This window comes from Photobacterium satsumensis, assembly GCF_050336935.1.
Taxonomy (GTDB): domain Bacteria; phylum Pseudomonadota; class Gammaproteobacteria; order Enterobacterales; family Vibrionaceae; genus Photobacterium; species Photobacterium satsumensis.
In genome coordinates this window covers 1,728,561-1,843,903 of record NZ_JAKJSK010000006.1, presented here as the reverse complement: position 1 = coordinate 1,843,903, position 115,343 = coordinate 1,728,561, and the positions used below count along the sequence as shown (strand labels likewise).

111 protein-coding genes, 2 tRNA genes and 2 pseudogenes (1 of these 115 only partly in view) are annotated in these 115,343 nt (G+C 45.7%); 32 read left to right on the top strand and 83 right to left on the bottom strand.

Annotation, left to right across the window (positions count from 1 at the left end):
* The 3 genes from L4D79_RS08475 to L4D79_RS08465 form a co-directional block, all read right to left on the bottom strand.
* Positions 1-338: the start of a PTS mannitol transporter subunit IIBC gene (locus tag L4D79_RS08475; RefSeq protein ID WP_428649934.1), read on the bottom strand. Its footprint begins 1,072 nt before the window's first position; only the first 338 of its 1,410 coding nucleotides appear in the window; its start codon is at positions 336-338; its stop codon lies beyond the left edge, outside the window.
* A 13-nt stretch (positions 339-351) separates the two neighbouring features.
* Entirely contained in the window at positions 352-795 is a 444-nt protein-coding gene (locus L4D79_RS08470) for a PTS sugar transporter subunit IIA (protein WP_428451037.1), read from the bottom strand.
* Between the two features lie 583 nt (positions 796-1,378).
* Positions 1,379-2,233, bottom strand: a complete 855-nt coding sequence (locus L4D79_RS08465; RefSeq protein ID WP_428649930.1) for a patatin-like phospholipase family protein — start codon at positions 2,231-2,233, stop codon at positions 1,379-1,381.
* A 390-nt stretch (positions 2,234-2,623) separates the two neighbouring features.
* Between L4D79_RS08465 and L4D79_RS08460 the strand changes: the two genes are divergently transcribed.
* A complete protein-coding gene (locus L4D79_RS08460; protein WP_428649927.1) occupies positions 2,624-4,258 on the top strand; it encodes an ATP-binding cassette domain-containing protein in 1,635 nt (544 codons plus the stop codon).
* Between the two features lie 67 nt (positions 4,259-4,325).
* Here L4D79_RS08460 and L4D79_RS08455 read toward each other — a convergent pair whose 3' ends face one another.
* Complete coding sequence (locus L4D79_RS08455) at positions 4,326-4,826, bottom strand: GNAT family N-acetyltransferase (RefSeq protein WP_428649924.1); 501 nt, start codon at positions 4,824-4,826, stop codon at positions 4,326-4,328.
* Positions 4,827-4,858: 32 nt separating this feature from the next.
* A complete protein-coding gene (locus tag L4D79_RS08450; protein WP_428649920.1) occupies positions 4,859-5,965 on the bottom strand; it encodes an aminotransferase class I/II-fold pyridoxal phosphate-dependent enzyme in 1,107 nt (368 codons plus the stop codon).
* 358 nt (positions 5,966-6,323) lie between these two features.
* On the opposite strand from L4D79_RS08450, the gene L4D79_RS08445 reads away from it, so the two are divergent.
* The 4 genes from L4D79_RS08445 (at position 6,324) to L4D79_RS08430 (ending at position 9,915) form a co-directional block, all read left to right on the top strand.
* A complete protein-coding gene (locus tag L4D79_RS08445; RefSeq protein WP_428649918.1) occupies positions 6,324-6,995 on the top strand; it encodes a hypothetical protein in 672 nt (223 codons plus the stop codon).
* Positions 6,996-7,030: 35 nt separating this feature from the next.
* A complete protein-coding gene (locus L4D79_RS08440; RefSeq protein ID WP_428649916.1) occupies positions 7,031-8,416 on the top strand; it encodes a serine hydrolase domain-containing protein in 1,386 nt (461 codons plus the stop codon).
* Between the two features lie 177 nt (positions 8,417-8,593).
* Positions 8,594-9,070 carry a GNAT family N-acetyltransferase gene (locus L4D79_RS08435; RefSeq protein ID WP_428649914.1) on the top strand — a complete coding sequence of 159 codons (477 nt, stop codon included), beginning with the start codon at positions 8,594-8,596 and terminating at the stop codon, positions 9,068-9,070.
* 200 nt (positions 9,071-9,270) lie between these two features.
* Positions 9,271-9,915 carry a LysE family translocator gene (locus L4D79_RS08430; protein WP_428649911.1) on the top strand — a complete coding sequence of 215 codons (645 nt, stop codon included), beginning with the start codon at positions 9,271-9,273 and terminating at the stop codon, positions 9,913-9,915.
* Here the strand turns inward: L4D79_RS08430 and L4D79_RS08425 are convergent.
* On the bottom strand, positions 9,910-10,425 hold the full coding sequence (locus L4D79_RS08425; protein WP_428649909.1) for a hypothetical protein: 516 nt from the start codon (positions 10,423-10,425) through the stop codon (positions 9,910-9,912). The genes L4D79_RS08430 and L4D79_RS08425 overlap by 6 nt on opposite strands.
* Positions 10,426-10,587: 162 nt before the next feature.
* On the opposite strand from L4D79_RS08425, the gene L4D79_RS08420 reads away from it, so the two are divergent.
* The 3 genes from L4D79_RS08420 (at position 10,588) to L4D79_RS08410 (ending at position 12,769) form a co-directional block, all read left to right on the top strand.
* Positions 10,588-11,253 carry a class I SAM-dependent methyltransferase gene (locus L4D79_RS08420; RefSeq protein ID WP_428649906.1) on the top strand — a complete coding sequence of 222 codons (666 nt, stop codon included), beginning with the start codon at positions 10,588-10,590 and terminating at the stop codon, positions 11,251-11,253.
* A 59-nt stretch (positions 11,254-11,312) separates the two neighbouring features.
* Positions 11,313-11,630 carry a DUF4144 family protein gene (locus L4D79_RS08415; protein WP_428649904.1) on the top strand — a complete coding sequence of 106 codons (318 nt, stop codon included), beginning with the start codon at positions 11,313-11,315 and terminating at the stop codon, positions 11,628-11,630.
* Positions 11,631-11,878: 248 nt separating this feature from the next.
* A complete protein-coding gene (locus tag L4D79_RS08410; RefSeq protein WP_428649901.1) occupies positions 11,879-12,769 on the top strand; it encodes a LysR family transcriptional regulator in 891 nt (296 codons plus the stop codon).
* Positions 12,770-12,992: 223 nt separating this feature from the next.
* On the opposite strand, the gene L4D79_RS08405 is transcribed toward L4D79_RS08410, so the two are convergent.
* The 12 genes and pseudogenes from L4D79_RS08405 to L4D79_RS08350 form a co-directional block, all read right to left on the bottom strand.
* Positions 12,993-13,550: a sugar O-acetyltransferase gene (locus tag L4D79_RS08405; RefSeq protein ID WP_428651747.1), complete on the bottom strand. Its 558-nt coding sequence runs from the start codon at positions 13,548-13,550 to the stop codon at positions 12,993-12,995.
* A 105-nt stretch (positions 13,551-13,655) separates the two neighbouring features.
* Positions 13,656-14,297 carry a MarC family protein gene (locus L4D79_RS08400; protein WP_428649899.1) on the bottom strand — a complete coding sequence of 214 codons (642 nt, stop codon included), beginning with the start codon at positions 14,295-14,297 and terminating at the stop codon, positions 13,656-13,658.
* Between the two features lie 162 nt (positions 14,298-14,459).
* Positions 14,460-14,630 carry a hypothetical protein gene (locus tag L4D79_RS08395; RefSeq protein WP_428649896.1) on the bottom strand — a complete coding sequence of 57 codons (171 nt, stop codon included), beginning with the start codon at positions 14,628-14,630 and terminating at the stop codon, positions 14,460-14,462.
* 490 nt (positions 14,631-15,120) lie between these two features.
* Positions 15,121-15,276 (bottom strand): annotated as a pseudogene (locus L4D79_RS08390) (DapH/DapD/GlmU-related protein); the annotation flags it as partial.
* A gap of 705 nt (positions 15,277-15,981) precedes the next feature.
* The gene (locus L4D79_RS08385) at positions 15,982-16,425 is read right to left on the bottom strand and encodes a hypothetical protein (protein ID WP_428649893.1); all 444 of its coding nucleotides are present in this window, start codon (positions 16,423-16,425) and stop codon (positions 15,982-15,984) included.
* 468 nt (positions 16,426-16,893) lie between these two features.
* Positions 16,894-17,829 (bottom strand): LysR family transcriptional regulator, encoded by a 936-nt coding sequence (locus L4D79_RS08380; protein ID WP_428649891.1) that lies wholly within the window; start codon positions 17,827-17,829, stop codon positions 16,894-16,896.
* A gap of 120 nt (positions 17,830-17,949) precedes the next feature.
* Complete coding sequence (apgM, locus tag L4D79_RS08375) at positions 17,950-19,197, bottom strand: 2,3-bisphosphoglycerate-independent phosphoglycerate mutase (protein WP_428649889.1); 1,248 nt, start codon at positions 19,195-19,197, stop codon at positions 17,950-17,952.
* A gap of 9 nt (positions 19,198-19,206) precedes the next feature.
* Positions 19,207-19,962 (bottom strand): hypothetical protein, encoded by a 756-nt coding sequence (locus tag L4D79_RS08370; RefSeq protein ID WP_428649887.1) that lies wholly within the window; start codon positions 19,960-19,962, stop codon positions 19,207-19,209.
* Positions 19,963-19,978: 16 nt separating this feature from the next.
* Positions 19,979-21,445, bottom strand: coding sequence for an SLC13 family permease (locus tag L4D79_RS08365; RefSeq protein WP_428649884.1), 1,467 nt, complete (start codon positions 21,443-21,445; stop codon positions 19,979-19,981).
* Positions 21,446-22,284: 839 nt separating this feature from the next.
* Positions 22,285-22,905, bottom strand: coding sequence for a DUF2971 domain-containing protein (locus tag L4D79_RS08360; protein ID WP_428649882.1), 621 nt, complete (start codon positions 22,903-22,905; stop codon positions 22,285-22,287).
* 446 nt (positions 22,906-23,351) lie between these two features.
* Positions 23,352-23,840: a hypothetical protein gene (locus L4D79_RS08355; RefSeq protein WP_428649880.1), complete on the bottom strand. Its 489-nt coding sequence runs from the start codon at positions 23,838-23,840 to the stop codon at positions 23,352-23,354.
* Positions 23,833-24,072 carry a hypothetical protein gene (locus L4D79_RS08350; protein ID WP_428649877.1) on the bottom strand — a complete coding sequence of 80 codons (240 nt, stop codon included), beginning with the start codon at positions 24,070-24,072 and terminating at the stop codon, positions 23,833-23,835. The genes L4D79_RS08355 and L4D79_RS08350 overlap by 8 nt, the downstream gene beginning before the upstream one ends.
* Positions 24,073-24,145: 73 nt before the next feature.
* On the opposite strand from L4D79_RS08350, the gene L4D79_RS29920 reads away from it, so the two are divergent.
* A complete protein-coding gene (locus tag L4D79_RS29920) occupies positions 24,146-24,556 on the top strand; it encodes a DUF3653 domain-containing protein (protein ID WP_489685940.1) in 411 nt (136 codons plus the stop codon).
* A 153-nt stretch (positions 24,557-24,709) separates the two neighbouring features.
* On the opposite strand, the gene L4D79_RS08345 is transcribed toward L4D79_RS29920, so the two are convergent.
* From L4D79_RS08345 to L4D79_RS08280, 14 genes are all read right to left on the bottom strand, one after another.
* The gene (locus tag L4D79_RS08345) at positions 24,710-25,231 is read right to left on the bottom strand and encodes a GIY-YIG nuclease family protein (protein WP_428649874.1); all 522 of its coding nucleotides are present in this window, start codon (positions 25,229-25,231) and stop codon (positions 24,710-24,712) included.
* A 559-nt stretch (positions 25,232-25,790) separates the two neighbouring features.
* The gene (locus tag L4D79_RS08340; protein WP_428649871.1) at positions 25,791-26,774 is read right to left on the bottom strand and encodes a DUF4238 domain-containing protein; all 984 of its coding nucleotides are present in this window, start codon (positions 26,772-26,774) and stop codon (positions 25,791-25,793) included.
* Between the two features lie 138 nt (positions 26,775-26,912).
* Positions 26,913-27,293 carry a hypothetical protein gene (locus tag L4D79_RS08335; protein ID WP_428649868.1) on the bottom strand — a complete coding sequence of 127 codons (381 nt, stop codon included), beginning with the start codon at positions 27,291-27,293 and terminating at the stop codon, positions 26,913-26,915.
* A gap of 159 nt (positions 27,294-27,452) precedes the next feature.
* Complete coding sequence (locus L4D79_RS08330) at positions 27,453-28,112, bottom strand: hypothetical protein (RefSeq protein ID WP_428649866.1); 660 nt, start codon at positions 28,110-28,112, stop codon at positions 27,453-27,455.
* Between the two features lie 381 nt (positions 28,113-28,493).
* Entirely contained in the window at positions 28,494-29,198 is a 705-nt protein-coding gene (locus L4D79_RS08325; protein WP_428649864.1) for an FCD domain-containing protein, read from the bottom strand.
* 52 nt (positions 29,199-29,250) lie between these two features.
* A complete protein-coding gene (locus tag L4D79_RS08320; RefSeq protein WP_428649862.1) occupies positions 29,251-30,168 on the bottom strand; it encodes a dihydrodipicolinate synthase family protein in 918 nt (305 codons plus the stop codon).
* A complete protein-coding gene (locus L4D79_RS08315; RefSeq protein WP_428649858.1) occupies positions 30,165-30,641 on the bottom strand; it encodes a NanQ anomerase/TabA/YiaL family protein in 477 nt (158 codons plus the stop codon). Before L4D79_RS08315 ends, L4D79_RS08320 begins: the two co-directional genes overlap by 4 nt.
* 50 nt (positions 30,642-30,691) lie before the next feature.
* Complete coding sequence (locus tag L4D79_RS08310) at positions 30,692-31,957, bottom strand: TRAP transporter large permease (RefSeq protein WP_428649855.1); 1,266 nt, start codon at positions 31,955-31,957, stop codon at positions 30,692-30,694.
* Between the two features lie 8 nt (positions 31,958-31,965).
* Positions 31,966-32,487, bottom strand: a complete 522-nt coding sequence (locus L4D79_RS08305) for a TRAP transporter small permease (RefSeq protein ID WP_428649852.1) — start codon at positions 32,485-32,487, stop codon at positions 31,966-31,968.
* 54 nt (positions 32,488-32,541) lie between these two features.
* Entirely contained in the window at positions 32,542-33,507 is a 966-nt protein-coding gene (locus L4D79_RS08300) for a sialic acid TRAP transporter substrate-binding protein SiaP (protein WP_428649850.1), read from the bottom strand.
* A 47-nt stretch (positions 33,508-33,554) separates the two neighbouring features.
* On the bottom strand, positions 33,555-34,475 hold the full coding sequence (locus tag L4D79_RS08295; protein WP_428649847.1) for an NAD(P)-dependent oxidoreductase: 921 nt from the start codon (positions 34,473-34,475) through the stop codon (positions 33,555-33,557).
* 73 nt (positions 34,476-34,548) lie between these two features.
* A complete protein-coding gene (locus L4D79_RS08290; RefSeq protein ID WP_428649844.1) occupies positions 34,549-35,778 on the bottom strand; it encodes an enolase C-terminal domain-like protein in 1,230 nt (409 codons plus the stop codon).
* A complete protein-coding gene (locus L4D79_RS08285) occupies positions 35,778-36,689 on the bottom strand; it encodes an ROK family protein (RefSeq protein ID WP_428649841.1) in 912 nt (303 codons plus the stop codon). Before L4D79_RS08285 ends, L4D79_RS08290 begins: the two co-directional genes overlap by 1 nt.
* Entirely contained in the window at positions 36,683-37,576 is an 894-nt protein-coding gene (locus L4D79_RS08280; protein WP_428649838.1) for an N-acetylneuraminate lyase, read from the bottom strand. The genes L4D79_RS08285 and L4D79_RS08280 overlap by 7 nt, the downstream gene beginning before the upstream one ends.
* 358 nt (positions 37,577-37,934) lie before the next feature.
* Here L4D79_RS08280 and L4D79_RS08275 point away from each other — a divergent pair, with 358 nt between their 5' ends.
* The gene (locus L4D79_RS08275) at positions 37,935-38,702 is read left to right on the top strand and encodes a sulfite exporter TauE/SafE family protein (protein ID WP_428649835.1); all 768 of its coding nucleotides are present in this window, start codon (positions 37,935-37,937) and stop codon (positions 38,700-38,702) included.
* 219 nt (positions 38,703-38,921) lie between these two features.
* Here the strand turns inward: L4D79_RS08275 and L4D79_RS08270 are convergent, their stop codons facing one another.
* The gene (locus tag L4D79_RS08270) at positions 38,922-39,665 is read right to left on the bottom strand and encodes a FadR/GntR family transcriptional regulator (RefSeq protein WP_428649833.1); all 744 of its coding nucleotides are present in this window, start codon (positions 39,663-39,665) and stop codon (positions 38,922-38,924) included.
* Between the two features lie 232 nt (positions 39,666-39,897).
* Between L4D79_RS08270 and L4D79_RS08265 the strand changes: the two genes are divergently transcribed.
* From L4D79_RS08265 to L4D79_RS08245, 5 genes are all read left to right on the top strand, one after another.
* Positions 39,898-41,157, top strand: a complete 1,260-nt coding sequence (locus L4D79_RS08265; RefSeq protein WP_428649830.1) for a M20 family metallo-hydrolase — start codon at positions 39,898-39,900, stop codon at positions 41,155-41,157.
* Positions 41,158-41,201: 44 nt separating this feature from the next.
* Positions 41,202-42,593, top strand: coding sequence for a YfcC family protein (locus tag L4D79_RS08260; RefSeq protein WP_428649828.1), 1,392 nt, complete (start codon positions 41,202-41,204; stop codon positions 42,591-42,593).
* A 23-nt stretch (positions 42,594-42,616) separates the two neighbouring features.
* A complete protein-coding gene (locus tag L4D79_RS08255) occupies positions 42,617-43,321 on the top strand; it encodes a DUF1028 domain-containing protein (RefSeq protein ID WP_428649826.1) in 705 nt (234 codons plus the stop codon).
* 394 nt (positions 43,322-43,715) lie between these two features.
* Positions 43,716-44,141 carry a hypothetical protein gene (locus tag L4D79_RS08250; protein ID WP_428649823.1) on the top strand — a complete coding sequence of 142 codons (426 nt, stop codon included), beginning with the start codon at positions 43,716-43,718 and terminating at the stop codon, positions 44,139-44,141.
* Between the two features lie 253 nt (positions 44,142-44,394).
* Positions 44,395-44,826 (top strand): hypothetical protein, encoded by a 432-nt coding sequence (locus L4D79_RS08245; protein ID WP_428649820.1) that lies wholly within the window; start codon positions 44,395-44,397, stop codon positions 44,824-44,826.
* A gap of 148 nt (positions 44,827-44,974) precedes the next feature.
* Here the strand turns inward: L4D79_RS08245 and L4D79_RS08240 are convergent, their stop codons facing one another.
* The 7 genes from L4D79_RS08240 to L4D79_RS08210 form a co-directional block, all read right to left on the bottom strand.
* Positions 44,975-45,307: a DUF4156 domain-containing protein gene (locus L4D79_RS08240; RefSeq protein WP_428649817.1), complete on the bottom strand. Its 333-nt coding sequence runs from the start codon at positions 45,305-45,307 to the stop codon at positions 44,975-44,977.
* A 108-nt stretch (positions 45,308-45,415) separates the two neighbouring features.
* Complete coding sequence (locus L4D79_RS08235) at positions 45,416-46,135, bottom strand: hypothetical protein (RefSeq protein ID WP_428649814.1); 720 nt, start codon at positions 46,133-46,135, stop codon at positions 45,416-45,418.
* 140 nt (positions 46,136-46,275) lie between these two features.
* The gene (locus L4D79_RS08230) at positions 46,276-46,668 is read right to left on the bottom strand and encodes a RidA family protein (RefSeq protein WP_428649811.1); all 393 of its coding nucleotides are present in this window, start codon (positions 46,666-46,668) and stop codon (positions 46,276-46,278) included.
* Positions 46,665-46,979: a PTS lactose/cellobiose transporter subunit IIA gene (locus L4D79_RS08225; protein WP_428649808.1), complete on the bottom strand. Its 315-nt coding sequence runs from the start codon at positions 46,977-46,979 to the stop codon at positions 46,665-46,667. The genes L4D79_RS08230 and L4D79_RS08225 overlap by 4 nt, the downstream gene beginning before the upstream one ends.
* A gap of 8 nt (positions 46,980-46,987) precedes the next feature.
* A complete protein-coding gene (locus L4D79_RS08220) occupies positions 46,988-48,085 on the bottom strand; it encodes a DUF871 domain-containing protein (RefSeq protein ID WP_428649806.1) in 1,098 nt (365 codons plus the stop codon).
* Positions 48,086-48,097: 12 nt separating this feature from the next.
* A complete protein-coding gene (locus L4D79_RS08215; protein WP_428649804.1) occupies positions 48,098-49,378 on the bottom strand; it encodes a PTS sugar transporter subunit IIC in 1,281 nt (426 codons plus the stop codon).
* 10 nt (positions 49,379-49,388) lie between these two features.
* Positions 49,389-49,694 carry a PTS sugar transporter subunit IIB gene (locus tag L4D79_RS08210; RefSeq protein ID WP_428649800.1) on the bottom strand — a complete coding sequence of 102 codons (306 nt, stop codon included), beginning with the start codon at positions 49,692-49,694 and terminating at the stop codon, positions 49,389-49,391.
* A gap of 320 nt (positions 49,695-50,014) precedes the next feature.
* Between L4D79_RS08210 and L4D79_RS08205 the strand changes: the two genes are divergently transcribed.
* Entirely contained in the window at positions 50,015-50,791 is a 777-nt protein-coding gene (locus L4D79_RS08205; RefSeq protein ID WP_428649797.1) for a MurR/RpiR family transcriptional regulator, read from the top strand.
* A 64-nt stretch (positions 50,792-50,855) separates the two neighbouring features.
* Here L4D79_RS08205 and L4D79_RS08200 read toward each other — a convergent pair whose 3' ends face one another.
* The 11 genes from L4D79_RS08200 to L4D79_RS08150 form a co-directional block, all read right to left on the bottom strand.
* Positions 50,856-51,374: a MerR family transcriptional regulator gene (locus tag L4D79_RS08200; RefSeq protein ID WP_428651746.1), complete on the bottom strand. Its 519-nt coding sequence runs from the start codon at positions 51,372-51,374 to the stop codon at positions 50,856-50,858.
* A gap of 5 nt (positions 51,375-51,379) precedes the next feature.
* Entirely contained in the window at positions 51,380-52,306 is a 927-nt protein-coding gene (locus L4D79_RS08195; protein ID WP_428649795.1) for a DMT family transporter, read from the bottom strand.
* A gap of 189 nt (positions 52,307-52,495) precedes the next feature.
* Positions 52,496-53,398 (bottom strand): GNAT family N-acetyltransferase, encoded by a 903-nt coding sequence (locus L4D79_RS08190; protein WP_428649792.1) that lies wholly within the window; start codon positions 53,396-53,398, stop codon positions 52,496-52,498.
* 86 nt (positions 53,399-53,484) lie between these two features.
* A complete protein-coding gene (gene yidZ, locus L4D79_RS08185) occupies positions 53,485-54,447 on the bottom strand; it encodes an HTH-type transcriptional regulator YidZ (protein ID WP_428649789.1) in 963 nt (320 codons plus the stop codon).
* Complete coding sequence (locus L4D79_RS08180; protein ID WP_428649786.1) at positions 54,422-55,651, bottom strand: MFS transporter; 1,230 nt, start codon at positions 55,649-55,651, stop codon at positions 54,422-54,424. Before L4D79_RS08180 ends, yidZ begins: the two co-directional genes overlap by 26 nt.
* 168 nt (positions 55,652-55,819) lie before the next feature.
* The gene (locus tag L4D79_RS08175) at positions 55,820-56,902 is read right to left on the bottom strand and encodes a permease (RefSeq protein WP_428649783.1); all 1,083 of its coding nucleotides are present in this window, start codon (positions 56,900-56,902) and stop codon (positions 55,820-55,822) included.
* A 234-nt stretch (positions 56,903-57,136) separates the two neighbouring features.
* Positions 57,137-57,880, bottom strand: coding sequence for a GntR family transcriptional regulator (locus L4D79_RS08170; RefSeq protein WP_428649781.1), 744 nt, complete (start codon positions 57,878-57,880; stop codon positions 57,137-57,139).
* The gene (locus L4D79_RS08165; RefSeq protein ID WP_428649779.1) at positions 57,881-59,197 is read right to left on the bottom strand and encodes an L-lactate MFS transporter; all 1,317 of its coding nucleotides are present in this window, start codon (positions 59,195-59,197) and stop codon (positions 57,881-57,883) included. It abuts the gene before it with no gap.
* 99 nt (positions 59,198-59,296) lie between these two features.
* Positions 59,297-60,250 (bottom strand): PfkB family carbohydrate kinase, encoded by a 954-nt coding sequence (locus L4D79_RS08160; RefSeq protein ID WP_428649776.1) that lies wholly within the window; start codon positions 60,248-60,250, stop codon positions 59,297-59,299.
* Positions 60,240-61,262, bottom strand: a complete 1,023-nt coding sequence (locus L4D79_RS08155; RefSeq protein WP_428649774.1) for an ADP-ribosylglycohydrolase family protein — start codon at positions 61,260-61,262, stop codon at positions 60,240-60,242. Before L4D79_RS08155 ends, L4D79_RS08160 begins: the two co-directional genes overlap by 11 nt.
* A gap of 64 nt (positions 61,263-61,326) precedes the next feature.
* Positions 61,327-62,607 carry a nucleoside permease gene (locus L4D79_RS08150; protein ID WP_428649772.1) on the bottom strand — a complete coding sequence of 427 codons (1,281 nt, stop codon included), beginning with the start codon at positions 62,605-62,607 and terminating at the stop codon, positions 61,327-61,329.
* Between the two features lie 291 nt (positions 62,608-62,898).
* On the opposite strand from L4D79_RS08150, the gene L4D79_RS08145 reads away from it, so the two are divergent.
* Positions 62,899-63,630 carry a GntR family transcriptional regulator gene (locus L4D79_RS08145; RefSeq protein ID WP_428649770.1) on the top strand — a complete coding sequence of 244 codons (732 nt, stop codon included), beginning with the start codon at positions 62,899-62,901 and terminating at the stop codon, positions 63,628-63,630.
* Positions 63,631-63,700: 70 nt separating this feature from the next.
* Here L4D79_RS08145 and L4D79_RS08140 read toward each other — a convergent pair whose 3' ends face one another.
* The 4 genes and pseudogenes from L4D79_RS08140 to L4D79_RS08125 form a co-directional block, all read right to left on the bottom strand.
* The gene (locus tag L4D79_RS08140; RefSeq protein ID WP_428649767.1) at positions 63,701-65,026 is read right to left on the bottom strand and encodes a 6-phospho-alpha-glucosidase; all 1,326 of its coding nucleotides are present in this window, start codon (positions 65,024-65,026) and stop codon (positions 63,701-63,703) included.
* A gap of 43 nt (positions 65,027-65,069) precedes the next feature.
* Positions 65,070-66,659 carry a PTS transporter subunit EIIC gene (locus tag L4D79_RS08135; protein WP_428649764.1) on the bottom strand — a complete coding sequence of 530 codons (1,590 nt, stop codon included), beginning with the start codon at positions 66,657-66,659 and terminating at the stop codon, positions 65,070-65,072.
* Between the two features lie 257 nt (positions 66,660-66,916).
* Positions 66,917-67,204 (bottom strand): hypothetical protein, encoded by a 288-nt coding sequence (locus tag L4D79_RS08130; protein WP_428649760.1) that lies wholly within the window; start codon positions 67,202-67,204, stop codon positions 66,917-66,919.
* A gap of 140 nt (positions 67,205-67,344) precedes the next feature.
* Positions 67,345-69,033 (bottom strand): annotated as a pseudogene (locus L4D79_RS08125) (immunoglobulin-like domain-containing protein); the annotation flags it as partial.
* Positions 69,034-69,549: 516 nt separating this feature from the next.
* On the opposite strand from L4D79_RS08125, the gene L4D79_RS08120 reads away from it, so the two are divergent.
* On the top strand, positions 69,550-71,007 hold the full coding sequence (locus L4D79_RS08120) for a cytochrome-c peroxidase (RefSeq protein ID WP_428649757.1): 1,458 nt from the start codon (positions 69,550-69,552) through the stop codon (positions 71,005-71,007).
* A gap of 81 nt (positions 71,008-71,088) precedes the next feature.
* Here the strand turns inward: L4D79_RS08120 and L4D79_RS08115 are convergent, their stop codons facing one another.
* From L4D79_RS08115 to L4D79_RS08070, 10 genes are all read right to left on the bottom strand, one after another.
* A complete protein-coding gene (locus L4D79_RS08115) occupies positions 71,089-71,724 on the bottom strand; it encodes a DUF1190 family protein (protein ID WP_428649754.1) in 636 nt (211 codons plus the stop codon).
* 10 nt (positions 71,725-71,734) lie between these two features.
* Positions 71,735-72,151 (bottom strand): DUF350 domain-containing protein, encoded by a 417-nt coding sequence (locus tag L4D79_RS08110; RefSeq protein WP_428649751.1) that lies wholly within the window; start codon positions 72,149-72,151, stop codon positions 71,735-71,737.
* Positions 72,152-72,184: 33 nt separating this feature from the next.
* The gene (locus L4D79_RS08105) at positions 72,185-72,817 is read right to left on the bottom strand and encodes a YjfK family protein (protein ID WP_428649748.1); all 633 of its coding nucleotides are present in this window, start codon (positions 72,815-72,817) and stop codon (positions 72,185-72,187) included.
* 46 nt (positions 72,818-72,863) lie between these two features.
* Positions 72,864-73,898 (bottom strand): potassium channel family protein, encoded by a 1,035-nt coding sequence (locus L4D79_RS08100; protein ID WP_428649745.1) that lies wholly within the window; start codon positions 73,896-73,898, stop codon positions 72,864-72,866.
* A gap of 23 nt (positions 73,899-73,921) precedes the next feature.
* Positions 73,922-74,608 (bottom strand): PspA/IM30 family protein, encoded by a 687-nt coding sequence (locus L4D79_RS08095; protein ID WP_428649742.1) that lies wholly within the window; start codon positions 74,606-74,608, stop codon positions 73,922-73,924.
* Entirely contained in the window at positions 74,608-75,006 is a 399-nt protein-coding gene (locus L4D79_RS08090) for a DUF2170 family protein (RefSeq protein ID WP_428649739.1), read from the bottom strand. The genes L4D79_RS08095 and L4D79_RS08090 overlap by 1 nt, the downstream gene beginning before the upstream one ends.
* A 264-nt stretch (positions 75,007-75,270) precedes the next feature.
* On the bottom strand, positions 75,271-76,341 hold the full coding sequence (locus L4D79_RS08085; protein ID WP_428649737.1) for a hypothetical protein: 1,071 nt from the start codon (positions 76,339-76,341) through the stop codon (positions 75,271-75,273).
* A complete protein-coding gene (locus L4D79_RS08080; protein WP_428649735.1) occupies positions 76,334-78,805 on the bottom strand; it encodes a TcfC E-set like domain-containing protein in 2,472 nt (823 codons plus the stop codon). The genes L4D79_RS08085 and L4D79_RS08080 overlap by 8 nt, the downstream gene beginning before the upstream one ends.
* A gap of 13 nt (positions 78,806-78,818) precedes the next feature.
* A complete protein-coding gene (locus tag L4D79_RS08075; RefSeq protein WP_428649733.1) occupies positions 78,819-79,475 on the bottom strand; it encodes a hypothetical protein in 657 nt (218 codons plus the stop codon).
* Between the two features lie 149 nt (positions 79,476-79,624).
* Positions 79,625-80,149 (bottom strand): CS1 type fimbrial major subunit, encoded by a 525-nt coding sequence (locus L4D79_RS08070; protein WP_428649730.1) that lies wholly within the window; start codon positions 80,147-80,149, stop codon positions 79,625-79,627.
* A 380-nt stretch (positions 80,150-80,529) separates the two neighbouring features.
* Here L4D79_RS08070 and L4D79_RS08065 point away from each other — a divergent pair, with 380 nt between their 5' ends.
* Entirely contained in the window at positions 80,530-81,219 is a 690-nt protein-coding gene (locus L4D79_RS08065; protein ID WP_428649728.1) for a hypothetical protein, read from the top strand.
* Positions 81,220-81,338: 119 nt separating this feature from the next.
* On the opposite strand, the gene L4D79_RS08060 is transcribed toward L4D79_RS08065, so the two are convergent.
* Positions 81,339-81,626, bottom strand: a complete 288-nt coding sequence (locus tag L4D79_RS08060) for a hypothetical protein (protein WP_428649726.1) — start codon at positions 81,624-81,626, stop codon at positions 81,339-81,341.
* A gap of 379 nt (positions 81,627-82,005) precedes the next feature.
* Between L4D79_RS08060 and L4D79_RS08055 the strand changes: the two genes are divergently transcribed.
* From L4D79_RS08055 to L4D79_RS08040, 4 genes are all read left to right on the top strand, one after another.
* Entirely contained in the window at positions 82,006-82,605 is a 600-nt protein-coding gene (locus L4D79_RS08055; RefSeq protein ID WP_428651744.1) for a winged helix-turn-helix domain-containing protein, read from the top strand.
* A gap of 779 nt (positions 82,606-83,384) precedes the next feature.
* Complete coding sequence (locus tag L4D79_RS08050; protein WP_428649723.1) at positions 83,385-84,065, top strand: hypothetical protein; 681 nt, start codon at positions 83,385-83,387, stop codon at positions 84,063-84,065.
* A gap of 403 nt (positions 84,066-84,468) precedes the next feature.
* Positions 84,469-85,080 carry a peptide deformylase gene (locus tag L4D79_RS08045; protein ID WP_428649720.1) on the top strand — a complete coding sequence of 204 codons (612 nt, stop codon included), beginning with the start codon at positions 84,469-84,471 and terminating at the stop codon, positions 85,078-85,080.
* 31 nt (positions 85,081-85,111) lie between these two features.
* A complete protein-coding gene (locus L4D79_RS08040; RefSeq protein WP_428649718.1) occupies positions 85,112-85,666 on the top strand; it encodes a PadR family transcriptional regulator in 555 nt (184 codons plus the stop codon).
* Between the two features lie 119 nt (positions 85,667-85,785).
* Here L4D79_RS08040 and L4D79_RS08035 read toward each other — a convergent pair whose 3' ends face one another.
* The 7 genes from L4D79_RS08035 to L4D79_RS08005 form a co-directional block, all read right to left on the bottom strand.
* A complete protein-coding gene (locus tag L4D79_RS08035) occupies positions 85,786-86,532 on the bottom strand; it encodes an ABC transporter ATP-binding protein (RefSeq protein ID WP_428649715.1) in 747 nt (248 codons plus the stop codon).
* The gene (locus L4D79_RS08030) at positions 86,532-87,623 is read right to left on the bottom strand and encodes a FecCD family ABC transporter permease (protein WP_428649713.1); all 1,092 of its coding nucleotides are present in this window, start codon (positions 87,621-87,623) and stop codon (positions 86,532-86,534) included. The genes L4D79_RS08035 and L4D79_RS08030 overlap by 1 nt, the downstream gene beginning before the upstream one ends.
* A complete protein-coding gene (locus L4D79_RS08025; protein WP_428649710.1) occupies positions 87,620-88,849 on the bottom strand; it encodes an ABC transporter substrate-binding protein in 1,230 nt (409 codons plus the stop codon). The genes L4D79_RS08030 and L4D79_RS08025 overlap by 4 nt, the downstream gene beginning before the upstream one ends.
* A gap of 242 nt (positions 88,850-89,091) precedes the next feature.
* The gene (ptsP, locus tag L4D79_RS08020; RefSeq protein ID WP_428649707.1) at positions 89,092-91,581 is read right to left on the bottom strand and encodes a phosphoenolpyruvate--protein phosphotransferase; all 2,490 of its coding nucleotides are present in this window, start codon (positions 91,579-91,581) and stop codon (positions 89,092-89,094) included.
* Between the two features lie 19 nt (positions 91,582-91,600).
* Complete coding sequence (locus tag L4D79_RS08015) at positions 91,601-91,912, bottom strand: PTS fructose transporter subunit IIB (protein ID WP_317522793.1); 312 nt, start codon at positions 91,910-91,912, stop codon at positions 91,601-91,603.
* A gap of 292 nt (positions 91,913-92,204) precedes the next feature.
* Positions 92,205-93,437, bottom strand: a complete 1,233-nt coding sequence (locus L4D79_RS08010; protein WP_428649704.1) for an AAA family ATPase — start codon at positions 93,435-93,437, stop codon at positions 92,205-92,207.
* A gap of 14 nt (positions 93,438-93,451) precedes the next feature.
* The gene (locus L4D79_RS08005) at positions 93,452-94,132 is read right to left on the bottom strand and encodes a GntR family transcriptional regulator (RefSeq protein ID WP_428649702.1); all 681 of its coding nucleotides are present in this window, start codon (positions 94,130-94,132) and stop codon (positions 93,452-93,454) included.
* A gap of 975 nt (positions 94,133-95,107) precedes the next feature.
* On the opposite strand from L4D79_RS08005, the gene L4D79_RS08000 reads away from it, so the two are divergent.
* The 5 genes from L4D79_RS08000 (at position 95,108) to pdxY (ending at position 102,047) form a co-directional block, all read left to right on the top strand.
* Positions 95,108-96,541 carry an amino acid permease gene (locus tag L4D79_RS08000; protein WP_428649699.1) on the top strand — a complete coding sequence of 478 codons (1,434 nt, stop codon included), beginning with the start codon at positions 95,108-95,110 and terminating at the stop codon, positions 96,539-96,541.
* Between the two features lie 64 nt (positions 96,542-96,605).
* Complete coding sequence (locus L4D79_RS07995; protein WP_428649697.1) at positions 96,606-98,519, top strand: pyridoxal phosphate-dependent decarboxylase family protein; 1,914 nt, start codon at positions 96,606-96,608, stop codon at positions 98,517-98,519.
* 97 nt (positions 98,520-98,616) lie between these two features.
* Positions 98,617-99,837, top strand: coding sequence for an amino acid permease (locus L4D79_RS07990; protein WP_428649694.1), 1,221 nt, complete (start codon positions 98,617-98,619; stop codon positions 99,835-99,837).
* Between the two features lie 28 nt (positions 99,838-99,865).
* Entirely contained in the window at positions 99,866-101,140 is a 1,275-nt protein-coding gene (tyrS, locus tag L4D79_RS07985; protein ID WP_428649691.1) for a tyrosine--tRNA ligase, read from the top strand.
* A 49-nt stretch (positions 101,141-101,189) separates the two neighbouring features.
* Positions 101,190-102,047, top strand: coding sequence for a pyridoxal kinase PdxY (gene pdxY, locus L4D79_RS07980; RefSeq protein ID WP_428649689.1), 858 nt, complete (start codon positions 101,190-101,192; stop codon positions 102,045-102,047).
* A gap of 122 nt (positions 102,048-102,169) precedes the next feature.
* Here pdxY and L4D79_RS07975 read toward each other — a convergent pair whose 3' ends face one another.
* The 3 genes from L4D79_RS07975 to L4D79_RS07965 all read right to left on the bottom strand — a co-directional run bounded on the left by L4D79_RS07975 (position 102,170) and on the right by L4D79_RS07965 (position 104,631).
* Positions 102,170-103,012, bottom strand: a complete 843-nt coding sequence (locus L4D79_RS07975) for a helix-turn-helix transcriptional regulator (protein WP_428649687.1) — start codon at positions 103,010-103,012, stop codon at positions 102,170-102,172.
* A gap of 222 nt (positions 103,013-103,234) precedes the next feature.
* A complete protein-coding gene (locus L4D79_RS07970) occupies positions 103,235-103,549 on the bottom strand; it encodes a PTS fructose-like transporter subunit IIB (RefSeq protein ID WP_428649684.1) in 315 nt (104 codons plus the stop codon).
* Between the two features lie 23 nt (positions 103,550-103,572).
* Complete coding sequence (locus L4D79_RS07965; protein ID WP_428649681.1) at positions 103,573-104,631, bottom strand: PTS fructose transporter subunit EIIC; 1,059 nt, start codon at positions 104,629-104,631, stop codon at positions 103,573-103,575.
* Between the two features lie 448 nt (positions 104,632-105,079).
* Here L4D79_RS07965 and L4D79_RS07960 point away from each other — a divergent pair.
* Both L4D79_RS07960 and L4D79_RS07955 read left to right on the top strand, forming a co-directional pair.
* Positions 105,080-105,170, top strand: a tRNA-Ser gene (locus L4D79_RS07960).
* A 128-nt stretch (positions 105,171-105,298) separates the two neighbouring features.
* A tRNA-Asp gene (locus L4D79_RS07955) sits at positions 105,299-105,375 on the top strand.
* Positions 105,376-105,934: 559 nt separating this feature from the next.
* Here the strand turns inward: L4D79_RS07955 and ahpF are convergent.
* The 3 genes from ahpF to soxR form a co-directional block, all read right to left on the bottom strand.
* A complete protein-coding gene (gene ahpF / locus L4D79_RS07950) occupies positions 105,935-107,527 on the bottom strand; it encodes an alkyl hydroperoxide reductase subunit F (protein WP_428649678.1) in 1,593 nt (530 codons plus the stop codon).
* Between the two features lie 223 nt (positions 107,528-107,750).
* Entirely contained in the window at positions 107,751-108,308 is a 558-nt protein-coding gene (gene ahpC, locus L4D79_RS07945; RefSeq protein WP_317522350.1) for an alkyl hydroperoxide reductase subunit C, read from the bottom strand.
* A gap of 231 nt (positions 108,309-108,539) precedes the next feature.
* The gene (gene soxR, locus L4D79_RS07940; protein ID WP_428649674.1) at positions 108,540-108,989 is read right to left on the bottom strand and encodes a redox-sensitive transcriptional activator SoxR; all 450 of its coding nucleotides are present in this window, start codon (positions 108,987-108,989) and stop codon (positions 108,540-108,542) included.
* 155 nt (positions 108,990-109,144) lie between these two features.
* On the opposite strand from soxR, the gene L4D79_RS07935 reads away from it, so the two are divergent.
* Positions 109,145-109,666, top strand: coding sequence for an NADPH-dependent FMN reductase (locus tag L4D79_RS07935; RefSeq protein ID WP_428649671.1), 522 nt, complete (start codon positions 109,145-109,147; stop codon positions 109,664-109,666).
* A 110-nt stretch (positions 109,667-109,776) separates the two neighbouring features.
* Here L4D79_RS07935 and L4D79_RS07930 read toward each other — a convergent pair whose 3' ends face one another.
* Positions 109,777-110,253, bottom strand: a complete 477-nt coding sequence (locus tag L4D79_RS07930; protein ID WP_428649668.1) for a hypothetical protein — start codon at positions 110,251-110,253, stop codon at positions 109,777-109,779.
* 290 nt (positions 110,254-110,543) lie between these two features.
* On the opposite strand from L4D79_RS07930, the gene L4D79_RS07925 reads away from it, so the two are divergent.
* Positions 110,544-111,221 carry a hypothetical protein gene (locus tag L4D79_RS07925; protein WP_428649665.1) on the top strand — a complete coding sequence of 226 codons (678 nt, stop codon included), beginning with the start codon at positions 110,544-110,546 and terminating at the stop codon, positions 111,219-111,221.
* A 73-nt stretch (positions 111,222-111,294) separates the two neighbouring features.
* On the opposite strand, the gene tkt is transcribed toward L4D79_RS07925, so the two are convergent.
* The 3 genes from tkt to L4D79_RS07910 form a co-directional block, all read right to left on the bottom strand.
* Entirely contained in the window at positions 111,295-113,286 is a 1,992-nt protein-coding gene (tkt, locus tag L4D79_RS07920) for a transketolase (RefSeq protein WP_428649662.1), read from the bottom strand.
* An 82-nt stretch (positions 113,287-113,368) separates the two neighbouring features.
* Positions 113,369-114,319, bottom strand: a complete 951-nt coding sequence (gene tal / locus L4D79_RS07915) for a transaldolase (protein WP_428649660.1) — start codon at positions 114,317-114,319, stop codon at positions 113,369-113,371.
* 442 nt (positions 114,320-114,761) lie between these two features.
* A complete protein-coding gene (locus L4D79_RS07910) occupies positions 114,762-115,259 on the bottom strand; it encodes a DUF3016 domain-containing protein (protein WP_428649657.1) in 498 nt (165 codons plus the stop codon).
* Between the last annotated feature and the right edge of the window lie 84 nt (positions 115,260-115,343).

Below are 115,343 nucleotides of genomic sequence, written 5' to 3'. Positions count from 1 at the left end.
TGTACCACTACCCACGCACTCAGTGGACCCATGATCATCGCACCGACAAACATTGGGATATCCGCACCAACGATGACACCCATGGTACCGATAGCACCGGCTACGGCACCGCGCTTGTCACCGATAATTTGACCACCGGTGTAACCAATCAGTAGGGGAAGCAAGTAGGTGATCATTGGGCCAACAAGTTCACCAAAGGCTTCGTTTGGCATCCAACCTGTCGGGATAAAGAGTGCGGTAATAAAGCCCCAGGCAATAAAGGCCCCGATGTTCGGCAATACCATGGCGGTCAAATGACCCCCAAAGGCTTGCACATTAGCTCGCATGTTTGCTTTCACGTTATGTTCCTTCTTAGTACGCTTTTATTATGTCCAGCACTTGTTCTTTGGAAGAAGCTTGGGCTAGTTTTTCAATGTTCTCTTCATCCACAAACATCTCGCTCAAGGCTTGAATCACTTCAATGTGGGTATCAGAGTCTTTTGCTGCTAAAGTAATAAGGACATTGGCAGGACCGAGGTCAGAGCCAAAATCAACAGGGGACGGGAAAACATGAATACCAAGGCCTGTTTTCAATACCCCTGTTTCAGGTCGGGCATGAGGCATTGCTAGGCCTGGGCATAAAACGTAGTAAGGACCATTTTCTTTTGTCGATTGGATAATGGCATCGGCATACTGATTTGATACGTAGCCGCGTTGCTCAAGGTAGTCAGTTGTTTTCCTTACAGCTTCTTGCCATTGGTATGTTCCGTCATTGATGACATCCACTAATTCGTGATCAATTAAATCGTATAGCATGTCTTTAACCCTGTTTTTCGTTGTTGGGGTTATTATCAATACAAGCGGATTAAAGAAGCAAATGGCCGATTTTTGTGACTCAGATCTAATTAATTTTGGTGTCAATAGGGCTTTTATTTGTCTGATCTCAAATTGACAAGGAAATTAATTTTCATTTTTTATCTGAGTTACAAATCAATAGGTGAAATTAGACGTTGATCAAATTGCTGGGAATTTAATTTATTTCGCTCAATGTGATTAATGTCTTGTTTTGCTAATTGCGCAGGTTAAAAGTTTGAGTTAGATCGGTTTGGTTTTCTGCGGATTTTAGACGCTTTCAACGGCTTTCATATGTCGTTTACCTAAGGTTCAGCGAAGAAATTATCACCTGTAATTTAGTAACGAGATGGGTGAAATTTACTGAGTATTTGCCCGATGATAATAGCTGCTGGTGGTGAGTAACAAGGCTCCCCTGACTGGGTTGCTGCAGCGTGTGAGCAGGTTATCTAGTTAGTTTTTGTTTGCTGTTTACGAATAAAAGAAAGGGCCAGATGATGACATCTGGCCCTTTGTTGTTTTTGGATGCCGAGTTTCTGAATGTGCTCTACCCTGTCAGACCATCTAAGAAAGACTTTTTGGCTAACGACTTCTTCAGCTCTTCCAGCCATTCAGCGCCTTCGCCCGAGAAGTACTCTTGTGTGGTTTCATAACCTAACTCATAAAGCGCTTTCAGGCTCTCATTACTGACGTTGAAGGCACCCCATTTATCAATCCCTTCTGGCGAGAGGCTGATATCGGGTAGCTTGATACTCTTTAGCAGGTGCGCCGAGCTGTAGATCTCAAATACCCGGTCAAGAACATCAAAAGCATCGGAGAACTCGTGATTATCTTTATGCTCCAAAGGGCTTAAATACATGCCGAGATGGGAGCGACACAGGTCGTGGATGAGATCGGTGGGGTAGTTATTGGTGATACCACCGTCAGCAAACAGCTTGTCGCCGATTTTTACCGGAGTGAACATGCCCGGATAAGCGGCAGAGGCCAGCAGCGGTTGAATGAGTTCCCCTTCCTTGAACACAACCTGTTGCGCAGTATTGAGATCGGTTGCCGCTATATAAAGCGGAATGTCGAGGGTATCGAAATTATCCCGCTTGATCCAACCGTGGAAATGACGGTTCAGCTTTTCGGCATTGATCAACCCCAGCTTGTTGAAAGAGAAGTTGCTGGCTTTAAACATCTGACTTTCAATAAAAAACGTGAAGACTTTATCTGGTGAATGCCCAGCAGCGTAAAGCGCACCGACCAGCGCACCACCGCTAGCACCTGAAATCACATCCGGCTTTACGCCTTGCTCGTCGAGGTGCTTCAGCATACCGATTTGCGCCATGCATTTCGCACCACCACCAGAGAGTGTGAGTCCGAATTTATAGGGTTTTGAGTTGAAGAATGATGATGGCAACGTCTCTATCCTGCAATAGACCAGATTTAGATAGCCAATATATCATTAAGTCAGCAAGCTTCATGACGATATTGTGTTAAATATCATATCCGGTTAATAGTAGAAAAGTGTGGTTTTGGAGAGCCTTGACTTGTACTTTCTTTAACCAGTATCATCTATCCATCATATCTAAAGAGTTCAACGCCATAATGAAGTACTAACATCCCGACTTTCCAATTTAGACAAAATTATTGGGACACTTGGGGTTAGTGGGCGTTGCTTCGTCATTGCTATCTTGCAGAAAATAAAACGATTATTACCGTTCAGCTTATTGCTGTTGCATTCTATTTTGATCGTTTCTAAGTAACGGCTATGCCCCTTTTACTGATTGACGTAAAGGGAGGTATTTTTATGCCTGTATCATTTACACCTGTTTTACTTACACAACAACTGTCATTCCAGCTCGATACGGGTGAATGGCTATTTGAAGATATTAACTTCAGCCTCAATCACCGCCTCACCGGGCTAGTTGGACGTAACGGAGTCGGAAAGTCGGTATTCTTTTCGCTATTGCTAGGAAAATTGGCTCCGACACGAGGACATGTTACCCGTCAGGGGAAGGTTGCCTATTACTCTCAGCTGCCTTCTGAGTTGCTGGGGACTGCGTTGAGCATCGCGCAATATTTAGGTGTCAGCGAAAAAATATTGGCACTAAAAGCCATAGAGTTGGGTAGCTGTGATCCCAAGCATTTCGAGGTGATTGGAGAAGACTGGGACGTAGAAAGCCGTACTAAGCAGCTCTTAGCTACCCTTAGGATTTCCCCTGATCTTGACGCGTATTGTCACACCCTGAGTGGCGGCCAGATGGCATTGCTACAGCTTCATCAGTTGTTTGAGTCCGACGCAGACATATTGCTGCTTGATGAGCCATCTAACCATTTGGATCGAGAGGGGCGGCATTGGCTTATAGAAAAGATGAAACAATTTGAAGGTCAGGTACTGCTGATCAGCCACGATAGAGCCCTGTTGCGTCATGTTGAGGGGATCTATCAGCTCACCAGTTTGGGATTACGTTTTTTCAAAGGCGATTATGATGCCTTTCATGAGCAGTCTACAACCCAGTCCGAAGCACTTGATAAGCAAATCTCTGGGCTTAAATCTGAACAAAAGAGGCTTGAGCGTCAGGCACAGGCCAACAAGGAAAAAGCTCAACAGCGGGAATCGCAAGGTAACCGACTGAGGAGATCAGGTAGCCAACCAAAGATTTTGCTCGATGCAATGAAAGATAAAGCAGGACGAAGCCGTTCGGCGGCAGTCACTAACCAGCAGAACCTGATGGAGCGCAACCAAGCCAAGCTCAATACCCTGACACAACAGCAAGAAGTGTTGAAACCGCAGGCAATGTACCTGCAGCAATCAACGCAAGCCAAGAAAAACACTTTACTGAGCGTTGAAGACTGCCAGTTAGAGTTTGGAAGCAAAACGCTTATTTCTTTTAGCTTGGCCCAGACAGAGCGCTGTTATGTACAGGGGGGCAATGGCTGTGGCAAATCGACACTGTTGAAGGCTATTCATGAAAAATCAGGTCATGAAAAAGCGGGTCATATCAAAGCAAGTCATGGCGCACATTCCAGCTATAGTGGGGTGATTAAAACGCAGGTAGAGACCGTTTATCTGGATCAGCACTTTGGCTTATTGGATTTAGACGACTCAATGCTGGATAGCTTGATGAAGCACTGCAGGGGGATGACTGAAAGTGATGCGCGTATCTTGCTGGCAGGCATTGGTTTTCGTCGGGACTCGGTCTATCGCAAAGTCGCCTATCTCAGTGGAGGCGAGAAAATGAAACTATCCATGTTGTTGGTTAGCCATAGGCCGCATTTGCCTTTGCTATTACTTGATGAGCCAGACAATCATTTGGATATCGACTCAAAACACTTACTCGCGATGGCGCTGAAAGCCTATAAGGGGGCGTTCCTTTTGGTCAGTCATGATGAAGACTTTGTGGCCGAAGTTGGTATTAACAAATGTATCTTGCTGAAATAAAGGAAACATAATAAAAATGCCGACGGGTTGTCGGCATTTTTATCGTCGACATGTCCCCACAAGGGAGTTACAGGAACTTCTCGATCAGAATTTCATCAACATACTCGCCGCGAACCTTGGCATGCTTTTTCGCTGTGCCAATCACTTCGAAGCCTTGGTTTAAGTAGGTGGCAAGCGCCCTTTCATTATCGCTACGCACGTAGGCAAATAGCTTCTCGTAGCCTTTTGCTTTCGCGATTTCAAATGTCCCTTCAAACAGACGCTTGGCAACGCCTTGGCGGCGGAAACTGCCATCGACAAATGTACCGATAATGCCGACATGGTCGAACACTCGGGTGTAATCAGCAAAAGGCTCAACAGCCTGAAAACCGGCAACCTTGGCACTTTTATCATGCTGAGCCACCGTTAGGATCCCCCTTTCAGGGAAATTGCGGATGAAGCCTTCTTCCTCTTCAACGGTGAAGGTGGTGTCCAATACGGTGTATAGCCCCTCCTCCACAATAGGGTTGAGGACATTGGCAATGCCTTCGGCATCGCTAACGGTAGCTTGTCGAACGTTAAAGCGCATTTTACTTTCTCATTTTGCTTTTTCGGCGCATCTTAGCGCATGTCGCTATGTGCTTGCATGCAGTTTTTGAGCCTCAATGATAGCTGATGCAGATCCCTCTCATTACCCACAATTCGCAGCCGTGCATATTCCTCATCCATGGTTGGGTTAGTGATTTGGAAATGCTGGCCTGAGCACGTCAGTATGCCGAGCTGTCTTAACATGTCGGCCATGTTAACGCCTTGCCGGTGAACCAACAGAATCGGTGTTTGCTCTGATGTCGGCACAATGTTGAAGCTGTGGGTATGGAGGACATCCATAACCGCGCGCTTGAACTTGATGGCTTTGGCTTGGTTGCTGGCAACAAACTTTTTCGCTTTGGGTAAAATGTGACAGGCAATTTTTAGTGCGGGTAAGGAGGGCGTGAACACGGTGACAGCTGACTGTAAATAGGGGGTAAGTGCAGGGGAGGAGACAATATAGCCAAGGCGCAGCGCTGCCAACCCCAGCCCTTTGGAAAACGTCCTTAGTACCATCAGGTGGCTGTATTGCTGGCACGCCTTCACCATGGATTGCTCATCAGTCAAGAACTCGCCGTAAGCCTCGTCGATGATCAGTAAGCTACCGGCTTCTTCACACACATGGCATAAGGACAGCAAGTGCTGCTTGTCGTAAATCCGGCCTGTAGGGTTGTTTGGGTTATCGATATACACCAAGGTTGGTTTCTCGCGCAGGATCTTATCTTCCAATGCACCAAACAAATCATTATCGCAATTGAACTCAAACATATTGAGTGCTTGGTATTTACCGCCAACTAGCAGGAATTCTGAGACACCTTCAACAAACTGCGGACCGATACCAATCATTGTCCGCTGCGTTTGGTCGATGAGCTTGTTGAAGATTAGCTCCAGCCCACCGAGTGAACCTGTGGTGAAAGTAAGATCATCACCGCTGACCCCGAGATATCGGCTGACTAAATGACTTAACTGCGCGAGGTTGCTGAAGCTGTAGTACTCATTGATTTCATCGAGGATCTCCAGCATTTGATCTGGAGAGATCTCAGGCGCGCCAAAGGGGTTAGAGCCCAAAGCACAGTCAATGGTGTACACCGGGGTAACATACGATGCTAGGTCCTGTTCCAACTCACGGTTTAAATTCACGTTCAACATCCTTGGTGATCTTCTGCAATATCGAAATTTAAGATGACCACTTTTCGTGGCCGTTAAATAGGTCAATTGACGACAGATGCCCTTATCACTTTCAGCGGATGTTATGTCGCGAAATGACCTATTTGATGGCGTGGGCTAGGGGTACTATCTCCGCATAAATTCAAATGCCTATTTGTTCAGAGCCTGTAAGAGCTCCATGTTGTGACCATCTTTGCTGCCCTCCGGGGTGGCCTTTTTTTGGCCTTATTTATTTCTGTCTCGGTTATTGCCTTTGGTCACGAGCAGTTTGGTATGGGCTATTGGATGTGAGTGTTTGGATATAGGTGTTTTTTTACCTCTGGAACCTTGAATGAAAAAAATATTGCTAGCTGCAGTCACTATTGCAGCTACTGCCCCTGTGTACGCCGATGTGAACACGACCGAAGAGAAGAACGCGGAAGATCCGACCAAGATCATCACGAGAGCCGGGGCTGGGTGGACAAACAGCGGGATCCGTTTTAGCGGCTCGCTAGGACTTGATGAATCCCGAATGCTCAATGTGTCGATCACTGATGACGGCGATGAATGGAGTGTAGGCGGTTCATGGTTATTTGATATCGGCATCCTCAATGTGGATGTCCGTAAATCGGACTATGGCGATGGCAACATTAATACCTCTTACAGCGTAGGGACTTACTTGCCGCTAGAAACCCAACCATGGGGATGGATGCCATTTGTCACCTTCGGCTACAGCTACAACGACGGTGAAACCATGGAAGAAGGCGTGAAAGAGACCATACGCAGCCATGCGGGTTACCTCGGTATGTTTGCCATTAAGCCTATCAATGAGGATTGGACTGGCATCGCAGTTGTGGGCACCACCCAAGGCCAGAACAATTACTCGTCTTATTGGGGCGGTGCAGGTATCAGCCACCAACTAACCGAAAACCAATCAGTCAATGTAGTCGGTATAGCGGTCGATAGCTCGCTGTACGGCTCAGATCAACGCATTAACTTGAACTATCGCTACGAGTTCAAGTGATCATTGTTTAAATCAGTAATACGGAGCAACTTACTATGAAATTGAAAAACGTTGCGTTAATTCTGGCGCTAGCCACATCAATGAATGCCACTGCGGCTACCTCAGACACGATGCCAGAGGCGATGAAACAAGCGCTTAAAGTACCTGGTGCTGATGTCACTTTTGATGTTAAGCGTGCCAAGCAGCCATTTAGTTCGCAGTTTGCTACCGAAGCTCAGCAAGCCTTCAACAACTTCCACTTGCAGATGGGAGGCGACCACGCGGTTTACTACAACGGCCATATGACCGAAGTGTTGCATTCGGCCCTTTCGCGTCCGAACGAGAACTACAAGCCACTGGTTCGTAGCATAAACAATCGTATTGGCGATCTGAAAGTGGAAACCGGGCAAGGCATGCTCTCGCTAGATGAGTACATGGAAAACCCGATGTTCCGTACCCAAGCGATGATCATGGTCCATAAAGGTGAGGTCGTCTACGAGGCCTACCCGGGCATGAACAAAAATGACCGTCACATTTGGTACTCTTCAGCGAAAACTACGGTTGGCTTGGTGATGGCCAAACTGGTACAGGAAGGTAAGGTCGATATCAGCAAAGTTGTGCCTGATTATATTCCAGAGCTCAAAGGCAGTGCTTGGGATGATATTACTGTCGAAAGTGTGCTCAATATGACAACGGGGCTGGATAATGAAGAAACCCTTCAGTCAATTCTGAATCCAGACTCTCCTGTTGTGCGTTACTTTGCCGCTATTACTGGTTCACCAAGGGCATCGACTGGCGAGTATGAAGACTGGCTAACGGATGTAGCCGCTGATCAGCAAAAGCTGGAAGGAGAAAAGCAGGGCGATGTATTCCGCTACGCGTCAATTAACACCAGTATCCTTACCCAGATCATTGAGAACGTAGAAGGTAAAACATGGGCCAAGATCTTCGAGGAAAAAGTGTGGTCGAAAATGTACGCAAGGGAGCCGGCGGTCTTTGGCCTAGCGCCTAACGGCCATGCCCTTGCACTTGGCCTGTTGCAAACCACACCGGAAGACATGGTGCGATTCGCTACGCTATTTACCCCAAGCTGGAAGGCAGTGGCCGCCGAGCAAGTGGTGACGCCAGAGCTAATTGATATGATCCGTGCCGAAGCCGATCCAAAGCGCTATGTAGGTACAGCCAAAGAAGCGTCATCGGTTTCTTCATTCCAGGATAAAGCACAAGGCAACGGGTACCAGTTTGACTTTATCTACGATGATGGGGCAATTGCCAAAAGCGGTAACATGAACCAGATGATATACATGGATCCTGAGCGTGACTTTGCCGCTATTGTGGTATCAACCAGCCCTTATCACTCGGGTTATGGTGAAACCAAAGCCCCTGCTTATATGCGAATGGCGGCCAAATACTTAAATGGCGAGCTGTTTATCACACAGTAGTAAGCTGTAAATAAAGTACCACGCTTTACTCGCCCGCATTACCTTGCTTTGAGGTAGTGCGGGCGAGTTTATTTATAAATTCGTTCTATAACCTCTTGATCGTAAATCTCATTGAAACAAGAAAAGGATGGTGCATACTAGCCTTAAATCTGAAGTATCAACGATAAAGAGTTGCTGATGAATATAGTGAAAGTCGATAGTAGCAATGAACATGTATACGCCAATCTATACCAAGGCTACGCAGCAGAGTTTTCAAAAATTATCGACGATAAACCTGATGAAAATGGGGTGTTTGAGATCTATCCGAAGATTGGTGGAAGTGTTAGCGGCTACCTCCTGTATCTTGATGGTGTTCCAGCAGCCCTTACTGCAATAGAGGAAAAGTCGTCAAAGGAATATGAAATTTGCGATTTTTACGTCGTCCCCTATTTTCGAAAAAATAAAGTGGGTAAGCGCTTTATCTCCAATCTTTTTGAGCTGCTTGAGGGCTCTTGGGAGATCAAGCAAGTTGCAGGTGCTGACCATGCGGTTAAGTTTTGGCGGGATGTCGTTAACGACTATACCTCGGGCAACTTTGTTGAAGATAAGTACCTTGACGGCAAATGGGGCTTAGTCACAAGACAGCGGTTTGACCACGCCACAAAGGCGGAGTAAATTCTTACATGCCGATAAACGAGGATGGCAAATTGGCGAAAGTCGTGAGCAGTTTTGATCTAGCTATTGCTTATTAGATCAATGCCTTGTAATTATATCCAAGTGACTCCTGTCTATTGAAATGACTTGGGTATATCGGCTTTGCCATGGATACTGACAGGGTATTTAGCTAAGGGCTTATTGAATAGGGATGGTTGGTAATGGACGTTTTATTGGTTCTTGTACATGTGGCGTTGATTTGGATACTCGCTGTGGCGACACCGGGGGCCAACGTACTGTTAACCATAAATACCGCACTGCAATATGACCGTAAGCTCGCAATGTTTTCTGCCTTTGGGGTCAGTACGGCAATATTGCTATGGGCTCTTTTGGGCGGCTCTGGTTTAGTCATCTTACTGACGACTTTTCCTCAATTGTTTAGCGTGATGAAAGTTGTCGGTGGTAGCTACTTATTGTATTTGGGGCTGCGCCAGATTTACCAAACTCGCAAAACAAAAAAGTTAGGTGAGTTACCACAAGGCCAACACATCCTATCGCCATCGAACAAAAAAGTTTTCATTTCAGCCTTTATTACCAGCATCCTCAACCCGAAAACCGGCTTCTTCGTGGTCAGTTTATTTAGCGTGTCTATGCCAGACACTCTACAAGGAGCCATTACTAATTCAATGATAGTTGCCATCATGCTAACCATGTCGTCGATTACCCTGTGTTGGCACTTATTCCTCGCGACAGCATTCTCACATCAATCAGCAAAAAGCGTCTATGCCCGCATTTCAGGTGTGATGGATTACATTACAGGTGGGTTGTTTACCGTATTTGGTATCAAAGTCATGGTGTCATCATGATGCTCGCTTAAGTTTGCTCTTGGCCTTATCGAATATAAAAGGGATAAGGAAAATAGCGAAGCATGCCAGCCATGGCCGCACATCATCCTTGATATATAACCCATACCCAGCTGCGGCCAGCAGGTAGATAAAGGGGATGGTTTTGCTGTGCGCCTTGAGTAACCTCAGTGCCAGAAAGTATCCCGCAACCGCATTCAAACCTAGCCATAGTAATGACTCTGTTGCCCCAATCGATGAACTCAGCGGTGCCGGAAGAGTTACCTGCGAATAACTCCCCATGGGTGAAATAACATTAGCGGCTAAGTGAATACTGATCCCCGCACACAGCCCAGCAGCAATGGGCTTGGCATAGTTTGAGCGCAGCATTGCCAGTACGAGCAACGGCAGCAGCACGCTGTGGGTGAGGATAGAGCGGTGATGGAGCAGGGACATTAGCTGCGTATCAATATCAGGCCAATACAAGCCGAGGTATAGAAACAGCGCGAAAACCACCAAGAGTAAGTGCTTCATGAAATGTCCCTTTCAAAAGGAAAATCATAACCTAGCAAAACGAGAGGGGATAGAGGGGGAATGTTGCTACATTTTTTATTTAATGCTCAACTGGTATGTTTTGCTGTGACAGCAGTTTGCTATATTTTTCATATACGTTTGATTTAAAGTATTGATAGATAGATGAATAAAGATGTTGTCGCAGGCCAAGCTGTCTACTCAAAGAAAGTTCTCTCAATTTATGACCTATGGGTTTTAGGTTTTTCCAATCACTATCTATGGAAATGCCCGACACGTCTAATTAGCCAGCAGTTTGCAGATCTAGTTACTGCTAATCATCTTGATGTCGGGGTAGGGACTGGATATTACCTGAAGCAAAACTTGCCTGCCGGGGGCCAAAGAATCGCTTTGGTTGACCTGAATGAAAACAGCTTGGAGTCAACGGCTAAAGCCATCGAGCAATTAAAACCGGAGGTTTACTGCCGCAATGTGCTCGAGCCGTTTGGACTGGGTTGTGAGACGTTTGATTCGGTAAGCATTAACTACCTACTGCACTGCCTGCCGGGAAGCATGTCTGAAAAAAGCATCGTTTTCTCGCACATTAGAGAGGTGATGAATACCGGAGGCGTGGTGTATGGCAGTACGATTTTGGGGAAAGGGACGACGCAAAATGTCTTCGCCCAAAAACTGATGGCGTTCTACAACAAGAAAGGCATTTTCTGTAATGAAAACGACGAACTTGGTGCCTTGGAAGAGGCTCTGAATAAGCACTTTTCGAATGTAAAGGTGCAAGTGATCGGCTGTGTCGCCCTGTTCTCGGCAATCAAGTTCTCGGCAACCAAAGCATAACCAAATACCTCAGAATAATGGTGTGGCACGCAGCCACATAAGCATTAAAGAGAAAACCAATGATCCAATGGCCTTGTATATTCAAACTTGATGGTGACGACGAGCTGATTTATCTAGCCTCAGAAGCGAGCTTAATGGCTGAGTTCGAGTCACTCATCTGGAGTGATGATGACTGCCTGATAGATAGCCAAGGGCAAGCTTACAAGGTGCGAGAGGCTCAAGCGGGCGTTTTTTCCTACGAGCCTTGCGGTAACCCGTTCTCTGTATCACAGGTTACCGAACTCATTCAGGCCCACGAGTTTGCAAAAGCAGAAACCTGCCTGATAAAAATGCAGTTTTTGTCTGTCAGTGAAGCGATAAGAGCTTTATCTATTTAGTTGTAATCAAATAGCTCTGATCTGACTCCAACTAATGATGCTTATAGTGGCTGGCAGTACACGAAGAGTCTTAACGGACCTTGGCGCAGAGTATGTTAAAAGCGTTACCTTAATGAAATAAGGCAGCCAAAGTCTTAGCGAGATGACATGCGTCGAGCCAGAAACCAAATAACAAAGGATTTCATGCGGCCACAAGCAAGGAAATGATGTATAAGTGGGGACATTAGCCCCTTTTTCTAGGCTTGAACATGTTTACATTCGATCAATTAAAAGCATATTGCTCCGTGTATGAGCAAGGCAGTTATAGTGCAGCCGCGCGAGAGCTCTCAAAAGACAGAACAACAATCCGTGAGCTCGTTACAAACTTAGAGGATAAGTTAGACGTTAAGCTGTTTACAATTCAGGGCCGCAAGGCCATCCCAACAACCGCTGGGGAGCGTCTTTACCTTCGTGCCACCATCCTATTCCGCCAAAGCCTTGAATTTTATTCTGTCGCTGAGTCTGCAAAAGTTGAAAGCCTGACCGACATAGTTGTTGCTCAAGATTCAGGTGTTCCTGAGCATATGGCTCAGTTTGTAGAGAAAAAAGTGTCAGCGCAGTTTCCAGAGCTTCGAGTTCACTGGATATCAAGAACGCGAGAAAAAGCAATCAAAGAAATGGCAGAAGACAAGGTCCACATTGCGCTAATGCCGGGGCGTGGGAAGATTGAAGGCCAAGAGCTAGTAGATTTCTCCCATTTAGGCGGAGTGCTAATGAAAGCCTATTGTCGCCCATCGTCGCTACTTGCCAAGAGGCAAGGATTAACAACCACTTCGCTACGACTAGAGCGTCAGTACGTTACTGAACATCATTACAAAGCAGGCATTATGCTGTCTAATGTTTCCATTGATGTAAGGCTAGCACCTAGTTATTCCGCTGTGATTGAAATGACAAAGAATCGAGGCTGGGCTGCAATACCTGAGTTGCTAGCGAGGCCGCATGTAGAAGCCGGTGAGCTTACTGAACTTATTGTTAGCCAAGCAGAAACCGGCGCAATTGTTCACTACAACGCTTTCTTTATGCACGGTGTAGATAAGATACCTGAAGTTAATCAGGTTCTTGAGTGGGTAAAAGAGTACGGGCAAGAATATTTTGTTTAACTTATAGGTGGCTTAACCACTTTAATTACCTAACACACTATGACTTTTATTTTAGAAATAATTCAACCTACGCTCTCACCTCAAGCTGAACGGCACACTGATTGTCTTTTCTTGCTGATAGGCAGTCAGCGAGGCTAGAGCTGTAATTTGGGGCGCTGTTAGAACAAATCTGATCTTCTATGGAAGAAAGTAATAAAAGAGGGCGCGAAATACGCCCTTCTCTTTACTGGTTATTTATCTGCTTAATCACTTTGCACGGGTTACCGACCGCGACAACGTTGGCGGGAATGTCCTTCGTAACTACGGAGCCGCTACCAATAACAGTATTATCGCCAATAGTTACACCCGGCAGGATAATGGATCCGCCACCAATCCAAACACGGTTGCCGATCTTGATTGGCTTGCCGAACTCAACGCCACCATCAATACGACCCTCAGCTTCAATCGGGTGATTAACTGTATATAGCTGAACATTAGGGCCAAGCAATACATCATCACCAATCGTAATCGGCGCCACATCTAAGAACACACAGTTAAAGTTGGTGTAGAAGTTCTTACCAACCTTGATGTTGTAGCCGTAATCACAACGGAATGGTGGCTCTAGGTGTGCATTACTCTCATACCCCATTAGTTTTGAGATTGAGGTGCGCCATTCTGGTGTTTCTGGAATGCTAAAGTTCAACTCTCTTAGAATGTATCGGCAGTAGATACGTTCTTGCTCTAGCGCGTCGTCCCACGCATTGTAAGGTAAACCTGATAGCATCTTTTCTTTCTCTGTCATATTCATAATTTTATCTCCACTAAGCTGCGTAAGTAGCCATGTATCTCGCTAAACCAAAAAACATAATTGCCCAAGCAATAACTAGAACCGCTAAATATCCATTCTTCATGCGACCCTCAAGTGAACAAACTTGATCATTCCTTCAAGCAAGTTGGCCGTGGCCACACTCGCAAGGATTAAACCCATAACTCTGCTGATGATTGCCGCGCCGACTTTGCCAATGAATCGGTCAATCACGTTGGCCGCCAACATAAGGACAAAGGCGCAAGCCAGAACGAGGAACATAAGCCCTGCTGTGATTAGCTTCCCCGTCATGGCCACTTGGTCAGTCAATAAAACGACTGCCATCATTGCGCCCGGACTCGCAATTGACGGTACAGCGAGTGGGTACACGGCCAGCTCTGACAGCTGAGTTCTACAAATGCGCTTCTTATCCTCTTCGCATAGCTTTTCTTCTTTCTCTGGCTTCGACTCACCGAAGATCATGGATAGGGCAAAGATAAGAAGAACTAGACCGCCTGCAGCCTGAAAAGCTGGTAGGGGTATCTGCATTGCTTTAAGTAGTGCGCCACCTGCGAATAAGAAGAAGCTGAGAATCATCGCTGATATGGCTACAGCCTCTAGGGCCACGATGCGCTTTTGCTTCTTGTTGAGATATGAAGTGCGGGATAAGAAGACAGGGACAGTACCAATTGGGTCGATAACAGCCCATAGGAGTACGAATTGAGTTAATAACAGCTCCAGCATTAACCACCCCCGGCAAAAAAGAATGAGAGGATTACAAGGGCTAGGCTAAAGCAAAGCAGTAGGACTATTAATAATTTGGCTTTCAATGAAAGGAACATAGATCTCCTTAAAAAAGGCACCTGAGTGGTGCCTTTGGTCTTTTTGCGTCAAGTTCACATAAAATTAGAATGCGTACTGCACACCGGCACCGCTTGAGAAGTCAGAGTATGAGCCTGTGGTTTGGTTGATTGTGCCTGATACAGACCCGCCAGTGTCTTTCTCGATGATGCCAGCAGTTGCGCCAGCAGAAACGAAAATGGCCAGAACGGCAGAAGCGATAAATGTCTTTTTCATGTGGAACTCGTATAGTTGCATAGTAATGCCCCTTGGGGCGTTATAGGCGGCGGATTGCACCGTCGCCGGCTTGACGCTGTGAATATTAGTGGGGTTAAATATTGTCACTCAAACCACATTTGAGGGGTTATCTCCCCCTTTATTTTTAAAAAACCAAAAAAATCAGCTGAGTAGCTGTAGTTTTGGGCAAATTAACAAAGTGTTTCCGAATGTAAACGCAGTGACTATGTTCGACCTTTTGCAGGTTTGTCTTTCTCGTATTTTTCGTAACTTGTGCAGCGAACAATGAGTGCTGAGGTTAAGTCGCATTGAGCAAGAGTTGGTATATTGACTAACTTGGGAAGGAATAGGCGCGATTAAGGTAGAAAAAGCCCCAATTGAGGGGCTTGGGTGGGGTTGGTATGATTACCTAGTATTTCGAGTGCTAGTCCCAGCTGACCAGTTTGGCCTTCTCGGCAGTGTAACCAGTCTTGTCTTCATCGGTGATATGGCGCAGGACTTTGGCAGGGTTCCCACCAACAATGGTATTGGCCGGAACGTCTTTGGTAACGACAGCCCCTGCTGCAATGATGGCTCGATCACCAATAGTTACACCACCAATAACCGTTACATCACCACCAATCCAAACATTCTCCCCAATGACAATCTTATCTGAGTAGCAACCACCAAACGCACGTTCCTTAGCGTCAATTGCATGGTTAGCGGTGTACAAACCAACGCGAGGACCAAACAAGACGTTAGCGCCAATAATGATTTCATCGCAGTCTAGTGCAATGCAGTCCCAATTGATGAATGTGTTGTCACCAATGGAAATGTTGAAGCCATACTCACAACGGAAGCCTGTTTGGATCGCGACATTGTCACCGACAGAACCAAACAGGTGGCGCTGCGCTAGTGTGCGCTCTTCGTTTGTCTGAGCTTCTTGCATGGCCTTGACGGCATTGGCTGCGTCTAACCTTGCTGCGTTGCACTCTTCAGAGAAGTCGTTGTATAGACTCTTGCGAGTTGATGAATTGATGGTTTCTTTCAGTTTTGCGTGTTTAGTTTTTAGCATCTTATTGTTCTTTGAGTTTGGTAGTAAAAAGCCCCTCATAGTGAGGAGCTGTGGCCTTCTAGCCAGCTTATCCAGCGCAGGCCGTAATACATCAGCATGGCGAAAGCTAACATGAAGTTAATTACGAGTGTCAGTTCCTTGGCCAGTTTTAGCACTCCGTCACTTCACCAGTGTGTTTGGCGCTGAGCTTGAGGAACCCAAAACCCTTTCCTTGTATTCAGATGCTGATAAAAACACATAATAGCTTGTTATTTATCAGTAATCCGTGATTGATGCCCGTACTGCAAACCCACTAACTCAGCGTGTCGTCCTGAAACCATCGCTCCAAACTAGCGCCCGATAACAGGGGCCAACGGTATCGCTGCATTCAGAAGAATGCACGGCAAGTAAGAGAACTGACTGCCCGTCAAAATCTATCGTTTTCCATTTATTGGCAAGAAATTCATAGGGCTTACCATCCACAACGACCCATAAGAATGTGCCACCAGAACCACCCCACATGGAAGCCGACGTAGAGCAGGAGAACTGTGACGCGTCCACGATTTCTTCTGGTTGGCCATCACCGGTAAAGTCATGTAATGAAATAGCCTGTTCAGTTGCGTGGAATTCGCCATCCTCAAAACGAGCGCATTCTTTTTTAGCATTCTGAACTATCGTGATAGCGTTTTGGGGCTGATCTGTGGCAAAAGTAAATGGGGACAAACACAGAAAAAGCAGGCTGGTAGATAGAAGGGTCTTCATTCAAGCTTTCCTATTTTCAGTACACAGCACATTAAATGTAGCAATGAAGATGGAAAACCAATACCGCCAGAGTGTCAAAGATTGATGAAGATGTATTGTGACCTTGAGCTTGACTCATTAAGCGATGAATGGAGAGGCTGGAGATTGCAAAAAGGGTTATTGATGACACCTAATCAATGGTCATTAACGCCGACAAGGATGATTACAGGTAACGCTTTGATTGAAATTGAAGCAGATCGGGATCGAAGAACACTGAGCACAATTGTTAAAGTGGCAAGACTGGTTCGATAGTTGATAAATAGCCCTCTGAACTAAAGAGGGCTTCAACGAGCATAGCTTACTTTTGGACAAGAGTTTATTAGATTGTTTATTTGGATTTGGTGGGTTCGGGCCAAAAGTTATATTGCAAATCGAATTATTGCGAACCACCATGTTGTTCAAATATCACTTACATAAGATCAGTGCGTACTAAAAACTAGGGACATATAAATTGGGATATTTATCAGAAAAGTCGGCTTTTAAGGTTTCAATAAATGCTTTTGCAGCGGGAGATAAACTGCAATTTTTACGATATACCAACATGATTTTTCGTTGCATCTCGACACCGGATATATCGAAAGAGACTAGCTTGCCATCAGCAACTTCTTCTTCAACAAGAAAGTCAGACACAATCGCGATGCCCGCATTTAACACTACGGATCTTTTTACCGCTTCCATACTCCCCAAAACGATAGTGGTATTGAAGTCAATTTTTGCATCACTCGCGCGTTCTAAATTTTGCAATATCGAACTCTTGCTATTGGATACCAACAAGTTGTTTTTTTGCAAATCTTTCAGACTGATTTTACCCTTATCTTTCCACTTTGCGATACCACTGTGGTTTGGCGATACAATTACTGTTAGTTGATCTTTCAAAATCGGTTCAAAACATAACTTTTTATCATCAACGACATTCGGTTGAGAGACCAACCCCAGTTCCGCCTCACCTTCAAAAGAGATCTCTTGCAGTACATCCTTCGCATATTTAATTCTAGATTCAATCAACACCCCTGGATATTGAAGATGAAAATCCGCTAATACTTGCGGCAAAAGGTAGATGCCAGGAGTATTCGAGCTGCAAAGTAATAAGCTACCCGTAGAAAGGCCATTGATGGCCTCCAGCTCAATTTTTGATTGATGGATCGCCGCAAGAGCCGATTTACAATAAGGTAAAACTCTTCTTCCTGCTTCCGTTAGTTCGATGTTACGTCCTACTCTATCGAACAATTGAGTCTTAAAGTGATTTTCCAAATTTTTTAAGCGTTGAGACATGGTCGCTTGGGTACAAAAGCAGGCATCTGCAGCTTGAGTAAAACTTCTTAATTTTGCAATGGTGACAAATGCTTCTAGATTTTCAATTTTCATTCTTAACTCCTGAACCCAGAAAAAGGCAGCAACATTAATTTGTCACTGCCTTTAAAGGAAATACAATCACTCTTTATTCAAGCTCTGTGTTTTCCATTAGTTGTATCGCTATATCTTGGCCTAGGCACCTAATTTGGGTATGACACCAAGATAATCCATTTGAGTGAAAAAGAACTCCCGTCCTGTCAAATTATTCAGCGAGCCATGGTTAAGGTATTTTTCACCAAAGCCATGCAATTCCATTTTACGTACATCCGTACCAGCAAAAAAAGTAGGGACGGGGTCACCGGAATGGTCGCGACGAATACATGGCGTTGAATGATCACTGGTATAGCCAATGTAATAATTATCGAGATTAATATGTTCCAGAATAAAGCCAATCATATGATCAAACTTTTCAGCCATTTCAACTTTTATATGTGGTAAATTATCATGACCAGCAAGATCAGGGGATTTCACATGTAAGACCACCCAATCGTATCCTTGATTTAGTTTTTCAACGGCCATTTTGGCCTTACCCAAAAAATCCGTATCAAAACCTGCAGTAAAGCTTGGCTGGTGAAACGTATCCAAACCTGACATTCTTGCAATACCGAGAACCGTTCGGTCTCCAGCGATACAAGCTCCGGTAATATCGTATTTATCCGTTACTTTAGGGGCTTGGATCTCTTTACCTACCCCCCGTAACAAAATCATATTTGCTGGTGCTTGTTTATTTTTTCTCCGGGCATGGTTAATAGGATGCAAGTTTAAAACTGTATAAAATTTTTCGCTCAATTCATTAATTAACTGCGCGGTCATTTTCGCATCAAATGAATCATCCAATGGTGTTGAATAAACAACTTTGCAGCCCTCTTTCGCCGTACCAGGATCAGACGTGGTGATCTTTTCAGATAAACCGTCACCACGTAACACCACAGCCACTCGGTGCGCGCTGAGCGCCCTTGCAATCACGAGAGTGCCATTGGAAAGTCTTATTCCATCGACCGCTTCTGCAAGCTCATCTGTCCCAACATTAATTCGTTCAGCTCGGCGATCCAATACGATAAACTCATCATCGACGGTGGCGAAATTACCACGAAACGCGATATCTCCCGGCTGCATGTCAATGCCGGCACCGTAAGCTTCAATAGGACCTCGGCCAGTATAGACTTCATATGGGTCATAACCAAAAATGGCTAAATGCCCGACATCTGTTCCTACAGGAACCCCAGCTTGGACTGGATGAACATTACCAAACAGCCCTTGAGACGCTAAATAGGCCATATTCGGAGTATGGGCGTACTCTAATGGTGTTTTTCCATCGAGTTGTGGATTCGGTAAATCCCCCATACCATCAGCGATAAGTAGCAACGCTTGTTTTTTCATCATTACTCCTTAGTTCGCAGTGGCTTTTTCTGTTGCAGGTTTTGCGTCTAAATTCATTAGAACATCACGGCGTTTCCAAAGTAGTGCTCCTGATAGAAATACCACTAAAGACCACAATGTCCACTTAATCATTGGAGACGGTGAATAGGTACGGATCTTATATATAACGTCATCACCAGGGGACACATTTTTACGCTTTACTTCTACGACTTTCCAATCGCCATCTCGTTTAATTTCAAAGGTTTTTTTCTTTTTCGACCACTCAGGAGCAACCACACCATACAGCTCAGTTTTCTCCGGCACACTAAGCTGACCTGAATACTTCGTAATCGTCACCGGAGAAGTGTTAATGAACTCATAAGAGATCCTTTTTACACCGCCAGGCTGGCTGTATTTGATTTTGGCCTTCTTCGTTTTATACACATCTTCAACAAATAATGTTTGCTGCAACGTGACCTCACTATTCGGTTCAGAAAACTGATAAGCCAATACCTCTCGACCATGAATACTCGTCACTTCTGGCCCTTGCTCTAACTTTCCGCTCAATGATGAATATTCACTTACAGAGCTGTCTTGGTAGCTTGGTAAATAAAGGAGACCTTGCTCATTAGTCACACCTGAGACCGTAATACTAATTCTTCCGTCTTGCTCCACAGGCTGAATGATTTCACTGTAATTATGGATTTCACCTAGCTCACTAGCTTGAATACTCACAGCCGCCAGAATGAGAGAGCCTGTTGATAGATATTTCATTGCCTTTTTCATACTTTTTCCCTCCCAATTAAGCGGTAATGCCAAGATATGCAAACCATGTAAATGACGCGCCAAACAAGATGCACCATTTCGCCATCAGGGTCAGAATGCCATAGAGCAATTGGTTATTTACTGAGAAGTAACCCGTACTGTAGTAGACCAAGTTCGCTTTGCTGTGCGGTGGCAGAGTAATGGTATCGGCAATGGTAAAGGCAGCAGGAAGAGCAAGCATCAGAGGTGATACACCCGCCGTTTCAGCCAAACCAATCAGAGTCGGGATAAGAATGATGGTACGTACCGTTTTACTGGTAAACACAAAGTGACTAAAGCTGGATATTGCAATCACCACTCCATAGAGCATGGTGAAGCTCATGTGCTGTACACCAAGGCTCGAGAACAACCCACTCAATGCCCAAGTTGCGACACCAGTTTCACTCAGTGATACCCCGCAAGCGTAGGCACCGGCAGCAAATATCATCAGGTTCCATGGAATTTTGGCTTCTTTCCAGGTCAGGATCCCAATGTAAGGCATAAAGAACATCGAAGCTGCAATAATTGCGACCATCACTAAGCTAAATTGGAAACCAAAAATGTCCAGATGCCACTTATCTGTCGCCCACAAAGTAATGGTTAATAAGAAAATACCCGCAGCTTTTTTCTCATCTAACGTTACTTTACCGAGATCATTATATTGTTTTTTAATTTGATTAATTTCATCACCACCCGCTTTAGCATCCGTTTTGGGTCTAAATAACACCAAACCAATGAAGAAGGAAGCAATCAAGGTTAGTATTGCAATTGGCGCAGACGCAATAAACCATTCCCCCCAAGAGACTTCAGATCCCGTAAATTCTTTGAGTAAGCCAATCGCTAAAATTTGTGGTGCTGTTGCGGTGACAATCGCACTGGTAGAGATGTTGTTGGCTTGCAAACCTTGAATAGCTAGCAATTTGCCTAGATTCTTATTTCCCTTCTCAACGTTATACGCTTTGGCAATCAACAACACGATTGGTAATAGCATGGCTGCTCGAGCAGTCGTCGAGGGAATGATAAAGGCGATGGTAAAGTTCGCGGCCATTAACGACATCAGAATTGACTGCCAAGTTTTACCGAAACGGGTAATGATAGCTAATGCAATACGCTTGGCTAATCCACTTTTTTCCATACCGGAGGTAATGATAAACGCTGAAACCATCAGCCAAATAACACCGTAGCCCAGCGTACCAAGCGCATCCTTTTCGGCCCAACCGCCTAATACAGATAATAATGCAATGGCGAGCATTGATGATGCGTAATTCGGTAGGGATTCACTGATCCATAGGATCAAAGCAAAAAAGAATATCCCAAGAGACATCTTGCCTTCAAAAGTGATCCCATCAGGTGTTGGTATTGAATAGAACAACATAAGTACCACCATGGCCAAAGGCAGGCCGAGGTAATACATGATTTTTTCCGTTTTGCTTTTGCTACTGAGATCTCTTGCGATGGCTATCATCTCTCAGTCTCCTTATTATTTGCTTCGCAATGATTATGCTAGGCATATCACCTAGCGATTATGGCGTTTCAATATTCGAAACGCTTGCCCAAAATAGTACTGATGAGACTATCTTCGGTTAAATCGAAAGCTGTAATGCAATGCATTGGAAAAGCCGATGTGGAGACATCAGCTTTCCCTCAGTGCTTATTAAGCAGTTGTTTTAAAAGTCAATTTTAAAGTATAACCACAGAAAGATTAAGGGTTATATGACCATTTAGATGATATCAAAGTGTGAAGTGAAACAATTTGAATAAAACAAATCTGGGTTTGAAGTCAAAATTCCTAACGATTGGTCAATTTTTATCAGAAGGTTGGGGAGGGCACGTCCCGGAAATGGCAGTAATCAAGCGATAGGGTGGAATAGCCGTCAAATTTTTGATTTAGAGGTTTCGAGTATCCGGCCAACATCATGAACTAAGTGAAAACTACATTTTTCGATTTTTTAAATGCGGATTAAGCATCGAACAGACAGCAGAATTATGTTTTAAAAGTGTGAGGACAGTCACGCGGTGGGATGAGGGAAAACCGATACCGCCAGAGTGTCGAAGATTAATGCGCTTGTATTGTGGCCTTGAGCTTGACCCACTGAGCGACGAGTGGAGAGGCTGGAGAATACAAAAAGGATTATTGATGACACCTAATCAATGGTCGCTAACCCCAAGTAGGATCATCACAGGCAATGCCTTGATAGAGATAGGAGCAGAATCTGATAGAAAAGTAATTAGTACAATTGTCAGAGTCGCTAGGTTAGTTAAGTAAATTAAAAGCCCTCTAGGTTGTAGAGGGCATCGTCACACTTAACTTAACTCAGGAATAATGGAATACGTCTTTGCGTGTTGAGTCATTTTTATTACATCAATTCCATTGTCTACGAACACCTTTTCTTCTTCCGAGGTTAGTTCACATCTCATACCAAGATAGGCTTTAGTAGGGACTAAGACACCTTTAGTGAATGGCATAAAGAATAATTTGTCCTCCTTCACGACACCTTCTTCTTTTAGATTGATAGCTAAACGGTATTCCCTTTCATATCGCCACCCCTTGAACTTACTTTTGGTTGCTTCTATCAACTCATCCTCCCAGCGAGGGCTGCACGCAGATATGTGACGAGGTGACTTCATATACTTAATTTTGTTGAGGTAACTTGATGGAATATTGAACTCAAAGCAAATACCACTGTGGTTACCAGCATAATGAGCCCACTGTAGTGGGTCACCCAGCTTTTTGGTAAAACAAAGAAAACCCATCACATTATCAAAATGGTTCTTTATTTGCTTTTTACGCTCTTCGGTCGCTCCATCAAGACTAAGATAAAACTCATACGGATCATTCATGCAGTTCAATGTGGCTATTTTCAGCCGAGACTTTTGGAGGTTTTCAATCGCATACTGCTTTAGCATAAAGTGATATAGCTTCATCATCGCTCCTAGTATAAATTTGCACGTGATTCACGCCATATATGCGGTTCTTTCACGAATTATATGATACTAACCCATTACTGTGTCTAGGCATGTGATCATTTTCCATCTATTGCATATATGCGTAACAATTACTAACGCTAGCTTTAGATATCATTTGTTTGACTAGGTACGAATAACGCATGTTCTTCGGGTGAGTTTCCGCAAGTAAAATCGCACACACATGACATGAATGATCTTTTTCTCTAACACGAATAATGGGGCATTGTTGAGTTAAAACTTGAGTCATAACTGCCATGAATTGTTGTGAGGACGTGGCGATACTAATGACCATAGAACTAACTTGAAGACTTTAGAAGCACCTCCAAAGAGCAAGTTCTACGGTTAAATTAGATTTGTCAGACGCTATAAACTTTCACCCCGCATTACTATACGGGGTACTTAAACTAAATGTGAGAATCAATCTGATTTTTGATTGCTGTAAAGATAGAGTACTTGCCTTCGTCTACCTTTCTTCCACAAAGTTTGTGTAATTGCATAAGAGTAAAAGCAATTAACATTGCTAAAACCACCTGTACTGGAGATAAGATTAAATTTACAATCGTACACTTAGCAAATATATCTGAATCAATCTTATTCTCAGTCTCATTCAGTTGAGGTATACTCTTTCTTTTTTTATTTGAGCCGAATATCTTAACTTTCAGGTATCCAATAAAAGTATGATATAAAAGTTGGGTAATATAAAAATGCTTTCCGGAATTTAAAAATCTTCGTGTGACTTTTCTTTTTAATAATTGAGAGTATGAATCATCATTTAAAATATTTAGAACTTCTATCTGTAATAGTTTTCTTCTCTTAAGTGATTCATTCCAAAGAAGCAAATATGCACAAGAACCACCAAAAACAATAATCATTGGAAACAGTTGATTAAACATCTTGATTCCTCTCTTGATTTTTCCTTAATGATGTATTGTAAGCTGCAATAATTTCTGAATTTTGACTTTTTCTTAAAGCTGTTAATGGTAATGCTGAAACAGCAACTAGCGGTGTTGCACATATCATCAATATACATGTATTAACGACAAGAGGTGCCTTCTCATGCAGGGCATTAAGTTGCTCTAACACACTAGCTATCCATGAAAAATCCATATTTTCTTCAGTCGCCATACGAGTAACACTCCAGTAGCCACTCCTATTTCAAGGAGCACATTATGCTGTGTTATGTTCAAAAGCAAATTTAATGATAAATCAATGGTTTAGTATGTTTTCTTTACAGGGAAAGCGTTCAATGCCTAAACATCATGAACTAAGTGAAAACTACATTTTTCGATTTTTTAAATGCGGATTGAGCATCGAACAGACAGCAGAATTATGTTTTAAAAGTGTGAGGACAGTCACGCGGTGGGATGAAGGAAAACCGATACCGCCAGAGTGTCGAAGATTAATGCGTATGTATTGTGGCCTTGATTTGGATCCACTGAGTGAAGAATGGCGAGGATGGAGAATTCAAAAAGGTCTATTACTGACACCGAACGATTGGTCACTGACACCAACTAGGATCATTACAGGAAACGCATTGATTGAGATAGGAGCAGAACCCGATAGAAAAGCAATCAGTACAATTATTAAAGTTGCAAGGTTAGTAAAGTGAATCAATGGCCCTCTAGATTAAAGAGGGCTATATCGTACAAAACTTACTCTTGGACAAACCTTTGTTACGAATTCCTAAACAAAAGATATTAAACTGCTGAGGAAAGTAATCTAATAAATTACACGGCATGGTAAATTTTATGTTTCAATACAGTTACTTATGGAATTTTGGTGTGTAATCTACGCATGATAAAGGTTCACCAGTTCGATTTTCGAATATATTCAAGATATATTCTTCTCTGTCAAAGTCATAGTGACCGTCAACATCGAACATGAAAATATCTATTAGGATTTGCCTGATTATTTCTCTTAATTCTTGTGGTGATATAAAAAACCATTCTGATTTGTTATTAGTACTACGATGTTTTATAGCTTTAAACCCACGATTTTCAACATTAGATTTAATGTAACCTTCAATCTCTTTGACTTTCTCTTTCTTAACATTTGCCTTTAGTTTAAAAGCATAGCAGATGAGATAATCTGGGTTCGAGGCACAACGACCTCGTGTTTCAAGACCATTGGTAGTCATACCAATTTTCGCTCTGCCCCTTTTCTCAGTGTCGACTCCTATGTAGATCCAGTTTTCTCTTGAATCAATATTACGGAGCGTTTCATCCATAACGGCGTCTACTGTGTAATCTCGGTATTGATAATTGGATAAAAATTCATCGTGCATTGATATACATCCCGTGATATGCGTTGTATGCTTTTGGCTTACTTTATCAATCGACTCGGATCGAAGCAAATGACTAGAGTATTGATAAAGTAATAAGCTATGAGTACCGCTCCAGCATCATAGATATCATAAATTAGTACATCGCGTGGCAAGCCCTTCACTATTGATTAAATCAACCAAAGAACCAGATCTTTAGTAATCGATTTGATCGCATACCGGACAAGAAAAATGGATAATCATCTGATTGAATACTCATGGGATAAAGCAATGCATTACCGATAGTGACCTGACCGTAGAACTAACATAAAGACCTTAGAAGCACTTCCAAAGAGCAAGTTAAACGGTCATATTGAGCATGTCACTCGCTATAGACTTTCACCCCGTATTACTAGACGGGGCATCAAATCAAAACCGCTACACTGTAACAACACTCATGCAGAACCTAATCGTTTGCTTGGATTTATAATGCTTAACATAAAATGCGCCACGATAAACTCACCAAACGTAATGGACTCTATACCAAAGCCGCCGAGTGTAACGCATCGCCTTGATTGCCTTGTTAAATGCCAATTTTCACGACATTTCCCGACTTAATTGACGGATTTTTATTAATTATTTGTTTAACTTGGTCAAAGTTATTATTGTCACTATAAATATACGCAAATGAGTCTACAATCTGAATTGAATTTATAAAATTCAGACTGGAATCATCAATTACTTCTGCTTTACCACTTTGAATTGAGCTAACCAACTTAGTAGCATAATTAACATTTATCTCCTTTAACTCTGGAAAATTATTTTGATTAGCGTCGATAAACTCTAGCTTCTCAACAAGTTCGTGATAAAAATCCATACATAAAAAGGACAAGCAAAGCTGTTTAGAAATAGGGAGATATATCTCTACACCCAGTACCGAAACACCTTTCGACATAAATCTATTAGGTTTGTGACAAAACATAACTACTGGATTATCAGCGATGATAAAAGAATGATTATCTGGAGCCTTAAGTAAACCTACCGCTTTGTCTCCAAATTTGTTTGCTATATTCAAAATTTCGGTACTTAAAAAACCTACATGCTGGGCATCAAGCTGTTCACAATTTAATTCATCAAAGTTTTCTATTTCGTTTGGTTCAAAACCGAACCTTCTAACAAAATCGACTATAGTTGAATTTAACTGTGACACAAATTCGCGCTGTCTTTTTACTCGTATTAGTAAGCTAGCCGCAAAGATACATAGTATTTGATGCTCGTCATCTGTTAGGAACTCTACCGTTTCTTGATCACATATTTTCGTAATTACATCACTGGAAATTGTTTCAAGTTTCGATAGCTTATGCTCAAAAGTTAGCTTATCACCTGAGCGCGTAATGTTATAAAACCCATTTTCACTTGCACTATCTCTGATTGATGCAGAAAAACAAATTTCTCTTTGTTTATCATATGTAAAAAGTTGTTCTTTTCCTTCAATAGAAAAATTTCTTAATAGAAACTGAGGGACGTAATGCTGCTTCTTAGGTGTGTTTTTAGTTACTTTATCCATAGCTCCCCAATAGGCATATAACGCCGGGCATAAGGTGATCACGACTAACCAAAAACTCCATACAAAAACTGCCGAATGTAACAAGTCACCTTGATGCCTTTGTTATGCCGGTTTAATCAATACTGATAATGATTAAAATTAAATCTCATCAAATCGGTTGTCTTCAGGCAAATTCAAATCAAATACAATAGTGTTATTGCGTATTTCAAACGACCAATCATCCTCTATACGATCTCCACCGCACATATCTTTACAGCCGTAATAAGCATCCCAATCATATTCGACACTTGCAACACCAACATCATTATCAAAGTTAATTGCAACTTCCTTAACTTCGAACGTATCAGTTAAAACTTCCGCACGCATATCATATTGAGTACTTACTCGCGCCATTCGCTCATTAAATGAGCCAACATTTACTTCGATGAGATCTTTAACAACATTTTCTAGGATTTCTTCTCGTTCTTCATCTGCAACTTTAAATTCAAACTCCAAGTGCAACTTATTTCCAATAATCATATTGATACCTCTCTTACTTAAAATTTAATTTCATATACGCTTGAGCCAAAACGGCATAGCGCCGAACATAAGGTGCGCTACAATAAACTCTCCAAGCGCACCGGACTCCATACCAAAACCGCCGAGTGTAACGCGTCACCTTGATGTTTTTGCTAGTTTTTAATCGACTAGGCCAATTGTCTCATCCAAAATATCCTTGGCTATTTCTAAAAGTTGATAATAGGTGGCGGGGTAGCCATTTGAAACTTGAAGGTTATGTAGTTCTAAGACATATGAGTCAAATTTATTTTCAATATCATCAGAGACTTCAGTCCCTGCTGGGTGACTAGCACCTAGCATATTCGCAACACGCTTTATCAACATTTCACGTGAAATTCTAATCGTTTGATGGTCTGAAGAATTTGCGGGAACCTCATATACTCCAGAAGCTAGCCATTCACTAAATGTTAACTTTGTAGAATGAGCGATCGGAGGACCTGCTTCAAATAATGCTTTCACTTCATCCGCCGTCAAAGCTCGATCTATGATTTGTACTGCTTTAACTTGAACATCAGGGCTATCTACCCCGCTTGCTAACGGTAAGAAAGTATATTTACTACCTTTTAATACATTCTTGACTTTTTTGGTCGTTTTGTAGTTTTTAAACTTAAAGCTCAACGCTTTCTTGTTTGCATGAAAATCGACATCTTTTTTCATGTCTACCCACACCCTAAGTACATGGGCTAGATCTAAGAAACTAACTTCATCTTTATCGTTCAATGCAAATTGATAGTGTTTTTCTAGTCTTTTACGCTGAATACCAATATGTTCTATTTCCACTACTTAACCTCTACAATTACTTAATTCCAATGAGGACTAACGAATAAACCTAACATATTATTTTGCGATCTTGTTTCGCATATCCACTGCTATCCGGTAGAAATTATAGTTGTTATGTTAAACGACTAACTAAGCTCACTATTTCTACCCACTCAGCCACATAACACATTAATGCTCATATTTTTGCATATCAATGAAGGCAAAACTATACATTATCGCCTTGAAAATTAGTTACTTATCAAGAAGGCGATTTAGGTCAAAAAACAGGGAAGTGTGGTAGAGGCTTTTTTGTAGATATTGGCTATGAAATTGTAGATAACAGATACAAAAATGCCGACTAACGTCGGCATTTTTATTATCAACTGTTCTACCAGATTGACGTTAACTGTTGTTCATCACGTTATCAAGGTGATGGCGCATTTCGTCTTCGGCGCGGTCAGGATCGCCGGCTTTGATTGCTTCGAAAATGCGGACATGATGCTCGCAGCTGATCTGGTGCAACTCGGCAAAAGTGTCTGGGTTGCGCGAGCGGATCAGCCATTGGATCAGCGACTCATAGATCGATGCCAACATTGGGTTGTTGAGGATATCGATAATGGTCAGGTGGAAGGCGATATCCGTTTCAATGAAGCGGTCGTAGTTCTCGACCTGCGCCAAGTTGTTCTCTAGCGCGACGGAGAGTTTCTCGACGTCTTCTTCGGTACGTACTTTGGCGGCTTCGCGGATAATGGCGATTTCGAACAGCTGTCTGAGGTGTTCGAACTGCATCTTCTCTTTGTCTTGCGCCAGCAGGCCGATAGCAATGCCCGACAGCCCGCTCAAGATGGTCTTGGCGCAAGGCTTGGTCACCCGCGTTTTCTCGCCGCTTTTGATTTCAACCAAGCCGCGCTGGGCAAGATTTTGCAATGCTTCACGCACCGACGGGCGGCCGACGTTGAATGCGGCCATTAACTCACGCTCAGAGGGAAGGGCATCGCCTTCTTTGAACGTGTTATCCAAGATCAGGCGCTCTATCTCTTCCGTGACAAAGTCTGACAGCTTGACCTTTTTAAGTGGTTTTAATACTGAGGTATTAGGAATCGACATAACCTTTCCTTTTCCCTATGGGCGCTATATCGCTCATAGTATAATGCAAAAATTACTTAGTAAAATCAGGAATTAGCTCTCTCTGAGCTGCTTGAACTCTTGCTCGGTATTGTGCCGGGATCCCCTTGAAAGGGAAGCGCATTTCCGCGCTGATACCGCTCCATTCTCCCAGCGACGCCATGAACTTGTCTGCGGCTGCATTGCAGTATCCCTCGACCTCAATCAGTGGCGCAATCTCATCACGCATAAATTGCTGTATCCGGCCCTCAACCTCGAGTGCTTCTGGGGCCAAGGCAAGGCAATCTTGGGTCCAGGCCTGCGTGGCTTTAGGGCCTAGGCAGCAAACATTAGAATAGGCCCCCAAAGCACCTTTATACGCATCAGTTGCAAGAAAATGTCCTGCAACGAAAATGGATGCTTCCTGTGCCAATTCTGTCGCGGCAATCTCTTCGGTTATTCTTGGTAGCTTGAAGCCAACGAGCGTTTCCACCTTGTCAAACAAGGTCTTGAGCTGCTGTGCAGAAAGACTGACCTTGGCGTGGGGGGGATTGTACAGGATCAGGGGCACACCGTTACAGACTGATTCAACTTTCTTTAAGAATGTCAGCGATGTTTCGGTGTTGCAAGGAAACCAGTTGGGCAGGATCACCTGAATGGCTGTGGGCTTTAGGCTGGCTGCAAACTGCGCTCTGGCAACCGCATCATTGGGGTGGCAATGGGATGCACCAATCTGAAACGGCATACCGGCCTGATGGCACTTCTCTGCCAGTAACTGGCTTATTTGCTCGAACTCTTGTTCCGACTGGGTGTAGAACTCCCCTGCGGTACCGTTGGAATAAATACCGTCAACCCTAGCCTCGATGTAATAGTCAATCTGGGCAGCAAGGCGGTCAAAGTCGATGGCTTCGTTGTTGATCGCTTCATCGTTCAGAGGCAACAGCAGTGTCGCCCAGTTTCCTGCTATTTTCATAAACTGTCTGCCTTAATCTTGATAACGATTTTTTCAACTTGCTGCGTTTGTGCATCTGTGCCTGAGTGATCCAGCAAAGGCCGGTGCCATTCGCCAGGGAAGAACACGGCACACTGGTTAGGCTCTAGGATAAAGTGTTGCTCATCGGCGATGTGCTGGCACAGGGCGGCATCATTTTCGGCGTCGTAAGCGGCTAAGCTATCAGCTGTGGTGGGTACCAACGGTGCAGCGTAGCCTTCGCTGCCGCTGAGTACCACATGCACATCGATATATTCGTGGTGCACTTCGGACAAGCTATCGGTATAGCTTTTTGTGTGGGCTGAAATGCGATTAACAAACAGCTTGTCACTGTCGATATGGGTGATGCCGGTTGGTAAGTCGGCAGGGTTATCTGCCATGACCTGTTCGATGATTTGTGCCAAGCGCGGAGACTGGGGCGCAATGTGGTGAGCGTGGGTTGTTGTGATGATCATTTTGAATATGGCAGCATTGCTGCTGCCATCCTGAGTTGTATGTTAGTGGCCTAGAGCAGCATCTGCGGTAGGAATAGCACCAGTTGTGGGAAGAAGATAATGGCCAGCAGTACCGCAATCAGCGGGATAAGGAATACGATGACTGACCTTGCCAGTGTTTCATACGGAATATTACCGACCTTGGACACCACGAAGAGCGAGACCCCCATCGGTGGCGTTAGGATGCCAAGCATCATGTTAAGCACCACGACCACCCCGAAGTGCACGGGATCAATACCTAGCTGAACCGTAATCGGTAGCAGGATAGGGATAAGGATCAGTAGCAGTGCCAGGGTTTCAATGAATGCGCCAAGGATGAACAGCATGACCGACACCATCAGCAAGAAGACGATAGGCGAGTCGGTGACCTGCAAGAACAGTTCAGCGGCTTTCATCGGGATATCTTCTTTGATAATAAGGAAACCGAACAGGCTCACCCCACCAATCAAGAAGCCGATAACCGCAGAGGTGTTGACGGTTTCGTGGATAAGCTCAATCAGCTTTTTCACCGTCAGTTTTTTGTAGACGAAGAAACCAAGGAACATGGCGTACAGAGACGCCACGACGGCGGCTTCTGTCGGTGTCACGATACCTGAGAAGATCCCGCCGATAATGATGACCGGCGTCAGTAGCGCCAGTGAGGCATCTTTGAATGACGAGCAGATCTCACGCATTGAAGCGCGTGGGTAAACGCTGTAGTTCTTCTTCTTGGCAATGACGTACACCATCACCATCAGCGCGACACTACATAGTAGGGCAGGGACGACGCCGGCCAGGAACAGTGCGCCGACCGATGCGCCAGACATCACGCCGTAGATCACCATAGGGATACTTGGCGGCATTAGCGGGCCGATAACACTTGATGCTGCGGTGATCGCACCAGAGAAGCCATCATCATAGCCCTCATCGCGCATCGCTTTGATTTCAAGCTGGCCAAGGCCGCCGGCATCGGCATGGGCAGAGCCCGACATACCGGAAAACAGCAAGCTGGCAAGAATGTTCACATGGCCGAGCGAGCCGGTGAAGTGGCCGGTGAGGTTACGGGCAAAATGGAACATCTTGTCGGTGATACCGGCAGAGTTCATCAAAAGTCCGCTGAAAATGAAGAAAGGCACGGCCAGCAGCGGGAAGGAGTTAAGTCCCGAGATGATCTTTTGTGGTGACAGGGCGATACCGGTGTTGAGTAGCAGGTAGCCAATCGAGACGACATACAGGGTGAACGCAACGGGCATACCAACGGCAAGCAGTGTGCCCCAGCTAGCAAAAATTCCAAACATAACCTGACCTATTTATCCGTAACTTTCATCAGAGGTGGGAGCTGCTTTTTCTCGGTCATCAGACCGAATAGTGCTGCGCTCGATGTACATACATTTAGCAGTGACTTAATACCAACGAGGGTAAAGCCGATTGGGACGGCCATGTACAGCCATGACATTTGGACATCCATGGTGATGGAGCCTAATCGGTCCATACGCAGGCCAAACAGGTAGCCGCGGTAGACGATGACGGCTGCCGTTGCGGCAAACACAAGGTGGATGACGATATCAAGCAGGTAGTTTGTTTTAGGGCCTAGTCGGTTAGGCACGATATCAATGGCGATATGGTCACGGCGTGACACCGCTTCGCTGGCACCGATAAAGACAATGTAGATATATAGCCAGCGGGAAAGCTCTTCTGTCCATGGGATGGCAAATGAGAAGAAGTAGCGGCTGACGATTTGAACCGTAAGGACAAGTAGCATGGCAATGAACAAGGCCACTGACAGGTACTTCTCACACAGCTCCATCTTTTGGATAAACTTTTTCATGTTCCGTTACCGTATTGAGTGGCAAAGGCTGAGCCCTTGCCACTGTTATTGGTGTTATTTGATTGTCATCAGTGTTTGGGTGAAGCCTTCGCCGAACTCTTTATCCAGCTCTGCGTAGTAAGGCTTCATTGCGGTACGGAAGTCACCCAGGTCTGGGTGGGTAACGGTGACACCGGCTTCTTTGAACGTGACCAAATCAGCTTCGGTGTTTTCAATGATACGCTTCTCGGCTTCTTCGCCGCCGGCTTTAAGTGCGGCCATCAACCATTCTTGCTCTTGCTTGCTTAGGCTAGACCAGCGCTCTGCCGAGATAGAAATCGCCTGATCCTGAACAACGTGGTTGGTCATCGCGAGGTAAGGTTGTACCTCGTAGAACTTCATCGCTTCGATAGAAGAGATTGGGTTTTCCTGTCCATCTACTGCATTGGTCTGTAGGGCAAGGTAAACCTCGGCATAGGCGATTGGTGATGGGATAGCGCCCACACCCTTCGCGTAGTTGATCAGTGCTTTGGCATTCGGGGTACGCAGTTTCATCCCGCGCATATCTTGCATGCTGTTGATTGGCTTATTCGAGGACGTTTGGCGAACACCAAAGAACCAGCTATCGATTGGCTTTAGGTTGAAAACGGTTTCAAGCTCGTTACGTGCATCCATGCCCCAGCTGCTATCGAAGATGGCGTTCAGGTGTGCGTAATCGCGGACTAGGTAAGGGGTTTCGAGTGCGCCCAAGCGTGGTAGGTACTGGGCATAGCCACCGAATACCTGCATAGACATATCCAGCTCACCCAATGACACCTGCTCAAGCATTTCATGAACATTACCCAGCTGGCCACCTTCGTAAAGGCGAAGGGTCATTTCACCACCAGAAATGTTTTTTAGCTCTTCGGCTGTTTTCACCATTCCGTGGTAGATAGGGCTGTTGTAAGCCTCATTGAAACCCACCTTTAGTTGCAATGATGCAGAGGCTTGTGCCGCGAATAGGGTAGAGGCGATCATGCTTAGGGTGAATAGCTTTTTCATTATTATGTCCTTATCTTCAGAGTCGTATTTTTATCGTTGTGTAGGGTTTAGAAGTTCACTGTGTTGTGCAGTGGTTGTTGTGCTAACAACCGATGGATCTGGCTAATGTAAACATCAATTTTCTTGAGGTTTTCAGTCGCCGAGCCACCTCCGGTATGCTGGGTCAGGTAAATATTATCGGCCTCCCAAAGCGAGGAAGACGCTGGGAGCGGCTCTTGTTTGGTGACATCAAGCCACGCCGTGAAGGCTGGGTGCTGCTGGGCTTTGTGCAGCAAGTCCTCTTCGTTGACTACTTGGCCGCGACCGACATTGGCAAACAACGCATCGTTAGGCAGGGCATTGAAAACATCGGCATCAATGAGGTTTTCAGTGTCGGTGGTAGCCGGAATGGTCGAAATCAAGATGTCACACTGGCTCGCTGCCGTGATGAGCCCTTGCTTGCCTTGTTGCTCCATGTCTGCGTTATCAAAGGTGGTGACGGTAGCGCCGAAGGCTGACAGCAACTGGGCGGCTTGTTGCCCGATGCTGCCGTAGCCGAGCATCAATACGCGGGCTTCGGAAACTAAACGCTTGGTAAAGCGGATATCGTCTTTGGCCCACAGCTTGCTTTCCTTGGCTTTGTTAAGCGCAGGAAGCTGGCGGTAGCTCGCCAATATCCCAGCAAGGATCTCTTCAGCCACAGGCCCCGAGAAAAATCCCGCGAGGTTACAGACTGTGATGTCGCGATCGGCTGGCCATTGGTAACCGTTAAAGTTGTCGATGCCGACCGAATCTAGCAATAGGGTATGAAGCTGCGCCATATCGCCGATCCAGTCAGTATTAAAGTTACCGATAGCAATCTCAGCCTGCTTGGCCTTGGCAAAATCGTTCGAACCATCGTTGAAGATGCAGTTCAGGTGATCGGGCAACTGTTGACGGAGGTAGTTGGCCTCGTCGGTGTTGAGTACTGGGTGAATGTATATGTTCATCGTCGTTATCAAGATTATGTAATGAAATTTATTGCCCGATACTGGGCGGTTTGTTTTATTTATTAGTTAGTTATTAGCGATTTATTGTTTGTGGCAACTGCCAGTTCTGATGGCTTAGCTCTAGTTGTTTGAGTCCCTCTTCGAGAGGAAAACAGTGGTAAACCGCTTGCTCTGAGAGTGGGAACGCCTGTTCAATTTCCGGCGTTAAGGTAACGCCTAAACCGATGTCGTCGCCGAGGTGAAAGTGCCCGTCTTTGATCCGTCCTTCCAAGTCGCACATGGCATGGCGCAGGGCAAAGTGTGGCATTGGGTATTCAATCAAATTGCAGCCGGTTGCGAATGCCGCGACGTAGTTGGCCATCATCGCAATGGGTCCACCCCATGAATGCACGACCGGATTTACGCCCGTTTTCTGCGCCGCTTGGCAGACGGCAATGGTTTCGCTGATCCCGCCAAGTACCGATGCATCTGGCTGGATAACGTTGTAGTAGCCTTTGTTGAGTCGCTCAAACAGCTCTTCTTTGGTGGTGACAATTTCCCCGCCGGCGACAGTAAGGTTGTTGTTAATGGCTAATGTCGGGAGTTGCTCCAGTTTATCTAACCCAAGGCACTCTTCGACAAACACCAATGACTCACCGGTTTTGGCTTTAACCTCGGTGCAGAAAGCCAGTACCTGCTCGGCAGTTTGTCCTTCGACGGCCAGGTTTTGGGTCATATCGACCGCGACACCGATACCATGTTGCTTGGCGGCATTGATGGTCCAGACGGTCTTATCCACTTGGTTATGACGGGCGCGGATCTTGATGGTTTTGATACCGCGCTTGGCGAGCTGGCTCAGCTCTGTCGCCATTGCCTCCGGTGTCAGTGAGTCGCCACCAGAGCCATACATGGCGATGGAATCCACTTTTTTGCCACCGAACAATTCAACCGCCGGGATTTCTCGGCTTCTAGCAAGGGCATCAACCAGTGCGATTTCAACCGCAGAGATCGCATGTTGAGCGGCTCCTTGCAGTGACCAATAGGCCGTTACGTTTTGTGCTTTAGCGATTGTCTTGGTAATACCGTTGCCAATGTCATCGCCTGTGATGGCATTAGCAATCAAATCAACGATGCTGGTAAATACATGCGGGGCGAATACGCCGAGGTATCCTTCACCGAGTCCTTTTACACCGTTATCAAGTGTGATTTCGACCATCGAGCAGTTGCGCAGCCCGTGCGGAAGGTGAAGGGCATTTTCTGCACAACCGTCGAAACCGTAGGGTGCGCTCAGCAGTACCGGGCGTACATTTACAATCTTAGCCATTACAGGGCTCCTTTCAGTAACGGTAGGAAGGCGGCGCCTCGCACTCCGCTGGAGTCACCGTGAACGGCTTTAACCACTGGCGTTGATACTGATTTGCTGAAGGTATTGGCGCTAAGCTTTTGCTGAACCAGCGGGTAGATGCTGTCTTGGTTAGACATGCCGCCACCCAGCACAATAACTTCAGGGTCGATAACATTGACGATACTGCCCAGCGCGCGTGCAAGTTGATCTGCATATAACTCGATATGAGCTTGAGCGGCTTGGTCACCTTGCTTAGCCCGTTCGAAAATGGCCTTGGCTGATAGGGACGGGTGTTTGAGGGCATAAGTACGCTCAAAGCCGGTACCGGAGCAGAACGATTCAATACAGTTGGTTGAGCCGCAGTAGCACTCGGTGCTTTCGCCATCTTGCTCGGCATTGAAGCCCGGTAGCGGGTTGTGGCCAATTTCACCACCAAGGTTATTGCGGCCATTGACGATGTTGCCGTTCACGATAACACCCGAGCCACAGCCGGTGCCGATAATGACGGCAATACAGGAGTTCTCAGCCTCTTTAGCGGCACCCGTTTTGAATTCGGAGATCGCAAGGCAGTCGGCATCATTGCCAATTTCAATCGGAAGATCGAAGTGGCGGCGTAGATCACCAATGAAATCCTGCTCATTAAGATAAAGGATGTTTGATCCCTGCATCAGGCCTGTAGTCTTGTGTAGCGAGCCGCAGCAACCGATACCGATTGAGCTAGGGGCTTGCGTTTCACTCAATTTTTCAATCGTCGTGATCACGGCATCGAGAAAAGCGCTGTAACCTTGCTTAGGTGTTGGTGTTCGGATCTTTTCCAGCAGTTCATAGCTGGTAGGATCGAGGCTGACGCCCTCGATCTTTGTACCACCAATATCTAGGCCAATTAGCATAGTCCGGCCTCAATCAGCTGGTCTAGCTTGGCTTTGTTTTCATCAGTCACGACGTTGAGTGGGCGGCGGCAGTATTCATTGGCAATGATGCCTTTGCGCATTAGTACGTATTTCAGCCCTGGGATCACGCCTGCGCCAACTAATGTATCAATAACGATATTGGCTTCGCGCTGCAGTTCTGTTGCTTTGGCGGCGTCATTGTTAGTAATGGCATTTTGAATCGCGATGATACGCTCAGCCTGGATATTATAGGTTGAGCCGATCCCACCTTGAGCGCCTGCGATAAGGCCCGAAGCCAAAATTTCATCGAAGCCGTTAAATACCGTTTTATCAGGGTTTGCCCGGGTTACTTGCTCCATCTGGTACAGGTTGGCCGACGTTTGCTTCAGCGCGACAACACCTTCAATGTTCAGTAGCTCGCTGATTTGCTCACCAGACAAGTTCATGCCCGCAAAAGCTGGGAAGTTGTACACCACCATTGGCTTGCCTGCCGCTTGGATGATGTCGGTGTAGTGTTTTTTGAGTTCATTGAACGCAACAGGGTAGTAGAAAGGCGTTACTGCAGAAATCGCATCGTAAGGCATTGCACCTGCTGCTCGGGCAATGGTTTCACTCTTTTGAGTTGAGATATCACCAACATGCGCGATCAGTTTGACTTTCTTTTCTGCGGTTTCGGCTGCACCTGCGGCTTCTGCCGTCAATGCGAGGGTTGCGATACGCTCTTCGGTGGAGCATAAAAATGCCTCAGCAGTCGATCCGCCAACGTATAGTCCGTCTAAACCGCTTTTACAGTTGAATTGGATCAGTGATAGCAAATCTTGATTATTGATAGATTCGTCAGCATTGAAAGGTGTTAGGGTTGCTGCATATAGGCCTGAGAAGTTCATTTTGGGTACTTGTTCCTTATTTTTCTGGTGGAGCAAGTATCCTGTTATACCAGTATACCTTCTGTGATTGATCTCTCAGTGCATGATTTGTGAGCATAACTTACAGCCACGTTGAGATATGCGTGGGTAAAAATGCGCATTTAGTGCAAAAAGTTACATTTATCGCGCGCAAAACATGATTGAAGCCTATTTTTTTGGGGATTCTTGGGGACGTCTTGGTTTTTTTGGGTATTGCTTGGCGGTTTATGTTTACTTCATCTTTATGACGGATTGTTGGAAGTCTGTGATCACTCTGTTTAATGTTTTTTAAGCAAAGCCTTAAAATAAGCCATCAAATCAAAGGAATAGTGGCTGGCTGATGGAGCAGATTTTCGAGTGGCTTAAACCCGCAGTACTGACAGACATACAATTTGCCATCTTGATCTCTCTGAGCTTTGTGACGTCGGCGGTCACGGCATTGATGGGAGCGGGTGGGGGCGCGCTGTTAATCGCAGTGATGGCGAGCTTTATGCCTGCAGCAGCCATTATTCCGGTTCATGCCGTGGTGCAACTTGGCAGTAATGGTGGGCGATTACTGTTGATGCGAAGGTTTGTCGATAAGCACTTGGTGATGTGGTTTGTTGTCGGTACGGTCATCGGGGCTTTGATTGGCGGTAATATCGCGGTTTCGCTAGAGCCGGCTTATCTGCAGTTTATATTGGGTGGCTTTATTCTCCTTAGTTGCTGGGTGCCTATTACTGCGGCCCTGAAAGGCAAGAAAAGCCTGACAGTGCTGGGTGCTCTGACGTCATTTTTAACTATGTTTGTCGGGGCCACAGGCCCATTTGTCATTGCCTCTATGCGGCATATTATTTCGGATAAACAAAAACTCGTCGGCACCATGTCGGCCTTGATGTCGGCACAGCATTTGATTAAGGCGGTTGTGTTCGGCGGGCTGGGTTTTGCTTTTGCCGACTGGCTGGGCCTGATTGTGCTGATGATCCTCACCGGCTTTTTCGGCACGATGGCAGGTCAGGCGCTGCTTGAGCGGGTATCCAATGAAAAGTTTCAAATTGCTCTGCGTATAATGCTGACCTTTTTGGCGCTGAGGCTGCTCTGGTCTGCGGCAGAGCAAGTTATGCTATGATATCTGGATGATGAAAAAGTTACTTAATCTTGAGCTGGGCTATGTGTTTCCAGTGCTAGCTATTACTGCTTTTATACTTTGGTTTATAAACTATCTTATTTTAATGCGTTAATTAAAAAGCACCTCGAAAGGTGCTTTTTTGCTTTTTACCAAAATACACAAAAGGCTAAGCGGGTAAGGGTGTTAATCGACTTTTTGATCGAGAAGCTAGCAGCCTAATTATTCCTGCAAAAACTGATTGGCCACTTCCACTTCCTGCATTTTCATCAGCTGGTGGGCGGTTTGCATATGCTGGGACATAACCTGTTTGGCTTGCTCGGCATTTCCACTTCGCAGAGCTTCAACCAGCTGTTTCTGGCTCTGTACCCCGGTTAACCACAGCTGGTGGTTTTCGGGTTCATACAGTTTTTTATAGATGGTGAGCTCTGTGAGCATTTGCGCCGTAAAGCGGACAATGAACTTTAATAGTTCATTGCTCGAATAACTGGCAAGCAGACTGTGAAACTCAATCGAGGCGACATGGTGCTCTTGCTCCTGATAGATATCAGCGGGCGGTGTGCAGTATTTTTCGATTTGTATTTCAAGACGATGTAGCTGATCTTCTGATAGTTTTCCTGCTAATGAGGCGGCGACATCTGGTTCGAGCGATTGACGGATCTGATACAGATCGGAAATAGAAACATCTTTAAAGAAAAGGTAATTGCTTAGCAGAGACTGCGCCTTGCTTTCGCCCATTTCAGCGACAAAAGCGCCGCCTTTGGGGCCTGTTTTGGTCGCTAAAATCCCTTGAGCGTCCAAAATCCGCATACTCTCACGCACGGTACTTTTCGACGCATCAAATAGCTCCATGACTTGCTGTTCGTTGGGAAGCCGATCTCCGGGCTTCAAATTTTCTTCGACAATCCATGTCTTGATTGACTCAGCAAGTTGTTGCGTTCGTCTGCCTTTTGCGCTGCCTGTCACGATTACCTCGAAGTGCTATTAATGCTTTATTTACTTGCTGTTAGCGGCTGATTCTTACCAATATTGCGCGACTTGTCACCTTCTTTTCTCGTCAATTGGGAGGTAAGAAAGTCAGGTTTGAAGGTTAACACCTGTGTCTCATAATTCCTATTTATCATGATAAATAGCTTTATTTTGATATTTATCATGATAAATTACGTCCAGCTATGAGCAAAAATAGAACGATTTAGATATGACGGGACTAAAGGAGTCTGCCAGCCTGACGTGGGAATGGCTGGAGGAAATAGCACGTTGTTCGCAAACATCCCACCCAGATACAGATGGGGTGACGCGGTTATGTGCTTCGAAAGAGCATGGCCAAGCGAATGACAAATTACGCCAATGGATGCTGGCTGCCGGCATGCAAGTAAGAATGGATAATGCGGCAAACTTGATTGGGCGTTACCCAAGCAAGGAGCCAAATGCCCAGACGCTGATCTTCGGATCGCACCAAGACACGGTTCCCAATGGCGGAAAATATGACGGGATCCTTGGTGTGATTGCTCCTCTTGCACTGGTTCATTATTTCAACCAGAACAAGATTACTTTTCCCTACCACATCGATGTCATTGCTTTCAGTGACGAAGAAGGCACGCGGTTCCAGTCTACCTTACTGGGGTCAAAAGCGATTTCCGGCACATTCGAGCCTGCCATGCTGGATGCGGCTGATGCACAAGGCATCACTATGCGTGAGGCATTGGCGCAATTTGGCTGCCAGCCTGAACTCATTGAAAACGATGCCTACCAATCTGATGAGGTGCTGGGGTTCGTCGAACTGCATATCGAACAAGGCCCACAGCTTGAACAAGCGGGATTACCTGTCGGTATTGTCAGCGCCATCACGGGTATTGAGCGCCATACCTTGTCGATTAGAGGCAAGGCGGGTCATGCCGGTACCGTGCCGATGAACATGCGCCAAGATGCCTTGGTTGGTGCGGCACAGGTTATTCATTACTTCGATCAGCTCTGCAAAGGGCAGGATGACCTAGTGGGCGTGGTTGGAAAAATTGAAAACTTCCCGAACGGGGTCAATGTGATCCCGCAGCAAACGAACATTACTATCGAGCTGCGCTCTCCTAATGACACTTCACGGCTTGAAGCCCGTGAAAAGTTGCTCGAGCAAATTGGGCAGATCATGGCTGACTATGATCTTGGCTATGAGCATAAACTGATTTACGAACAGGCGGCCGTGATTTGTTCTGAGGGTTTGTCATCGATGCTGTCGAATGCAACCTCGTTGGCGGGCATCGAGCCAATGCACCTATTTAGTGGGGCGGGGCATGACGGACTGGCAGTAACACACCTCACCGATATTGCCATGCTGTTTATGCGCTGTAAGAATGGTGTGAGCCATCATCCGGATGAGGCCATCACTCAAGCTGATTTGTTATCAGCATTGGATGTGCTTCAGCAATTTTGTCTATTGCTCAAAGGCGATAGCCGCTGTAGCTAGGAACGGTTACAGGTTTTAAATATCAGGTACGACGGAGAAAAAATATGGATATGACAGAGAAGATGGCTTCAGAGGGGAAGCGGCCTTGGTATAAGAATATGCCAGATCCTATGGTGCTTATTTTTATGATACTGGTCGCGACTTATGTGCTGACATTCGTAGTGCCTGCGGGTGAATTTGAGCGCGTGGTGGCCAATGGTCGCACGACAGTAATACCCGAGTCTTTTACTTATTTAACTGATACGCCAGCGGTCCACTTTTTCGATATTTTTGTTTCTATTCCCAAAGGCTTGATCAGTGCTGCGCCCTACCTGTTTATCGTCTTTATTGCTGGTGGCTTGTTCCACATTCTGCAAAAAACCGGTGCACTTGAAAATGCCATCGGTGTGGCAGTAAATAAAGTCGGTGTCAAAAATCGCAATGTTATCATCACGGTAGGTACCTTTATTTATGGTTTCTTCGGTGTCGCAGTCGGTTTTGAAAACAATATTGCCTTAGTGCCGGTAGCTGTATTGATTTCAGCGGCGGTGGGTTACTCATCCCTTGTCGGAACGGTAATGGCTGTCGGTGGGATCGGCATTGGTTTTGCCCTGTCACCAATCAACCCTTACACCGTCGGTGTTGCACAGGGGATTGCAGAGCTGCCAACGTTCTCCGGTGCATGGCTACGTACCTTGATGGTCGTTACATCGCTTGCCCTGCTGGCTTATTTCATTTGCGCCAAAGTGACCAAAATGGACTTTAAAGAGCCTGAGGGGACTGAAGGGCTAACGAAAGATCTTTCTGAATATCAGCTTGGCGGTAAAGACAAAGCCACCCTTGGTGTTTTCTTGGCAGGCCTTGGCATCATGCTATACGGTGTGTTTGCGAACGGTTGGTATATCAATGAAATTGCTGGTCTATTCCTACTGATGGCGATAGCAATTGGTATGGTTAACGGGCTAGGTGCTAACGGTATCGTGAAGCAGATGATGGAAGGCGCTTCAGGGGTGACGGCGGGTGCGCTGGTTATCGGTGTCGCTGCCTCTATTCAGGTGATTTTGGACCAAGCTCAGATCATCGACACTATTGTTAATGCACTAAGCTCGTTGATTCAAGATATGCCGATTGCTGTTTCGGCCATTGTTGCCAGTGTGGTTCAGGGCGTTATTAACCTGTTTGTTCCATCTGGTTCAGGCCAGGCGATGGTGACCATGCCGATCCTCGTACCCGTGGCTGATTTGGTGGGCATGAGCCGCCAGCTGATGATCACGGCGTTCCAAGTCGGTGATGGCCTGACAAACCTTATTGTTCCAACGTCAGGCGGTACGCTTGCGATGCTGGCTCTAGGCCGTGTGTCTTATGAGCAATGGCTGAAGGCGATTTTGCCATTCATGGTGCTGGTTTACGCACTATGTTGGGTTGCACTCTTCATCGGCCAACTAGTCGGTTATTAATGGGTTTTACAGACTGAGAATCTATGACGATTTCACTTATTCACTTTAACCCCAAGACAGGAACCTCTGCCTCTATAACGGCAACTGGCGGTGTGTCTGTCGGCGGTTATGTTAACCACAGCTGGCGTGGGTTAGGAGCATGTGCCACCCAAGGGTTGTTTACTAACCCATGGTATGCAGATAAAGCGAAACAGCTTTTGGCTGAAGGCAATGATAGCGAAGAGGTTATCGAGCGGCTTAAAAGTGAAGATGCCGGATATGATCAGCGCCAGTGTATGGTGATGGACCGCCATGGCTCTGCCGCATTTATTCACGGCGACGAGAATATTCCGGTTATTGGTTCAGTTACGTTTCCGCATATTGCGGTCGCTGGCAATATGTTGGAAAGCGAGAGCGTACTGCATGGTTTTTCAGAAAGCTTTATTCATGCGGTATGTACCAACCCTGATCAGGTGTTGCAGCACAATGCAGTACCAAGCTATTACCAAGACTATGAGCAGTCATTACCCGAGGTGTTGATCACTGCACTGGAAGCCGCATTGGCAAGTGGGGGTGATAAGCGGGGAACGTACTCTGCTTCGCTTCGTGTTGAGAGCATGTGCCAAGCACCGATTGATATTCGGGTCGATTGGTCTGATGACAGCTTAATTGCGGATATGCGAAAGGTGCTGGGCCATGTGAGAGGTGAAGGCTTCCAGTCGTTCTTGAGCCAATTACCTACGATGTGATCATTTCCCTCAATGGATAAAAAAAGAGCCTGCATTTGCAGGCTCTTTTTTTTATGTTGTCTTTATCGGCCTCCATTTGAAAAGTATTGATAATGCTTGGCTGTTAGAATCCGGCGAAGGCTCTGTTGCGAACTTAGTTAAGGAGCCATAATTAATATTAATGAAATGATAAATTTAGATTTTATTCCTTAATTTAAATAAAGAATTCAGTATTCACTTGATATGTGTCGATATTATCTTATATTTGGTAAATGTCTCGGTGGTATTTTTATGCCAAGATATATACATGTATGTATATTTGCTCAGATAATTATTACTTATGGATTTAAAATGGCCAGATTAGCCTAGGTCTGAAATATACCCTTCAAAGAAATATTATTTAAAGGATTAACTAATGTTAAGAATATCTTTACTTTTTACGTTGCTTGTATCGGCAAATCTTGTGTATGCAAATTGTAAAGTCCCATCAACCTTAGAAAACTTAACTATTATATCATCGACAGACCCGACTTATAGCAGTGTCAATCCAAATGCTGGTGATGTTTATCGAGTGCTATATGCTAAAGATAAATATACAGCAAAACTTTTAAATAAAAACCAACCAGACTATAAAGGTGAATATTCTTATAGTGTTTTAGATGATGTTAATGGTGTTGGACTTTTTACTGGTCATGAAGGATTACCTTTAAAAAAGCCAACGCACACCATATTATTCAAGTGTGTTACGGATGATTCTGGTACTGCAATATTCACCCAGACGCCAGGAATTAATGAGCCAAAGTCAAGGCAGAACACAGTAAGATATTTTATTCTGAGGTGAGGCTTCGAGGTTAATTAACGCCTATTTTATTAATGAAAAGGATGAGTAGATGATAAGTCAGCAGGCAAAAGTAATTTTGAGTGTTATTGCCGTCATGGGAAGCAGTAAGGCCTTGGCTGCAGATAGGACAAATCCGAAACCAAAGCCATCTTTGCCGAATATCGGTGATTTGGATAGGTTACTAAATTGATGCTACTGAATGTTGGGTGTTTGACTCCTCAGGCAATACTCTCTCAAACAAAGGGATATAATAATGAAGTCTTCTTGTGGTTTTATAGCGTTTGCACTTTTTGCTTCAGTAAATGCTTTTGCAATGGAAGGACCGACTTACTGCGCAGATCTAGAAGGGCAGTGGCAGGCTCCTGACGGTAGTCACAGTTTTGATATGACTATTGAAAATACAGGTCTTAGCTGCGGTGAGAACTGCGTGATACTTAAAGCCAAATACAGCCTTACTGATGGCTATTTTGAAAATGGGCTTTACTGCTCTGAAGCGGTCACGGCTGAATCAGGTACGGCAGCAGGGCCAAGGCCTATGGTCTTAGCATTTGAAAACCGGGGAGGCGGTCACTCAATAGCAAGCTATGTCCCAGAGTTGCAGCAGCTTTGGGCTGGAGTGATCCCTACTTTAGATGGTAAGCAGATACCTAGAATGGATTCTTATTGGTATAGGAAGACAAAATAGGGTTCTGTCGCATACTTTGGCAAAAGGTGGCTCCGCTGCAAAGTTTGCAATGGAGCCTATTCTTCACATTACCTGCCAGAAGCTCGGTGAAGGAGGCATTGTCTTTTGGCAGTTGTCGAACTAGTCGGTGATAAATCTCTGGATGTCTTTATCGGCAGTCGTAAGCGGTGCCGAGCAAGGAGACCGAGGTGGTAAAGTTATGCGGTGACATGATCACCACGGTATCGGCACCCATCTGGTAGGCGTTGTTTTTCAGCTCATTGACCGCACCTTGGATAAGCAGGTCATTGCTGTAAAACAAATAAGAATACCAGTGGCCTTCATTACCGGTGACTTCTCCCACCCAGCTGCATTTTTCTAGGTTGAGTAAGTTGGTGGTTAACACGCGGACTTGGTTGGCTTGAGGAAGAAGCTCTTCGCTTGGTGCTGCACAACCGACTAACACCAGGCTAACTAAGCCTGCCAATAATATTTTTTTCATTTAAATTTCAAATAACCCACTGGTAATACCACAAATCGGCATTAGGTTAGCATCTTAATGGTCCTATGCTAAGTGGGGATGTGTAAAGTATTTTTACGTGGTAACAATCTAATAAAATCGGCTGTTTATTGAGTCGGAAAGCGCTGCAGCCCGGATTGAAATGCTGCGCCAACTATCAAGTCGAGCCAACAGTAACTCAGTGGTCAACTCGGCGAGAAAACTAGGGATGATGGTCAACTGATCACAATAGGCGTCGCTTTCATCGGTTAGGCCAAATTTTTGAGATATTGCCTGTACGGCTCCATCACAGTTCTGTTCTTTTAAATACTGTCTTAGTGCATGGAAAAATACGTGATATTCGATACTTACATGGGCATGGTATTCCCGCCATACGGAAAGGAGCACTTTTTGATACGGGACGATAAGTTCACCGTCTTTGTCTTTATTGATATCGACGAAGCCGTCTTGATCTTCGAAATAATCATCGGGCCCGTATTCGGTGGCATCGTCGGGGTTAAACCGAATTGCGAAGTAACCGTCATTGCCAATCAAGCTGTTCATTTCTAGGCAACATTCAGCGATTGTCTCGGGGGAGAAACCAATATGGTCGAATACCTCAATACACAACTGGCGAGCATTGTAATTACCATCGATAGTGCATGCGTATTGAAATGCCCCCTGCTTATGCCTGAATTTAAGCCATTGCTTAAAATCGGCAATCTCGCCCAGTTTGGACGAGTGTCGAGCTTTTTGGTAAAGCTCGGCCTCGACGTCATTAACGATGGCTAACGTGTTTTCTATGATGTGTTTAACCTTGATAGCAGACATACTTGAAATTGATAGCCTAGATTGAGTTGATAAACATCGGGTAGTGGGTGAGTATCATTACTGAACCCACCCACTGTTAGCACAATTAAATAACTCTAAAAGTATGGCGTTTGTGCTTATTTAGTTTTCATTAATATAGTTTATACGCGATCTTGTCTAAAGCAGGTAACATCAACTTCAACTTTTACATCAACAACTAAATCACAGACCATACAAATTCGAGCCGGTGGGTTATCACCAAAAAACTCTTTGAACACCTTATTAAAAGATTGGAAGTAGCGAGAGTCTGTTAATACGACTTTAACGTGTACGACATCCTCTAGCGAGTAATTCGCTTCTTCCATAATATTGATGCAGTTTTGAATCGCAAGGCGTGATTGCTCAACAATTCCGCCTTCAACAACCTCACCATCGATCATTGGCGTTTGGCCCGATACATATAGGAAGCCCCCAGCTTGAGTCGCGCGGGCAAATGGCAGGTGCTGTCCGCCGGTTCCTGTACCGCCTTCAACACCATAGCGAATAATGCTCATTGCACTCTCCTATAGAGGTCGACAAACTCTTTTGCCAAATCTTTCATCAACACGGCATTCATCAAATGATCTTGTGCATGGACCATCACCAAAGTGACGGGAACTTTACCTTCACCCTCATCAAGGCCGATCAAGGATGTTTGTACATCGTGGGCCATTTTTAGGTATTTACTGCACTCTTCCAAGGCTACATCACAAGCTGTGAAATCGTTTGTTTTGGCATATTGAATTGCAGCCATCGCTTCACTTTTTGCCTGGCCTGCATTGGTAATTAAATTCATTACCGTCAGTTCGTAATCATCTTTATTCACAATAGATCTCAACTTGTCGTTGTTAGGTTGAATTTTTGCCAAGGCTTTAACTGGTCAAGAAAGCGGATATTCTCGCTGCTAATGTGGCCTACGACATTAGAGCACCCAGTATTTTCAAAATCCTGCAATGCGACATGTAGCTCGCCGGTATACTTGTTGTAGGCGTCATTTTCGACAATGACATCACCGCGCTTGATCAACGGTGTAGTATTTTTTGGCTTGATACTTTTCCCTTTATAGAGATTACGCGTATGGCTAGAGCGTATTGTCAGCTCGTTGATATCACCACGAACCCAATGTATTTGGTTTAATACAATGGCACGCTCAACGTCGGTGATCTCTTCATATAACTCTACATCTAAGTCTAAGATAGCGCGATTAACACTCGCTAGGGCTGCTAGCTCTTCATCTGAAGCAAATGCGTTAGCGATTAGTACATCGTCAACAACTCCCGAATTGAACAATTCCTTAGCCTGGGTGGTAATAGAAAGGTCCCGGTGCGCTTCTATTGTGCATAGCCCTTCTGATACTGGCCATGGGCCAAGTTCAGCACTAGGTGCATTAACAAAGGCGGCGACCCGTATTCCTTCCTTACGGAAGCTCTCAGAACGTTCCATAAAGTAGTCCCATCCCAGTCCTGAGTATTTCTTAGGGTAGAAGTTATGGCAGCCGATTAGCTTATCGCGGTTGGGCTGATAGCTAAGAATATTTTCGAGATAACGCTGTTCAGGGCTGATATTAATTTCGATCAGCAACTCTTGCTGGTTAAACGTCATCATTGCTTCTTCGAAGCCGGTAAAGCCTTCATCTAACCGGATCCCGGTCAACCCCATTTCCTGGAAGAACGAAAGATTATCGTGGTTCAGGTTGAGCTCACGAAATACGCGGGGATCAACATCGGCAACGACTATCATTCCGTGGTCAACAGCATGTTTTACAACAGCTTTGAATTTACCAAAGACAGCTTCTTTATCCCCATCGGCACACAACAGGCAGGTAAATAGACGGCTGTAGCCATAGCTGCTCGCTTTTTCGATATACGCCTTTATTTCATCCAGATCACTATGCTGGGGGTATACCGAAATACCAATACGTTTAGTTTTCATCGATATTTCCTTTTATGCCGCTTGCTCTTCAAGTGTTTTTTCGTACATACGAACAAATGGTAGGTACATCAGTACCGATGTAATGATTAGCGTGATACTTAACAGTAATGCCGTGGTACCCAAGTTCGTTGCCAAGAATGCCCCGAGTGGTGCAGGTGTTGTCCATGGTAGTAGTGTGACTACATTGCCGACTAAGCCGCTTGTTGTCGCAAACCAGGCGATGGTGGCATTAATCATTGGAATAAAGATGAACGGTATGAATAACACTGGGTTCATTACCATCGGGGTACCGAAGATAAGTGGCTCATTGATATTGAACATACCCGGTACGATACTCAATCGGCCGATAGTACGGAGGTGGGCATTCTTGGACCAAAAGGCCATTACACAGGCCAGCGAGAATGTACAACCAGCACCACCAATGAAGATAAAGTAATCCCAGAAGCCAGCAACGAAGATCCGTGATGCCTCTTCACCAGCAACGATTGCATCTTGGTTAACTTGCAAGTTAGCAAACAAGAAAGGGGTCAGAACGCTCAGAACAATCGTGCCACCATTGATCCCGGCAACCCATAATACTTGGACGAAGAATACTGCCATCAACAATGCTGGTAGTGAATCCGACACGACAACTAATGGTTGAAGTACGGTGATGATGAGTTCTGGCAACAATGTTACGGCACCATCTGTAGCAGCATCGATCACCAGGTTGATTGGGTGCAGCAGCACAATCACTATGGCAACAGGGATAATCAGCTCAAAGGACTTAGCAATCGCGGGTGGTACCGATGGCGGCAACTTAATCGTGATGCCTCTCTGAACACAAATTCTAAGCACGTGAACAGAGATAATTGCGGTGAGGATAGCGGTGAAAATGCCCTTAGCATCTAGGTAGCTTACCGACATCGCTCCTTGTTCTACCGGTGCGGCAACCAATAAGAACGCGAACATAGCAAGAAAGCCACCGGTTATATTATGGAGGCCATAACTTGCCGATAGGCTACTGCCGATCCCGAAGGCGATAAATAGTGTCATGATCCCCATACTGACATAGAAGGGTTGCATGTATTTATCCCGGGCTTCACCAACCCAGTTGGTATACCACTCCATATAGAGGAAGTTACTTGGATCTGTTAATGGCAAGTTCAACAGCAATAATACAAATGAGCCTGTCAGCAAAAAAGGAATGGCGTATGCAAAGCCATCTTTCATTGCGTTTAAATATCTGGATTGACTTACTTTACCTGCAACAGGCATAGCATAGCGTTCAATCCAATGCATAACCTTTTCCATGTAGTTATCCTTAACCAATTAACTCTAATGCATGTGATAATACTTTTTGGCCATTCATTACCGCATAATCCATTGGATTTATTACTTCGACGATTTTGCCATAGGGTTCTGCCCGAGATTTAAACTCGTTATGCATATATTTTAATTGAGGTCCAAGCAGGACAATATCGTACTCAGGAACAAGATCATTAAAACGCTCAGAACCATAAGCTTCAATTTCCACCTCTAAATTCTGCTCGGTGGCACTTTCTTGCATTTTTTGAACCATCATGCTTGTTGACATACCTGCGGTACACATCAATAGGATTTTTTTCATTGTGTTACTCCATGAAATATTTATTTATATATGCTTTTATTTACTTGGTTATATTTGTTTTCCGGTGATGATAATAATTTTCATGGAAATTATTTTAAACCCCATATTTCTGTAATTATTACAGTGGTCACAGCTATCAAGGCTTAATCTTCTTATAAAAACCAAGTGTTTACTCACCTATAAATGGGCGAAATTTTTATTTACCGCATGAAAACAGTAGGTTAATTAATTTCACGGTTCGAAATTAATTGACGTGTGAAAATAATTTACATAGATTTTGTAAAAAAGAAATTTGGCAAGTTAAGCGAGCAGTATATAGCATGGAAAATAAGGTCGATGTCGTATCACAAATATTCAAAAATCACGATAATTTCAGTGATGTAGAGCTGAGGATTGCCCAATTTATATCCGAAAACCCTCGGCTGGTTGCTATTTCGAGTATTAGTAAGTTGGCAAAAATGATAGGTGTAAGTACGGCTTCAGTGAGTCGGTTTGCTAAAGTGCTAGGGTTGGAGAATATTCGTGAGTTGAAATTTCACTTAGCACAGTCCTTTAGTTCAGTAGAGATGCCCGTTGTTGATCAAAGGCTTGCAACGAATGGGTATAATTTGATTTACGAGTCGCTAAGCACTATTTTGCTTAATAACGTTACGACTCTGTCTGGAAGCCATATCACTATATTCAGCAACTTTATAGAAGAGGCTGAAACCATTTATATTTTTGGCTCAGATTCTATTTCACGACATTGTGCTGAGGATGCCAAACTTAGACTGACGCAACTTGGAAATGTTGTCCTGACCGCTGATTCAACAGAACTTATGCAGGCGTATAGTAGAAACTTCAGGCCAAATGATCTCGTGATATCTCTCGATATTAGCCAGCAACCAGAGCTATTAATTGAGGTGACTGCAAAAGCGAAGCAAATTGGCTGCCGCGCAGCGGCTATTACTTCACAACTTTCTGAGCTGACCAACCTCTCTGACATGGTGCTTGCGATCAATACTCAAGAAATCAATGACAAGTTCAAATCTAGCGCTTTGCGGCATCTGTTAATCACTTATATCGATGCAATCGAGCTGGAGTTGATCAGCCGTTAGTAAAACGCCTATTCGGTAATGGCCTCATATTTTGTCATGGCATATAGTTTCTTTGCTATTGATTTTAAACTGAATTTTGGTGGATGCTGGCTATCTCTTCGGCATCTATATTGAGCGACTCCAGAAATTCCTGATGGGCATCGGGCTCCATTTTTTCAAACTGCTTGTGCCAGTTGCTCATGTCTTCTTCATTGAACCCTGCTCCGCGCATGATCTCGACCCAACGCGCTTTGGTGAGTTGGTTCTGTTCTAGCAACTCAGGCTCCTCCAGTAGCATCAAGATAGCTTTTTGCTGCTGGCGTAGGGTCTGGATTTCTTGCTCTAGCGCATTGAATTGATTGCGCAATGTCTGCTCTTGCTTGACTGACTGCTTGCGCTCAAGCATCGGCCCAATCTCTTGAACCGGCAGGCCGAACGAGCGGTAAGACAAAATGCTTTTCAGGCGCGCCACTTCTTTCTCACCGTACCAGCGGTATCCGTTCTCCGAGCGGTTGGCGGGTTTTAGTAAGCCGACCCGTTCATAGTAAAGCACGGTGGTACGAGAAATATTGCAGGCCTTGGCCAGTTGCGTCACGGTTAGCATTGTCATTACCCCTGTTTCGCCTTTGGTTTTCGTTGATACAGCATGGGCAAAATAGCACTCAAAATAATAATGAGCGCGCCAGCAACGGCCAGCCCATTTGGCGTTTCGGCAAACAGCCAGTAGCCAATAGCCATAGAGTAAATAATTTTAACGTATTCAACATTGGCGATCACGTTAGCTTCGCCGTGTTTGTATGCCGTTATCCCAATCCACTGGGCAATGGAGGAAATAACGCCGACGCACACCAGTAGAAGCAACTGCTCGCCGCTCGGCCACGTCCAGTTTAGCAGGCTGGGGACTAGCGCCATTAGGCCAACAAAGATAGCTTGGTAGGCCAGCAAGGTGATTTTAGATTCAACCTGAGCAACTTTGCGGACACAGATAACCGCCACCGCAGCACCAAAGGCAGCCAGTAGGCCAAGTAATGTATAAGTCAGCGAGGCTTGCTCGAAGCTCGGCTGTACCACCATCATCACGCCGATAAAGCCCGTAATAATGGTAAACAGGCGAGAAGCGCTAACAGCTTCCGCGAGGAACAGGTAGGAGACCGCAGCCACAAACAGTACCTGGGTAAACCCTAATGCAGTGGCATCAGCCAGCGGAATGTTACTGATAGTGACAAAGCCGAGGTAGAGGGCGGTGAAGGCACCCAAGATACGGAAAGTATGCAGTTTTAGGTGTTTGGGCTTGAGTAACAAGTCAATGTTTTTGACGATAGCGGGGAGCAGAAAAGTGACAAACACCGCTTGCCTAAAAAACAAAATTTGGAAGATGCCAATATCGTCACTCAGTACCCTGACCAAGACGCCGACTAGGGTAAATAGTGCTGTCGACACCAGCGCCAACGAAACCCCTTTGACTGTTGAGGGCAATGCCGCGAACGTAGCTTGTATTGATTGCGGAATGGCTAGGTGTTGCGAGAAGGTAGGCATAGGAAATAACCCCTGTTGTTTTACAAGAGGCGAAGGGTAAAGCCTATACCTGTAGACGGGTCAATAGATGTTTGACTCTCCTTGATTGGTGATAGCTAGCATGGGCTAAGTGTTTAGAAATAACGGTTTACACATAGGGCAAAGCGATGGGGGTATTGCCCTATATGTTGTCTGTTCGGCGCGGTTAGTTTACTCGCAGTTAGTGGCTGTAAACCTCTGTTTATCCAAGCGCATCGGCGTCACCGGCGAGCCATAAAAATCTATCGGTTCGCCTGTTACTTCAGCCCCGAACTGATTAAGTATCGCGACAGTGGTATCTCTGGCATCGCTGACAATGTAGTCTGCGATATTGGCAAAGATATCGCTCAGTGACTCTAGAGCCAGCTTTTTGCCAATGCCATAACCGCGGAAGTTGGCATCAACAAAATAGCGGCCCCAGAGCCATTCTCCTTCAATCTCCCAGCAGGCGACGGCGCCAATCACATATTCGCCGCAGCGGGCGACCCACCATACAAAAGGCTGGTCAGGATCAAGAGGGATAAGTTCTTCTGGAATGCCTTGCTCACCATTAAAGACATGCTTGATCAGGGTATCGACTTCGTGCTGGTAATTGGGGTTTAACCTTTCAATCTGCACTCGGAAGCTATTGGGTTCGAAGTTGCTCTTGAACGCGTTTAATCGAAGCGTTCGTAGGCCACTTTCTATGTTATCGAGCTGATCATCAGCAAGCCCATCAAGGAAAGCTGAGAAAGCGGTATCGGCCGAATGGTTGGCATGCTGCAGCGCGGCTTCTCCATCAGGTAATAGCTGATAGATTTTCTGGCGCCTGTCAGCAGGATCAAGCTGAACGGAGAGATATTCTTTATCGATTAATGTCGTCAATGTCCGGCTTAGGGACGCTTTTTGCACATTGAGCTGGGTCGCTAACTCATGAAAAGAGGTGCTACCGTTACGATGCACGTAGGTCAGGATGTGGGCTTGCGACAATGATAGGTTGGAGTTCAGGCAGTTTTTATCGAGCAGCCCCAACTCCCTGATGAGGTAGCGTAGCTCACTACGGATGTTGCTGATAGCGGTCGTTGGCTCAGACACTGGGCATTTCCTTATGCTTGAATATTTATTCACGCTATCGTTGTTTGTTGATAGTGTCAACAAACTATCAGTCGCTTCAAGTCTCTCTATGTTTTTTGATTGCTATACAGCGCTTTAATCGTCTCTTTTAGCCATGCGATTTTAGGGTTTTGGCTGTTGCGCTTATGCCAGATCATGGTGAAAGGGATCAGCAAGCTGTCTAGTTGTTGCCTCTCAAGCGGAATAGGCAGGGCAACTAAGTCGGGGTGCATCTGCTGGCAATAGTGTTGGCAGTACTGGGGGGCTGTGGTGATCATCTGGTGACCCGGCTGGGCAGCCATGAATAGGGACTGCTCAAAACTGGCCATGGTCAGGGCGACATGGCGAGTGAGTCCTTGCTCGGCCAGCACTTCATCCAACGCCCAGCTTTCACTTTTCTCCCACACGATATTGATGTGTGGGTATTTGAGGAAGGCTTCCATGTTCCATTCTTCTTGCAGTGCCGGATGATCTTTACGCAGGTAGATCTGCGGCAAGTCAGTAAAAAGCACTTCATAGTCGATGAAATAGGGGAGTAAATCCAAGGACTCTTTGGAGCGGGGATGGCTTTCTCTACCGGTAAAACCAATGTCTGACTCGCCGCGGGTAATCGACTCCACGGAGTCGTAGTCCCAGTTGCTCACCTTCACTTTTGCATCAGGATAACGCTGGTAGATTTGCTGTGAGAGTTCGTTGAACATGATCAGCAGCAGCGGCGATTCCATGGTGAGGTTGAAGTGCACCCCTTTGGGTGTTTCATCCCCGCGCTTGGCTAACAGCTGGCTACCAATTTGCAGCCAGTCGGAGAGATCATGGGCCATGCTGAGCGCCAACGGTGTGGGCTTTAATCCCTGAGGTGTTTTGACAAACAGGGGATCATCAAACCACTCCCTCAGTTTATTGAGGGATTTGCTTACCGTCGGCGGGGTCACATTCAGCTTCTTGGCCGCCTTGGTTACACTCTGCTCCTGCAGCAATAGTTGCAGGGTGAAGAGCAAGTTGAGATCAAGGCGTGCTAGTGATTTCTTCATTGGTTATACAAGCAGTTGGCATCGTAGGCATTGCTACCCATAATATTAGAGCCGCTGAAATTACACCACCCAAAGCCAGGATGATTATCAGCATATTGAGTGCCGAGACCCCCAGCAAACCCATTAACCAGATATAAAAGGCCGAGCTACATACTTGGGCAATGCCGAGGATTGAGCTAGCCATGCCTGCCCGCAGTGAGAACGGACTCAGTGCCTGGCTCATGGTGACACCGAAGCCGATGGAGAAACCGGCGCAGATGAGGCCAAAGCCAATCAGGTTTGCCATCTGATCCACTATATCCAGACCCGACGCCATCAGAACGATTGCCGCTGTGGCAAAAAGTCCTTGTGAGAACAGCATCAAGCTACGCTGCTTGAATACACCTAGTAGGAAAGGGGCTGAGAATGAAGCAATCATACTGACCAGTGCGGTTAAAGCCATGGTGGTCGAGTAACCGCCTCGGTCAAACCCCATCACTTCCATTACTAGCATCGGTGAGACATTCACGTAAGTTAGGATAGTTGTGACACCGAGAGAGGTGATGACAACACGGCTGATGAAAAAGCGCTCAAGGAAAGTCTCGGTAGAATCAAGTGCGGTGCTATTGGAGTGTTGTGAATCCGTAGCCGCTGCACTTTTTTGGCTACGGCGGTTTGCATTGCTTTCTTTGAGGACAAATGTCGACAAGATACAGACCAGTACCCCCATGCCCGCCATGGTGCTAAATAAACTTGGCCAAGGGAATTTGAGCATGATCAGGTGGCCAATCACTGGGGCAATGACAGGAACGATGCAGGTGATGCCGTTGAGCATTGAAAGGACTTTGGCCCTGCGTTGATCATCCAGCGTATCACGCAAGATGGCAAAAGCGACCACATAGCATGAGCCAGCGCCGATCCCTTGGGCAAAGCGGGCAATCAAGAATGTGGTGCTGCTTTCTGCTTGACCGCCAAGTAGGGAAGCAAAGATAAAGATAATTGCGCCTGTAATGGCGACAGGTTTACGACCGATAGAATCAGACAGCTTACCTGCGAATAGCATGGTGGTTGCCATGCCTGCGAGATAAATTGAAAAAGCGATATGGAGCTGTGGCTCTGTCGCGCCTAAGTCTTGGGCGATTTGTGGCAAACCAACCAGATACAAGTCAATGGCTGTCGGATAGAGCAGAACAAGTGCAAAACTGCACAGAAGAAACCGGATCATAAATACCTCTTTGTTGTGTCGCGAGAAGTGTAGAGGTGATCCGGCTAGCTAACGAGTTGCCATTTTGACAACAGGTATTTCCATTGGCGACATATAAAAGGTTTTCAGGATAAAAGTAAAAAAGCCGGCCTCTTTTGAGACCGGTTTGGTAGGGTGAATGGTTATGGCTTAGCCAAACAGGTAGGTGTACATGTAACCTGCGCCAATCGCCATACCTAGGATCACTGCGAGGAAGGCGGCAATCATCTGGTTCTTGAAGATAGATTTCAGCAAGATAACTTCAGTCAAACTTGCACCCGCACTACCGATGATCAATGCCATTACCGAGCCCATCGCCATGCCTTTTTTAACTAGCGCGGCACTTAGTGGGATCACCGCTTCTGCACGAATGTAGAGTGGGATACCAATCACAGCAGCAACAGGGATCGCATACCACATACCTTCACCCGCATACTTGGCAATTAAGTCAGTCGGAATAAAGCCGTAGATGAAAGAACCAATTAGGATACCCAGCATCAAGTAAGGAAGTACTTGCTTAAAGTCTTTCCAAGTTGAGTGCCAGATACGTACCCAACGGCTTTCTTCTTTCACTGTCATTACCGCTTCACCGCAGCCATTGACTTCAACATTCACTTCTTTCGTTCCACAGCATGAGCTGGCAGCTGGTGCCGGTTCAGGCGTTGCTGTGCAGCATGATGTTGCTGGAGCTGCTTGGGTACCACAAGATGACGCTGGCTTAGCCTTTGGTGCTGTATCACTACAGCTGCTGCTACAGCTTGAACCTGCATCAGCCATTTGGTAAGCCTCTTCGCGGACATAGCGCTCGAAGCCTAGTTTTTCCAATACGTAACCTGCAATGACTGATACAGCCAGAGCCACAGCGAAATAGAACACCGCGACTTGGATCCCGAAGGTCACCACAAACAAGCCGATGATCACTGGGTTAAGCAGTGGGCTGGCAAACAGGAACACCATCATCGGACCGAAACCTGCACGGGCACGAAGCAGGCCTTTCAGGAAAGGAATGGTCGAGCACGAACAAAATGGCGTGATGGAGCCAAGCAAAGCCGCAATAACATAGCCCTTGCCATTGCGTGAGCTCAAGATTGACTGGATTTTCTCGGGGGTCAGGAACTCCTGCAACACACCCACTAGGTAGCTAATAACTAAAAATAGCACCGTTAGTTCTGCGGCAAGGAATAGGAACATACCTGCGGCTTCTTTGAACATTGTTACGAATTCAGGACTCATGGTTACTGCCTCATTTGGTAGTATATTTCGATATGTGTCGAAATATAGGCCTGAAGCAGTTTGGTGTCAATTAAATATTTCGATTTTTTTGGAAATATAATCCGACTGGCAAGGCAGGGCCAACGGTTATGGAGGTAAGGTGATGTTATAAGGAGAATTCTTTGGAGAATGCAACAAGAGGCCGAAATGGCCTCTTGTGTGTTGTTTTCGCTTAGGCTCTCACGCTAAGGAGGTCTAGTCTTCCGCGACAAAAACGTACATGTCGCCTCGGCAGTGGTTGACGCTGTATTCAATGACTTTGCCTTTGGCATCATGTGCGATTTGTTTTATCAGCAATACGGGGACGGCTTCATCGAGACTAAGGTGACTGAGGAACTCATCGGTCGGTAGCAGGGCACTGACCCAGCTTTTGGTACCGGTAAGGGTGATATTCTGGCTGCGGAAGTAGTCGTATAGCGAAAGTTGGATATCATCGGCATCAGAGATCAGCCCTACAGGGACATAAGATTCTTCGACAGATACCGGTTTGTCATCGATATATCGGATCCGTTTGAGTAGGAAGACATCTTCACCCTCTGCCAGGCTCAGCTGCTTCGCGACATCCCCGTTGCAGGGAACGACTTCTTTTTTGATCCATAACGTATCAGGCCGTTTACCTTTCAGTACTACCTGCTGGGAAAAACCCTTAGGCTCTTTGAGCGAGTACTCCAGTGTATCGCTGATCATGGTGCCCGAGCCGCGGGAGCGGACAATGACATTTTCTTTATCCAGCACATCGAGTGCTTTTCTCACTGTGATGCGTGAAATGCCCAACAGCTCGCCCAGTTCCCGCTCTGTTGGCAGGTAGTCACCACCCACCAACAGCTTCTGTTGGATAGCCTGTTTAACAGTTTCGGCGACTTTCACGTAAAGCGGTGACTTGTCCTTTTGTTCGATACGCTCTTTAATGAGACTGATCAAGCTATTGTAATTATTCATTTATTCATGCTTTGCCTTGAGTACTGGTTTGATTATACCCAAGCCGCTAGGTTGTAGCCATAATGCTAGGCCAACTGTGACAGCCATCAATACTGCACAGACCTGATAGGCTATTTGGTAGCTGCCGGTGGTATCGACAACCAAGGCGGCGAGCATGGGACCAATAAACCCGCCCATGCCCCAAGCGGTATAGAGGATACCGTAGTTGGTGCCATAATATTTCAGCCCGTAGAATTGGGCCATCAGTGAAGGGAAGACTGCCAGTAACGCTCCGTAGCCCACCCCTGCCAATGCGGCCCCGACAATCATCAGCAACCCGGTATGGTAATAGCTAAACAGCAGCATATTGAGTCCCTGCAACACAAAGGCCAGCGTTAGGGTAGGTAGTGCACCGATACGATCAGACAGCAAGCCAGTGGCAAGCCGCCCCCCTGAATTGAACAGGGCGAGTGCGACAACCAAATAAGCGGCGTCATAGATATCAGCCTGAATAGCAGCAATAGAGGTGATATTGGCAATCACCATCAGCCCGGCAGTTGATGAGAAAGCGTACATCACCCACAGCATGTAGAAACGTGGTTGGCGGAGCATGGCTCGCCACGGGGTATCCTGATGTAAAGCGCTGTTGCTACTAGGTGCGGTGCTGCTGTTGGCTGCTGTGTTGCTACTGGGTACGATGCTGCTAGATGCGTCAGCTTTCTGGTTGTTTGAATCAGGCGTACTGTTCAAATTCGGTGCTGGTGGACAATAACTTAACGGCGGGTTATCGATGGTACAGGCCAAAGGCAGGGCGACTAACAGTAAGGTGCAGCCAAGCAAGTAAAAGCTGGTACTGATCCCATATTGTGCAATCAGGAAACTGACCAGAGGCGCTAAGTAAACCGAAGCAATGCCGAATGCGGTGGCGATCAGCCCGTTGACCCAGCCTTTGCGGGACGGGTGGAACCACTTCATCGCGACCGGGTTGAGGCAGGCATAGCCAAAGCCGATCCCGCAGCCTGTCAGTAAGCCGAAGGTTAGGGTAAGCATGGTAGGTGAGAGGTGTAGCCCTGAAAGTAACAGGCCAAAACCTGCTAAACATGTGCCTGTAATGAGGACTTTGCGAGGGCCGATTTTGTCTTGGATAATGCCGGCCGCCAATACTGCCAGTGCTAACACCCCAATTGAGACCGTATAGGGTAGCGAAGCTTGGGTATTGCTCCAGCCGAGCTCAACAATGAAGGCGTTTTTGAACACGCTCCATGCATAGAGGATACCGATACATAAGTTGATGCCGCAGCAAGCTGCAAGCACTCGGGTTGCTTTTGTGTTGTTCATGGGCGTGTTTTCGTTTTTATCAGGGCCGGTTGACGTGAAGGCGTATCCAGCCAAAAGTGCACAAGGCCCCTTTTGGCTGGTGGCGGAGGGTGTAAAGGCTTAGTAACGAGATAGGTAGTCTGTCAGTGCTTGGCGATCCGGCGCGCAGTCACCCCCACGGTGGCTGACGACGTAAGATGCTACCGCGTTGCCCAGCAGGACAGCATCCGGAAGCTCCCAGCCAGAAGCCAGCCCGGCAAGCACTCCGCCGGCGTGTGAATCCCCAGCCCCGATAGTGTCGACAACGGTTGCCGGGAATGGTGAGACATTGCCTGTTTGGTTGGCATCGGCGAAAAGGGCACCGTCGCTATCGATACGTAAAATTAGCGGGCATTGGTATTGGTGGTACCACTGCTGGGTGAAGGTATCTGCACAGCCCATACCTAACACTTCAGCTTCTTGCCGATTGAGCGATACGATGGGTTTTAATGCCAATAGGCGTTGGAAAATATCTGCTGGAACATCGGCGATCCGCGGGCCGAAGTCGACAAAGGTATCAACCGTAGCAGGCAGTGACTCCAGCCAACTGACTAACTGCTCTCCGCTTGGGGAAGCTAACTGATAGCCCGATAAATAAATCAAGGCGTCATCAGCGAGTGGCAGTCCGCTTAGAACGTCCTCATCCCAATGGTTCTCTACCCCGCTTACAGAAATAAAAGTGCGTTCACCGTCCGGCTCGACCAATGCCATGCACCAGCCATTGTCACCGCTATCGGTCTGGATCACGCTGGTAATGCCGTTCTGCTCAAGGCTGCGGCTGATCAGGCTTGCCCAGTTACCTTGGCCTATTGGTAGGGCATTGAGTGAATCTATCTCCAACCGTTTTAGCGCTATCGCGATGTTAAGGGCGCAGCCGCCAATATGTAGGCCTTTTTCCGTCACTTCCAAGTCGCCGCCACGTACTGGTAAGGCCGCCGCTTCGGTGACGATATCGATCACCGCAGCGCCGATCAGGCAGAGCTGACGCTGGTTGTGCAGGCTAGGCAGCAGGGTGGTCAGGGCGTTATGCGGCATAGGTTCGCTCCTTGTTCATCCGCATTGCGGTAAAGGCTGTGCTGTAGCGGGTGAAGTCTAGTTGGTTGGCTTCATCTAGCTGGCGCTTCAACTCTGGGTCAATCCCATCGATACCTGAAAGTGCGCCACAAATTGCGGTGGCCATGGCACCAATGGTATCGGTATCGCCACCGAGGTTGGCACACAAAATCGCGCAGCGGTTCGGATCGGTACCGGCTATCTCTACCATAGCAATCGCTGCAGGAACTGACTCGATGGTGCTGGTACCGGCACCGACTAAATCATAAATCTGCTGCATTGCGCTTTCTACACCTAGGCTGCCACGGGCGATGGATAGCGCCAGCTCAATCCGCGCGCCCATTGAAGCGCTGAAGGTGGTGGTATTTTTATCTTGGGCTGCCTTGGCGATAGCAGGTAGTTGATCGCTGATGGTTGCCCAGCTGTCACCATCAATCGCTTTGGATACAGCCCATGCGATAGCCGTTGCACCGGCTATGGCGACGTCTGATTTGTGGGTCGGGCTTGAAGCGAGCCAGACTTGATCAATAAAGTTATCTAAGTTGTGGGTTGGTAGTAGGCAGCCGAGTGGTGACACACGCATAGCAGCGCCGTTGGTGACACCGTTGTTTTCCAATTCGCTGATTGGCGTTCCGGCCTTGATAGCTGTCATCGCGGCTTTTGATGATGGCCCAAACACATTTTTATTGAAGGCATCGAACCCTTCGGCCCAGGTCATGACATTGCGGGCAATAATATCTGGGTTAATGTCGCCATCACACTCTAACAGGGCATCGGCAAGCGCCAGTGCCATTGAGGTGTCATCGGTAAAGTGGCAGGCATCGAAATAGCAGGCGGCGTTGTTTTCTGCAGGGCCCGGAAGAAAGCGGTCAATCCAGCCGAAATGGGCTTTTACTCGACTGCGTGGCCAAAGTTCAGAAGGCATCCCCATTGCATCGCCAAGAGCCTGACCGTAAAACGCTCCAAGAATGCGATTTTCAATATTGTTATTCATTAGACTACACCTTATTAAAATATTGAGTCACGCCCGCCGCAAGCATGGCGGGCGAAAAGAAAAGTTAAGCGTTGGCCGGTTTGCTGTCGGCCGTGTTTTCATCGTTTATGGTGATTTCTTTAATTTCACCGTCAGATTCGCGGAAGAAGAACATGAAGGCGATCAGGATGACGGCAATCATGATGGCGCCAAAGCCCCACATTCCAGACCAGTTAAATGTCAGGCCGTTTACCGGTTCGGGATAGGCGAACATCTTCTCCATCATTACGCCACCAATGCGGTAACCCAGTAAGCTACCCAAGCCCTGACAGCATAGGGTGATGAGGCCCTGTGCAGCGGTACGCATGTGTTTTGGTGCTTTCTTGTCTACGTAGATATAGGCGGTAACGAAGTAGAAGTCGTAACTCACGCCGTGTAACAAGATCCCGGCGAAGAGTAGTGAGTACAGGTACCACTGCTCGGCGCTGCCATAGACGAAGAAGCCGTAGCGGATTGCGGCCGTAAAGAGACCAAGTAACAATACCTTTTTAATACCAAAGCGTTTGGTAAAGAACGGTAGTGCCAGCATGAAGAAGATTTCAGAGAACTGGCCGAGGGTCATCCAGCCAGTTGCATTGCTCATACCGACTTCAGTTAGGTAGCCATTGGCAAAGATGTAATAGAACGCTAGTGGCATGCTGAACATGAATGAACAGATAAAGAAAGCCAGGAAGTTTTTATCACGTAGCAGCACGAGCGCATCCAAACCAAGCATCACTTTCAGACTGAGCTTGCCGGTACTTTTCGGTGGCGTGTTAGGTAGCGACAGGGCAAAGACACCTAGAAGTAATGAGCTTGCAGCTGTTACCAGTAGCGGGATGTTGGTCGCAGATATATCACCGTAGCCCAACCAACCTGGTAGGAAGCCACAAACAATACCAGAGGCGATCCAGCCAATCGTCCCCAGTACGCGGATACGCGGGAAGTCGCGCTCAACATCATCAACATTCGAGAATGCGATACTGTTGGTGAGGGCGATAGTTGGCATGTAGGTCAATGAGTACAGCAGTAGCAGCGGGAAGAAACCGGCAAACGTGGTTTGCTGCGCGGCCAAATACATTAACCCGGCCCCTGCTAACAACATGACGGACAAAACTTTTTGTGCAGGGAAGAACCGGTCGGTGATAGAGCCAACCAAGATTGGTGAGATGATCGCAGCTATCGCGGTACAAGCGTAAGACCAAGCGATCTCGGTTGGGGTAAATCCATTGGTGTTGAGAAACTGCCATAACGGGACGAACCACGCCCCCCAGATGAACCATTCAATGAACATCATGAATGACAGTTTTGTATTTGTTTTTGTCATCTCTTTTTTCCTTTAGTAGTAGGGTGAGACCAAATCTATTACTAAAGTAATACCAAAACAATACCAAGTGGTTTAAAAAGTGATCAGGTTAACTATTATTGATGAGCTGATAAATAGAATCAGTGACTTAGCCAAGACGCAAGAATTGCCACTTCTTCAGCCATATCTTTAGCCTAGCGGAGGCGGTGAATATTCGATGAAAATTCCTTTTTGAGGAAAGGCATTGGATGACCAGTGTTGTCTATACAACTATGTCGGGGTAAGATTGAGTATCGTTTGAAGGAGAGAGTCATGATTGATAAGCACTCGTCGGTGCCGATTTATCTGCAAATCGAACAAATCCTCACTGAGCAGATTGATAAAGGTATTCTCAAGCCGGGTGAGTCAATCCCGTCAGAACCCAGTATGTGTGAGCAATTCGGGGTGTCACGTATGACAGCTCGTAAAGCCGTCGACTACCTTGTCAGACAGGGGGTGGTCGAGCGTATACGTGGCAAGGGCACCTTTGTGTGCGAACATGAAAAACAACTTAAAATTGCTTTGCCGCTAGATAAGCACCTGACATCAAGTGAAGTGGCGGGTTATCTTAACAGCCCAATTACCAACCAGCTGCTGCATCTATCAAAACAAGCGGTAGAGTCTGAGATCGCCGAGATTTTGGGGCTGAATCCGGGGGATGATATCTGGTATATGAAACGTCTTCGCTTGGTTGGCAATACCCCGTTTGTATTTGAGCGGACCTATATGCTGGTAGAGCCTTTCTCTGATTTGACGGAAGCTGATCTCAATAAGTCCAAATATGGTTACTTGGCCGAGCGGGGGTTTGCGGTTGGCGGCAGTAAGAAGGAAATCCGAGCAGAGCTACCGGTACAAGATGTCCGTGAGTTGCTGGGGTTACGGCGTGACGAGCCAGTGTTGTTTGCCCGTTCGGTCGCTTTTTTTGAGGATAAAACGCCGTTTGAAGTCTCGGATATCTATTACAACCAAGAGCACTATACCTTTACCCTTGAGGCTGATCGCTAGCATCTATTTCAAAAAGAAAAGCTCTGGCAATACCAGAGCTTAATGACGCTATCACTTCATGACTGGGGGATTATTTCAATTCTGGCCAGTAATCTTTGTTAGCTTCAATGAGTGCATCCAGTATCTTGCGGGCTTTCTTGGCATCAACAATCGTGCGGTTTAGGGTCAGTGCTTGCAGTGCTTTGGTGTAAGAGCCTTCAAACCATGCTTCAACTGTTAGACGCTCATAAGCAAACTGTTGCTCTATCATCCCTTTGTAGAAGGTTGGGATTTTGCCCACTCCGTAGGGGCGAGGACCGTTGATCCCCAGTTCTGCGGTTACTTCTACCATGACATCGTTATCAAGGTTTGCTACCAGACCATTGTTTTCTAAGATAACAACGAACTTACGGCGTTGGTTGAAAGCGATAGACTCAGCAACTTCAACAATCATGTCACCGTGCGCATCGTTGTGAACGACGGTTGCATTTTGAGTGGTTCCTGCCTGCACGGCTTCACGACACTCATCGAAGACACGTTTCTCGCGGCCATTCATAACTTCGTTGGCACGGGTATATTCAGCATCTAGCTTTGATAATTTGTATTCTGGGTACAGGTAGTACTGCAGGTAGGTATTTGGCAAATAATCTGGGAAATCACGCAGCATATCTGCAACCGCTGAGTAGGTATCCAGCCATGATTGATCGCGCTGTTCGGCATCGACTGGCTTGAAGCCGTTCTCAGAGATGAAGGCTTTTAGTTTCGGTGCTAGATCTTCGCCTTCTTGGTTATACAGGTGAGTAAACCAACCGAAGTGGTTTAGGCCAAAGTAAACCGGATCGAAATCATCTGGGTTTACATCTAGCAGGCGGCCGTATGAGCGTAGAAGGTTCACTGGCTGATCACAGATGTTCAGGATTTTGTCATCATGAGGGAAGCGTTTTTTTAATGCATCCGCCACGATGGCTGCCGGATTGGTGTAGTTCAAAATCCATGCTTGTGGAGCCCGCTCACGGACATCTTGCACCATCTCGACCATGTCACCGATAGAGCGCATGCCGTAAGCGAACCCGCCTGGCCCACAGGTTTCCTGACCAATGGCACCCAGTGAAAGTGGGATTTTCTCGTCTTTCTCGCGCATTTCGTAGCCACCGGTACGCATTTGGCACAGTACGAAATCCATGTCTTTGTAGGCGACGTCTTTGTCGGTGGTGTATTCAAATTCAAGCTCAGGGTATTCTTCTTGGAACAATAGCTTAGCGTATTCACCAATCACTTCTTGGCGTTGGGCGTTTACATCAAACATCACTAGGCGTTTTAGTGGGAAGCTCGATTTACGTTTGCACAGTGCTTTTAGTAGACCTGGTGTCCATGTAGAACCACCACCAACCAGTACGATATTAAATGCTTTAGTCATAATGTGTCTCTTTTACTCAGTAATCTTAAATTCGTTGTTTGGATTAAGCGGTAAGGGCACGCTTAACGTCGTTGGCTATTTTTTCGACCTGCGGGCCGTAAATAACCTGGATATCGACATCGCTGGCTTGCTTGATGCCACTGGCACCGGACGCAAGCAGTGCGTCTTTGTGGATGGCATTCATATCAGCCACCTTGACGCGAAGGCGGGTGAAGCAGCAGTCCACAATTTGGATGTTGCTGCTGCCGCCAAGGCCTTCGATGATTTTTGCTGTTTTCTCTGACGCGGGCATGGTTGCGGTTGCATCGTTTTGTGGTTCGTCTTCGCGACCCGGTGTTTTCACATTCATACGGGTGATCACGAAGCGGAAAGCGAAGTAGTAAAGCGGGAAGTAGGCTGCGCCGATGATGACGGTGTACCACCAAGCGGTTTGGCTACCACCTAGAATACCGAAGACCAATAGGTCAATCACACCACCCTGCACGTTACCGATCATCACACCAAACATTTGCGCCATCGCGAAAGAAAGGCCAGTCATTACGGCATGGAAGATAAATAGAATGGGCGATACGAAGATAAAGCTGAACTCTAATGGCTCGGTGATACCTGTTGTGAAAGAGGCCAGTGCACCGGCGATAACCAGCGCCTTTACACGGTTCTTATGCTCGGGCTTGGCGCAGTGATACATGGCGAGTGCAGCGCCCGGTAGACCGAACATCATTACAGGGATCTTACCTTGGGCTAGAAAGCGGGTTGCTTCGCGTACGACTTCATCGGCAATTACTCCGGGGTTTGCCAGCGCGGTGTTGAAGATGGTCAAAGCGCCGACAATGCTTTCGCCGTCAACGGTGGTGATCCCGCCAATTGGCGTAAAGCGAACGGTTTCATTCAGAATGTGGTGCAAACCGGTCGGGATGAGTAGTCGTTCAGCAAAGGCATAAAGGAAAGTACCGAAACCACCAGAGTGACCGATAAACTCGCCAACTTTGACAATGGCTGCGCCGATGGTTGGCCAGATTAATGAGAGGCCGACACCGACTAGCGGCAACACAATTACGGTAATGATAGGGACGAAACGGCGACCACCGAAGAAGTTAATCGCAGTCGGCAGTACGATGGTGTAGTAGCGGTTGTGAAGGGCAACAGTCATCAGGCCCGCAATAACACCACCAAGTACACTCATGTGATAGGAAAAAATTCCCAGCGTGTTGCCAAATTCTGCCGAATACATCATGGCTTCTGTTTGGTTCATACCTTGCGAGACAAGGTATTCCACCGAGGTGGTTGCTGGCGTTATCCCTTGAGCCAGCAAGCTGTAGTTGACCCCCACGTGCATGGCGATAAAACCAATGACGGCCGCAAATGCCGCTGTCGGTTTTTCTTCCTTGGCCAGGCCTATGGCTGCGGCGACCGCAAAAAACAGAGGCAGGTTGGCAAACAGTGAACCTGCGACTTTACGGATAAAGCCAATGAAGAGTTGTAGGGCTTCCATCTGGACAAAGCTCTGGCCCATGATGGCAGGGTTCTGCATTGCTGCAGCGAGTCCCAGGAAGATACCGGCGGCGGCGATCACAGAGATCGGCATCATCAGTGCTTTCCCGAGATCTTGAAGCTTGGCTCCAAGCTGTTTCATGAGATGTTCCTTCTACCGTTGTTGTAATAATGATGCTCTTTTCTAAGAGTTAGGTTATTAAACAACTTTGAATGTATAGTTGTCTATACAACTGATTTTGTTTTATGAAGTGGATCACGATGAATGCGTTTAAGTTGTTGTTATTTAACGGTTGCTAATTTCAAAGAATACGGGGGTTGTCTACACGGGGCTATACAACTTATTGGGGGGCATTGTGTGGGGGGGAAATGATTAAATATGAGGGGAGAACACAAGGCTTATACCTCGCGCTCTTCCCGCAAATCTTGCCTATCGAGCAAGGCGCTATGAGTCACCTTGGTGCACTTTATTAACTCGTTGTGGCTGAGCTGCCGTTGAGCGAGTTCTTGGGATATCGCATCAAACCCGCCGTCATAGGTGTCATTGAGTTCATCGGGTGTCTGGAATCCGACATCATAGCAAAGCGTGTGGGTTGAAATAGCGTTGGGCTCTTGTTGTTCAGTATTCAGACTGGCAAACAAAATTAACCCTGCGATTGCTGAAGTAGAAGTGTATTGAATAATCACGAAGCGCTCTAATGCTTGTTGAAAATGAGCGCGAAGCATACATTGATTGAATACTATCGACTTACCATATTGTGCCAGCAGGGGAGCCCCACTGGCACTATTCGGTTGTATTTAGCTTACTCAGTTAGTCGTGATTACTGGCAAGATGCAGCCCCTTTTTCTTCCCAAACACCCCATTGGCCGGTAGTGCCGGGTTCTTCTCCTTTCGTCCACCACTTGGCACGCCATAGCTTGCCGTTATGCGTCACCTCATCATTGGTAACATAGGTGGCTGCACCATCCCAGGCATTGGGGCAAATGGGCTGGCTGTCGTCATAGACTTCCACGCTGCGCTGGGCACTGTGGGTATCGTTATTGCCGTAGGTAGCAGTGTACGTCAGGCTGTATGTCCCGACTTGGCTGGTATCAACGCTACCGGAGACCGTGGTTTGCGCCGTAATATCGCCATCAACAGGGTGGGTGACAGTGACACCGGCCATCGGGTCAAAACTTGTATTCAAAGCGATGCGAACATCATTGACGCCTTCGAATATCGGTACCAGATCGTAAACGGTCACTTTCCTTGGCTGGTTGGCACTATTACCGGCATTATCGCTGACACTGTAAGTTAGGGAGTAATCACCAACGATATTGGTATCGACACTGCCAGTGAATTGAATACTGGCTGAAATATTGTTGCCATTGAAATCAACGGCAGTGACACCAGCCATTGGATCAAACGATGCCCCCCGAACTACTTGGGTATCGGTGATACCAGAAAATACAGGCGACTTATCTGGCTCTGGTGGTTGCTGGTTATGGATGTAGCTGCCGTAATCTTTGATGAACTTTTCATTGTAGGCTTGCCCGGCACTGTTTGTGCCCATGTCCCAGTTGACTGACCACGTCATAACACCGCGCATTGGTTGGCCTTGGGCCTTCAGGCGATCGAAAGCGGCATACAGAGCATTGGGATCGTCGACAAAGCCGTTGTTGGCCCCATCGATGTTGGCCGGGATACCGAAGACCAATTTGTCATTGGTGATCGTGGTATAACCCCGGGTACCGTTAATCAGTGAGTCGGAGATGTAATAGATGAACTCTTCTTTTCTTGCATCATTTTGTGAAAGCCAACCAATACTTCCCTCCACATAAACACCATCCCCACCTTGGTTATAGAACTGCGGGTTGATGAAGTCATAGTCACCTTCTAAGCCCTGGAGATAAGGTAGATATTTACCATTGGCGGTGGTGAGGTACGGGAACTCCGGCGCCATAGTGATCATGAAGTTCTTACCTTGGGCGCGGTAATGATCTTTTACGATGCGAAGGGCTGCGGGTATGACGGTTTGGTTATCAGCGGCGATGATAGCATTCTGCTCAAGGTCGATATCCAGCCCGTCGAAACCAAACTTGTCGGTCAGGCGGATCACTTCGTCGGCAAAGGCTTGCTCATCGCCAGCTTTGAGCTCAACGTGCGCATCGGCACCGCCCAGCGCTAATAAAACACTTCGGCCTTGGCTATTCAGGGTGTTGATTTGATCAATAAAAGCCGACTCAGTGAGGCCAATCGCAGGGTCTAGTTCGAAGGTTGGGATGCGGCCCGCATTAAGATCATACACTTTCATGAAAGACACATTGACCACGTTGTAGTCAGGGTGTACTTCCGTCAACTCAACACAGGGGGCGAGCCCGCCGCGGTAGCCTGCGCCGTCACACCAGTTATGCCAGTATCCGACGACGACATTGCCGGATTGCGCGACCATTTCATTGGCTTGCGCGGAGACGGAAACAGTGGCTGTTCCCATGAGTATGGCGGCAGAGAGGAGGGTCAGTGGTATTTGTTTCATGTTCATTCCTTTGATTGTTATTGGATTCGTCCGGTTGTATTGTTTTGTTGTTATAAGTGTAAGGTAATGCATGCATAAGTCGGGTTGAATAATTTATGATGCAAAAAAAGATCTGGATTCAAAAGATGTAATGTAACTTTCTGCTTGCTTGATTTAATGCTGAGGGGCGTCTAAAGATGTTTGGCTAATCCCAGCCTGGAGGGATCATAATTTTACCTGCCTACTTCTCTGTGCAGATCTTTCTTAAATTGATTTTTTTGTATATATAACCTTTTTTTGGTTGCATTTATTTGCCTGCTTTGAACATATTTGTGGCGAATGTTTATCTTAAGTTTGTCTCTAACTTACTGCCATTACACGCTTTTCTCACGAGTCAGAAACAAGAACATTTTCGCCTAATAAGCTTTCATTAAGTGTTGTGAATGGGGAATTCCATTTCAACAAACAACAGGCAGTAAAAATAACAATCAGACTGCCCATAAAAATAAAATTAATTTGGCTAGGTTGGAGTGTTGTATGAATACCTCCCGTTATTTATTGGCTGTTGCATTGATTGCGACGGTCACGGCATGTCGTGAAGATTCTGATGACTCAGGCTCGCTAGGAGTGAGTTCGGTTGGGGCCGATGAGACTGAAATTGTCCAAAACCCTGCAGACACACCACCTTCGGAAGACGCCCCTGTTGATGATCAATCTGAGGCTGAACCACCAGTAACACCGCCATCCAGTGGGGATGATGGCCAAGGTAGCGAGCCGCCGCCTCCACCTCCCGAGGCGAAACTGGATATTGATGGTTTGCCGTTGCCTGACTTGTCGGCAAGCCATGACTATGAAGGTTATTTAAAGGCGCAGCCGAAGTACTACACGCGAATTACTTCGCCGTTCGGCAATGTTGATTCGCAAGACAATACCCCGTTTGGCAATAAGGTAACCAATGCCGGTGCGAATTTAGGGCGGGTGATATTTTACGATGTACGCCTGTCGGCGAATAACACCGTTGCTTGTGCATCTTGCCATATTCAGGAGCATGGCTTTACTGATCCGAAAACGTTCAGTGATGGCTTTGATGGCGGTAAAACGGGCCGCCATTCTATGAGCTTGAGCAACGCAGCATATTATCGTAATGGGAAGTTCTTCTGGGATGAACGCGCAGACACGCTGGAAGACCAAGTGTTAATGCCAATTCAGGACTCAGTCGAAATGGGAATGAACCTATTTGACCTTGAAGTGAAAATGGCCGAAACCAGCTTTTATGCTGATCTATTCACTGCCGCCTTTGGTGATGAGGCAATAACCAGCGAGCGGATTTCAAGAGCGTTAGCCCAGTTTATTCGGACCATGATTTCTTATGAGTCCAAATATGATCAGGCCTTCGTGGCTGGCGAGTGGGATGAGCCAGACTTTGCAGCGGTCTTCAGTGAACAGGAAATGCTAGGGTTAAGGCTCTTCTCTGGCTTCCCCGGCTCTGAACGGGATTCGTTGGGTTGTATTGCTTGCCACCAAACCAGTGCTCACTCGATGGATCAAGCCCATGTGAATGGCTTGGATGGGGATAACGGCAGCGATCAAGGCGCGGGAAACGGTTTCTTCAAGTCACCGTCATTGCGTAATATTGGCGTTGGTGCGCCGTATATGCATGACGGCCGCTTTGAAACCCTGATGGATGTGGTTGAGTTCTACAACAGTGGTATACAGCGCCATCGTATCTTAAGCTCTGACTTAACAAGCAATGGGCAAGTCGGGGGCCGTCCAATAAGGATGAACTTGAGTCAGGAAGAAAAAGAGGCACTGGTGTCTTTCTTGGAAGCGCTGACAGATGAAACATTCTTGAATAACCCGATTTATCATGATCCTTTCTTCCCGAATACGGTTGAAGGGCAATTACAAGCCATCATTGATCAAGTGACTGAGCAACAGGACAGTGAACAACAAGGAAGCGAACACTCTTCGGATGGCGATGAGTCATCGCAGTAAACGGCATCGCGTTACTTTTCTGAAGGCAAAAAAAACCTGCAACAAGGATGTGCAGGTTGTAATGAAAGAACAAATTGGGGCTTAGCCTCCCCAGCCTTTACTGCCGCTAGAGGAGCGACTGCTGCTCCAGCCGGACTTAGCCGATACCGTAGAACCAAACCCGCCACGTGATATGGTGCGGCTGACTGTTGGCTTGGGTTTCATGTGATCTTTGCTGACCCGCACTTTGGTTTTCTTGTAGCTGCTGCGGCCGTAGTCGTTGCCGTCGGCTGTGGTCCAGCGGTCATAAAAAATACTGCCCGGATAATAAGAACGGAACATCGGCTGTGAGTAATAGCCACGGTTACTGTCCATCATTCTGGCAAACATGAAACCGGCCATGGCTGGCATGAACCAATTGTTGCCTTGTGGCTGCATACAGGCATTGCTACCAAACTCCGCTTCGCAATCGTAGCGGGAGTTGTATTTGGGGGCTGTACGGGAAGCTTCCTGTATCGCGAACTGATAAGCGGCTTGGCATTCCTCGGTGTAGTTGGGGTTGTCATCAACACAATCATTCAGCGATTGATAGATGACGGCATCATCTGCGTTGTCGCTACAACCTGAGAGTACGGCGGTGGCCAAAACTGCGGTCACAGGGGTCGACATGGAGGCTATTGACACCGGACGCCAGTTTTTCTTCATACTGGCGAGCACGACGTGTTTACTGCGTTTCATGGCATCCCCCTTAGTAGGTCATACAGGCGGCGTTGAGCAGGCCTACTGACACGGATGTTGCAGCCATGACGATACCCGCGGGAACTTCTCCGGCTTCGATACGCTCGACAATTTTTGGCATGAAGCCAAAGCGCAAAATAGCAAAGGCGATTAGCTGGGCAAATAAGGCTACCACGCCCCAAATAGCAAAATCGATGAGGTTAACTGAGTTAGTAGCGGCACCAGCAATAGCCAAGCAGTAGCCGATGATGGAGCCTGATAGCCCAATGGCTGCCGCAATATTTTGCTCCTCTTTGACCAGTTTCCACTCATCATGCGGCGTAAAGCGGACGTAGACGAACTTGAACAGCATCAGGAAGGCCAATGACAGCGAAAAATAAAGCAAGAATGCGCCGAGGCCGGCGAGTGAGTTGGTGAGTACTTCCATGTTAATCCTATTCTTTATCTAAACAATTGAATGTTAGCCTATTAGCTTGAAGTCGGTCGGAGTTAAATCAAAACCTGTGCTAATGGCGAGGCAACGCTCTGCTTGATTACGGTAGATCTTCTCTTCGCCAGCAACGAGCAGAAACTCAAATTGTCCATTGCCTGTGTCGCGCTCATAGATCATTACAAACTGGTCTGTTTCCGTGACGGTACCATTCTCTAACCAGGTTTTTTCTGTCATGGCGACGGGGCGGGTGTTGTCCCACACTTTAGTAAATTGAAAGCCTTCAAGCTCCCAGCTGGGCTTGACGATCTCATTGTCCAGTAAGTGCTGCCACTGGCTCTGGGTATCAATGGGACGCGACTCGTAAAAGTAATAGAGTTTGACCTCGCTGATATCGGCTTCGGAGGGACCGTGGGTCAAAATCTGGATAAACCCATCGTCATCGGTGTAGAAGCGTAGTAGCCGGGTTTGCTCATCGAGCTGGACTTCACCGACCGCCTTGATCAGCTGGGTACGGGATGCTCCCTCGATAATCAGATCCGGCTCAATCAATCTCAGTTTTAGATCATCAAGTTCAAAGGCACCGCCAAGCCTTAATCCAAGGCATTCAGGACTGCTCGGGGGCGTGGCTTGTGGTTGTTTCTTCTTGAACCAATCGAACATAAATACTCCCGTGTATTTAGATGCTGTTAGGTGGCGCTAGGTGTTATCAGGTGCACTGAGACCAATGGATTTTCTCAACGCGCTCGTCAGCAATATAAAACAGTTTGGCACCGGGAGGGACTTCACGATCCAGTGGCGGATTGAGTTCGACCCCTTTGCCTGTGTCGATGGCAATAAGAATAGCCTCATGCTGCTGTTTGAAGCCGTTGAATAGCGGGGCAATGGTGTTTGGTTCTGCCGTTGCAGGGTATTGCACGGCATACTGGGTCATCCCCTTGTGGGTGCTCAGCAATTCGTGATGCAATTCACTCGAGCCTGGATCGATGGCAGCTTTTGCCAACATTTCGACCGCAACCGAGGGAATGCACTCGACATTGGGGCAATGATGCTTGAGCAAACCACTTAGTGACTCGTCATTGAAGTAAGCCAAGATATGGGCATTCGGATTTTGATTGGAACAGAACAGGGCGGCAGATAAGGTGACGTCATCTTCGCTGTTATCAATCACAATACAGCTGGCGGTGTCGACGCCGGCTTTTGCCATTGCTTGGCTATCGGTGAAGCTTGGGGCACGGACAAACTCTATTTCCCCAGGCAGTGGATTTTCAATCTCAGGGCGGACACACAGGACAATTGCGCGGTGGCCTTTTTCTTCATGTTGCAGCATTTTGATCAGATGCAGGGTACGCTGCTCGTTCCACCCCAGCACGAGAATGTGGTTTTCCACCGATACTTTCCTCCGGCCTAACAGCCCCTGTTTCCAGTAATCAATAAAGACGCTCGCCACTCGGCCTACCGCAATAGCAAATAACCCCAGTCCACCGGGGATCACAAATAGCATGATGACCCATTTTCCTGCCACTGTGGTTGGCGACATGTCGCCATAGCCAACGGTAGAAGCACTGACCACCAAGTAGTACAGGAAGTCAGTTGGACTTTGTATTAAGGCTGATTCACCTACAGCAGCCAGTAGGACATAGCTGATAGCGGTATAGCCGATAACCATTAGAAGGAGGTTTCTGCCACTTAGCGCATGGAAGTTCTGAGCCGCCCAGCGGCGGAATAAGAGCCATAATGACATATTACCTCCCTATCAAACGGCAACTACTGGCCCAAAATACGCTTAAGTTCATCTTCAGCTGAGGATTGTTTTCCTGGAGTGATCCCGGCTTCGGCCAGTTTTTTGTCCAGGCTGCTGCCTGACTGTTCATCGGCCATTTCAGCGGCGGCTTCCAGTTGGGCTGACTTTTCGGCTTGGCGTTGTTTGATTCGCTCAAGGGATTCAACCGCGGTATGCATTTTGGCATTGGCACCGACATTGGTGGCCGATACCGCCGATTGGGCCTTTTGTACCGCTTCGTTAGCCTTTACCACATCCACTTGCTGTTCCAGTTGGCGTAGTTTGTCTTTGGCTTGGCTGATGTTGGTACGCATCTTCTGCTCTGAAGCAACAAACTGGTCAAGGTAGGTTTGTTCGGCTTGTTGTTCATTGCGAAGTTCCGCGACTTTTTGTGCGCATTCAAGCGCGAGATCTTGCTGGCCTTTTTCCATCGCGCCACGGGCATGGCCTTCATATTCTCCGATGCCTTGCTCGAATCCATCCACTTTCTGTTGGGACATTTTACGCTTGGCGACGATATTAACTAAGGCTTCATCCGAGCGTCGGAGTTCTTGTTTAGCTTCACGAATCTCTTGATCAAGGATGCGCAGGGCTTGGCTATCAGCAGCAGCTTCAGCTGTTTCGTTTACACCGCCTTTAATCGCGGTAAACAGTTTTTTCCAGACACTCATTACGCAACCTCCTTGAGGTGGTCTTGGTACAGTTCGATAAACGCTTCTACATTGCGGAACAGGGTAGCGACTTCAATTACAATGCTTTCCGCCTTGGATTGGGATGACAGTGAGCCAAACGCCACGTAGTAGTCGTTGCCGCCAATTTCATTGATACCGATAGTCGATAGCGGGAACATCTTATGGGTACGTAAGATATCGTTGTTGAGTGAGGCGATGTCTGTTACTTGGTCTGCAGGGAACAATAGGACTTCAACCAGAATCTGTTCACCAGATACGGCTAGAAAGGCTTCGATATTGTCTTCATTGCGTATAACCAATGTCTGGTCATTCTGATCAACAGCCCAGCCGTCGTGTTCACTCAGGAGTGGGATCAGTTCGGATACTTGCCACGTCATAGTTGCTACCTTTTGTTAGGTGTCAGCGGATTGAACGAAAAATCTCCTCTTATTATGAGGTTAAATTATTCAATTACCATGAAATGCTGTTTTTTTGTTGTTTTTTTGTGAGCTGTTTTATGCCGCTGTGAAGGTTGGTCCTCTATCAAAAAGCGCTAGAGAACACTGCTTCCATTGCTACTCTTGCAATCAGCAGCCATTCTCGTCGCGCTATGAACCTATGGGTAAGTCAGGGGGATCTTTTTTCTTTGCTGTGGGGGAGCCTTAGAAATCGGCCTCGAAGGTGAGGTTGATAGTATCAAAATAGGTCTTGCCCATTTCACCGTGTTGCCTTATTCCCGTTAAAGTGAAGTCAATATACCCTGGGTATTCATAATAGCTGCCGGTAAAATCTGCACCATCTATATAGGTAGGGATATTATGTCGCAGGTCAAAAGTCCTTCCTTGCTCGGGAAACCGTGCCTGAGTTGCCAGTTCCATCTGGGTGCTGGCGAAGTTGCAGTCTCCACCAGAGGTCGCAGAGCTCGGACTGCTACATGTCATGGTGATGCTATAGCGTTCGTTGCTCTGTGCTCGGAAGCGGACTTTTCCGGTGAATATGTTGTCATCTTGATAAGATGGCATTAGTGATACCGAGGTATAGGGCATATCAATCTTGAACACGTGGCCGACAACCAAGCTCAGGTTGGGAATGTAGGGGGAGGTCATTAAGTCAGGGGTCATGTTGTTTACAGTCATTTCAAGTTCATTGCTTTTGAACTGGTAACCGCCACGCGCTGAATAAATCCCAGGTACGACTGCGTTAGGATCAAGCAGCTCAAACGCTAATGTGTACCAGAGTGTTGATTTTTCTCCGGCATACAATTTCAGTCTCAATGGACTATCGCTGGTGATGCTTTTTTCTCCGTATCCTGTCCAACCGCTGTTGTTGTATGCGCAGTAATCGCCTGTAATACTGCCACCGCCATACGACGAGCCGTTAGTCTTTCTTCTAGCTCCTAGCGGGGTTACTTTTAACTGGGCCGTGCCCTTTCCTTCTCTTTCATACAGCGTCACAATCGCAGGCTGTCCAATCTCCCATACGAACATGCGAGCCTTGGAGCCAGGGTGTACACCGGATACTTTATATGCCTTGCTATAGGGAAAGTTTTCTGCGCAATTGGCTGCTATTGTTCCCGACCTTGGAAAGACATAGTTGCTTGTCGCTCCTGGGGTGTAGTAGAGCAGGCCAACAGGTATAGTGTATTGAGCACCCTGTACCAGCCCAGACCACGTTGCTAGGTAGCATGCGGTGGCTAAAATTCGGATCATTGCATTCATTTTTGCTTTACCCATTGTGGCACCCCACTTTTCCCAAATACACGAAATCCTGGCTGTTGCTGGACATCAGGCTGTCGTCGAGGTTGACGGTACAGATTGCGCGGCCCTGGCCGTCGAGTAGCTCGATCACCGGGTACTGGCGTGATACCGTCAACTGGAAATATTCCTCATTGACGGTACCGAGTACATCGACGGTAGACTCGTGGTTGCTGACGGTGACCTTGGACTCGTGGTTCTTCAGTGTGATGCTGTCGCTGCCTAAGTCACTGAAGTCGATGTAACCAGCGGCTTCAAACGTCTGCCTCGGGTCGATGGAAAGAAATGCAAAGTTGCCTTTGTAAAGTACGAATTCGTGACTATAGTCATCGATGACGGCATTCGATGAATTGATGTACATACTGCTTTCTGTGAAACTGGGTACGGTCACCAAAGTGTTGCTGTCCCTGAGTTTGACGGAGTTCCCCCCGCTGACATCCGCGCGCACCTCGATATTGCTTCCTGGCTGGGTGTCCATATTGACGATAACCCCGGAGCTGGCCATATTCCTGTCGAAGGCATAGTGATTTCCCGAAAAGTACATGTTGCCACTGACCCTTCCATATTGATTGCTGTTGTAGTTTCCATGCTGGGAATCCCGGTACACAAAGCCGCCCAGATAGGCATTGGCACTGTCGAACCTGAAATCAGCATCGGCGCCGAGCCGTGCGAACTCCTCGCCCCCTCCGGCAGAGAAGGTCAACTGGCTCAGCTTGCTTTCCTCCGGCAGCTGCCTTGACATGATGACTTCGCCATAGGAAGACTCGCGCTGTCCGGTATAGGTGAAGTTGGTGCTCAGTGAGTAGTCCCGTCGGGCACCGAGGGTAAAATTGATTGACAGCGTGGCTAGCAGGTCATCTGTCGATGAGGTCCCCAGTGAGGTACTCAAGTTGGCAGGCACACCGAAAAAGTTGACGGCATTCTGGTTCTCGATATTCAACTCGCTGTAGTCACTACTGTATTGCGGCGAACTCACCTTTGACGTATGTGCACTGAGCATGAACAGCTTGGAATAGCGGTAGTTCGGCATCAGAGATACGTTCAAGAAATACGAATGGCTCTCGGTGCCGAGCAGATCGCTGAAGCGGTAGCTGAAGTTGCTGTTTACCATCTTGTCCAGCAGTGTACCGGTGTAGTTTGCCTGTAAGTTTATCCCCCAGTCTTTTGACTGGATATCGAGTTCGGTTGATAGTTCGACACCCAGAGGAAAAGCTGGCTGGTAATTGATCGTTGACTGGAAATATTGGGTTGTACCTATGTTCAGTATCGAGAACGAACCGGTAGTGAAGTCATTGACTTTGGACTGGTAGGCAAAACCTGCTGTCAGATCATCGTATTCTCCATCGAGTACATCAAGTTGATGGTGTTTCGAGTCCATCATCCCCAGTGCTAGTGTAAAACCATTGTCGGTTAGCGAGTTGCTGACCGTATCTGTAATGGCCTCTAGTTCCTCGCCACTGAGGGACCGGCGTACAATTGACACGTCATAGACGCCGATTGGAAAATCAGAGACCGGGATTTGTGCCATCCCGGCCTCTGCGCGTGTGACGTAGAGCAGGCGGTTGCTGCGGTATACCTCGATCATGCCGCTAAACGGCATGAACACTTGTAGGGGTGATCCCGTGCCTTGTTGTTTGTTCCTGAATGTTTCGCTGGTTGACGAGTACCAGCCGCCTACCATGTTGCGGCTTGGGATGACCCCGATGCTCGAGTTATACAGGTCGTTCTGACCAGAGGACTTGAATCCGAGCTCATGTTTTATACCGGCATAGGTTCTTGAGCCCAGTAACTTACCAACGTTGAGCGAATTGTCTCCGTTGTAACGGTCGAAGATCGGTTCGGCTTCAATGAGGTATTCAGCATAAGAAACTTGCCCGAACAGTGACAAGGAGCCGTTGGAATTGTCACCTTCTGTGAAGTTGGCGTTGTATCGTATGCTTCCGCTCACCGTGTCCACCGTACTGCGGCCGATGTGCTCCTGTTCCTGCGTGGCCGTGCCGTTATCGGCTTCAATACCGAAATGCTGGTTCAATGCCGGGACAGATCTATCGTCCGGTTGCAGGTATACCAGCAGTACCTTGTCTTCGTACTTTTCATGGAGCGTGAAACTCATTGTCTCGCAGAGTTCTTTGTTATCAATGATATCGTTGATAAGTTCGCTTGATGCGCACAGGTATGTCTTGTTTAGCTCTAGTTCCAGTTCGGAAGAGCGGTATAGCTTTGTACCATACCCAGATAAAACAACTTCTCCCTCGTCAATTGTTTTATTTAAGTACATCAGTTCGGTCAGTGTCGTTTCATGGCCAAGCAAGTCTTCAAAACCGGCTGGAGTGACAAAACTAAAGCTATTCGGCTGGGTTGCAGTCTCAGTCAGTGCTGCAGTAGCCTGAAAGCCATGCAGTATCGCCCAGGCAATTACTACTTTTCTTATTATTTGTGTCATAGGCTTTATTAGCTTACTGACTAGTGACTACTCGCTTACCAACACTTGGTTCGACTAAATCACATTGCCATGATAATTTGCTTTCCCCGTTGATCAATGAACTAAAATCAAGCTGGCGCTTAGGTGGTAAACGAAATTCCGTAAATACCTTGCAATCATTACCTCTGCAGATTTTGCAGTTTTGCAGTAGGGTTATACTGTCACCGTTATTGGCTATCTTGCTCCCATTGATGTTAACGTGGTAAGTTGGGTTCGATTTGACCACCGTGGCAAACGTGGTTGAAGATATAGAAAAAAACACTGAAGCCTTTTTTTCATCGTTTTTTTCAACCCCGGAATATTCGATTTCTGTTACTGGGTAAAATCGGATTTTATAATTCCTATCGCTATTAATCGCCTTACCGGTATAAATTGCTCTTACGTTTGTCCGACCACCAGGAGGAATGGCGATTTTATCTGGAAGGACAATTAGGTCGTCTTTCTTTAATGTTCCCGTTATCTCTATAAGCTTTTCGTTTCCAGTCCCTATAGTTTCAGGGGAAATATAATAAACGCCAACCTTTACGAACCTTGGATTCTCCTTATCGGGATTGGATACCTGAATGAGCGATGACGAATCTTTGCTATTTGAATCTAGTGTCGTTACTTTGTTCGCTACCGTTACTTGCATTACACTTGCTGGGGCCGATACGCTAAAAAAAACAATAAATAGTATTAATAGTCGAGAGACGTAGATTTGGTAAATCATGGTTTATCCAGTTCATAAGATATAGAGTGCTTTTGCACTCCATATCATAAATAATGAAAGCTATATGAAAATTAGAAATTATCTTCAAAAACCACATTAACAACGCCAGAGTATAAACCGGCAACATCGTATTCAGTTGCCGCTGATGTCTGTGCTATTGATAGGTCGAGAAAATGTGACTGAGGTGTACCTTCTGTGGTGTTTGCAATGACGCCTTGTAGTGCATTACTTAGTGACGTGCTGTTCAGCTTGACTGTCAACGGTATATCGGTGCCACTTTTACTCAGTTGGGCTGCTTGTACTAGCTGTGCAGAAACGCCAACCGAACTCTTCGCTTCTAGACGTATAATATATGGGACGAATTTCTTTGTAGCTTCATCATATTGCAGCTCGACCTCGCTAGGCCATGTTCCAAATACAGGGTTGACGCTAAATGTAGCGGAAGGGATTGTTGCTGACAAATTGATGACTTTATTTACTTTATCACCCTCGGCGGCAATTGCTGTTCCGCTGGTAACCAATGCAGCTAAAATTAGTGAAGTAGCGATTCCTGCTTTTGGGCTATGTGTGCTTTTACTATTTTTATTGTTGAACATACTTATTCTTAACCTTTTTAGAAGATACAAAAAAATGTCGCTGTGTAAATGGACATGACCATTATATTTGTCGGGTTTGGAATAAAGGTAGTTAAAGTGAGATTAAAAATATTAATTAATTTATATTAACCGTTTACTTGGCCACTTGATTAGTTGTATCTGATTGTTAATTTTAATATGTCGGGTGCTTGAGTTTTTTACATGGGATTAATTCGTACTGGGTGAATAATGATTCTTTTTAATTTGAGTTTACTTGATTAATCCTTGTTATAAGGGTCATATTGGATTCTCTATTTTCATAGATATATAGATATATAGATATATAGATATGAAGTGACTTATTGAAAGTAGATTATTTTATTATTTAAAAAGGAAAAAGAATGATGGAAAAATTAAAGCTTATTTTACCTTATATTTTCGTAACGGCAGTATCAGGTAACGTTCTTGCAGGGGATGGATATGATTATATTTCAGGAGGTTTTCAATATTCATCGGTCAGTAATAATGATAACTTTTTACCAGAAGATTCTTTCTCTGGGTATTATTTAGGCGGGTCGTGGAATTTTTATGATAACTTTTTTGCTGAGATAAGACATGAAATGGTATCTAAAAATAGCTTTGACTTATCAGAGTCAATGATTGGTCTTGGTTATTACTACAATATCTATCCTGAACTTTCAATCTATGCGATGCTTGGCGGCGTAGATTATCGCTTAACGTATGATTTGACAGACGATATTATACCTGATGGTGCTTTTGGTGAATTAGGTTCGACTAATTTGGGTATAACGACTAATAATAGTGCTCTTGCTGCTGAGTTAGGAGTGAAGTGGGGTGTGTTAGATAAACTAACAATCGGACCGGCTGTACGTGTGATGAACTATGATGAAGTCATTGTAGATTATCGACTTGACTCAGCCTTTGAAGTTTATGATGGAGTTAGCATTGAGGCCAATATTGGATACCAATCGATGGATCTAGTAAAGACTTTTTTTGATAACTCAAAGGTTAATCAGAGTCTAGATTTTGATGAGCTTTATTACCAGTTTGGTGTTAGATTTTCATTCTGATTCGTTATGCTATAAGTGAATAACTCGATTCCTTCTAAGTTAACGCTTAGGAGGATTTTTTATAATAGTATGTATTTAAAAATTAACATGAAGTTAGAGGTTATTAGGCAAAGCCATAATTAATATACTATTGCCTTTCCGCTTTGGTATTTAATCTGTTCTGATGTCATTTTATCGAGGTGTTTATCAAGCTTATTTTCCTTTAGTTTGTATTTAAGGTCATTTAAAAATAAATACAAGTGTTTCTCTTTAATGCTCAAAAAGGTACATCGTGTTTTAAATTGGCTGCCAATAGTCCCAGACCAGTATAGGAAACCATCATATTCGATAAGGTTTAACTCATGAGTAGTAAAGTTATAGTCAACGTGCAGTACAGTATTTAATGCATTGATAGCAAACTTGTTCATGTGCTTACCTGACAATATATTTCAACTTTGTTACATGGCTTATGTACTGCCTAATATAATCGCTGAGAGGAATGCAGAACAGTTAAATGACATTAATCGCCCACTAATTAACATTGATGCCATTAATGTTTAGTTGTGGTTAAGGTGTTGATTTTTAGTTGTTTCTTTATTCAAATTGCTGCTTCTTGGGGCGAGTTGCTGAATGTTTGCTCGGTTAATATTAATTAATATTAATTAATTAATATCTTGGAAAGATATCCTTCCGGCACTGTATCTTTTGATGTACATTCGAATGTGTTTAGGCTAGGCGCTTTATTAATAATCATAAAAATAGCAATTAATTATTTAGTAGTTTATATATTCAAAGGCGCTACGTGTGATGTGTGATTTAAATGATTCTTCAGGTAAAAGACTATTTTTAAATGATGAGGTGTATTTAATTGAAGAAAGGAGATCTATAACAAATAGCAGGAGTGGTAATGAGGCTGTTTTTTCAACCTCAGAAGTTTCTATCATAAAAGAACTAGTCATGGCCGGTGGCAAGCCTGTTTCCAGGCGCTACCTGCTCGATAACTGCTGGGGTGGTCGGGTTGTTACGAATACATCATTAAGTGTAGCTATTAACAAAATAAGAGAAAGGCTCACAAGTGTTGGTTTGAAGGATGCCATTCTTACTGTGCCGCGGTGTGGGTATCAAATCAACTTAACAGATGATGAGAAGCTGGAAGTTGTGCCGCTATTTAACCAAAGCCAAGAGGCAGATAAAGAGGAACAAGTTAATCAAAATCAAGAGGTAGATAATGAGAAACAAGCTTGCTCAACTGAATTAGTTGAAGATTTAATTAATGACGATCAAGCTCACTTGAGTTACATTAATTTTAAGCTAAACGGGCTAAATATTAATAGCGATTATCTTATTGTTTCCATGTCATGGGTGATTTCCTCTATTATCTTCGCATTTTTCTTTTTTAATATATAGTTTTTAGAGCTCAGACCATATGCATTTATTACATAATTTAAAGCTTGTCTATAGCGGCGTCTTATTGTCACTAATATCATTTGTTATGTTTGGAATATTAAGTACACTTTTTGATAACTCCAGTTACATATTTAAACATAACATTAAACAGAACCTAAGCAGAGATAAATCATTAACTGAAGAGTTTAGCTTTAAATTTATCAGAGGTGAATTTATGGGAAGTTACAGTATTACAAAGGATGATGATAGATTGATGTACATTGATTATAACGGCTATTATCTCAAGTTTTTTTCAAACTATATAACATTTTCTATAGCTTCAAGTCGTAGTAATAAAAGTATATCTTCACGTTTTACAGTAAAGACGTTAAAGATATCTCCTGTTGATGATTCCTATTTATTAGAGGCGGCAATCCCTACGCTGATTATTGATAATAAATTAGTAAGAAAATCTAAAATTAGGTACAGTGGGCAGCTAACCCAATAGCGTTTATGATTTTTTAAACATAAGTGATAGTTTGTAATGCTTATGATTGAATGAGATGTTTGATAAGGGTAGTGATTAATCTTCCGTAATTTAATTACTACCTTTTATAACAACACTTTAATTTTAAGTTTCCAAAACTATATCATAGTTTATTTAATGTATGTTTTTTATGGTTTGTTAATGACTATTAATGACTATTAATGACTAATTAGTGATTTTAACTTAACTTACTTCTTTAGCATGGCACACTCTAAGTAAATGACAGCTGGATGTTAAGAGTTGAGGGGAAGATATGTTAGACATTAATATGTACTCTAAATATATAGTAGCTCTTGAGCCGATTATAAATGGCTCACGTAAGATTTCTGGATATGAAGTCTGCCTGAAGACAATTAATGATTCAACGGTAATGCCCAATGTGTTTGATCATGAAACAAAATTGAATAAAGCAATATATATGCTTGATCGATTGACGTATTTTGTTGAATCAAATATTGATAAAAAATGTTTTTCTGAAATTAGTTTTTATGTAACGTTTGAATTCGATTATATACAAGAGCCTAGAGTGTTGATTTTTGTACATGTGCTTAACAACGTTCTGAAAAGTAAAGGTTCTAGCCTTGTTTTTATTTTTCATGATAATGATCTTTCAAAGAATGTAAACCTAATCTACTCATATGATTTTTACTATCCTACATCATGTCCTATTAAGCTAGGGGTTATGTGCTTCGACTTTACATCGTTCCATCAACTAGATGTAATGAATAAATTTGACATATCGGTGGTTAAATTCAAATTTGATTTGCGTTTAACTGAAATACTCATAACCCAAGTTATACCAATATGTAGTAATACGAATAGTTTATTGCTTTTTGAAGATGTTAATGATGAAGGTCTCTTCTTTGAAGCTTCTGGTATAAGCAATGCTTTGTATAAAGGTTGTATAGCGGGAAGTGTTATTTACATTACGTAAAATTTCTGATGATTAAATGGATACCTATGATGATTAAAATATTGAGTTCTTAAAAATTAACTTTAATTAATTGAAATTATCTTTTAAATTTCTTTGGTTTTGTCATGATTAGGCAAAAGACTATGTTGTCATTATAGAGGAATGTTATGATTCGTTTGTTTGCTGTTTGTTCAGGTAAGTATAAATTAGCTTATAATCTATTTGTATTATCTTTTATATTTTCATTTTTCCTTGCTGCTATTTATTTTTTAGAAACTGAAAATATTATACTGGCTATACTTTTATTTGCTTATATTCCTATCACTCTGTTCTTGTTTAAGTGTTCTGATTATAAAAGAAAATACATTCACTAGTACATGGCGATATGCAATAGAGGGAAGGTATCCATTGGGAGTGCGTATAAATGAATCTTAAGTTATTATCTATCCTTATAGTTTTATTTTCAGGATTACTAATCGGCTGTGCTTTAAGCGAAGATAAAGAAGTAGGATTTTCTATCAAGAATAATGTTTTTGTCGGTGATGCCCTTAGAAAAAATGCAGAACATGTTGACCCTGTTAGCAACGAAGCCAGGTTGATTGCTAATAAACTAATTGAGTCAGCGAATTCTGGGAAGAATGCTGTCGGCCTCGCAGCACCACAAATTGGTATAGGTAAATCGGTATTTGTTTACCGGGTTCCTGAAAGGAAAGATGGGGCTGTGATTTTTCCTGATGAATGGGAAGTGGCTGTCAACGCCTCCTATGAACCTGCTAGTGATGAAATAGCCATGATGCCAGAAGGGTGCTTTTCAGTCCCTCACTTTTACAGCAGAAAGGTGCCTAGATATAAAAAAATACATTTTAGCTATTTCACGCTTGATGGCACCAAAGTCGAGAGCGTTGAAGAAGGCTATAAGGCACAGATCATTCAACATGAAACCGATCATCTAAATGGTGTTTTATACATTGACAAACTCGATGATACGGGAAGCCTTGGTAAACTCAGTGAACTAAAAAAATCAACGAGTAAGTAAAGTATATCTGAAGGAATTGAGAGGTTAGGTCATGACATTACCTCATATAATATTGACGCAGTTGAAAAATCAGGAATTGACCGGATACGATATCACTAAACACTTTGTTCAGACGCGGGGAGTATATTGGGTTGCTGGACACCAACAAGTTTACAGAGAGTTAATAAAACTCGAAGCTCGTGATGCCGTAAGCTATACCATCCACTTTCGATATAGGAAGCCGGATAGAAAAGTCTATAAGATCACGGCTAAAGGCCTAGAGGAGCTCTGTAACTGGCTACAAAGTGATCAAACTACTTTACATCCATACCGCGATGAAATCTCAGCTAAGATTTTGGCTGCTCAACCTGATGATCTACCTCATGTCATTCAGTCTTTAGAGAATCTTAAAGATAAAGTAGAGGCGAATCTTGTGCAGATTCAGCAAACCAATACTGAATGGCTTGCTGACAAAACGGCGGATAGCCACGAAATCATGATGAAGAGAATAGTTCTTAATAGGACGAAATCTCACTGGGTATCTCTTCGAGATTGGTGTATTGAAACAATTTACGCTCTGAGGGAATTGCTAATTGAGTCTCAATGAATAACCTCAACATTTCATTGATGCCAGTTCTCGATAAGCCAACAAGTGATGAGTAAAAACCCCCGGTTTAGATACCGCGCAAACGGCAGTGCCATTAACCGGGGGATGGTTATTGAAGGCTAGGGCTGTACAACAACGACCGGCGTCTCATTGAGTTGGATAATCGCTGAGTTGACATCAAACACATCGTGGATCAATTGCTGGTCGATGATGTGCTGTGGATCGCCATAGGTAAACAGCTTGCCCTGATGCAGCGCGGCCACTTTATCGGAGTACTGGATCGCCAAATTTAGATCGTGCACCACCATGAGCACGCAAGCGGCATGCTGGCGGGTATAACCTTTCACATATTCCAGTAGCTTGAGCTGGTTGTTCATATCCAAAGCCGCGGTAGGTTCATCGAGTATAAGAACCTTGGGTGTATTGATCACGGCTTGTGCCAGACCAACCATTTGGCTTTCACCGCCGGACAGCTCGGTACACACTTTGTTGGCTAGGTGCAAAATGCCAATACTATCGAGCAAAGCCAGTGCCTGTTCGGCACTGTTCGTTCGGGTAAACAGCGAGCTGACACCGACATGCATGGTTGTGATCAGTAACTCGACCACGGTAATACAGGCATTGATCCGGTGATCCTGTGGTAGGTAACCAATATCATCCAAGGCTAGGGGGGTACCCTGCCAAGAAAACAGGTCGGGCTCCCGTTTGATGAGCTTGGTCATCTGTTTGAGAACGGTGGATTTTCCGGCACCGTTCTTACCGATCAGAGACACCATTTCTCCCGGATGAATCGCCGGGAACGTCAAGTCATCCAGTACCTTATGCGAACCGTATGAGACAGACAGGTTTTTGATTTTCAATGCCATCAGAACCTACCGCCTTTTTTGATGATCAAGAAAAGAAAGAATGGGATACCGACCATAGACATCACTACGGTTAGTGGCAGGATAATCCCTGGCATGATGGTCTTGCTGGCTATAGAGGCAAGGCCGAGCAGTACCGAACCCAGTAAGAATGAGGCCGGTAAGAAGAAGCGTTGATCTTCGCCCAGTACCATCCGGGCAATATGTGGCGCAACTAACCCGACAAAGCCCACAGCACCGACAAACGAGACTGAAAGGGAAGTGATCAGGGAGACTAGCAGCAAGGTTTTGATCCGCAGCCGGCTTACATTGATCCCCATTGATTCAGCGCGCTCTTGGCCAATCTTGAGTGAGGATAGCTGCCACGCATCTTTCATCATGATGCCCAGCACTACGGGTAATATGATGGCTAAAATCGCGATTTTTTCCCAGCTACCGCGGTCGAGCGAGCCCATTTGCCAAAAGACCAAGGTTTGCAGTTGGGTCTCGGTGGCAATGTACTGCATCATGGTCAGCATGCTGTCGTAGGCAAACATGATGGCAACACCAAATAGCATCACACCTTCGATAGAGATCCGTTTTACCGACGATACTCCGGCAATCATGAAGGTGGTGAGCAGGCACATCACAAAGGCCATCACGGCAACCTGATATTCCACCGGGATAAACGGGATCGCGATGATATTGGTGATCACCAGCGAAGCCCCAAACCCTGCGGCCGCTGAGACACCGAAAGTGTATGGGTCGGCCAGTGGGTTATTCAGGGTTGTTTGCATCTGCGCGCCTGACAGTGCCAGCGCACCGCCAACAAGCGGGGCCATCAGTGACATCGGCATCCGGATGTCCCAGATAATTACCCGGCTGGCAATATCACTGGATGCGGGGTGGAAGATCCCACCCAGTACCTGCGCCAAGGTCAAGCCTTGCGAACCAATCAGAATATCAGCAACGACACATGCCAAACTCAATACAAAGAAAAAGGCCAGTGCGAGCTTCTTTTTTCGATTGCGAGCCCGGTGCTGCTGCAAGGCAGCCTCAATCGGGCCGCCAGTTTGTTCCATCACTGGAGTGGGGGATAGGGCTAGATCACTCACTGAGCCACTCTCTCGGTCATCTTCTTGGGTGCTTCCTGAGCCATCGCGTCGAAGTTGTTTTGGCCAAAGACGCCGCTGGCTTGGCGGTTGGCAAAGCGCTGGTTCATTTCTTCGAAGGTTTTTTCCGGATCGAGGTCGGCAAACTGTTCAGGATGGATCCACTTGGCGAAGTATTCCATTGCGACCAAGTTATAGGGTGAGTTGTAGAATGGCATGTAGATGGAATACACATCCTTGCTCTGGTAACCGTTGACCGCTTTCAGCCAAGTGCGATCCATCAGTGACTGGGTTGCTTTAGCGATGGCGGCGTCGTTGATAGAGGCGTTAGGGGCCGTCGCGTAGCCAAGCGGGATCCCTGCAGTTGGGTTGCCTTGTTTATCAATCCAGCCAGTGGTTTGCATAATATAGACATCAGGCCGTGCGGCGATGACGCTCTCCGGTGACATCTTACCGGTTATGGCCCCTTTCAATGGCTTGTCAGCGATATTGGTGGCTTTCAGGAACGGCACGTAGGCGCCCATGTTACCGGTGGCAAATGTCTGGCAGCATGAACCGTCATAGCCGGCAGCGCGTTCGATAAACACTTTTTTGTTGGCTTCGCTTTCCGGTAGCTTTTCAACTGCTTGCGCTAGCGCTGTAACGTGTTGCTGGTAATAGTCGGCAAATGCTTCACCTTGAGCTTCACGGCCTAGTGCTTTGGCTAAGCTGGTGACAGATTGGACGGTGTTTTTGATTGGATCTTCGCGAAAATCAATGGCAATGACCTTGATACCCGCTGTGTCGAGTTTTTCGAGCAATCCTTTCTCTCGTGCTAGGGCAATATTGGAGATATCGACCACGAACACGTCTGGCTTGTTTTCCATATTGATAAAACGTTCGGCATCAAATTCACCGGACTTAATTTTACCTATTTTCAGCACGTCGGCCAGTTCCGGGTAATCCTTGATGTAGCTGGCGTACATGCTCGGTGCGGATAAGCGCATGTCATCACGCCAAGCAACCAGATGGTCTACAGCCTCTTGCTGGTAGATGATTTCCAATAGCGGGAAGACGCGGCCAGTCGATAGCGCAACATGCTGAGGTTGTTGCTCGATGGTAATGGTTCGGCCTGCTACATCCGTGACGGTGACTGGAAAGGTATCGGCGAACGAGGCGGAAGAAACGCATGCAGAAGAAAGGACGATGGAAGACGTGAGCAAGGTTCTCAAAAAGGATGACTTATTCATTGACGATTATTATGTGTTAGAAATATGAATCGTCATGCTAATGATAATACTTATCACTTTATATATCGTTTATTGGAATATAATTTTCCTAAATTGTAAATAATGTAAATTTACCAATGATTTATCCCTGTAGTTTGTAGGGGCTATTGTTAACAAAAAAGCCCCCCTGACTGTCCGAATAAGTCAGGGGGGAAGCTTGGGTCTAGTGCTTGTTATTAGGGAGAGCCAAGTTCAGGGACGAGTTAAAGAGCGAGCTCTTGCTCAAGAAGCTGGATCATCGCTGCTTCATTGGCACAGCTTTTAAGTCTGTCTCTGAAATCTTGGTGGATCAGTTTACGGGCAAGGCCTGAGAAGATCCGCATATGCTGATCACCTTGCTCTTTATTGAGTGTCAGCATGATGATGAAGTCCACATCACCCGAGTCAGACTGCCAATCAATAGGCGTTTTCAGCTGGGCAATACTGATGCTCGAATGGCGGATGTTTTCTGACTTAGTGTGCGGGATGGCAAATCCGTGCCCGAGCCCGGTTGAGAATACCGCTTCGCGAGCCCAAATATCGTCTTCCAGTGCATAGACACTATCTGTACGTCCTTGGAGGTGTAGGTTGCCGACCAGTGCCTGAATGGCTTCTTCTTTGCTGGCAAAATCAGCGTGTTTAAACACACAGTCGATGCCCAGTAGGGGCTTGTCTGTTTCTTGGCTAGAGGCTTTGTCCAGCAGGGCTGTGACATCGTCGATGGTCGGGCATTGGCACGCTTGTTCGAACAGTTGCTGGCAGTGCTCAAATGTTAAGTGATTCAATGCTGCTTTCGTTGCCGTGATTTTGGGGGAGCTCATACTGATTTCATCAAGGCCGGCACCAACGAGCAAAGACAGTACTTGAGTATCTGCGCCGAGCTCACCACATAAACCGACCCAGCGGCCGTGCTCATGCGCGGTACTCACGACTTGCTTGAGCATGCGAAGAAATGCAGGCGCAAGGCTGTTGTAGAGGTGCGATACCTGTGCGTTGTCCCTGTCGACGGCCAGCAGGTACTGGGTCATGTCATTGGAGCCGATGCTGAAGAAATCCACCTCCTGACAGAACTGGTCGATGATAAAGGCCACCGCTGGGATTTCCACCATGATCCCCAGTTGCAGCTGCTCGGAGTAGGCAATGTTACTGCTATCGAGCTCGGCTTTGACTGCAGCAAGCTGCTGCTTAACCCAGCGGATCTCCTCAATGCTTTGGATCATCGGGATCATGATTTTGGTGCTGCCGTATACCGAAGCACGTAGGATCGCACGCAGCTGGCTGCGGAACAGTTGCTCGAATTGCGGATAGATACGCACGGCGCGGTAACCGAGGAACGGGTTAGCTTCTTCAGGTAGCTTGAGGTAATCAATGGGTTTGTCACCACCGATATCCATGGTGCGGATGATCACTGGCTTACCCTCGGCAGCTTCGAGCGCTTCGCGATAGTGGTTAAATTGCTCGTCTTCATCTGGCGCGCTATGGCGGTCCATGAACAGCATTTCGGTTCTGAATAGGCCTATGCCTTCTGCGCCATTGGCAAATGCCGCTGGTGCTTCTATTGAGCAGGCAATGTTGGCGGCAATTTCCACTCGGTGGCCATCGGCTGTGACTGCGGGCTGGTGGGCAAAAACCGCTTGCTGCTGTTGTTCTTGTTGACGCAAAGTCAGGGCGCGTTGGAAGTAGCGCTGGACAGGTTCGCTGCATTCTGTGGCAAGGACACCGAGATGGCCATCGATATAAGCCTGGGTATTGAGTGCCGAACTGCACTGGCTGGCCTCAATGCCTGACAGTGTTGGAATGCCAAAGGCCCGCGCCAAGATGACGGTGTGCGATGTACTGCCGGCATGTGTTAGCACCAGACCCTGCAGGTGGGTTTTATCCAAACCGATGAATTGGCTCGGTGTCAGATCACTCGCCAGTACGATAGTTGGCTCTGTCAGTTTACATTCTCGCTGACATTGAACTTCTGGGTAAGCGCTCATCAGCAGCTGGGTTGCGACATCTTTGATATCCAGTACCCGCTCACGCAAATAAGCACTAGCAGATTGTTGTAGCTGAGTACTGAGTTTATCGACAGTGGCCAAAATAGCGTTGGCGGTGGAGTGGGTACCGAGCAAGTTCGTGATGCTATCGATGAAGCTGCTGTCGTTCACTATTGCCAGATGCGCCGTGATAATGTCTTTCTCGTGGTGGCTCGCAGTGGCTGCCATGGCGGATAGTTGGTCGGCAACCTGCTGGTGGGCGACCTGGAATCGTTCGGCCTCTTGCTCGCGAATGTCCGTCGCAAACTGGTTAAGGTTGGTATGGCTAAACACGATTAACTTACCGTGGCCAAGGCCGGTAGCGAGACGAGTTCCGTATAGCAATGTCGGTTGATGGCGCATCAGTGACTGGGGTAAGGGGAATGTATCAATACTTGCCACAGGAGTTAGCGCTTCATCGCAATGGCTAAATTCAGTGGTAATAAAGTCCTCAAGGGCACGGCAGGCCTGTTCACTGTCTTTACCATCAAAGATCAGGGTACAAGCATCGTCTAATAGGGTATCAGTGCCTACCAGCGACAGAACACTTTTGGCATCGCCCTGGTTATTGTTGCGCTGGTTAACCAGCGTGATGGTACAGCTAAATTGACCGCAGATCTTTTCCAGATGAGTGGCCGGACGGGCATGAATACCATTGGGTAATTCACAACGGAAAGCAAATTGGTGTTTCATGGATACTACTGCCTTGTAATTAATGCGCTAACAGCTGCTGACATTGAGAGAAGACCCGGCGAGGACGCTGAAGGGCATCTTGGATAGTGACTTCGAGGCAACGTTGGTTCTTGAAGCGATCGCTATGCTCGATGTTGATATCGGCGGCGAGCACCACCACATCGGCAGATTTTATATCTTGCTCGCTGAGGCGGTTTTCGATCCCCATTGCGCCTTGCGTTTCGACCTTGATGGTAATGCCGAGCTTCTTGGCGGTATCAATCAATTTGTCGGCGGCCATATAGGTATGGGCAATCCCTGTTGGGCAAGCAGTGATAGCGACCACTCTCATCATTTATCTCCAATCGTTTGAAATCCTATGTGATCACTATAAAGAGAGGCGGGAGATGGCGGTAGAAGAGAAAACAACCCTTTACTGGACTTTTGTAGCGCCCGTATCCAAGCGTGATAATCGTCCCATTTTACGAGGCGTTAGTTGCTGAGTAGGCGATATTTACAGGGCTGAGAGCGGTGGTTTCAGGCATTCAGCTCAGCGTGGAGTATTCATTTTGCTACTTAATTAGCATTTTTAAGGCATGTGCTCGAGACTTTCTTGGTTGGCCATATATTGCTGAATGCTGTAATCATTCATCAGGCCAATGCCATGATGGTTTGCTCAGGATGTCTTGTCCTGGGACGACGGTTTGGCCTAGCTCTTTTTCTAGTTTTATTGAGTTGCATTCGGGATGCTGTTCAAGCGCAGCAATCAAACGTGGGGAGTGGGAAACCACCCATAGCTGGCTATGTTTAGTCGCATGCAGGATCAGCTTTGCCAATGCGGGTAGCAAGTCTGGGTGTAAGCTTGTTTCCGGCTCATTGAGCACCATCAAGCTTGGTGGGCGTGGGGTCAGCAAGGCGGCGACCCAGAGCAGAAATCGCAATGTGCCGTCAGAAAGCTCGGCGCCGGTAAGCGGTCGCAGTAACCCTGGCTGGGAGAACTCGAGTGAAAAACGGCTATCGGTATGGTGGATAATACGGATTGACGCACCGGGAAAGGCGTAGTCGACGGCCTTGAACAGCGTGTCTTTGTCACCGATTTCGATAATGGTTTGCAGGGCTGCAGCCAAATCTCGACCGTCGTGATGAAGAACCGGTGTGCGAGTCGCCAGTTGTGCTTGGCGGGCTGGGGCATCGCGGTCAGTCCGGAAGTGATCATAGAAGCGCCAGCCGCGAATGGTTTCGCGAAGCTGGAATGCCTCTGGTGTCGCAATGGGATCAGCCATTTGATCAAATAGACTATGGTAGCTGGCAATGTGCTGCGAAATGACTTGCCATTGCCGGCCATCACGAGCCTTAATCATTGCGCCATTCCGATCGATGAGGCTGCTGGCGGGACGGTAAACCGACCCGTTCCAGATGCATTCGCGCTTAATTTCAGGATCTTGGCCGAACATCGTTATAGCAGAAGGGATCGGCAGGCCAAGCGAAATGGCATAACTGAACTGTTCGGTTGAAAATCCCAGTTTCATCCGCTTGGTCTTTTGCCTGACGCTATATTCGACAGCCTGATCACCTTGCCTCATTGCGCGCGAGAGCGTTTCAGGTCCCGCCCAGAATGTTGATTCTAACCCACCTTCTTTGGCTATCGCAGGGACTACACCACCTTGGGCTGTTTCGGCCAGTAAGCGTAATGCTTTGTAGAGGTTGGATTTCCCTGTACCATTCTCACCAGTAATGACATTAAGCGGTCCCAATGGCACCTTGAGATCAAGGATTGAGCGATAGTTTTTGATAGAAAGCGCAGTTAGCATAATGACGTTAGCTTGGATATTTTTGGAGTTCGTTGTTACTGAACCTACGTATAGATTCAGTAACATAAGAATTGAAGTAGTTACTCTTTTTCTAGCAGAGTTTCAATAATCTTATAGAGGCGCTCAGTGTGCTGATTAACTAATTTGCAAGCAAGCTCACTATCACGGGCTAAGACGGCTTTCATGATAGCTTCATGCTCACCGTTATCATGGTATTGCTTTTCTGGAGCAAATTCATGATTTAAAAAGAAATGACGGTAACGTTCTTGTTGATCATATACATATTCAAGTAAGTCACTGACAAATGATGAGCCTTGGCTGGCAACGAGTGACAAATGAAATTGTTTGTGGCGAACTTCCCAGTCGTCTAAGTCAAAATCGGGATCATCAAGATCAATACGACTCAACTTGTGGTATGCGGTTAGGATGGTAAGTTCCCATTCCTCGTTGCCATTTTCAATTGCATTTTTCAAAGCCATATTACTAATGGCTTGGCGTACTTTTAAGATTTCACGCAACTCATCCAAGGAAACATCAGCAACCCAAAAGCCTTTTTGAGGTTTCATTACAACATACTTTTGCCAACTAAGCTGAACCATGGCCTCGCGTAGAGGTGAGCCTCCAACCTGGTACTTGCCCTTCAGTTCGCTTAATACAAGCTTTTGTCCAGCTTCAAGTTCACCCGATAAAATATCATGGCGGATCTGGTGCATTACCTTGTCGCTCAACGTTGCAAACTTATTATTTTTTGGCTCGGCCATTTTCGTTCTCTTTCTTGCTACCACTTGTGTGGTGACGGTGATAATTTAATCACTTCTTACCTGAATTAATCTGACCCAAGCAATGGTAGATTAGCTTGAATGACGGTCAACCTAACTCATAGTTTAACATATCATGAATGTATAATTTTATGATCTGTATATAAGAAAAAAACAACTACATCAATGTATTATCTTAATTCACATAGCGATTAAGTACTCGTAAGTGTATTTATTCATGAAAGCAATGGATTAAGATGATGCGAAAAGTGATTCTAAGCTTAGCCCTTATAACAAGTGTGCTCCTGTTTGATTGGGCTCAATATTCGGTTGTGGTCGGTATAGGTTTGATTGTTTGGTTATTCACTCCATTGCTTACTATAGAGTATATTATCAATATGTATGAGCATGAGAATGCAAAGTCGCTAACACGGATATCCACATTCTCGGCTTGGATATTGGCCTTCGCTTGGCTGGTCCTCGTTATTTCTTCGGCCTATATTTCCTATGCAATTAATATAATGAGCCTTTCACCGTCTCACTATGTGGCCCTGTATATTTTATCACCTGCATTTTCGTTGTTTCTTGCATTGGTGGGGGGATTCTGTGGCCTTCTGGCCAGTCATTTTCAAGTCAGAACTCATTAGTCACTAAGAAGAATTGACCACAAATCATCTTTCGATGGTAGTTTGTTTTTTCGTCTCTCAGCTCAATGTCGCTTCCTCTCTGGTGTTCCACCCATTCTTACTCGCTATATTTCATATGAAAATCATTAATTTATGATCTTACCTGTCTTTTCTCGGGGTAGCGTCATTTTGCCTTGAAAACAAAATTATCGTTTTTGATCTACAAAATCGATTTTTTATAGTTTGCAAAAATCCAAATCGATCTATACGATAAAATCGATTTTTGAGATTGAGGTGTTAAAAAATCGATTTTCATCTCAGGTATTTAAATTGATCGATTTTGAGGTCTACTATGACAAGCAACAAATCTGCACCTGCCAAAATTGGTGTTTTTAGCTTTGTCATGATAACCGCAGCTGTTGTCATGAGTGTTCGAACACTGCCCATGACAGCTCAGCCCGGTATGATGACAATCTTCTTCACATTAGCTGCAGCCATCTGTTTCATGATTCCAACGGCTTTAGTGTCAGCTGAATTAGCTACAGCATGGCCAGAAGATGGTGGGATATTTATTTGGGTTCGTGAGGCCTTTGGTGAGCGAATGGGCTTTGTTGCCGTTTGGATGCAATGGATTCAAATGGTATTTGGGATGACATCGATCCTAATGATTATTGGTGCAATCTTTGCCTATGCGATAGACCCAGCGCTTGCAGAAAATAAGATGTATATACTCGCCGTTATATTAATTATTTATTGGGGGTGTACCTTTGTAAACATGCGAGGTGTTAAAACACTAGGGTGGGTTTCAACGCTCTGTGTTATTTTAGGTGTATTCTTACCGTTTTTTGTATTGGTTGCATGTGCGATTGGTTATTTGGTTACAGGCAATCCTATTGTAACGGATCTATCATTAACTTCGGCGAATTTAATTCCTAACTTCTCAGATAATGGTAACTGGGCGTTATTTATTGGCTTTGTTTTTGTTGTTATGGGGATGGAAGTTTCCGCATCAAATGTTTCCTCTGTCAAAAATGCAGAACGTAATTACCCTATTGCCGTATTCTTAGTCGCGTTATTTGTTTTCTTAGTTTCTGTTATTGGTTCTTTTGCTATTTTCATTGGTATTCCAGCAGAGCATATCTCAATGACGGCTGGTCTTATCCAAGCATTCCAAACATATTTTGACATGTGGGGCCTAGGTTGGTTAACGCCTGTAATGGCTGTTTGCATGGCTATCGGCCTTGCAGGGCAGGTGAATTCTTGGGTTCTTGGTCCGGTTCGTGGTATCCAGGCAACAGCGAATGCGGGTGCACTGCCTAAAATTCTGCAGAAAACCAATAAAGAGGGTGTACCTGTTCGTCTTGTGTACCTCCAGGCTATTCTGATTTCTATTGTGGGTATATTAATTACGGTGATGCCTAATGTAGATGATTTCTATTTCATGCTACTGGGTCTAACGTCATTAGTTTACATCGTTGCTTATCTATTGATGTTCGCGGCTGCTATTTACCTTCGCTACAAGCGTCCTGATGTTCTTCGTAGTTTCAAGGTTCCTGGTGGCAAACTAGGTATGTGGGTTTGTTCTGGCCTAGGTATTGCGACTTGTTTACTTGCTGGATATTACGGTTTCCTACCACCGTCTACATATGCAGGAACGGCTTCGGAATATTTTAATTTCCAATTCATCGGTTTAGTTGTTATGGCGATTATTCCACTGCTTGTTTATGCATGGGGTAAGAAATCTTCAAACGCGAAACAAAAACTGGCGATGCAAAATACCCATTAATTAAATAATTGGATGAAAATTCCAGTTTATATGAATTCATAAATTAGTAAGTAAAGGTTTTATTATGAGTGATAAAATGAATGTTGATGCCTTATTCCTAGGCCCTAAATCAGAAAACCAAGTTTTCTTTAAAGAAATGATGGCTTACGCGATTGATGAGCACATGCATTGGCGGTCAGACTTCCACCCAGAAGACGCGCCACTTGTATCTCCTGTTGCCCAGCATCAGCCTGACTTTCGCGACACGCTATATCGTACGGAAGGAATTCTGAACAGCCTATCAGCTCGATTGAAAACCAAATCAGTGCCTTGGTTCTCCCCTAGATACCTAGGCCATATGAATGCCGATACATTAATGGTCTCAAACCTAGCCTATGTCATGACCATGATGTACAACCCAAACAACTGTGCACATGAAGCTTCACCGGTAACGACTGAACTAGAAATTGAGGCGGGCCAAGATCTTTGCCAGATGTTTGGTTATGACGTAAACAAGGCCTGGGGCCACATTACTTCAGGTGGCACTGTTGCTAACTATGAAGGTGTTTGGGTTGCTCGTAATGTTAAAACAATGCCTCTTGCCATTGCCCAACATGAAGGGGCGAAAGATCTAGTCGCAGGGATGACAGAGCATCAGCTACTGAATATGAATACGACCAAGGTGCTTGATTTAACCGATGAACTCAAAAAACGCGGTATTTTTGAAGAAGTTCGTGCCCTATCTGCACGAGGGGTAGGGGTTAAACCCGGTACGCTAGGTAAGTTCCTGGTTCCACGCTCAAAGCACTACTCATGGATGAAAGCGATGGACGTTCTAGGTATTGGCCAAGAGCATATAATCCCGCTTGATGTCGATGCTAACTACCGTACTGATGTTGAGAAAATGCGTGAAATCACCTTCAAGCTTATGGAGGAAGGAACGCCGATTCTAGGTATGGTGTCCGTTGTTGGTACGACAGAAGAGGGCTCTATTGATGCAGTACATGAAGTCATGAAACTGCGCAAAGAGTGTGAAGAGAAGTACGGGGCGTCATTCTATGTGCATATCGATGCGGCATATGGCGGCTATGTGCGAGCAATGTTCCTCGATGAAGAAAATAACTTCATGGATTATGACGCTCTTGTTGCACGCTACCGTGAAGAAAACATTATTCCTGAAGGCGTGACTTGGCCTAAACGCGATGTTTATGATGCATTTGAAGCGATGGCTGAAGCTGATTCAATAACCGTTGACCCACATAAAGTTGGTTATATTCAGTATGCTGCAGGTGCTGTAGCGATGAAAGATAAGCGTATTGTGGATTTGATTTCTTATCATGCTGCATATGTATTTGAAGAAAGTGATGACGAAAGTAGTGAAGAGCAAAACGTTGTGTTGGGCTCTTCGATAATGGAAGGCTCTAAGGCTGGGGCAACGGCTGCTGCGGTATGGGCTGCTCATCGCCTAGTTCCTCTAAACATCAGCGGCTACGGTCATGTGATCGGCCGTGGTATTGTCACTGCGGATTGGTTTGCTAATAAACTGGCAACGGCAGAGCCACTGGTCGTTCAGGGGCGTCGTTTCGAGGTGCGTCCATTGATGCACCCAGACTTCCATATGGTTAACTTTACCTTTAAGGAAATTGGTAATGATAGTTTGGCTGACCATAACCGCCTGAACCAACGTATCTACGAGCTATGTTCTTACGCGTCAGGAAGAACCTATACGAAAGATTTCTTGACCTCTTCAACATCATTGTCGGTTGAAGAATATGGTCAGATCCCAAGTACTTACGCTCAAACCCGAGGTTTCAGTGAGCAAGAATGGCAAGCAGAAGGCTCTGTCTACATCCTTCGTTCTGCTGTTATGACCCACTTCCTAAGAGATGAAATTCGATTTAATAATTACTGGAATAATCTACAGGAAGTTTTCACCGATATTTTGACTGAAATTGTTGATGAAGAAAACAAAATGTCAAATGTTATTAGCGCTGCATAATAAGTAAGGAAAGCTGCCAGTTTACTGGCAGCTTTATTCTGATCATGATGAAAATTAAATATCGACTATTTGTTATTGATGGTTAAGAGACATTACAATGAATTTGAAAGCTATTGGTGCAACTTTATTAATATCAGGTACCATGCTTGGTGCTGGTATGCTTGCTTTACCACTAATATCTGCGGGTATGGGCGTTAAGTTCTCTATCCTTTTTCTAAGTGCGGTTTGGCTCTGTATGACATACTCTGGGTTAATGCTGCTTGAAGTATGCTTAAACTATCCAGAAGGTACAGGCCTTGAAGCGATTGCTGAAAATCTTTTTGGAAAGTATGGGAAGTGGATTATTAATGTAAGTCTACTTCTACTTCTGTATTCACTTTCCTGTGCCTATATATCTGGTGGCTCATCTATATATCAGGCTAACATCGAAAACTATCTCAACATTACAATCTCTAATAAGGTTGTTGCTTTCGCTTTCACTACTATAATCGGTACAATAGTTTTCATAAGCACTAAAGCTGTTGATGTTGTCAATAGAGTGCTCTTTTCATCAAATATCATTCTATTTATACTGCTTGTTTGCACGATAAATCCTTATATTAACGCTGATTTTATCGTCAATCAGAGTGACTCTGCTCTTTATAGTTTTGCTGCTATTCCTGTCTTCATTACTGCTTTTGGTTTTCATGGCAGTATCCCTAGTATGGTTAAATATATTGGTAAGGATAACCCCACTACACTAAGAAATATATTCATTGCAGGAGGATTAATCCCGCTTGTTGTTTATATTATTTGGGAGTTCAGTACTTTAGGTTCCCTACCTCGATTTGGATCTCATAGCTTTGAGTATATTTCCTCTCATGGTTCAAGTGTTGGCGTGATGCTAGAAGAGATGAGAGCATTTATTCATAACGATTATATTGTTTATTTAATCAGTGCATTTTCATCTATTGCTATGTTTACCTCGTATTTATGCGTATCACTAGGGTTATTTGACTCTGTTGCAAGTACTTTTAAAACAGGCAATAGTCAAAAGGGACGGTTTACGACAGCATTGATAACTTATTTACCACCTTTGGTTTTCACAATTATATACCCTGATGGCTTTGTTAAGGCTCTTGGAGCGGCTGCAATATTCCTCACTATCCTGGCTGTACTGTTCCCTGTAATCGCACTTAATAAAATTAGGGGCTCAAATTACCAGAGACAATATAATGTGATTACTAACAAACTTGCTTTGTTTTTAGTCGCTTGTGTTGGGGTTGAAGTTATCGCAAGTCAAATATTGACATTAAATAATGCTTTACCAGTGTTTTAATTAAAATTAATTTACATTTGGAGATTTCATGGATAATTTAAATTTAATTCAAGATTTGAAAAAGCGTGGTTTGATCGCGCAAATCACAGACGAAGCAGCTTTAGTTGAGCGTTTAAATAAAGGGCCTATAACTTTGTACTGTGGTTTTGATCCTACAGCAGATAGCCTTCACCTTGGGCACTTGGTTCCTCTTTTATGTCTAAAACGATTCCAACAGGCTGGGCATAAACCGGTAGCACTTGTCGGTGGAGCGACAGGTATGATTGGTGACCCTAGTTTTAAAGCGACGGAACGACAACTTAATACGACAGAAACCGTAAATGGATGGGTGAATAAAATTAAGCAACAAGTTTCACCATTCCTTGATTTTGATGACGAAGTAAATCCTGCACGAATGGTCAACAATTATGATTGGTTTGGAAGTATGGATGTACTGACGTTTTTGCGTGATATTGGTAAGCATTTTTCTGTTAATGCAATGATTAACAAGGAATCGGTCAAGCAACGTATAAACCGGGATGAGGTAGGCATTTCGTTTACCGAGTTCTCTTATAGCCTTCTCCAGTCGTATGATTTTGCTAGATTAAATCAAGTATATGGAATGGAGCTGCAAATTGGTGGCTCTGATCAGTGGGGTAATATCACGGCTGGTATTGATTTGACACGGCGAATGAACCAGAAACAAGTTTTTGGTATGACTGTGCCGCTAATTACTAAATCAGATGGAACCAAATTTGGTAAGACGGAAGGTGGGGCTGTTTGGTTAGATCCCAATAAAACGAGCCCATTTAAGTTTTATCAATTTTGGTTAAATACAGCTGATGCAGATGTTTATCATTTCTTGCGTTTTTTTACCTTCCTGACTGAATCTGATATTCAACAAATCGAAGAGGTTGATCGTAATAGCCTGTCAGCGCCTAAAGCTCAGCGTATATTGGCTGATCATGCAACCGCATTAGTTCATGGTAAAGATCAGTTAGAGGCAGCGCAGCGTATTACCCGTTGCTTGTTTGATGGTGACGTTGAGTTGTTAACCGAAGATGACTTTGCTCAACTTGCATATGATGGTATGCCTACAGCAACGGCAGAGGAAGGGTATGACTTGCAACAAGTGTTGGTTGAGAGTGAACTCGCTTCCTCCCGTAGTCAGGCTAGAACCTTGATTGAGTCGAACTCTGTTTCTGTGAATGGTCGGAAAAAGGATAACCCACAGTTTGCTTTTTCAGCCGAGGATAAGTTATTTGAACGTTATAGCCTTATTCGTCGAGGGAAAAAGAATTACAGCTTAGTAATTTGGAAGTAGCCTATACATTTGCCATATAAAGGGGCTTGTCCCCTTTAGTGAGGAAAAAATGATTAAAATTATATCTATTCAATCTCCTGTTGTTTTTGGGCATGCTGGTAATAGCGCAGCTGTATTCCCAATGAGAAGAATGGGGGCTGATGTATGGCCATTAAATACAGTTCAGTTTTCAAATCATACTCAATATGGAAAGTGGAAAGGAGAAGTCTTCAGTCCAAGTATGATAACTGATATCTGTCAAGGGATATCAGATATAGAACAATTAGATAAGTGCAATGCGATTTTATCTGGCTATATCGGTTCTGCTGAGCAAGGAGAAAAGATTCTCGATATAGTTGATAAGATCAAAGCGAAAAACCCAAACGCTATTTATTTTTGTGATCCTGTTATGGGCAGTCCTGATAAAGGATGCGTTCTTGCAAAAGGCGTTGCTGAGTTTCTATGTGCAAATGCCATCCCTGCCGCTGATATGATCGCCCCAAACCTCTATGAGCTCGAAAAATTAACGGGGCGTGAGATCAATAACTTCGATGAGGCATTGAGTGCTGCTAGGTTAGCATTACAAATGGGGCCTAAAATGATCCTGGTAAAACACCTCGATCGGGCAAGTAAAGATAACTCATCTTATGAGACGCTCTTAGTGACGGCAGATGAAGCTTGGCACACCGCGAGACCATTGCATCAGTTTGACCGACCGCCTATTGGTGTCGGAGACTTAACGAGTGGCCTGATGTTAGTAAACCTGCAGCAAGGCAAAAGCTATAAAGAATCGTTAGAGCATGTTACGGCGGCAGTTGATGAAGTGATGAGAGTAACCAAAGAACTTGGCCAATATGAATTACAAGTTGTTGCTGCTCAAGATCGTATTGTTGCACCTTCAGTGCACTACACTGCCGTGCCTGTTTGATACACATTCATTTATGTAGCTAGCCGGTATGACATTGTTTTATTGAAACAGCACCGGTTAGCTAATGCTGACTCGCGTCAGTTATTGACGGAATAAGGTTACATAATCATCACAACGTTACTTCAACGGCAACGGTATTCGGTTGGGGTTTTGCCTGTTTTGCGTTTGAACACCCGGCAGAAGTAATTGGGATCATGATACCCGCAACGCTGGGCAACTTCTTCTAGGCGGAAGTTGTAGCGTTTGAGCATGAACTTGGCACGCTCTAGCCTTACCCAAGAGATATAGTCGGCAAAGCGCATATGACCTTCTTGACGAAATAGCCGTGAAAGGTGGTTCGGTGAGATATTGAACCGGGCCGCGACCGTATTGCGGTTGATGTTACGGTGGAAGTTCTCCTGCACGTAGATACAAATTCCCTTGAACATGTCTTCACCTCGGCGGCTAGTGTCTTCTGTTGGCTGGGCCAGCATGTCTTTGCAGTAACTCAGCAGTGCGAGCAATAAGAACTTGTCGGCAGGTTGTTTTTGTTTCTCATAAGCAAGGGTTGAGAGTGCTGTCAGGATATGATCGATTGCGCGGCCTGTGCGCTGCGGAACGCTATATTTGACCACATCGTAAAAGCCTTCTTCATTCTCATGTTTGCTGACAAGGCTAAATCCCAACTGGCTTTTGCCGAAAAGCAAACTCAACACCGAGCATTCTTTGTCCCAGTTCGGTTTGTTCCAGGCATTGGCCGGAATAAATAGGGCATCACCGGGACCGAGCAGGATATTTTCAATCTGATGCTGCGGGCTTTCGAGCAAGTTTTCGTACTGCCCGTTAAAAACGAGCTCGAGGCGAGGAAAGTTGACTTGGTAACTGGCCTCTGGCGGTGGGGTGTCATCACCAGCGAACCAGATGGTCTTAAAAGCGCTGCTGTCGGAGATCACATTGTCGAGAAGATCAGAGAAGGTTTGCTTCATGTCACTACGTCTACCAAATCACTCGCCTGAGGCGTAAAATCATCAAAAGGGACAGTTAGCCGTGAGCGCGTGTAACATGCTGAAGTCTAACCGTTTATATAATACCATCCAATTATCGGCTTCTCCGAAATGATATTCTGTAAACTGTCGGATAAGTATCATTTTGCATATTAAAAAAGAAAATGCCTTGGCTGTTTAAAGCCAAGGCAGAGCGATGATGGATTATGCCGAAGCAAGGTGTGCTTCGATCTTATCCATGATTTGAGGTGCTTTTTTCACTGCATCAGCCACACCGATACGGACTGTTTTTTTGCCTTTGAAACGCTCTTCGTTTTTGATCGCGATATCTTTGGTCAGGATGACGATGTCAGCATCTTCGACTTCAGATAATAGGATTTCGTTTTCAATACCGATTGAGCCCTGCGTTTCAATTTTGACTTCCCAGCCCTTGGCTTTCGCGGCTGTTTCCAGAGCTTCTGCTGCCATGTAGGTATGGGCAACGCCTGATGGGCAAGAGGTTACGCCGAGTAGTTTCATAATGTTTCTCCCGAAAATATGGTTTAGTCGAATTCTAATTCAAGGGTGTCTTCAGCCTTTTCTTCTTCTTTGGCGTCTTGACGTTGTTCAATAGGTTTTTTCAATGCGTTGACCATTAGGGCGGTGGTTAGGGCACCGGCTGCGATACCGACGATGTAGAACAGTCGCCCGTCAACCACTGGAAGCACAATCAGGCCACCCCACGGTGCATGGTTAAGGACGTTGAACATAAAGCCAACCACGTTACCAACCATACCGCCGACGACGATAGAAGGTAGGACACGCATTGGGTCAGCGGCAGCGAACGGAATGGCACCTTCGGTGATACCAATACAACCCATAATGCCGGCAGCCTTGCCTGCTTCTCGTTCTTCATCGGTGTAGCGTTTTGGCGAAAGTAGAGTTGCCAGGAACATGCCAAGCGGTGGAACACAGATAGCGATACCGACGCCGCCCATTAGCCATGGCTGAGTACCCACTTGGGTTTGCGCGAACAAGGTAGCGACTTTGTTGATTGGGCCACCCATGTCAAAGGCTGTCATGCCGCCCAGTACTATGCCCAAGAAGGCTTTAGAAGCGCCTGCCATACCCTGTAGCCACAGGTTCATGCTTTCCATTGCCATCGCAATTGGTGTACCGATCACCCAGATCACCAGGCCAGAGACAATAAAGGTGCCGCCGATAGGCAGGATAAAGTAAGTCGAAATGGCTTTTAGCTTGTTTGATAGCGGAATACGTTTTAGCTGCAGGACAACATAGCCCGCAATAAAGCCCACTATGATGGCGCCAAGGAAACCAGCCTGTACCTGATTGGCAAGGTAGGCCCCAATCATACCCGGAGCAAGTGCAGGTCGGTCAGCAATTGAGTAGGCGATATAGCCGCCAAGCACAGGGACGAACAGGGTGAAACCTGCGATACCCATGTCCCAAAGTCCTTCTAGGAATACGCCTTCCGGTACTGCACCTTTACCACCCAGCATGACAGACAGTGCAAGTAATACCCCGCCCGCGACGACGAAGGGGAGCATGTGACTGGTACCCGTCAACAAGTGTCTTTTTAACACTGACAGTTGGCTTTTCATTTCGAATTACTCCATGTTTTTATGGTTTATTTTTTTAGTTGGCTCGACGGCCAACGCAATAGGGTTGAGCTATGTTCAGAGACAGAATGCTGTCTGGATGGCTGTAATTATGGGGCGGGCAACAACACTAAACTATTGGATAAATAGGCCATTAGCTGGACTTTTGTATCCTCCGAAATGAGATGTGATTTAGCTCTCAGCCCTTGAGTGAGCGGGATCACCAATTCGCTTGTAGATAAAGGTGCTGAGGTATTAAAAGTCCAGTTGTTGAGGAAAAATCCAGCAGGGAGACACTCTACGGTGAAAGGAAAACGAGTGATAAAAAGGTTTTTTAAGTTGAACCGCTGGTTTTTTATTAAGATTTTACGTGTTTGGTGGTTATCTAAGCAGTTGAATGTTTTAGGGGTTTACAAGGCCAATCGTAGCGACTAATATACACCGCACTTACGGAGAGATGGCTGAGTGGTTGAAAGCACCGGTCTTGAAAACCGGCATACGTTTGTAGCGTATCTAGGGTTCAAATCCCTATCTCTCCGCCACATTTCAATAGTCAGTAGTAATACTGGTTATTTGACCTTCTGGGTAAGCAGGGTTCAAATCCTCCATACCCAGAGCGTCTCCACCACATTCTACAAGTTGGGTTAGTTACCGAGCTTGGCAAAGAATTGGAGCGGTAGTTCAGTTGGTTAGAATACCGGCCTGTCACGCCGGGGGTCGCGGGTTCGAGTCCCGTCCGCTCCGCCACTACAACGAAGCCTCGTCAGAAATGACGGGGCTTTTTTGTATGCGTTTGATATGGGCGTCAGTTCTCCGAACTGATGAGTCCCGCTGGAGCGCCAGCCCGGCCGCTCCGCCACTACACTGAAGGCTCAGTCGAAAGACTGGGCCTTTTTTGTATGTGTTGAATTTGGCGTCAGTCCTACGGACTGATGAGTCCCGGTCGAGTGCGACCCCAGCCGTTCCGCCACTACAACGAAGCCTCGTCAGAAATGACGGGGCTTTTTTGTATGCGTTTGATATGGGCGTCAGTTCTCCGAACTGATGAGTCCCGCAGGGAGGCCTGCCCGACGTGTACGACACCCAGCCCTCCGCCATTACAACGAAGTCCTTAACTAGGCGTCCCGACGAAAGACGAGGGCTTTTTTGTATGTGTGGAATATAAAAAACAACCTATCATATTGATTTTATGTGGTTGTTTTAGTTTTGGTATAAAGATAAAACGAAAAAAGCCACTTCTGATTTCTCAGAAGTGGCGTCGTAATTCCGACAAAAGAACGACAATCTTAAGGCTGGATATAATTCCTTATGCTGTCTCGGCAACCTTAGTTGGTGCAGGGTTACGGATTAAGAAATCGAAAGCACCTAAGCTTGCTTTGGCTCCTTCACCCATCGCGATAATGATTTGTTTGTATGGCACTGTTGTTACGTCACCCGCTGCAAACACACCCTTCATAGATGTTGCGCCGTGTGCGTTAATCTCGATTTCACCACGCGGTGATAGCTCTACTTTCGTGCCTTTCAACCATTCGCTGTTTGGCATCAGACCGATTTGAACGAAAATACCTGCAAGCTCGATTTGCTTCAGCTCATCGGTGTTACGGTCTTTGTACTCAAGGCCGGTTACTCGGTTACCATCACCCAGAACTTGCGTTGTTTGTGCCATCTTGATGATTTCGATGTTCGGTGTTGCGTTCGCTTTATCAATCAGAACTTGGTCTGCTCGTAGCGTATCAGCGAATTCAAGAACCGTTACATGCTCAACGATACCTGCTAGGTCGATAGCGGCCTCAATACCGGAGTTACCACCACCAATCACAGCTGTCTTCTTACCCTTGAACAACGGGCCGTCACAGTGTGGGCAGTAAGCGACGCCTTTGTTACGGTATTCTTGCTCACCAGGAACATTCATCTCGCGCCAGCGTGCACCTGTGCTGGTGATAACAGTGCGCGCTTTCAAAACTGCACCGCTTTCTAATTCGACATGAATGTAACCATCGGCTGTTTCTTCTGCGTCAATGATGTTCGCTGCGCGCTGCTCAGTCATTACTTCAACGCCGTATTCTTTCACATGCTCTTCTAGGCTTGCGACTAGCTTAGGGCCTGTTGTCGCTTTCACCGAAATAAAGTTTTCGATAGCCATAGTATCCATAACTTGACCACCAAAACGCTCAGCCACGACACCGGTGCGAATGCCTTTACGCGCTGCGTAGATTGCCGCTGAAGAACCTGCTGGGCCACCACCAACAACGAGAACATCAAAGGGTTCTTGCTTGCTAAGACTTGCTGCTTTCTTCTCTGCTGCACCTGAATCGACTTTGTTCAGGATTTCAGCCAGTGACATACGGCCTTGGCCAAATAGTTCACCGTTAATAAATACGCTTGGTACCGCCATGATGTCGCGAGACTTTACTTCGTCTTGGAATGCTGCGCCGTCAATCATGGTTGTTTTAATTAGCGGATTGATGGCAGACATCATGTTGAATGCTTGAACGACCTCTGGGCAGTTCTGGCAAGATAGTGAAATAAAGATTTCAACGTTTAGCGGCTGACTAAGCGCTTTGATTTGCTCGATGGTTTCCGCTTCAAGTTTAATTGGATGACCACCGCTATGAAGCAGTGCTAGTACTAGAGAAGTAAATTCATGTCCCATAGGTAGGCCAGCAAAGCCAATTGCTGTACCTTTTTCTTTGTTCACAACCTGCATGATAGGCTGACGCGCACTTGCACTGTCATCACGGGTTACTTCAATTTTGTCTGTTAGAGATGCGATATCATCTGCTAATGCTTGAAGTTTATTTGCGGTTTCGCTGTCATCAAGGCTAAGTACTAGCTGTACATCTGTTTTTAGGTTTTCAAGGTATGCTTTAAGCTGCTGCTTCATTGCTTGATCTAACATAATCGTGCCTATTCTTAAATTCTGTTTCTTGGTATTGACCAATACCTTCTTGCTTTAAAGGAATATAAAAAGGGGGCGCAAGTCGGCAAACATTTTGTGGGTGTATACCCAAGTAACTTGGGTGGATAGTCTATTTTGGGGGCGGCACGCCCTAGCCCTTTAGGAGGTAGGCCAAAGCGTGCCTGTCAAACTGAACAGTGTCCGCTATTCAGCTGATTCTTTTTTAAATCTTACCAACTAGGTCTAGAGATGGAGCTAGAGTCTCTTCGCCTTCTTTCCATTTTGCTGGGCAAACTTCACCTGGGTTAGCTGCTACGTATTGTGCTGCTTTAACCTTGCGTAGTAGGTCTTCAGCGTCACGGCCGATGCCTTCAGCAGTGATTTCCATTGCTTGGATAACGCCTTCTGGGTCGATTAGGAAAGTAGCGCGGTCTGCAAGACCTTGACCTTCACGCATCACGTTGAAGTTGTTTGTGATAGTGCCAGTCTGGTCACCTACCATGAAGTACTCGATAGTACCGATTTTGTCTGAAGTGTCGTGCCACGCTTTGTGAGAGAAGTGCGTGTCAGTTGATACTGAGTAAACTTCTACGCCACGAGACTGAAGCTCTGCGTACTTCTCTTGAAGGTCAACAAGTTCTGTTGGACATACAAAAGTGAAATCTGCTGGGTAGAAGAAGAATACTGCCCACTTACCTTTAACGTCTTGTTCTGTGATTTCTACGAACTCGCCGTTTTTGAATGCTGTCGCCTGGAATGGTTTGATTTCTGTGTTGATCATGCTTTAACTCTCTTTCTCATTTTCGTGTTTGACGCTGTCCCGCGTCGATGGAGCTATAATGCATTGACACCGAAAAATAGTGAAATTGGACGTTCCAATTGATTCGATAGGTAGAACCTATTTGAGAAATGAGGCAGTGATAGAGAAAAACTATTGAAGAGAATTTGCAGAAGCCGCAAGGGATAACTTTGAAGGCGGGAGGGTGGTAATAGCGACTTCTGCATATCGCATTTAAGTTTGTGGCAAATCACCGTCGCTAGTCACCAGCCTTGCCCCTGGCTCGTAGATCCCTTTGGAGTCTTCAGGGTTGTACAGTTCGCAAGTGCCCAGAGACAAGCAGCCGCAGTTGATGCAACTACCTAGTTTCGATTGCAGACTCTTCAGCGCCTGTATCCTTTCTTCTAGCTTCTTATTCCAATCGGTAGCCAGCTTTTCCCACTCTTCTTGCTTCGGTGCCCTGTGTTTGGGCAGGTCCGACAATGCCTCTGATATCTCTTGCAGCGAGAGCCCTATATTTTGGGCCGCTTTGATCACCGCGATCCGGCGTAAGATTTGCCGATCGTATCGCCTGCGGTTGGCCTGATCCCTTGAACTCACAATCAAGCCTTTTTCTTCATAGAAATGCAGGGTCGAAACCTTAACGCCTGAGCGTTCTGCTACTTGCCCAACGGTCATACTCATCGTGTAAATCCACCTTTTGATACTTCTTAATCATTCTTATTTAGGCATAAAAAAAGCTTTACCTCAACTTAACTTGAGGTCTTATCATCCATCCCATAGTCAATCGCAAACAACAATATTTTATTTTGGATATATTGAAAGTTAAGGGGAAGTAAATGAAGGTATTGGCCATCGGTGCAACAAACAGTATCACGTCAATTAATAAACAATTAGCCACTTATGCCGCGGGGCTAGCATCAGATGCGACAGTTGAAGTTATTGATTTAAATGACTTTGATATGCCTGTTTACAGTGAGCAAAGAGAAAAGTCGTGTGGAATACATGAGCATGCGAAGCGTTTTTATAGCAAGATTGGTGACGCTGATGCTGTGGTGATTTCATTTGCTGAATATAACGGTTCATATACTGCAGCCTATAAAAACGTATTTGACTGGGCATCACGTATCAATATGAAAGTATATCAAGGTAAGCCCGTTGTTATGCTGGCTACATCTCCTGGACCGGGTGGTGCAGCATCGGTTTTGTCTGCGGCGCTGGAGTCAGCACCGTATTTTGATGCTGAAGTAAAAGGGTCATTATCGGTACCGAGCTTCTATGACAACTTTGATGTTGATAAAGGCGAGCTAACGAACATTGAGCTTATTGAAGAACTTAAATCGGTCATGGGCAAAATTTAAGTACTGATATACCCAAGCGACTTCAAGATGCTTGGGTAAATTTAAATAGGCTTAACTTTTCCACTAGCCCTGCCAATAATGGCGGGCTTGATTATATTAACTCCGAAATATTAGGCTGCTTGGCTTGTTGTCAGCATAAAGAAACTGCGGCCGAGCAGGCGGGGGAGATCGTTTTCTTTTGCTTCGGTACCTAGCTTCTCTTCTATGAGATCCTCTAGCTCCCGCCATGCCTGTTTGGCTTGCTCTATAGCGATATGGTGCGAGGCATTGTTGAGCAGCAGCTGTATAACAGCGTTGAATGTGGGGCGGGTCATTGCGGTTTCAAATGAAGTAATGAATGCTTCTCTACTCGACAAGTTCAACTCATCCAGCACCGTATTGAACACCTTACCGTCCAGTGCCGAGAGAAAATGCTCTTTCTTGCTGAAATGGTTCAGAATGCCACCACGTGAAATGCCCGTCATGCTCTGTAAGCGGGTATAGGTCATCTTGTCGTATCCGACCTGCGGGTCTAGCAGGCATTGTATGGCCGCCTCCAAAATTCTCTGACGGGTTTTCAATGCTACTTCTGGGGTTACTTTTGCCATCAATGGATTCCTGCGTCGAACTTTAAACAACTAAAGGTGTTTGTACGAAGTTGTATGTCATTTTTTACAGTCTATTGTACTGTAAGTGTTCTGTGCTGAGCAATATCAAAATGTTAGAAAGTCCCTGCCTGTCACCCGTTTTCCATCATGGGCTTTGTATTGAAATGTCCTTAATTCAGCATGGGCGATTGGTCTGACTGTACTTTGCTTGGAGCGAATATTTCGGTAGGATTTGCGGATTTTATATTCACTCGGTAAATCTAAAATCAAGCCTAGAGGCGTTAAAGTATATGAAAAGAGAAATGTTGGCTTTTTGTGCCTCTGTTGTTTTAGCGAGCACGGCCGCTTATGCCGCAGGCGATGATTCGGAGTCAAAAATTGAAATTATTGATAACAAACTAATTTTTCATGCTCCAACGGAGAAAGAATCGATTGAGCTGGCGCTGAGCCTCGTCAAGGACCGTCAGATTTCAACCATTGACCTTAATAGCCCTGGAGGAGATATTCGCCAAGCGATGAGACTAGCTCGCTGGATCCATGACAATAAGGTTGATGTGGTTGTCAATGAATTCTGTTTTTCGTCATGTGCCAACTACCTTTTCCCCGCTGGCCGTTTCAAGTATGTCGGGGAGCAGGCGATGATTGGCTGGCATGGTGGTGCGCACCAGGCTCAAGACCCAGAGGTAGATCCTAAGTTTAAAGAGGCTATTGCCCAATATCTGCAGCAAGCTCAAGCTGAAGAAACCGCATTCTACCAAGCCATTGGCGTTAATCCGAGATTACCTACGCTTGGTCAAGAAGAAGGTTACCGCTGCCAGCAAGGGGAGCAATCAGGCTGGTTTTACTCGATAGATGATTTAAAGAAACTCGGTGTGACTAACATCGTTCTCAAGGATGGAGAGTGGAACCCTCTCGACTATCATTCAAAGCATGTTTGTCAGGTTGTGGTTGACGAAACACTCGGGTAATAAAAAAGGCGCTAAGTCATTAACTTAGCGCCTTTTATTCTTTAACAGCTAACAGCTAACAGCTAACAGCTAATTAGTTCAGCAATTCTTTTGCAGTCTCAATGACGTTCTCAGTCGTGAAGCCAAACATCTTGAATAGCTCGCCTGCTGGTGCAGATTCACCGAAGCTTGTCATACCGATAATACGGCCGTCGAAACCAACGTACTTGTACCAGAAGTCAGCAATACCCGCTTCGATAGCAATACGTGCAGTCACGTCTGATGGCAGAACCGCTTCACGGTAGGCTGCGTCTTGCTTGTCGAATGCGTCAGTCGATGGCATAGATACCACACGTACTTTCTTACCTTCTGCAGTCAGCTGTGCAGCTGCTTCTACCGCTAGCTCTACTTCAGAACCGGTTGCGATAAGGATTAGTTCTGGCTTGCCTTCACAATCTTTCAGGATGTAACCACCCTTCGCGATGTCAGCAACCTGTGCTTCAGAACGTGGCTGCTGGGCAAGGTTCTGGCGCGAGAAGATCAGCGCTGTTGGGCCGTCTTTACGCTCGATAGCCAGCTTCCAAGCCACTGCTGATTCAACTTGGTCACATGGACGCCATGTGCTCATATTTGGTGTCAGGCGAAGTGACGCAATTTGCTCAACCGGTTGGTGAGTCGGACCATCTTCACCCAGACCAATTGAGTCGTGAGTGTACACTTGGATGTTCTGAATTTTCATCAGAGCTGCCATACGCATAGCGTTACGCGCGTATTCCATGAACATCAGGAAGGTCGCACCGTATGGTACGAAACCACCGTGTAGCGCGATACCGTTCATGATCGCGGTCATACCGAATTCACGTACACCGTAGTGGATGTAGTTGCCCGAGAAGTCGTTCGCTTCTAGCGACTTAGAACCAGACCATATTGTTAGGTTAGAAGGCGCAAGGTCAGCAGAGCCGCCCATGAACTCAGGTAGCATCTGGCCGAATGCTTCAAGCGCGTTTTGAGACGCTTTACGTGATGCGATGTTGGCTGGGTTAGCTTGCAGATCAGCGATGATAGCGTTGGCTTTCTCTTCCCACTGTGCAGGTAGATCGCCATTCACGCGACGCTTGAACTCAGCGGCTAGCTCTGGGTGAGCAGCTTCATAAGCGGCAAGTTTTTCGTTCCAAGCGGCTTCTTTTGCTGCGCCCGCTTCTTTTGCATCCCACTCAGCAGCAACATCTGCAGGGATTTCGAATGGACCGTGGCTCCAGCCTAGGAATTCACGTGCTGCTGCGATTTCGTCGTGGCCCAGTGGTGCACCGTGACAATCGTGAGAGCCAGACTTGTTAGGTGAACCAAAACCAATGATGGTCTTAGTACAAATAAGAGTTGGACGAGGGTCCGCTTTTGCTGCTTCGATAGCAGCATTGATAGCGTCAGCATCATGACCGTCAACTGCTGGGATCACATGCCAGCCGTATGCTTCGAAACGCTTAGGCGTGTCATCTGAGAACCAACCTTCAACGTGACCATCGATAGAGATGCCGTTGTCATCCCAGAATGCGATCAGCTTGCCCAGACCTAGGGTACCAGCAAGAGAGCACGCTTCGTGAGAGATACCTTCCATCAGACAACCGTCGCCCATGAAGGCATAGGTGTAGTGGTCTACGATGTCGTGGCCGTCACGGTTGAACTGTGCAGCCATGGCTTTCTCTGCCATTGCCATACCCACAGCATTGGTGATGCCTTGGCCTAGTGGACCGGTTGTTGTTTCGATACCCGGCGCATAACCATACTCTGGGTGGCCTGGAGTTTTAGAGTGAAGTTGACGGAAGTTTTTCAGATCGTCAATTGATAGCTCGTAACCTGTCAGGTGAAGCAGTGAGTAGATCAGCATTGAACCGTGGCCGTTAGACAGCACAAAGCGGTCGCGGTCAGCCCACTCAGGGTTCTGTGGGTTGTGGTTCATGTGGCCACGCCACAATACTTCGGCAATATCAGCCATACCCATAGGTGCACCTGGGTGACCAGAGTTTGCCTGCTGTACACCGTCCATGCTCAAGGCACGGATTGCATTTGCCAACACTTTACGTTCCATATTTGTATCCACTATGAATTTGTCTTAATCGAAAAAGGAAGAAAGCGGCAATTGGCCGCTTTCTAAAATTATATCTGCAGGGTTATAGACGCTCTGCAATCATGGTTTCAAGTTTGCCCTGATCGACAGCGAAGTTACGGATACCTTCTGCGAGTTTCTCAACAGCCATTGGATCTTGGTTGTGATCCCATAGGAACTCAGCGTGAGTCATTGCTGCAGGACGCTCTTTAGTGCCGTTAGAGTCGATTAGCTTCTCTACAACCTCACCTTCTGCTGCTTCTAGTTCAGCGAGAAGTTGAGGTGCGATAGTCAGACGGTCACAACCAGCAAGTTCTAGGATCTCGCCAATGTTACGGAAGCTTGCGCCCATAACGACAGTCTTGTAACCGTGCTCTTTGTAGTAGTTGTAGATGCTAGATACAGAAATAACACCTGGATCTTCTTGAGCTTCAAAATCGCGGCCTTCTTTGGCTTTGTACCAGTCCATAATGCGGCCAACAAATGGAGAAATCAGGTAAACACCGGCTTCGGCACAAGCACGCGCCTGAGCAAATGAGAACAGCAGGGTCAGGTTACAGTTGATACCTTCTTTTTCCAGTACTTCCGCAGCACGGATACCTTCCCATGTAGAAGCCAGTTTGATCAGGATACGGTCATTTGAAATACCTGCATCGTTGTACATTTTGATCAGCTGACGCGCCTTGCTAATGCTGCCTTCAGTGTCGTAAGAAAGACGGGCATCAACTTCGGTAGAGATACGGCCAGGAACCACGTTCAGGATCTCTTTACCAATGCTTACAGCCAGCATGTCACAGGTGTCTTGGATTTGTTGTTCTTTGTTGTCACTCTGTGCTTTTGCGTAAGCAATAGATTGTTCGATAAGAGGAGCGTATTCGGCAATTTGAGCCGCTTTAAGGATCAGAGATGGGTTAGTGGTCGCATCTTCAGGCTTGTACTTACTGATAGCTTCAATATCGCCAGTATCAGCAACAACAGTAGTTAGCGCGCGCAGTTGTTCCAGTTTAGTGCTCATAAATATCGACCTTATCCTCGTTGGGCTTTGTTTCAATGCTAGCTAAAATTCCGGCTAGTAAAGTCATAATTACGTCTTCTTAACCTTTCCTTATCAGACCAAAAACAAAGTTGGTGAGCAGATGGATCGCTTAAGAACAATTGATGATTCGATAATTAGCGTTTTGACATATTTTGTCAATCGGAAATCTTCTCAAACCCTGATTTGATCTCATTTTTCACGAATGTAAGGCTGTGAAGAGCGCATGTGTAACTTGTTTTGGCCAAAAATCGTAAATGAGCAGGAATCATAGTTTTGAGCATATGATCCATTGGTTGATCATATGGAATGGCGTGAGACATTAAATTGTCGAAAGTTTGGCTCTCTTCTTCGCAGCGATTTTTACGCGGCAAGTATTTCACAGGTTGAAATGGCACCGAAGATGGGGGAATAGGATATAAACCTAGAGTGTTTTTTTTCCCCAGTTTGTAATGAGCTGTTTTTCATAGGCAAAAGGGCGGTCCCGAGACGGGCCTATCACGCTGCTGAGATAGCCAAGGTTGCTGATTTTTTCGTTCCCTTGCTTTAGAACGTTATCACCTTGAATCACCTGGTAGCTAAAAGTGATACGTGGGGGCGTCGTGTCGGTGAGTACACGCATATCACGGGCAAGCTGTGGCCGGTAACGAACCTCTCCCGCCAAATCGAGATCAGTGACTGTTACCTTGAGCATTTGCCCGTGGGTGAGATTTTGCTCAGCGGTTTTGGCAAATACATCCGATAGGGCCTTGAGTACATGCTTTTCATAGCGTAATTGGCTTTGGGCGACCGTTTTGATATCCCGGTAATTATCGACACCTTGCCATTCGATGGTAGCCTGAGGGTAAGCGAATTGCTGCTCGGCAAGCGCAGACCAAGACGTAAGGAATAACAGGGGGAATACAGTCAGTCTTTTTAGCATACGCCATGCAATCCTTGATTTAATGCTCCGGTTTAAGTGTAGCGGATGAATTTATAAAATAGTGGACGGCTACATGTTAAATGA

Coding starts and splice junctions, on each gene's coding strand:
- L4D79_RS08470 (WP_428451037.1), bottom strand. CDS start 795: ATGCTATACGATTTAATTGATCACGAATTAGTGGATGTCATCAATGAC.
- L4D79_RS08460 (WP_428649927.1), top strand. CDS start 2,624: ATGCCTGTATCATTTACACCTGTTTTACTTACACAACAACTGTCATTC.
- L4D79_RS08455 (WP_428649924.1), bottom strand. CDS start 4,826: ATGCGCTTTAACGTTCGACAAGCTACCGTTAGCGATGCCGAAGGCATT.
- L4D79_RS08445 (WP_428649918.1), top strand. CDS start 6,324: ATGAAAAAAATATTGCTAGCTGCAGTCACTATTGCAGCTACTGCCCCT.
- L4D79_RS08440 (WP_428649916.1), top strand. CDS start 7,031: ATGAAATTGAAAAACGTTGCGTTAATTCTGGCGCTAGCCACATCAATG.
- L4D79_RS08435 (WP_428649914.1), top strand. CDS start 8,594: ATGAATATAGTGAAAGTCGATAGTAGCAATGAACATGTATACGCCAAT.
- L4D79_RS08430 (WP_428649911.1), top strand. CDS start 9,271: ATGGACGTTTTATTGGTTCTTGTACATGTGGCGTTGATTTGGATACTC.
- L4D79_RS08425 (WP_428649909.1), bottom strand. CDS start 10,425: ATGAAGCACTTACTCTTGGTGGTTTTCGCGCTGTTTCTATACCTCGGC.
- L4D79_RS08420 (WP_428649906.1), top strand. CDS start 10,588: ATGAATAAAGATGTTGTCGCAGGCCAAGCTGTCTACTCAAAGAAAGTT.
- L4D79_RS08415 (WP_428649904.1), top strand. CDS start 11,313: ATGATCCAATGGCCTTGTATATTCAAACTTGATGGTGACGACGAGCTG.
- L4D79_RS08410 (WP_428649901.1), top strand. CDS start 11,879: ATGTTTACATTCGATCAATTAAAAGCATATTGCTCCGTGTATGAGCAA.
- L4D79_RS08405 (WP_428651747.1), bottom strand. CDS start 13,550: ATGACAGAGAAAGAAAAGATGCTATCAGGTTTACCTTACAATGCGTGG.
- L4D79_RS08400 (WP_428649899.1), bottom strand. CDS start 14,297: ATGCTGGAGCTGTTATTAACTCAATTCGTACTCCTATGGGCTGTTATC.
- L4D79_RS08395 (WP_428649896.1), bottom strand. CDS start 14,630: ATGAAAAAGACATTTATCGCTTCTGCCGTTCTGGCCATTTTCGTTTCT.
- L4D79_RS08385 (WP_428649893.1), bottom strand. CDS start 16,425: ATGAAGACCCTTCTATCTACCAGCCTGCTTTTTCTGTGTTTGTCCCCA.
- L4D79_RS08380 (WP_428649891.1), bottom strand. CDS start 17,829: ATGAAAATTGAAAATCTAGAAGCATTTGTCACCATTGCAAAATTAAGA.
- apgM (WP_428649889.1), bottom strand. CDS start 19,197: ATGAAAAAACAAGCGTTGCTACTTATCGCTGATGGTATGGGGGATTTA.
- L4D79_RS08370 (WP_428649887.1), bottom strand. CDS start 19,962: ATGAAAAAGGCAATGAAATATCTATCAACAGGCTCTCTCATTCTGGCG.
- L4D79_RS08365 (WP_428649884.1), bottom strand. CDS start 21,445: ATGATAGCCATCGCAAGAGATCTCAGTAGCAAAAGCAAAACGGAAAAA.
- L4D79_RS08360 (WP_428649882.1), bottom strand. CDS start 22,905: ATGAAGCTATATCACTTTATGCTAAAGCAGTATGCGATTGAAAACCTC.
- L4D79_RS08355 (WP_428649880.1), bottom strand. CDS start 23,840: ATGTTTAATCAACTGTTTCCAATGATTATTGTTTTTGGTGGTTCTTGT.
- L4D79_RS08350 (WP_428649877.1), bottom strand. CDS start 24,072: ATGGCGACTGAAGAAAATATGGATTTTTCATGGATAGCTAGTGTGTTA.
- L4D79_RS29920 (WP_489685940.1), top strand. CDS start 24,146: ATGATAAATCAATGGTTTAGTATGTTTTCTTTACAGGGAAAGCGTTCA.
- L4D79_RS08345 (WP_428649874.1), bottom strand. CDS start 25,231: ATGCACGATGAATTTTTATCCAATTATCAATACCGAGATTACACAGTA.
- L4D79_RS08340 (WP_428649871.1), bottom strand. CDS start 26,774: ATGGATAAAGTAACTAAAAACACACCTAAGAAGCAGCATTACGTCCCT.
- L4D79_RS08335 (WP_428649868.1), bottom strand. CDS start 27,293: ATGATTATTGGAAATAAGTTGCACTTGGAGTTTGAATTTAAAGTTGCA.
- L4D79_RS08325 (WP_428649864.1), bottom strand. CDS start 29,198: ATGTCGATTCCTAATACCTCAGTATTAAAACCACTTAAAAAGGTCAAG.
- L4D79_RS08320 (WP_428649862.1), bottom strand. CDS start 30,168: ATGAAAATAGCAGGAAACTGGGCGACACTGCTGTTGCCTCTGAACGAT.
- L4D79_RS08315 (WP_428649858.1), bottom strand. CDS start 30,641: ATGATCATCACAACAACCCACGCTCACCACATTGCGCCCCAGTCTCCG.
- L4D79_RS08310 (WP_428649855.1), bottom strand. CDS start 31,957: ATGTTTGGAATTTTTGCTAGCTGGGGCACACTGCTTGCCGTTGGTATG.
- L4D79_RS08305 (WP_428649852.1), bottom strand. CDS start 32,487: ATGAAAAAGTTTATCCAAAAGATGGAGCTGTGTGAGAAGTACCTGTCA.
- L4D79_RS08300 (WP_428649850.1), bottom strand. CDS start 33,507: ATGAAAAAGCTATTCACCCTAAGCATGATCGCCTCTACCCTATTCGCG.
- L4D79_RS08295 (WP_428649847.1), bottom strand. CDS start 34,475: ATGAACATATACATTCACCCAGTACTCAACACCGACGAGGCCAACTAC.
- L4D79_RS08290 (WP_428649844.1), bottom strand. CDS start 35,778: ATGGCTAAGATTGTAAATGTACGCCCGGTACTGCTGAGCGCACCCTAC.
- L4D79_RS08285 (WP_428649841.1), bottom strand. CDS start 36,689: ATGCTAATTGGCCTAGATATTGGTGGTACAAAGATCGAGGGCGTCAGC.
- L4D79_RS08280 (WP_428649838.1), bottom strand. CDS start 37,576: ATGAACTTCTCAGGCCTATATGCAGCAACCCTAACACCTTTCAATGCT.
- L4D79_RS08275 (WP_428649835.1), top strand. CDS start 37,935: ATGGAGCAGATTTTCGAGTGGCTTAAACCCGCAGTACTGACAGACATA.
- L4D79_RS08265 (WP_428649830.1), top strand. CDS start 39,898: ATGACGGGACTAAAGGAGTCTGCCAGCCTGACGTGGGAATGGCTGGAG.
- L4D79_RS08260 (WP_428649828.1), top strand. CDS start 41,202: ATGGATATGACAGAGAAGATGGCTTCAGAGGGGAAGCGGCCTTGGTAT.
- L4D79_RS08255 (WP_428649826.1), top strand. CDS start 42,617: ATGACGATTTCACTTATTCACTTTAACCCCAAGACAGGAACCTCTGCC.
- L4D79_RS08250 (WP_428649823.1), top strand. CDS start 43,716: ATGTTAAGAATATCTTTACTTTTTACGTTGCTTGTATCGGCAAATCTT.
- L4D79_RS08245 (WP_428649820.1), top strand. CDS start 44,395: ATGAAGTCTTCTTGTGGTTTTATAGCGTTTGCACTTTTTGCTTCAGTA.
- L4D79_RS08240 (WP_428649817.1), bottom strand. CDS start 45,307: ATGAAAAAAATATTATTGGCAGGCTTAGTTAGCCTGGTGTTAGTCGGT.
- L4D79_RS08235 (WP_428649814.1), bottom strand. CDS start 46,135: ATGTCTGCTATCAAGGTTAAACACATCATAGAAAACACGTTAGCCATC.
- L4D79_RS08230 (WP_428649811.1), bottom strand. CDS start 46,668: ATGAGCATTATTCGCTATGGTGTTGAAGGCGGTACAGGAACCGGCGGA.
- L4D79_RS08220 (WP_428649806.1), bottom strand. CDS start 48,085: ATGAAAACTAAACGTATTGGTATTTCGGTATACCCCCAGCATAGTGAT.
- L4D79_RS08215 (WP_428649804.1), bottom strand. CDS start 49,378: ATGGAAAAGGTTATGCATTGGATTGAACGCTATGCTATGCCTGTTGCA.
- L4D79_RS08210 (WP_428649800.1), bottom strand. CDS start 49,694: ATGAAAAAAATCCTATTGATGTGTACCGCAGGTATGTCAACAAGCATG.
- L4D79_RS08205 (WP_428649797.1), top strand. CDS start 50,015: ATGGAAAATAAGGTCGATGTCGTATCACAAATATTCAAAAATCACGAT.
- L4D79_RS08200 (WP_428651746.1), bottom strand. CDS start 51,374: ATGCTAACCGTGACGCAACTGGCCAAGGCCTGCAATATTTCTCGTACC.
- L4D79_RS08195 (WP_428649795.1), bottom strand. CDS start 52,306: ATGCCTACCTTCTCGCAACACCTAGCCATTCCGCAATCAATACAAGCT.
- yidZ (WP_428649789.1), bottom strand. CDS start 54,447: ATGAAGAAATCACTAGCACGCCTTGATCTCAACTTGCTCTTCACCCTG.
- L4D79_RS08180 (WP_428649786.1), bottom strand. CDS start 55,651: ATGATCCGGTTTCTTCTGTGCAGTTTTGCACTTGTTCTGCTCTATCCG.
- L4D79_RS08175 (WP_428649783.1), bottom strand. CDS start 56,902: ATGAGTCCTGAATTCGTAACAATGTTCAAAGAAGCCGCAGGTATGTTC.
- L4D79_RS08170 (WP_428649781.1), bottom strand. CDS start 57,880: ATGAATAATTACAATAGCTTGATCAGTCTCATTAAAGAGCGTATCGAA.
- L4D79_RS08165 (WP_428649779.1), bottom strand. CDS start 59,197: ATGAACAACACAAAAGCAACCCGAGTGCTTGCAGCTTGCTGCGGCATC.
- L4D79_RS08160 (WP_428649776.1), bottom strand. CDS start 60,250: ATGCCGCATAACGCCCTGACCACCCTGCTGCCTAGCCTGCACAACCAG.
- L4D79_RS08155 (WP_428649774.1), bottom strand. CDS start 61,262: ATGAATAACAATATTGAAAATCGCATTCTTGGAGCGTTTTACGGTCAG.
- L4D79_RS08150 (WP_428649772.1), bottom strand. CDS start 62,607: ATGACAAAAACAAATACAAAACTGTCATTCATGATGTTCATTGAATGG.
- L4D79_RS08145 (WP_428649770.1), top strand. CDS start 62,899: ATGATTGATAAGCACTCGTCGGTGCCGATTTATCTGCAAATCGAACAA.
- L4D79_RS08140 (WP_428649767.1), bottom strand. CDS start 65,026: ATGACTAAAGCATTTAATATCGTACTGGTTGGTGGTGGTTCTACATGG.
- L4D79_RS08135 (WP_428649764.1), bottom strand. CDS start 66,659: ATGAAACAGCTTGGAGCCAAGCTTCAAGATCTCGGGAAAGCACTGATG.
- L4D79_RS08120 (WP_428649757.1), top strand. CDS start 69,550: ATGAATACCTCCCGTTATTTATTGGCTGTTGCATTGATTGCGACGGTC.
- L4D79_RS08115 (WP_428649754.1), bottom strand. CDS start 71,724: ATGAAACGCAGTAAACACGTCGTGCTCGCCAGTATGAAGAAAAACTGG.
- L4D79_RS08110 (WP_428649751.1), bottom strand. CDS start 72,151: ATGGAAGTACTCACCAACTCACTCGCCGGCCTCGGCGCATTCTTGCTT.
- L4D79_RS08105 (WP_428649748.1), bottom strand. CDS start 72,817: ATGTTCGATTGGTTCAAGAAGAAACAACCACAAGCCACGCCCCCGAGC.
- L4D79_RS08100 (WP_428649745.1), bottom strand. CDS start 73,898: ATGTCATTATGGCTCTTATTCCGCCGCTGGGCGGCTCAGAACTTCCAT.
- L4D79_RS08095 (WP_428649742.1), bottom strand. CDS start 74,608: ATGAGTGTCTGGAAAAAACTGTTTACCGCGATTAAAGGCGGTGTAAAC.
- L4D79_RS08090 (WP_428649739.1), bottom strand. CDS start 75,006: ATGACGTGGCAAGTATCCGAACTGATCCCACTCCTGAGTGAACACGAC.
- L4D79_RS08085 (WP_428649737.1), bottom strand. CDS start 76,341: ATGGGTAAAGCAAAAATGAATGCAATGATCCGAATTTTAGCCACCGCA.
- L4D79_RS08080 (WP_428649735.1), bottom strand. CDS start 78,805: ATGACACAAATAATAAGAAAAGTAGTAATTGCCTGGGCGATACTGCAT.
- L4D79_RS08075 (WP_428649733.1), bottom strand. CDS start 79,475: ATGCAAGTAACGGTAGCGAACAAAGTAACGACACTAGATTCAAATAGC.
- L4D79_RS08070 (WP_428649730.1), bottom strand. CDS start 80,149: ATGTTCAACAATAAAAATAGTAAAAGCACACATAGCCCAAAAGCAGGA.
- L4D79_RS08065 (WP_428649728.1), top strand. CDS start 80,530: ATGATGGAAAAATTAAAGCTTATTTTACCTTATATTTTCGTAACGGCA.
- L4D79_RS08060 (WP_428649726.1), bottom strand. CDS start 81,626: ATGAACAAGTTTGCTATCAATGCATTAAATACTGTACTGCACGTTGAC.
- L4D79_RS08055 (WP_428651744.1), top strand. CDS start 82,006: ATGTGTGATTTAAATGATTCTTCAGGTAAAAGACTATTTTTAAATGAT.
- L4D79_RS08050 (WP_428649723.1), top strand. CDS start 83,385: ATGTTAGACATTAATATGTACTCTAAATATATAGTAGCTCTTGAGCCG.
- L4D79_RS08045 (WP_428649720.1), top strand. CDS start 84,469: ATGAATCTTAAGTTATTATCTATCCTTATAGTTTTATTTTCAGGATTA.
- L4D79_RS08040 (WP_428649718.1), top strand. CDS start 85,112: ATGACATTACCTCATATAATATTGACGCAGTTGAAAAATCAGGAATTG.
- L4D79_RS08035 (WP_428649715.1), bottom strand. CDS start 86,532: ATGGCATTGAAAATCAAAAACCTGTCTGTCTCATACGGTTCGCATAAG.
- L4D79_RS08025 (WP_428649710.1), bottom strand. CDS start 88,849: ATGAATAAGTCATCCTTTTTGAGAACCTTGCTCACGTCTTCCATCGTC.
- ptsP (WP_428649707.1), bottom strand. CDS start 91,581: ATGAAACACCAATTTGCTTTCCGTTGTGAATTACCCAATGGTATTCAT.
- L4D79_RS08015 (WP_317522793.1), bottom strand. CDS start 91,912: ATGAGAGTGGTCGCTATCACTGCTTGCCCAACAGGGATTGCCCATACC.
- L4D79_RS08010 (WP_428649704.1), bottom strand. CDS start 93,437: ATGTTACTGAATCTATACGTAGGTTCAGTAACAACGAACTCCAAAAAT.
- L4D79_RS08005 (WP_428649702.1), bottom strand. CDS start 94,132: ATGGCCGAGCCAAAAAATAATAAGTTTGCAACGTTGAGCGACAAGGTA.
- L4D79_RS08000 (WP_428649699.1), top strand. CDS start 95,108: ATGACAAGCAACAAATCTGCACCTGCCAAAATTGGTGTTTTTAGCTTT.
- L4D79_RS07995 (WP_428649697.1), top strand. CDS start 96,606: ATGAGTGATAAAATGAATGTTGATGCCTTATTCCTAGGCCCTAAATCA.
- L4D79_RS07990 (WP_428649694.1), top strand. CDS start 98,617: ATGAATTTGAAAGCTATTGGTGCAACTTTATTAATATCAGGTACCATG.
- tyrS (WP_428649691.1), top strand. CDS start 99,866: ATGGATAATTTAAATTTAATTCAAGATTTGAAAAAGCGTGGTTTGATC.
- pdxY (WP_428649689.1), top strand. CDS start 101,190: ATGATTAAAATTATATCTATTCAATCTCCTGTTGTTTTTGGGCATGCT.
- L4D79_RS07975 (WP_428649687.1), bottom strand. CDS start 103,012: ATGAAGCAAACCTTCTCTGATCTTCTCGACAATGTGATCTCCGACAGC.
- L4D79_RS07970 (WP_428649684.1), bottom strand. CDS start 103,549: ATGAAACTACTCGGCGTAACCTCTTGCCCATCAGGCGTTGCCCATACC.
- L4D79_RS07965 (WP_428649681.1), bottom strand. CDS start 104,631: ATGAAAAGCCAACTGTCAGTGTTAAAAAGACACTTGTTGACGGGTACC.
- ahpF (WP_428649678.1), bottom strand. CDS start 107,527: ATGTTAGATCAAGCAATGAAGCAGCAGCTTAAAGCATACCTTGAAAAC.
- ahpC (WP_317522350.1), bottom strand. CDS start 108,308: ATGATCAACACAGAAATCAAACCATTCCAGGCGACAGCATTCAAAAAC.
- soxR (WP_428649674.1), bottom strand. CDS start 108,989: ATGAGTATGACCGTTGGGCAAGTAGCAGAACGCTCAGGCGTTAAGGTT.
- L4D79_RS07935 (WP_428649671.1), top strand. CDS start 109,145: ATGAAGGTATTGGCCATCGGTGCAACAAACAGTATCACGTCAATTAAT.
- L4D79_RS07930 (WP_428649668.1), bottom strand. CDS start 110,253: ATGGCAAAAGTAACCCCAGAAGTAGCATTGAAAACCCGTCAGAGAATT.
- L4D79_RS07925 (WP_428649665.1), top strand. CDS start 110,544: ATGAAAAGAGAAATGTTGGCTTTTTGTGCCTCTGTTGTTTTAGCGAGC.
- tkt (WP_428649662.1), bottom strand. CDS start 113,286: ATGGAACGTAAAGTGTTGGCAAATGCAATCCGTGCCTTGAGCATGGAC.
- tal (WP_428649660.1), bottom strand. CDS start 114,319: ATGAGCACTAAACTGGAACAACTGCGCGCGCTAACTACTGTTGTTGCT.
- L4D79_RS07910 (WP_428649657.1), bottom strand. CDS start 115,259: ATGCTAAAAAGACTGACTGTATTCCCCCTGTTATTCCTTACGTCTTGG.